General features: G+C 70.0%; 107 protein-coding genes, 4 tRNA genes and 4 pseudogenes (2 of these 115 running past the window's edge). 83 read left to right on the forward strand and 32 right to left on the reverse strand.

Annotated features, from left to right (window positions below):
• From nuoE to recQ, 11 genes are all read left to right on the forward strand, one after another.
• Positions 1-12 carry the end of an NADH-quinone oxidoreductase subunit NuoE gene (gene nuoE / locus ABZ154_RS06930; protein WP_356829945.1) on the forward strand. 813 nt of this gene lie to the left of the window's left edge, so the window shows 12 of its 825 coding nt (coding positions 814-825); its start codon lies off the left edge, out of view; it ends in the stop codon at positions 10-12.
• Positions 12-1391, forward strand: a complete 1380-nt coding sequence (nuoF, locus tag ABZ154_RS06935) for an NADH-quinone oxidoreductase subunit NuoF (RefSeq protein ID WP_356829798.1) — start codon at positions 12-14, stop codon at positions 1389-1391. The genes nuoE and nuoF overlap by 1 nt, the downstream gene beginning before the upstream one ends.
• Positions 1388-3898: an NADH-quinone oxidoreductase subunit G gene (locus ABZ154_RS06940; protein WP_356829800.1), complete on the forward strand. Its 2511-nt coding sequence runs from the start codon at positions 1388-1390 to the stop codon at positions 3896-3898. The genes nuoF and ABZ154_RS06940 overlap by 4 nt, the downstream gene beginning before the upstream one ends.
• Positions 3898-5298, forward strand: a complete 1401-nt coding sequence (gene nuoH, locus ABZ154_RS06945) for an NADH-quinone oxidoreductase subunit NuoH (RefSeq protein WP_356829802.1) — start codon at positions 3898-3900, stop codon at positions 5296-5298. Before ABZ154_RS06940 ends, nuoH begins: the two co-directional genes overlap by 1 nt.
• Complete coding sequence (nuoI, locus tag ABZ154_RS06950) at positions 5291-5974, forward strand: NADH-quinone oxidoreductase subunit NuoI (protein WP_356829804.1); 684 nt, start codon at positions 5291-5293, stop codon at positions 5972-5974. Before nuoH ends, nuoI begins: the two co-directional genes overlap by 8 nt.
• Complete coding sequence (locus ABZ154_RS06955; protein ID WP_356829806.1) at positions 5971-6837, forward strand: NADH-quinone oxidoreductase subunit J; 867 nt, start codon at positions 5971-5973, stop codon at positions 6835-6837. The genes nuoI and ABZ154_RS06955 overlap by 4 nt, the downstream gene beginning before the upstream one ends.
• Complete coding sequence (gene nuoK / locus ABZ154_RS06960; protein ID WP_031127582.1) at positions 6834-7133, forward strand: NADH-quinone oxidoreductase subunit NuoK; 300 nt, start codon at positions 6834-6836, stop codon at positions 7131-7133. The genes ABZ154_RS06955 and nuoK (ABZ154_RS06960) overlap by 4 nt, the downstream gene beginning before the upstream one ends.
• Before the next feature lie 13 nt (positions 7134-7146).
• On the forward strand, positions 7147-9042 hold the full coding sequence (gene nuoL, locus ABZ154_RS06965; protein ID WP_356829808.1) for an NADH-quinone oxidoreductase subunit L: 1896 nt from the start codon (positions 7147-7149) through the stop codon (positions 9040-9042).
• A 4-nt stretch (positions 9043-9046) separates the two neighbouring features.
• Complete coding sequence (locus ABZ154_RS06970) at positions 9047-10657, forward strand: NADH-quinone oxidoreductase subunit M (RefSeq protein WP_356829810.1); 1611 nt, start codon at positions 9047-9049, stop codon at positions 10655-10657.
• Complete coding sequence (gene nuoN / locus ABZ154_RS06975; protein WP_356829812.1) at positions 10654-12318, forward strand: NADH-quinone oxidoreductase subunit NuoN; 1665 nt, start codon at positions 10654-10656, stop codon at positions 12316-12318. The genes ABZ154_RS06970 and nuoN overlap by 4 nt, the downstream gene beginning before the upstream one ends.
• 184 nt (positions 12319-12502) lie before the next feature.
• On the forward strand, positions 12503-14542 hold the full coding sequence (recQ, locus tag ABZ154_RS06980) for a DNA helicase RecQ (protein ID WP_356829947.1): 2040 nt from the start codon (positions 12503-12505) through the stop codon (positions 14540-14542).
• A 34-nt stretch (positions 14543-14576) separates the two neighbouring features.
• Here recQ and ABZ154_RS06985 read toward each other — a convergent pair whose 3' ends face one another.
• The 4 genes from ABZ154_RS06985 to ABZ154_RS07000 form a co-directional block, all read right to left on the reverse strand.
• Positions 14577-15269, reverse strand: a complete 693-nt coding sequence (locus ABZ154_RS06985; RefSeq protein ID WP_356829814.1) for a GPP34 family phosphoprotein — start codon at positions 15267-15269, stop codon at positions 14577-14579.
• Positions 15266-16495: a fumarylacetoacetase gene (gene fahA, locus ABZ154_RS06990; RefSeq protein WP_356829816.1), complete on the reverse strand. Its 1230-nt coding sequence runs from the start codon at positions 16493-16495 to the stop codon at positions 15266-15268. The genes ABZ154_RS06985 and fahA overlap by 4 nt, the downstream gene beginning before the upstream one ends.
• Positions 16496-16757: 262 nt before the next feature.
• Complete coding sequence (locus tag ABZ154_RS06995; protein ID WP_356829818.1) at positions 16758-18752, reverse strand: CocE/NonD family hydrolase; 1995 nt, start codon at positions 18750-18752, stop codon at positions 16758-16760.
• A 43-nt stretch (positions 18753-18795) separates the two neighbouring features.
• On the reverse strand, positions 18796-20295 hold the full coding sequence (locus ABZ154_RS07000; RefSeq protein ID WP_356829820.1) for a peptide MFS transporter: 1500 nt from the start codon (positions 20293-20295) through the stop codon (positions 18796-18798).
• A 159-nt stretch (positions 20296-20454) separates the two neighbouring features.
• Here ABZ154_RS07000 and ABZ154_RS07005 point away from each other — a divergent pair, with 159 nt between their 5' ends.
• The 5 genes from ABZ154_RS07005 to ABZ154_RS07025 all read left to right on the forward strand — a co-directional run bounded on the left by ABZ154_RS07005 (position 20455) and on the right by ABZ154_RS07025 (position 25812).
• On the forward strand, positions 20455-21465 hold the full coding sequence (locus ABZ154_RS07005; RefSeq protein ID WP_356829822.1) for a polyprenyl synthetase family protein: 1011 nt from the start codon (positions 20455-20457) through the stop codon (positions 21463-21465).
• A gap of 262 nt (positions 21466-21727) precedes the next feature.
• Positions 21728-22996 carry a DUF2092 domain-containing protein gene (locus tag ABZ154_RS07010; RefSeq protein ID WP_356829824.1) on the forward strand — a complete coding sequence of 423 codons (1269 nt, stop codon included), beginning with the start codon at positions 21728-21730 and terminating at the stop codon, positions 22994-22996.
• 111 nt (positions 22997-23107) lie between these two features.
• The gene (locus ABZ154_RS07015) at positions 23108-24109 is read left to right on the forward strand and encodes an ABC transporter ATP-binding protein (protein WP_356829826.1); all 1002 of its coding nucleotides are present in this window, start codon (positions 23108-23110) and stop codon (positions 24107-24109) included.
• Positions 24096-24992, forward strand: a complete 897-nt coding sequence (locus ABZ154_RS07020) for an ABC transporter permease (protein ID WP_356829828.1) — start codon at positions 24096-24098, stop codon at positions 24990-24992. Before ABZ154_RS07015 ends, ABZ154_RS07020 begins: the two co-directional genes overlap by 14 nt.
• Before the next feature lie 229 nt (positions 24993-25221).
• Positions 25222-25812, forward strand: a complete 591-nt coding sequence (locus ABZ154_RS07025; protein ID WP_356829830.1) for a TetR/AcrR family transcriptional regulator — start codon at positions 25222-25224, stop codon at positions 25810-25812.
• Between the two features lie 42 nt (positions 25813-25854).
• Here the strand turns inward: ABZ154_RS07025 and ABZ154_RS07030 are convergent, their stop codons facing one another.
• A complete protein-coding gene (locus ABZ154_RS07030) occupies positions 25855-27129 on the reverse strand; it encodes a serine/threonine-protein kinase (RefSeq protein ID WP_356829832.1) in 1275 nt (424 codons plus the stop codon).
• 201 nt (positions 27130-27330) lie between these two features.
• Between ABZ154_RS07030 and ABZ154_RS07035 the strand changes: the two genes are divergently transcribed.
• Together ABZ154_RS07035 and ABZ154_RS07040 are read left to right on the forward strand one after the other, a co-directional pair.
• Complete coding sequence (locus ABZ154_RS07035) at positions 27331-27474, forward strand: hypothetical protein (protein ID WP_356829834.1); 144 nt, start codon at positions 27331-27333, stop codon at positions 27472-27474.
• A gap of 143 nt (positions 27475-27617) precedes the next feature.
• Positions 27618-29720 carry a SpoIIE family protein phosphatase gene (locus ABZ154_RS07040; protein ID WP_356829836.1) on the forward strand — a complete coding sequence of 701 codons (2103 nt, stop codon included), beginning with the start codon at positions 27618-27620 and terminating at the stop codon, positions 29718-29720.
• A 40-nt stretch (positions 29721-29760) separates the two neighbouring features.
• On the opposite strand, the gene ABZ154_RS07045 is transcribed toward ABZ154_RS07040, so the two are convergent.
• The 4 genes and pseudogenes from ABZ154_RS07045 to ABZ154_RS07060 form a co-directional block, all read right to left on the reverse strand.
• Positions 29761-30567 (reverse strand): HAD family hydrolase, encoded by an 807-nt coding sequence (locus ABZ154_RS07045; RefSeq protein ID WP_356829837.1) that lies wholly within the window; start codon positions 30565-30567, stop codon positions 29761-29763.
• 256 nt (positions 30568-30823) lie between these two features.
• Positions 30824-30922 (reverse strand): annotated as a pseudogene (locus ABZ154_RS07050) (DUF397 domain-containing protein); the annotation flags it as partial.
• A gap of 107 nt (positions 30923-31029) precedes the next feature.
• Positions 31030-31395: a hypothetical protein gene (locus ABZ154_RS07055; protein ID WP_356829949.1), complete on the reverse strand. Its 366-nt coding sequence runs from the start codon at positions 31393-31395 to the stop codon at positions 31030-31032.
• Between the two features lie 130 nt (positions 31396-31525).
• Positions 31526-31981, reverse strand: a complete 456-nt coding sequence (locus ABZ154_RS07060) for a VOC family protein (RefSeq protein WP_356829839.1) — start codon at positions 31979-31981, stop codon at positions 31526-31528.
• Positions 31982-32003: 22 nt separating this feature from the next.
• Between ABZ154_RS07060 and ABZ154_RS07065 the strand changes: the two genes are divergently transcribed.
• Complete coding sequence (locus ABZ154_RS07065) at positions 32004-32633, forward strand: ABATE domain-containing protein (RefSeq protein ID WP_356829841.1); 630 nt, start codon at positions 32004-32006, stop codon at positions 32631-32633.
• 32 nt (positions 32634-32665) lie between these two features.
• A complete protein-coding gene (locus tag ABZ154_RS07070) occupies positions 32666-32860 on the forward strand; it encodes a hypothetical protein (protein WP_356829843.1) in 195 nt (64 codons plus the stop codon).
• Positions 32861-32883: 23 nt separating this feature from the next.
• On the opposite strand, the gene ABZ154_RS07075 is transcribed toward ABZ154_RS07070, so the two are convergent.
• From ABZ154_RS07075 to ABZ154_RS07095, 5 genes are all read right to left on the reverse strand, one after another.
• Positions 32884-33618 carry a carbonic anhydrase gene (locus ABZ154_RS07075; RefSeq protein WP_356829951.1) on the reverse strand — a complete coding sequence of 245 codons (735 nt, stop codon included), beginning with the start codon at positions 33616-33618 and terminating at the stop codon, positions 32884-32886.
• A 135-nt stretch (positions 33619-33753) separates the two neighbouring features.
• Complete coding sequence (locus ABZ154_RS07080; RefSeq protein ID WP_356829845.1) at positions 33754-34221, reverse strand: hypothetical protein; 468 nt, start codon at positions 34219-34221, stop codon at positions 33754-33756.
• Positions 34222-34239: 18 nt separating this feature from the next.
• Positions 34240-35847 carry an FAD-dependent oxidoreductase gene (locus ABZ154_RS07085; RefSeq protein WP_356829847.1) on the reverse strand — a complete coding sequence of 536 codons (1608 nt, stop codon included), beginning with the start codon at positions 35845-35847 and terminating at the stop codon, positions 34240-34242.
• 63 nt (positions 35848-35910) lie between these two features.
• Complete coding sequence (rarD, locus tag ABZ154_RS07090; RefSeq protein ID WP_356829849.1) at positions 35911-36915, reverse strand: EamA family transporter RarD; 1005 nt, start codon at positions 36913-36915, stop codon at positions 35911-35913.
• Positions 36916-37044: 129 nt separating this feature from the next.
• Entirely contained in the window at positions 37045-37905 is an 861-nt protein-coding gene (locus tag ABZ154_RS07095; protein WP_356829851.1) for an SDR family oxidoreductase, read from the reverse strand.
• Positions 37906-38010: 105 nt separating this feature from the next.
• Here ABZ154_RS07095 and ABZ154_RS07100 point away from each other — a divergent pair, with 105 nt between their 5' ends.
• Positions 38011-38430, forward strand: coding sequence for a helix-turn-helix domain-containing protein (locus ABZ154_RS07100; RefSeq protein ID WP_356829853.1), 420 nt, complete (start codon positions 38011-38013; stop codon positions 38428-38430).
• A 52-nt stretch (positions 38431-38482) separates the two neighbouring features.
• On the opposite strand, the gene ABZ154_RS07105 is transcribed toward ABZ154_RS07100, so the two are convergent.
• The 5 genes from ABZ154_RS07105 to ABZ154_RS07125 all read right to left on the reverse strand — a co-directional run bounded on the left by ABZ154_RS07105 (position 38483) and on the right by ABZ154_RS07125 (position 45605).
• Positions 38483-39556, reverse strand: coding sequence for a 2-oxoacid:ferredoxin oxidoreductase subunit beta (locus tag ABZ154_RS07105; protein WP_356829855.1), 1074 nt, complete (start codon positions 39554-39556; stop codon positions 38483-38485).
• Positions 39549-41513: a 2-oxoacid:acceptor oxidoreductase subunit alpha gene (locus ABZ154_RS07110; RefSeq protein ID WP_356829857.1), complete on the reverse strand. Its 1965-nt coding sequence runs from the start codon at positions 41511-41513 to the stop codon at positions 39549-39551. Before ABZ154_RS07110 ends, ABZ154_RS07105 begins: the two co-directional genes overlap by 8 nt.
• A gap of 339 nt (positions 41514-41852) precedes the next feature.
• Positions 41853-42512: a response regulator transcription factor gene (locus ABZ154_RS07115; RefSeq protein WP_073877489.1), complete on the reverse strand. Its 660-nt coding sequence runs from the start codon at positions 42510-42512 to the stop codon at positions 41853-41855.
• A 323-nt stretch (positions 42513-42835) separates the two neighbouring features.
• Positions 42836-44215: a sensor domain-containing protein gene (locus ABZ154_RS07120; protein WP_356829859.1), complete on the reverse strand. Its 1380-nt coding sequence runs from the start codon at positions 44213-44215 to the stop codon at positions 42836-42838.
• Positions 44216-44414: 199 nt separating this feature from the next.
• Entirely contained in the window at positions 44415-45605 is a 1191-nt protein-coding gene (locus ABZ154_RS07125) for a sensor domain-containing protein (protein ID WP_356829861.1), read from the reverse strand.
• A gap of 208 nt (positions 45606-45813) precedes the next feature.
• Here ABZ154_RS07125 and ABZ154_RS07130 point away from each other — a divergent pair, with 208 nt between their 5' ends.
• The 15 genes from ABZ154_RS07130 (at position 45814) to ABZ154_RS07200 (ending at position 59014) form a co-directional block, all read left to right on the forward strand.
• A complete protein-coding gene (locus ABZ154_RS07130; RefSeq protein ID WP_356829863.1) occupies positions 45814-46239 on the forward strand; it encodes an NADH-quinone oxidoreductase subunit A in 426 nt (141 codons plus the stop codon).
• The gene (locus ABZ154_RS07135; RefSeq protein WP_356829865.1) at positions 46230-46904 is read left to right on the forward strand and encodes an NADH-quinone oxidoreductase subunit B family protein; all 675 of its coding nucleotides are present in this window, start codon (positions 46230-46232) and stop codon (positions 46902-46904) included. Before ABZ154_RS07130 ends, ABZ154_RS07135 begins: the two co-directional genes overlap by 10 nt.
• Entirely contained in the window at positions 46901-48112 is a 1212-nt protein-coding gene (locus ABZ154_RS07140) for an NADH-quinone oxidoreductase subunit C (protein ID WP_356829866.1), read from the forward strand. Before ABZ154_RS07135 ends, ABZ154_RS07140 begins: the two co-directional genes overlap by 4 nt.
• Positions 48109-49077 (forward strand): complex I subunit 1 family protein, encoded by a 969-nt coding sequence (locus ABZ154_RS07145; protein WP_356829867.1) that lies wholly within the window; start codon positions 48109-48111, stop codon positions 49075-49077. Before ABZ154_RS07140 ends, ABZ154_RS07145 begins: the two co-directional genes overlap by 4 nt.
• Entirely contained in the window at positions 49077-49661 is a 585-nt protein-coding gene (locus ABZ154_RS07150; protein WP_356829868.1) for an NADH-quinone oxidoreductase subunit I, read from the forward strand. Before ABZ154_RS07145 ends, ABZ154_RS07150 begins: the two co-directional genes overlap by 1 nt.
• Positions 49658-50305 carry an NADH-quinone oxidoreductase subunit J gene (locus ABZ154_RS07155; protein ID WP_356829870.1) on the forward strand — a complete coding sequence of 216 codons (648 nt, stop codon included), beginning with the start codon at positions 49658-49660 and terminating at the stop codon, positions 50303-50305. Before ABZ154_RS07150 ends, ABZ154_RS07155 begins: the two co-directional genes overlap by 4 nt.
• On the forward strand, positions 50305-50706 hold the full coding sequence (gene nuoK, locus ABZ154_RS07160) for an NADH-quinone oxidoreductase subunit NuoK (RefSeq protein ID WP_356829872.1): 402 nt from the start codon (positions 50305-50307) through the stop codon (positions 50704-50706). The genes ABZ154_RS07155 and nuoK (ABZ154_RS07160) overlap by 1 nt, the downstream gene beginning before the upstream one ends.
• Positions 50703-52703, forward strand: a complete 2001-nt coding sequence (locus tag ABZ154_RS07165) for an NADH-quinone oxidoreductase subunit L (RefSeq protein ID WP_356829874.1) — start codon at positions 50703-50705, stop codon at positions 52701-52703. The genes nuoK (ABZ154_RS07160) and ABZ154_RS07165 overlap by 4 nt, the downstream gene beginning before the upstream one ends.
• Entirely contained in the window at positions 52700-54370 is a 1671-nt protein-coding gene (locus ABZ154_RS07170) for an NADH-quinone oxidoreductase subunit M (protein ID WP_356829876.1), read from the forward strand. Before ABZ154_RS07165 ends, ABZ154_RS07170 begins: the two co-directional genes overlap by 4 nt.
• A complete protein-coding gene (locus ABZ154_RS07175; RefSeq protein ID WP_356829878.1) occupies positions 54367-55935 on the forward strand; it encodes an NADH-quinone oxidoreductase subunit N in 1569 nt (522 codons plus the stop codon). Before ABZ154_RS07170 ends, ABZ154_RS07175 begins: the two co-directional genes overlap by 4 nt.
• A gap of 116 nt (positions 55936-56051) precedes the next feature.
• The gene (locus ABZ154_RS07180; RefSeq protein ID WP_356829880.1) at positions 56052-56510 is read left to right on the forward strand and encodes an MscL family protein; all 459 of its coding nucleotides are present in this window, start codon (positions 56052-56054) and stop codon (positions 56508-56510) included.
• A 241-nt stretch (positions 56511-56751) separates the two neighbouring features.
• A complete protein-coding gene (htpX, locus tag ABZ154_RS07185) occupies positions 56752-57615 on the forward strand; it encodes a zinc metalloprotease HtpX (protein WP_356829882.1) in 864 nt (287 codons plus the stop codon).
• Positions 57612-58013, forward strand: coding sequence for a YccF domain-containing protein (locus ABZ154_RS07190; protein ID WP_356829884.1), 402 nt, complete (start codon positions 57612-57614; stop codon positions 58011-58013). The genes htpX and ABZ154_RS07190 overlap by 4 nt, the downstream gene beginning before the upstream one ends.
• Positions 58014-58057: 44 nt before the next feature.
• Positions 58058-58624 (forward strand): aminoglycoside adenylyltransferase, encoded by a 567-nt coding sequence (locus tag ABZ154_RS07195; RefSeq protein WP_356829886.1) that lies wholly within the window; start codon positions 58058-58060, stop codon positions 58622-58624.
• 117 nt (positions 58625-58741) lie between these two features.
• Entirely contained in the window at positions 58742-59014 is a 273-nt protein-coding gene (locus ABZ154_RS07200) for a GlsB/YeaQ/YmgE family stress response membrane protein (protein WP_356829887.1), read from the forward strand.
• An 18-nt stretch (positions 59015-59032) separates the two neighbouring features.
• Here ABZ154_RS07200 and ABZ154_RS07205 read toward each other — a convergent pair whose 3' ends face one another.
• The 3 genes from ABZ154_RS07205 to ABZ154_RS07215 all read right to left on the reverse strand — a co-directional run bounded on the left by ABZ154_RS07205 (position 59033) and on the right by ABZ154_RS07215 (position 61028).
• Positions 59033-59716, reverse strand: a complete 684-nt coding sequence (locus tag ABZ154_RS07205) for an alpha-ketoglutarate-dependent dioxygenase AlkB (protein ID WP_356829889.1) — start codon at positions 59714-59716, stop codon at positions 59033-59035.
• A 14-nt stretch (positions 59717-59730) separates the two neighbouring features.
• Entirely contained in the window at positions 59731-60261 is a 531-nt protein-coding gene (locus tag ABZ154_RS07210; RefSeq protein ID WP_356829891.1) for a methylated-DNA--[protein]-cysteine S-methyltransferase, read from the reverse strand.
• 278 nt (positions 60262-60539) lie between these two features.
• Positions 60540-61028 carry a YajQ family cyclic di-GMP-binding protein gene (locus ABZ154_RS07215; protein WP_137232484.1) on the reverse strand — a complete coding sequence of 163 codons (489 nt, stop codon included), beginning with the start codon at positions 61026-61028 and terminating at the stop codon, positions 60540-60542.
• 167 nt (positions 61029-61195) lie between these two features.
• Between ABZ154_RS07215 and ABZ154_RS07220 the strand changes: the two genes are divergently transcribed.
• Positions 61196-61277: transfer RNA gene (locus ABZ154_RS07220), tRNA-Tyr, on the forward strand.
• Between the two features lie 71 nt (positions 61278-61348).
• On the opposite strand, the gene ABZ154_RS07225 is transcribed toward ABZ154_RS07220, so the two are convergent.
• Entirely contained in the window at positions 61349-62005 is a 657-nt protein-coding gene (locus ABZ154_RS07225; RefSeq protein ID WP_356829893.1) for an SDR family oxidoreductase, read from the reverse strand.
• Between the two features lie 34 nt (positions 62006-62039).
• Positions 62040-63332, reverse strand: a complete 1293-nt coding sequence (locus tag ABZ154_RS07230; RefSeq protein ID WP_356829895.1) for an amidohydrolase family protein — start codon at positions 63330-63332, stop codon at positions 62040-62042.
• Between the two features lie 319 nt (positions 63333-63651).
• Here ABZ154_RS07230 and ABZ154_RS07235 point away from each other — a divergent pair.
• The 6 genes from ABZ154_RS07235 (at position 63652) to ABZ154_RS07260 (ending at position 66260) form a co-directional block, all read left to right on the forward strand.
• Positions 63652-63724, forward strand: a tRNA-Thr gene (locus ABZ154_RS07235).
• A gap of 45 nt (positions 63725-63769) precedes the next feature.
• Positions 63770-63842 (forward strand) — tRNA-Met (locus ABZ154_RS07240).
• A gap of 88 nt (positions 63843-63930) precedes the next feature.
• Entirely contained in the window at positions 63931-64095 is a 165-nt protein-coding gene (gene rpmG / locus ABZ154_RS07245; protein WP_003956487.1) for a 50S ribosomal protein L33, read from the forward strand.
• A 116-nt stretch (positions 64096-64211) separates the two neighbouring features.
• Positions 64212-64664 (forward strand): MaoC family dehydratase N-terminal domain-containing protein, encoded by a 453-nt coding sequence (locus tag ABZ154_RS07250; RefSeq protein ID WP_356829897.1) that lies wholly within the window; start codon positions 64212-64214, stop codon positions 64662-64664.
• Complete coding sequence (locus ABZ154_RS07255) at positions 64664-65092, forward strand: MaoC family dehydratase (RefSeq protein WP_093693486.1); 429 nt, start codon at positions 64664-64666, stop codon at positions 65090-65092. Before ABZ154_RS07250 ends, ABZ154_RS07255 begins: the two co-directional genes overlap by 1 nt.
• A 112-nt stretch (positions 65093-65204) precedes the next feature.
• Positions 65205-66260: a UDP-N-acetylmuramate dehydrogenase gene (locus tag ABZ154_RS07260; RefSeq protein WP_356829899.1), complete on the forward strand. Its 1056-nt coding sequence runs from the start codon at positions 65205-65207 to the stop codon at positions 66258-66260.
• A 35-nt stretch (positions 66261-66295) separates the two neighbouring features.
• On the opposite strand, the gene ABZ154_RS07265 is transcribed toward ABZ154_RS07260, so the two are convergent.
• Positions 66296-66931 carry an NAD(P)H-binding protein gene (locus ABZ154_RS07265; protein WP_356829901.1) on the reverse strand — a complete coding sequence of 212 codons (636 nt, stop codon included), beginning with the start codon at positions 66929-66931 and terminating at the stop codon, positions 66296-66298.
• Positions 66932-67014: 83 nt separating this feature from the next.
• Between ABZ154_RS07265 and ABZ154_RS07270 the strand changes: the two genes are divergently transcribed.
• Complete coding sequence (locus ABZ154_RS07270; RefSeq protein ID WP_356829903.1) at positions 67015-67605, forward strand: TetR/AcrR family transcriptional regulator; 591 nt, start codon at positions 67015-67017, stop codon at positions 67603-67605.
• Here ABZ154_RS07270 and ABZ154_RS07275 read toward each other — a convergent pair.
• Both ABZ154_RS07275 and ABZ154_RS07280 read right to left on the reverse strand, forming a co-directional pair.
• On the reverse strand, positions 67598-68611 hold the full coding sequence (locus tag ABZ154_RS07275) for an adenosine deaminase (RefSeq protein ID WP_356829905.1): 1014 nt from the start codon (positions 68609-68611) through the stop codon (positions 67598-67600). The two genes, ABZ154_RS07270 and ABZ154_RS07275, sit on opposite strands and share 8 nt — an antisense overlap.
• A gap of 116 nt (positions 68612-68727) precedes the next feature.
• Positions 68728-69954: a pyridoxal phosphate-dependent aminotransferase gene (locus ABZ154_RS07280; protein ID WP_356829907.1), complete on the reverse strand. Its 1227-nt coding sequence runs from the start codon at positions 69952-69954 to the stop codon at positions 68728-68730.
• A 214-nt stretch (positions 69955-70168) separates the two neighbouring features.
• Between ABZ154_RS07280 and ABZ154_RS07285 the strand changes: the two genes are divergently transcribed.
• The 10 genes and pseudogenes from ABZ154_RS07285 (at position 70169) to ABZ154_RS07330 (ending at position 83123) form a co-directional block, all read left to right on the forward strand.
• A tRNA-Trp gene (locus ABZ154_RS07285) sits at positions 70169-70241 on the forward strand.
• Positions 70242-70347: 106 nt separating this feature from the next.
• Positions 70348-70635, forward strand: a complete 288-nt coding sequence (secE, locus tag ABZ154_RS07290) for a preprotein translocase subunit SecE (RefSeq protein ID WP_356829909.1) — start codon at positions 70348-70350, stop codon at positions 70633-70635.
• A 73-nt stretch (positions 70636-70708) separates the two neighbouring features.
• Positions 70709-71671 carry a transcription termination/antitermination protein NusG gene (gene nusG / locus ABZ154_RS07295; protein WP_356829911.1) on the forward strand — a complete coding sequence of 321 codons (963 nt, stop codon included), beginning with the start codon at positions 70709-70711 and terminating at the stop codon, positions 71669-71671.
• A 175-nt stretch (positions 71672-71846) separates the two neighbouring features.
• Positions 71847-72281 carry a 50S ribosomal protein L11 gene (rplK, locus tag ABZ154_RS07300; RefSeq protein WP_015610692.1) on the forward strand — a complete coding sequence of 145 codons (435 nt, stop codon included), beginning with the start codon at positions 71847-71849 and terminating at the stop codon, positions 72279-72281.
• An 80-nt stretch (positions 72282-72361) separates the two neighbouring features.
• The gene (gene rplA, locus ABZ154_RS07305; protein ID WP_356829913.1) at positions 72362-73084 is read left to right on the forward strand and encodes a 50S ribosomal protein L1; all 723 of its coding nucleotides are present in this window, start codon (positions 72362-72364) and stop codon (positions 73082-73084) included.
• A gap of 138 nt (positions 73085-73222) precedes the next feature.
• Positions 73223-73683: pseudogene (locus ABZ154_RS07310) on the forward strand (hypothetical protein).
• 275 nt (positions 73684-73958) lie between these two features.
• On the forward strand, positions 73959-74516 hold the full coding sequence (rplJ, locus tag ABZ154_RS07315; RefSeq protein ID WP_007445921.1) for a 50S ribosomal protein L10: 558 nt from the start codon (positions 73959-73961) through the stop codon (positions 74514-74516).
• Positions 74517-74600: 84 nt separating this feature from the next.
• Positions 74601-74984 (forward strand): 50S ribosomal protein L7/L12, encoded by a 384-nt coding sequence (gene rplL, locus ABZ154_RS07320; protein ID WP_030798896.1) that lies wholly within the window; start codon positions 74601-74603, stop codon positions 74982-74984.
• Between the two features lie 623 nt (positions 74985-75607).
• Positions 75608-79093: a DNA-directed RNA polymerase subunit beta gene (gene rpoB, locus ABZ154_RS07325; RefSeq protein WP_128851027.1), complete on the forward strand. Its 3486-nt coding sequence runs from the start codon at positions 75608-75610 to the stop codon at positions 79091-79093.
• A gap of 130 nt (positions 79094-79223) precedes the next feature.
• Complete coding sequence (locus ABZ154_RS07330) at positions 79224-83123, forward strand: DNA-directed RNA polymerase subunit beta' (protein WP_356829916.1); 3900 nt, start codon at positions 79224-79226, stop codon at positions 83121-83123.
• A gap of 97 nt (positions 83124-83220) precedes the next feature.
• Here ABZ154_RS07330 and ABZ154_RS07335 read toward each other — a convergent pair.
• Positions 83221-83478: pseudogene (locus ABZ154_RS07335) on the reverse strand (hypothetical protein); the annotation flags it as partial.
• A 1410-nt stretch (positions 83479-84888) separates the two neighbouring features.
• Here ABZ154_RS07335 and rpsL point away from each other — a divergent pair.
• The 4 genes from rpsL (at position 84889) to tuf (ending at position 89252) form a co-directional block, all read left to right on the forward strand.
• Complete coding sequence (rpsL, locus tag ABZ154_RS07340; protein WP_003948652.1) at positions 84889-85260, forward strand: 30S ribosomal protein S12; 372 nt, start codon at positions 84889-84891, stop codon at positions 85258-85260.
• Positions 85261-85262: 2 nt separating this feature from the next.
• Positions 85263-85733, forward strand: coding sequence for a 30S ribosomal protein S7 (rpsG, locus tag ABZ154_RS07345; protein ID WP_003966970.1), 471 nt, complete (start codon positions 85263-85265; stop codon positions 85731-85733).
• Between the two features lie 38 nt (positions 85734-85771).
• A complete protein-coding gene (fusA, locus tag ABZ154_RS07350; protein WP_356829918.1) occupies positions 85772-87901 on the forward strand; it encodes an elongation factor G in 2130 nt (709 codons plus the stop codon).
• Positions 87902-88058: 157 nt separating this feature from the next.
• A complete protein-coding gene (gene tuf / locus ABZ154_RS07355) occupies positions 88059-89252 on the forward strand; it encodes an elongation factor Tu (protein ID WP_015610719.1) in 1194 nt (397 codons plus the stop codon).
• A 133-nt stretch (positions 89253-89385) separates the two neighbouring features.
• On the opposite strand, the gene ABZ154_RS07360 is transcribed toward tuf, so the two are convergent.
• Complete coding sequence (locus ABZ154_RS07360; protein ID WP_356829920.1) at positions 89386-90525, reverse strand: histidine kinase; 1140 nt, start codon at positions 90523-90525, stop codon at positions 89386-89388.
• 404 nt (positions 90526-90929) lie between these two features.
• Here ABZ154_RS07360 and ABZ154_RS07365 point away from each other — a divergent pair, with 404 nt between their 5' ends.
• The 3 genes from ABZ154_RS07365 (at position 90930) to ABZ154_RS07375 (ending at position 98707) form a co-directional block, all read left to right on the forward strand.
• Positions 90930-97091 carry a DNRLRE domain-containing protein gene (locus tag ABZ154_RS07365; protein ID WP_356829953.1) on the forward strand — a complete coding sequence of 2054 codons (6162 nt, stop codon included), beginning with the start codon at positions 90930-90932 and terminating at the stop codon, positions 97089-97091.
• 128 nt (positions 97092-97219) lie between these two features.
• Complete coding sequence (locus ABZ154_RS07370) at positions 97220-97732, forward strand: hypothetical protein (RefSeq protein ID WP_356829922.1); 513 nt, start codon at positions 97220-97222, stop codon at positions 97730-97732.
• Between the two features lie 372 nt (positions 97733-98104).
• Positions 98105-98707: a response regulator transcription factor gene (locus ABZ154_RS07375; RefSeq protein ID WP_356829924.1), complete on the forward strand. Its 603-nt coding sequence runs from the start codon at positions 98105-98107 to the stop codon at positions 98705-98707.
• A 162-nt stretch (positions 98708-98869) separates the two neighbouring features.
• Here the strand turns inward: ABZ154_RS07375 and ABZ154_RS07380 are convergent, their stop codons facing one another.
• The 3 genes and pseudogenes from ABZ154_RS07380 to ABZ154_RS07390 form a co-directional block, all read right to left on the reverse strand.
• Complete coding sequence (locus tag ABZ154_RS07380) at positions 98870-99595, reverse strand: trypsin-like serine protease (RefSeq protein WP_356829926.1); 726 nt, start codon at positions 99593-99595, stop codon at positions 98870-98872.
• A gap of 157 nt (positions 99596-99752) precedes the next feature.
• Positions 99753-101783, reverse strand: coding sequence for a PIG-L family deacetylase (locus tag ABZ154_RS07385; RefSeq protein WP_356829955.1), 2031 nt, complete (start codon positions 101781-101783; stop codon positions 99753-99755).
• 181 nt (positions 101784-101964) lie between these two features.
• Positions 101965-102087, reverse strand: a pseudogene (locus ABZ154_RS07390) (GNAT family N-acetyltransferase); the annotation flags it as partial.
• Positions 102088-102581: 494 nt separating this feature from the next.
• Between ABZ154_RS07390 and rpsJ the strand changes: the two are divergent.
• From rpsJ to secY, 22 genes are all read left to right on the forward strand, one after another.
• Positions 102582-102890 (forward strand): 30S ribosomal protein S10, encoded by a 309-nt coding sequence (rpsJ, locus tag ABZ154_RS07395; RefSeq protein ID WP_003948644.1) that lies wholly within the window; start codon positions 102582-102584, stop codon positions 102888-102890.
• 14 nt (positions 102891-102904) lie between these two features.
• The gene (gene rplC, locus ABZ154_RS07400) at positions 102905-103549 is read left to right on the forward strand and encodes a 50S ribosomal protein L3 (protein ID WP_003966960.1); all 645 of its coding nucleotides are present in this window, start codon (positions 102905-102907) and stop codon (positions 103547-103549) included.
• A gap of 4 nt (positions 103550-103553) precedes the next feature.
• Positions 103554-104204 carry a 50S ribosomal protein L4 gene (gene rplD, locus ABZ154_RS07405; RefSeq protein WP_003966959.1) on the forward strand — a complete coding sequence of 217 codons (651 nt, stop codon included), beginning with the start codon at positions 103554-103556 and terminating at the stop codon, positions 104202-104204.
• Complete coding sequence (rplW, locus tag ABZ154_RS07410; RefSeq protein ID WP_007446738.1) at positions 104204-104527, forward strand: 50S ribosomal protein L23; 324 nt, start codon at positions 104204-104206, stop codon at positions 104525-104527. Before rplD ends, rplW begins: the two co-directional genes overlap by 1 nt.
• Positions 104528-104566: 39 nt before the next feature.
• The gene (gene rplB / locus ABZ154_RS07415) at positions 104567-105403 is read left to right on the forward strand and encodes a 50S ribosomal protein L2 (protein WP_356829928.1); all 837 of its coding nucleotides are present in this window, start codon (positions 104567-104569) and stop codon (positions 105401-105403) included.
• 12 nt (positions 105404-105415) lie between these two features.
• Entirely contained in the window at positions 105416-105697 is a 282-nt protein-coding gene (gene rpsS, locus ABZ154_RS07420) for a 30S ribosomal protein S19 (RefSeq protein WP_003966956.1), read from the forward strand.
• A 42-nt stretch (positions 105698-105739) separates the two neighbouring features.
• Positions 105740-106087 carry a 50S ribosomal protein L22 gene (gene rplV / locus ABZ154_RS07425; RefSeq protein ID WP_026290933.1) on the forward strand — a complete coding sequence of 116 codons (348 nt, stop codon included), beginning with the start codon at positions 105740-105742 and terminating at the stop codon, positions 106085-106087.
• Positions 106087-106923, forward strand: a complete 837-nt coding sequence (rpsC, locus tag ABZ154_RS07430) for a 30S ribosomal protein S3 (protein WP_356829930.1) — start codon at positions 106087-106089, stop codon at positions 106921-106923. Before rplV ends, rpsC begins: the two co-directional genes overlap by 1 nt.
• A gap of 5 nt (positions 106924-106928) precedes the next feature.
• Complete coding sequence (gene rplP, locus ABZ154_RS07435) at positions 106929-107348, forward strand: 50S ribosomal protein L16 (RefSeq protein ID WP_003966953.1); 420 nt, start codon at positions 106929-106931, stop codon at positions 107346-107348.
• Entirely contained in the window at positions 107348-107572 is a 225-nt protein-coding gene (gene rpmC, locus ABZ154_RS07440) for a 50S ribosomal protein L29 (protein WP_015610729.1), read from the forward strand. The genes rplP and rpmC overlap by 1 nt, the downstream gene beginning before the upstream one ends.
• On the forward strand, positions 107572-107859 hold the full coding sequence (gene rpsQ, locus ABZ154_RS07445) for a 30S ribosomal protein S17 (protein ID WP_030561901.1): 288 nt from the start codon (positions 107572-107574) through the stop codon (positions 107857-107859). The genes rpmC and rpsQ overlap by 1 nt, the downstream gene beginning before the upstream one ends.
• 108 nt (positions 107860-107967) lie before the next feature.
• Complete coding sequence (gene rplN, locus ABZ154_RS07450; protein ID WP_003966950.1) at positions 107968-108336, forward strand: 50S ribosomal protein L14; 369 nt, start codon at positions 107968-107970, stop codon at positions 108334-108336.
• Positions 108337-108338: 2 nt separating this feature from the next.
• Positions 108339-108662 (forward strand): 50S ribosomal protein L24, encoded by a 324-nt coding sequence (gene rplX / locus ABZ154_RS07455; RefSeq protein ID WP_003966949.1) that lies wholly within the window; start codon positions 108339-108341, stop codon positions 108660-108662.
• Positions 108662-109219: a 50S ribosomal protein L5 gene (rplE, locus tag ABZ154_RS07460; protein ID WP_003966948.1), complete on the forward strand. Its 558-nt coding sequence runs from the start codon at positions 108662-108664 to the stop codon at positions 109217-109219. The genes rplX and rplE overlap by 1 nt, the downstream gene beginning before the upstream one ends.
• 2 nt (positions 109220-109221) lie before the next feature.
• Entirely contained in the window at positions 109222-109407 is a 186-nt protein-coding gene (locus ABZ154_RS07465) for a type Z 30S ribosomal protein S14 (protein ID WP_003948630.1), read from the forward strand.
• A gap of 224 nt (positions 109408-109631) precedes the next feature.
• A complete protein-coding gene (rpsH, locus tag ABZ154_RS07470) occupies positions 109632-110030 on the forward strand; it encodes a 30S ribosomal protein S8 (protein WP_007446728.1) in 399 nt (132 codons plus the stop codon).
• Positions 110031-110051: 21 nt separating this feature from the next.
• Complete coding sequence (gene rplF / locus ABZ154_RS07475) at positions 110052-110591, forward strand: 50S ribosomal protein L6 (RefSeq protein WP_015610731.1); 540 nt, start codon at positions 110052-110054, stop codon at positions 110589-110591.
• 2 nt (positions 110592-110593) lie between these two features.
• On the forward strand, positions 110594-110977 hold the full coding sequence (gene rplR / locus ABZ154_RS07480) for a 50S ribosomal protein L18 (protein ID WP_015610732.1): 384 nt from the start codon (positions 110594-110596) through the stop codon (positions 110975-110977).
• Positions 110978-111024: 47 nt separating this feature from the next.
• Positions 111025-111630: a 30S ribosomal protein S5 gene (rpsE, locus tag ABZ154_RS07485; protein WP_356829933.1), complete on the forward strand. Its 606-nt coding sequence runs from the start codon at positions 111025-111027 to the stop codon at positions 111628-111630.
• Positions 111630-111812: a 50S ribosomal protein L30 gene (rpmD, locus tag ABZ154_RS07490; protein WP_015610734.1), complete on the forward strand. Its 183-nt coding sequence runs from the start codon at positions 111630-111632 to the stop codon at positions 111810-111812. The genes rpsE and rpmD overlap by 1 nt, the downstream gene beginning before the upstream one ends.
• A 1-nt stretch (position 111813) precedes the next feature.
• Entirely contained in the window at positions 111814-112269 is a 456-nt protein-coding gene (gene rplO, locus ABZ154_RS07495) for a 50S ribosomal protein L15 (protein ID WP_003966942.1), read from the forward strand.
• 381 nt (positions 112270-112650) lie between these two features.
• A protein-coding gene (secY, locus tag ABZ154_RS07500; RefSeq protein WP_356829935.1) for a preprotein translocase subunit SecY crosses the window boundary here: on the forward strand, positions 112651-113690 show its 5' portion. It continues 274 nt past the right edge of the window; only the first 1040 of its 1314 coding nucleotides appear in the window; it begins with the start codon at positions 112651-112653; the stop codon falls past the right edge of the window.

Consider the following 113690-nt stretch of genomic DNA (forward strand, 5'->3'; position numbering starts at 1 on the left):
GAGGGGGAGTGATGACCTTGGCCGCCGAGATCGACCACAACGGGACGAGCCCCGAGAAGCTGCTCGCCCCCGTCCTCTCCTCCTTCTGGGACCAGCCCGAATCCTGGACCCTGGAGACCTACCGCCGCCACGACGGGTACGAGGGGCTGCGCAAGGCGCTCGCCATGGACCCCGACGACCTGATCGCGTACGTCAAGGACTCCGGTCTGCGCGGACGCGGCGGCGCGGGCTTCCCCACCGGGATGAAGTGGCAGTTCATCCCGCAGGGCGACGGAAAACCGCACTATCTGGTTGTCAACGCCGACGAATCGGAGCCGGGGACCTGCAAGGACATCCCGCTCCTCTTCGCGAACCCGCACAGCCTCATCGAGGGCATCGTGATCGCGTGTTACGCGATCCGTTCGTCGCACGCGTTCATCTATCTGCGCGGTGAGGTCGTCCCCGTGCTGCGACGACTGCACGAGGCCGTACGAGAGGCGTACGAGGCGGGTTACCTGGGGAAGAACGTCCTGGGCTCGGGACTCGATCTGGAACTCACGGTGCACGCAGGTGCCGGCGCGTACATCTGTGGTGAGGAAACCGCGCTGCTCGACTCTCTCGAAGGACGGCGTGGACAGCCCCGGCTGCGACCCCCCTTCCCCGCGGTCGCCGGTCTGTACGCCTGCCCCACTGTGGTGAACAACGTGGAGTCCATCGCCTCGGTTCCCGCGATCCTGAACAGGGGCAAGGACTGGTTCAAGTCGATGGGGAGCGAGAAGTCCCCGGGCTTCACGCTCTACTCGCTCAGCGGCCATGTCACCAGCCCCGGCCAGTACGAGGCCCCGCTCGGCATCACGCTGCGCCAGCTCCTGGAGATGAGCGGCGGCATCCGGGCCGGTCACCGCCTCAAGTTCTGGACCCCGGGCGGCTCCTCCACCCCGATGTTCACCGACGAGCACCTGGACGTCCCGCTCGACTACGAGGGTGTCGGCGCCGCCGGGTCCATGCTCGGCACCAAGGCGCTCCAGTGCTTCGACGAGACGACCTGCGTCGTGCGGGCCGTCACCCGCTGGACCGAGTTCTACGCCCACGAGTCCTGCGGCAAGTGCACGCCGTGCCGCGAAGGGACGTACTGGCTGGTCCAGTTGCTCCGCGACATCGAGGCAGGCAAGGGCCAGATGGCCGACCTGGACAAGCTGAACGACATCGCCGACAACATCAACGGCAAGTCGTTCTGCGCCCTCGGCGACGGCGCCGCCTCACCGATCTTCTCCTCGCTCAAGTACTTCCGCGAGGAGTACGAACAGCACATCACGGGCAAGGGCTGCCCCTTCGATCCCGCCGAATCCACGGCCTGGGCCGACGACAGAGACGCCAACGGCAAGAACGCTCACCGGGGGGTGAACGCATGACAGTCACCACGAGTGCGCCCTCCGGGGGCGGCGAGGCGGCCATCCCGCCCGAGGACCTGGTCACGCTGACCATCGACGGCATCGAGATCAGCGTCCCCAAGGGGACCCTGGTCATCCGGGCCGCCGAACTCCTCGGCATCGAGATCCCGCGCTTCTGCGACCACCCGCTCCTCGACCCGGCCGGCGCCTGCCGCCAGTGCATCGTCGAGGTCGAGGGCCAGCGCAAGCCGATGGCCTCCTGCACCATCACCTGCACCGACGGCATGGTCGTCAAGTCGCAGATCACCTCTCCTGTCGCCGAGAAGGCGCAGAAGGGCGTGATGGAGCTGCTGCTGATCAACCATCCGCTGGACTGCCCGGTCTGCGACAAGGGCGGCGAGTGCCCGCTGCAGAACCAGGCGATGTCGCACGGCGGCGCCGACTCCCGCTTCGACGGGAAGAAGCGGACCTTCGAGAAGCCCGTCCCGATCTCCACCCAGGTGCTGCTGGACCGTGAGCGGTGCGTGCTCTGCGCGCGCTGCACCCGGTTCTCCAACCAGGTGGCGGGCGACCCGATGATCGAGCTGATCGAGCGCGGCGCCCTCCAGCAGGTCGGCACCGGCGAGGGCGACCCCTTCGAGTCGTACTTCTCCGGCAACACCATCCAGATCTGCCCGGTCGGCGCGCTGACCTCGGCGGCGTACCGCTTCCGCTCCCGCCCCTTCGACCTGGTCTCCACTCCTTCGGTGTGCGAGCAGTGCTCCGGCGGCTGCGGGATGCGCACCGACCACCGGCGCGGCAAGGTCATGCGGCGCCTCGCGGCCAACGAGCCCGAGGTCAACGAGGAGTGGATCTGCGACAAGGGGAGGTTCGGCTTCCGCTACGCCCAGCAGCGCGACCGCCTCGCCACCCCGCTGGTCCGCAACGCCGACGGTGTCCTGGAGCCGGCGAGCTGGCCCGAGGCGCTGGAAGCCGCGGCGGCCGGTCTCCTCGCGGCCCGGGGCCGCACCGGCGTCCTGACCGGCGGCCGGCTGACCGTCGAGGACTCCTACGCGTACAGCAAGTTCGCCCGGGTCGCCCTCGACACCAACGACATCGACTTCCGCTCCCGGGTCCACAGCGCCGAGGAGGCCGACTTCCTGGCCGCCCGCGTCGCCGGCCGCGGCCGGGACCTGGACGGCGAGGGGGTCACGTACACCGCGCTGGAGAAGGCCCCCGCGGTCCTGCTCGTCGGGTTCGAGTCCGAGGAGGAGGCCCCCGGCGTCTTCCTCCGGCTCCGCAAGGCCCACCGCAAGAGCGGTCAGAAGACCTTCGCTCTCGCCTCGCACGCCACACGCGGCCTCGTGAAGGCGGGCGGCACGCTGCTGCCCGCCGCCCCCGGCACCGAGACCGAGTGGCTGGACGCGCTCGCGGGCGGCGTCGGCCTGGAGGCCGAAGGGGCCCAGGCGGCCGAGGCGCTGCGTGCGGAGAACTCCCTGATCATCGTCGGTGAGCGGCTCGCGGGTGTGCCCGGCGCACTCTCCGCCGCCGTTCGGACCGCCGCGGCGACCGGCGCACGCCTGGTGTGGATTCCGCGCCGGGCGGGCGACCGGGGCGCGGTGGAGGCGGGCGCGCTCCCCACCCTGCTCCCCGGCGGCCGCCCGGCCACCGACCCGCGGGCCCGGGAGGAGGTGGCCGCCGTATGGCGCGTCGCCGAACTGCCCTCCCGCCACGGCCGCGACACCGGCCAGATCATCGAGGCCGCGGCCACCGGCGAACTGGGCGCGCTGCTCGTCGCCGGGGTCGGCGTCGAGGACCTGCCCGACCCGGCGCGCGCTCTGAAGGCCCTGGACGAGGTCGGGTTCCTGGTCTCGCTGGAACTGCGGCCGAGCGAGGTCACCGCCCGGGCCGATGTGGTCTTCCCGGTCGCCGCCGTCGCGGAGAAGTCCGGCACCTTCCTCAACTGGGAGGGCCGGGCCCGGATGTTCCAGGCGGCGCTGAAGCCCGAACAGATGCCCCGGACGCTGTCACCGGTCGACTCCCGCGTGCTGCACATGCTGGCCGACGCCATGGACGTGCACTTCGCGCTGCCGGACCTGACCGCCGTCCGCCGCGAGCTGGACCGGCTCGGCGGCTGGGAGGGCGGCCACGCGGACGCCCCGCGCGAGCCGGCGCAGCCGCTGCCACGGCCCGGCGACGGCGAGGCGGTCCTCGCCGGCCACCGGATGCTGCTCGACCTCGGCCGGCTCCAGGAGGGCGACACCGCGCTCGCCGGAACCCGGCACGCCGCCGTCGCCCGGCTCTCCGCCACCACAGCGGCCGAGACCGGCGTCAAGGACGGTGACCCGCTCGCCGTCACCGGCCCCACCGGCACCGTCGAACTCCCCCTCCAGGTCACCGACATGCCGGACCGTGTGGTCTGGGTGCCGCTGAACTCGGTGGGACGCGGCATCGCCGCCGACACCGGTGCGAACCCCGGCGGCCTGGTACGGATCGGCCCCGCCGCCGCACCAGGTGCTCCCGTCGAACCATCGGAGGTACGAGCGTGATGGGCCTCACCGCATTCACGACGGCACCCGGGCGTGCCGTCATCGCCGCCGAGGATCTGTCGATGTTCGGCACCGACCCCTGGTGGCTGGTGCTGGTCAAAGCGGTCTTCTGCTTCGCGTTCCTGATGCTGATCGTGCTCTTCTCCATCGTGTGGGAGCGCAAGGTCGTCGCCTGGATGCAGCTGCGGATCGGCCCGAACCGGCACGGTCCCTGGGGGCTGCTCCAGTCGCTCGCCGACGGCGTCAAACTGATGCTGAAGGAAGACGTCATCGTCAAGCGCGCGGACAAGGCGGTCTACGTCCTCGCGCCGATCCTCGCGGCGATCCCCGCCTTCATGGCGGTCGCGGTCATCCCCTTCGGGCCCGCGGGCAACGAGGTCTCGATCTTCGGCACCCGTACGACGATGCAGCTCACCGACCTGCCGATCGCCGCGCTCTACATCCTCGCGGTCGGCGCGGTCGGCGTGTACGGATTCGTCCTCGGCGGCTGGTCCTCGGGCTCGACCTACCCGCTGCTCGGCGGGATCCGCTCGTGCGCCCAGATGATCAGTTACGAGATCGCCATGGGCGCCGCGTTCGCCTCGGTCTTCCTCTACTCCGGGTCGATGTCGACCTCCACGATCGTGGAGGCGCAGGGCGACCGGTGGTACATCATCCTGCTGCCGATGTCCTTCCTCATCTACATGGTGACGATGGTCGGGGAGGCCAGCCGGGCCCCCTTCGACATGCCGGAGTCCGAGGGCGACCTGGTCGGCGGCTTCAACACCGAGTACAGCTCCATCAAGTTCGCGATGTTCATGCTCGCCGAGTACATCCACATGGTGACCGTGTCGATGATCGCGGTGACGCTGTTCCTCGGCGGCTGGCGGGCTCCGTACCCGATCTCCGCGTTCTGGGAGGGGGCGAACCACGGCTGGTGGCCGATGCTCTGGTTCTTCCTCAAGCTCCAGGCGCTGATCTTCTTCTTCATCTGGCTGCGCGGCACCCTGCCACGCGTCCGCTACGACCAGCTGATGAAGCTCGGCTGGAAGGTCCTGATCCCGGTCTCCGTGGGCTGGCTGATGCTCGTCGCCACCGTCCGCGCGCTGCGGAACGAGGGCTACGACTTCTCCCGGATCGTTCTGTACGTCGGCGGGGCGGTGCTCGCCGTCCTGCTGATCTCCCTGGTCGTCGACATGTTCCGCGACCGCAGGGTCAGGGCGCAGGAGGCGGAGGCCGGGCCGGAGCCCGCGTTCGACCCGATGGCGGGCGGGTTCCCGGTGCCACCCCTGCCCGGACAGACCCTGCCACCGGTGCCCAGGCGCGTTCCACGGCGCGAGCGGGAGCTCGTTGTCAGTGGTGGACCGGATACTCAGAGTGACGGAAAAGCGAGTGACGGAAAGGAGGCCGGCGGTGTCTGAGAAACCAGAGCTCACGGGCTCATCGGGATCCGCTGGGTCCTCGGGCGAATCGGGTTCGGCGGGGGAGAAGTTCCAGAATCCCGTGGCCGGCTTCGGCGTGACCTTCAAGGCCATGTTCAAGAAGCGGCTCACCGAGCAGTACCCGGAGACGCCGAAGGTGACGGCGCCCCGCTTCCACGGCCGCCACCAGCTCAACCGCCACCCGGACGGCCTGGAGAAGTGCGTCGGCTGCGAGCTGTGCGCCTGGGCGTGTCCGGCGGACGCCATCTACGTGGAGGGCGCGGACAACACCGAGGAGGAGCGCTACTCCCCGGGTGAGCGCTACGGCCGCGTCTACCAGATCAACTACGCGCGCTGCATCCTCTGCGGACTGTGCATCGAGGCCTGCCCCACCCGGGCGCTGACGATGACGAACGAGTTCGAGCTCGCCAACACCACCCGCGAAAGCCTCATCTACACCAAGGACGAGCTGCTCGCGGGGCTGGAGGAAGGCATGGTCGACAGCCCGCACGCGATCTTCCCGGGTATGGACGAACAGGACTACTACCGGGGCCTGGTCACCGGGGCCGCCCCCGGTACGGTGCCGCAGCCGGCCGTCTCCAAGGGCGAGCCCGACGAGACCGTGGTCATCACCGAGGACGGGAAAGCCCGGCAGGGCGGGGGGGCCGGCGCATGAACGTGATCGCCGCGGCCACCACCACCTCGACCGGTGAGGCCGTCCAGTTCTGGATCCTGGGGACCGTCGCCGTGATCGGCGCGTTCTCCACGATCCTGCTGAAGAAGTCGGTGCACAGCGCCCTGGCGCTCGCCGGGACCATGGTCGTCCTGGCCGTCTTCTACCTCGCCAACGGCGCCTATTTCCTCGGCATCGTCCAGATCATCGTCTACACCGGCGCGATCATGATGCTCTTCCTCTTCGTCGTCATGCTCGTCGGCGTCACCGCGGCGGACTCCCTCAAGGAGACCCTCAAGGGGCAGCGCTGGCTGGCCGTCGCCTGCGGCCTCGGCTTCGGGATCCTGCTGATCGGGGGCATCGGCAACGCGTCGCTGTCCTCCTTCAACGGGCTCGGCGCCGCCAACGCCCTGCACGGCGGCAACGTGGAGGGCCTCGCCAACCTCATCTTCACCAAGTACGTCTTCGCCTTCGAGATCACCGGCGCCCTGCTGATCACCGCCACCGTCGGGGCGATGGTGCTCACGCACCGCGAGCGCACCGAGCGGGCCAAGACCCAGCGGGAGATGTCCGAGGAGCGCGTGCGCGGCAAGCACCTCCCGCCGCTGCCCGCCCCCGGTGTCTACGCCCGGCACAACGCGGTGGACATCGCCGGTCTGCTGCCGGACGGCACCCCGTCCGAGCTCACCGTCATGAAGACGCTGCGTGACCGGGGCCAGATCCGCGATGTCTCCCAGGAGGCCCTCGCCGATCTCAAGGCCCTGGAGCAGCGCTCCGGCGAGCGGCTCGGACGTGAGGACGCGGACGCCGTGGCACGCGGAGCGAACCCCGCGTCCGCGGCGGAGAATTCGGAGGCCGCCAAGTGAACCCGGTCAACTATCTCTACCTCGCGGCCCTGCTGTTCGCGATCGGCGCCTCCGGGGTGCTGATCCGGCGGAACGTGATCGTCCTGTTCATGTGCATCGAGTTGATGCTCAACGCGTGCAACCTGGCGCTCGTCACGTTCTCCCGGATGCACGGAAACCTCGACGGACAGATCGTCGCGTTCTTCGTGATGGTCGTCGCCGCCGCGGAAGTCGTCGTCGGGCTCGCGATCATCGTGTCGTTGTTCCGCTCCCGCCACTCGGCCTCGGTCGACGACGCCAGCCTGATGAAGCTGTAAGGGGACCGGAATCGTGGAGAACCTGATCGCGCTGCTCGTCGCGGCGCCCCTGCTCGGAGCGGCGGTCCTGCTCTGTGGCGGCCGTCGGCTGGACCGGGCCGGGCACTGGCTCGGCACCGTGCTCGCCGCTGCCTCGTTCGTCGTCGGCGTCGTCCTCTTCGCCGACATGCTGGGTAAGGGCGCCGAGGACCGGGCCCTGCACCAGCACCTGTTCAGCTGGATTCCGGTGGAGGGCTTCCAGGCCGACATCGCCTTCCAGCTCGACCAGCTGTCGATGACCTTCGTCCTGCTCATCACCGGTGTGGGCACGCTCATCCACATCTACTCCATCGGCTACATGGAGCACGACGAGCGCAGGCGCCGCTTCTTCGGCTATCTCAACCTGTTCCTCGCGGCGATGCTGATCCTGGTCATCGCCGACAACTACCTGCTGCTGTACGTCGGGTGGGAGGGCGTCGGCCTGGCGTCGTACCTGCTCATCGGCTTCTGGCAGCACAAGCCCAGCGCCGCCACCGCCGCGAAGAAGGCCTTCCTGGTCAACCGCGTCGGCGACATGGGCCTGTCGATCGCCATCATGCTGATGTTCACCACCTTCGGCACCTTCGCCTTCGGGCCGGTGCTGGAGGCGACCGGTGAGACGAGCCAGGGCAAGCTGACGGCCATCGGCCTGATGCTGCTGCTGGCGGCCTGCGGCAAGTCGGCCCAGGTGCCGCTGCAGTCCTGGCTCGGCGACGCGATGGAGGGCCCGACCCCGGTCTCCGCCCTCATCCACGCCGCGACCATGGTCACCGCCGGTGTCTATCTGATCGTCCGCTCCGGCGCCATCTTCAACGGTGCCCCGGACGCCCAGCTGGTCGTCGTCATCGTCGGCGCGGTCACGCTGATCTTCGGTGCGATCGTCGGTTGCGCCAAGGACGACATCAAGAAGGCGCTCGCCGGCTCCACGATGTCGCAGATCGGCTACATGATCCTCGCGGCGGGCCTCGGCCCGATCGGCTACATCTTCGCGATCATGCACCTGGTGACGCACGGCTTCTTCAAGGCCGGGCTCTTCCTGGGGGCCGGTTCGGTGATGCACGGCATGAACGACGAGGTCGACATGCGCAAGTACGGCGGCTTGCGGAAGTACATGCCGGTCACCTTCATCACCTTCGGCCTCGGCTATCTCGCCATCATCGGTTTCCCGGGTCTGTCCGGCTTCTTCTCCAAGGACAAGATCATCGAGGCGGCCTTCGCCAAGGGCGGCACCGAGGGCTGGATCCTCGGCTCCGTCGCCCTTCTCGGCGCCGCGATCACCGCTTTCTACATGACGCGCGTGATGCTGATGACGTTCTTCGGCGAGAAGCGCTGGCAGCCCGACGCCGAGGGCCACGAGCCGCACCCGCACGAGTCCCCGAGGTCCATGACGATCCCGATGATCGTGCTGGCCGTCGGTTCCGTCTTCGCCGGTGGCTTCTTCGCCATCGGTGACCGCTTCGTCAACTGGCTGGAGCCGGTCACCGGTTACGACCACGGGCACTCCCCGCTGAGCGCGGCCACCGTCACCGCGGCCACCGTGGTGGCCCTGGTCGTCGGCGTCGGCATCGCCTGGGGAATGTACGGGCGCAAGCCGGTCCCGGTCCTCGCCCCGCGCGGCTCGCTGCTCACCCGGGCGGCCCGCCGCGACCTGCTCCAGGACGACTTCAACCACGTGGTCCTGGTCCGCGGCGGCGAGCACCTCACCCGCTCGCTCGTCTACGTCGACCACTCCCTGGTCGACGGCGTCGTCAACGGCACGGCCGCGTCGGTCGGCGGTCTCTCCGGCCGGCTGCGCAAGCTGCAGAACGGCTACGCCCGCTCCTACGCGGTCTCGATGTTCGGCGGTGCGGCGGTCGTCATCGCCGCGACCCTGCTGATGAGGGCGGTCTGATCACATGTCCTTTCCCCTCCTGACCGCGACGGCGGCGCTCCCGGCCATCGGAGCCATCGCCACCGCCGCCGTCCCTGCCGCACAGCGCACCGTGGCCAAGTGGGTCGCGCTGTTCTTCTCGCTCGGCACGCTCGTGCTGGCGGGCGTCGTCTTCGCCCGCTTCGAGCCGGGCGGCGACCGCTACCAACTGGCCGAGTCCCGGGCCTGGATCGCCGACTTCGGCGTCCGGTACGAACTCGGCGTGGACGGCATCGGGGTGGCCCTCCTCGGACTCACCGCGCTGCTGATCCCGTTCGTCATCGTGGCCGGCTGGCACGACGCCGACCCGACCCCGAGCTCTCAACTCCGTTCGAGCAGGGGATACCCCAACGAGACGAAGCCGTATCGATGGCGCCCCACCCAGGGCTTCTTCGCGCTGATCCTCATGGTCGAGGCCATGGTGATCCTGTCGTTCCTGGCGACCGACGTCTTCCTCTTCTACATCCTGTTCGAAGCCATGCTCATCCCGATGTACTTCCTCATCGGCGGCTTCGGCGACCGGGCCCACGCGGGCAGTGACGAGAACGCCGCGAAGCAACGCTCGTACGCGGCGGTCAAGTTCCTCCTCTACAACCTGGCCGGCGGCCTGATCATGCTGGCCGCCGTCATCGGCCTCTACGTGGTCGCGGGCACCTTCTCGCTCTCGGAGATCGTGGAGGCCCGGGCCAACGGCACCCTGGAGATGGCGACCGGCACCGAGCGGTGGCTCTTCCTCGGATTCTTCCTCGCCTTCGCGATCAAGGCCCCGCTCTGGCCGCTCCACACCTGGCTGCCCAACGCGATGGGCGAGGCGACCGCACCCGTCGCCGTGCTCATCACCGCGATCGTCGACAAGGTCGGCACCTTCGCGATGCTCCGCTTCTGCCTCGGACTCTTCCCCGAAGCCAGCAAGTGGGCCACCCCGGTCGTCATCGCCCTGGCGCTCGTCTCCATCGTGTACGGAGCGCTGCTGGCGGTCGGCCAGCGCGACATCAAGCGGCTCATCGCCTACGCCTCGATCTCGCACTTCGGCTTCATCATCCTGGGCATCTTCGCGATGACGAGCCAGGGCCAGTCGGGCGCCACGCTCTACATGGTCAACCACGGCATCTCCACCGCCGTGCTGCTGCTGGTCGCCGGATTCCTCATCACCCGGCGCGGCTCGCGGCTCATCGCGGACTACGGCGGGGTGCAGAAGGTCGCCCCCGTGCTGGCGGGCACCTTCCTCATCGGCGGTCTGGCGACCCTGTCGCTGCCGGGGCTCGCCCCGTTCGTCAGCGAGTTCCTGGTCCTGGTCGGCACGTTCAGCGCCTATCCGGTGGCCGGGATCATCGCGACCTCCGGCATCGTGCTCGCCGCGGTCTACGTCCTCGTCCTCTACCAGCGGACGATGACCGGTCCGGTCAACGAGTCGGTCCGCACCATGCCCGACCTCAAGGCGCGTGAGCTGGTGGTCGCCGTACCGCTGATCGCGCTCCTGCTCCTCCTGGGCGTCTTCCCGAAGCCGCTCACCGAAGTCGTCAACCCGGCGGTCAAGCACACCATGTCCGACGTACAGAAGAAGGACCCCCAGCCCGAGGTGGAGGCCGCCAAGTGAGCGCAACAGCTGTCCACAGCCTGTGGACGACGGCGAGCGGGGTGACATTCGCAGCCCCGGGGGACCGCTTCACGGCGCCCACGATCGAGTACGCCCAGCTCGCGCCCGTCCTGATCATCGTCGGCGCCGCCGTCCTGGGCATCCTGGCGGAGGCCTTCGTACCGCGTAAGGCCCGCTACCACACCCAGCTCCTGCTGACCGTGGTGGCGCTGGCCGCCGCCTTCGCCGCCGTCGTCTCCCTCGCGGCCGGCGGGTACGGCACGACGAAGGCCCAGATCGCGGCCATGGGCGCCATCGCGATCGACGGCCCCACCCTGTTCCTCCAGGGGACCATTCTCCTGGTATCCGTGGTGGCGGTCTTCACCTTCGCCGAACGGCGGCTCGACCCCACAGCCCACGGCAACCGGGTCGACTCGTTCGCCGCCCAGGCCGGTACGGTCCCCGGCAGCGACGCCGAGAAGGCCGCAGTCCGCGCCGGCTTCGCCACCACCGAGGTCTTCCCGCTGGTCCTCTTCTCGGTGGCGGGCATGCTCGTCTTCCCCGCCGCCAACGACCTGCTGACCCTCTTCATCGCGCTCGAGGTCTTCTCGCTCCCGCTCTACCTCCTGTGCGCCGTCGCCCGCCGCAAGCGGCTGATGTCGCAGGAGGCGGCCGTGAAGTACTTCCTGCTCGGCGCCTTCTCCTCGGCGTTCCTGCTCTTCGGGATCGCCCTCCTCTACGGCTACGCGGGCTCCCTCTCGTACGCCGCCATCGCCAACGTCGTCGACGGCTCGGTCCTGGAGATCGACCCCGCCCTCGCCGGCACCATGGGCAACGACGCGCTGCTGCTCATCGGCGGCGCGATGATCCTCACCGGCCTGCTCTTCAAGGTCGGCGCCGTCCCGTTCCACATGTGGACCCCGGACGTCTATCAGGGCGCCCCGACCCCGGTCACCGGCTTCATGGCCGCCGCCACCAAGGTCGCCGCGTTCGGTGCGCTGCTGCGCCTGCTGTACGTGGTGCTCCCCGGGCTCACCTGGGACCTGCGGCCGGTGCTGTGGGCGGTGGCCATCATCACGATGCTGGGCGGCGCGGTCGTCGCCATCACCCAGACCGACATCAAGCGGCTGCTGGCCTACTCCTCGATCGCCCACGCGGGCTTCATCCTCGCGGGCGTCATCGCGACCAGCCCGGAGGGTGTCTCCTCGGTCCTCTTCTACCTGGGCGCGTACTCCTTCGTGACGGTCGGCGCGTTCGCCGTGGTCACGCTGGTACGGGACGCGGGCGGCGAGGCCACGCACCTGTCGAAGTGGGCCGGGCTCGGCCGCCGCTCGCCGCTGACCGCGGCGGTCTTCGCGGTGTTCCTGCTGGCCTTCGCGGGGATCCCGCTCACCTCCGGGTTCTCCGGCAAGTTCGCCGTCTTCAAGGCGGCGGCCGAGAGCGGTGCGGGTGCGCTGGTCGTCGTCGGTGTGATCTCGTCGGCGATCGCGGCCTTCTTCTACATCCGCGTGATCGTCCTGATGTTCTTCAGCGAGCCGAAGGCGGACGGCCCCACGGTCGCCGTCCCGTCCCCGCTGACCATGACGACGATCGCGGTGGGTGTGGCGGTCACGCTGGTGCTGGGCCTGGCCCCGCAGTACTTCCTGGACCTGGCGGGCCAGGCGGGAGTCTTCGTGCGGTAAGGCGAAGCCCCGTAGAACAGCGCCGGACGGTCCTTTATCCACAGGACCGTCCGGCGTTGTCGTAGGAGCCGCCTATCGTGGTCGGGGACGGTTGCAAGGACGGACAGGGCCGGGCGGTGCGGACGGGACAGCCGCGGACCGGACACCGCGGACCTCGGGGGACAGAGCATTGGGAAGCGTGACCATGGATGTGACCGGGACGGTGACCGGCAACGGGACCGACACCGACAACAGTATCGAGACCGAGGCGCAGCGGACGCTGCACCGGGTCTTCGGATACGACGCCTTCCGCGGCGAGCAGGGCGCGGTCATCGAGCATGTGGTGTCCGGCGGCGACGCCGTCGTGCTCATGCCGACCGGCGGCGGAAAGTCCCTCTGCTACCAGATCCCGTCGCTGGTCAGGCGCGGTACCGGGGTCGTCGTCTCCCCGCTGATCGCCCTCATGCAGGACCAGGTCGACGCCCTGCGCGCGCTCGGTGTGCGGGCCGGCTTCATGAACTCCACGCAGGACTTCGACGAGCGCCGCTCGATGGAGGCCCAGTTCCTCGCGGGCGAGCTGGATCTGCTCTACCTGGCGCCGGAGCGGCTGCGGCTGGACTCCACGCTCTCGCTGCTGGCCCGGGGCGAGATCTCCGTCTTCGCGATCGACGAGGCGCACTGCGTCGCCCAGTGGGGCCACGACTTCCGCCCCGACTACCTGGCCCTGTCCGTGCTCGGCGAGCGCTGGCCCGACGTGCCGCGCATCGCCCTGACGGCGACCGCCACCGGCGCCACGCACGAGGAGATCACCCGCCGCCTCGGCATGCCGGACGCGAAGCACTTCGTCGCCAGCTTCGACCGGCCCAACATCCAGTACCGCATCGTCCCGAAGTCCGACCCCAAGAAGCAGCTCCTCACCTTCCTCAAGGAGGAGCACGCCGGGGACGCGGGCATCGTCTACTGCCTCTCGCGCGCCTCCACCGAGAAGATCGCGGAGTACCTCTGCCGCAACGGCGTTCAGGCCGTGCCGTACCACGCGGGTCTGGACGCCTCGACCCGCGCCACCCACCAGGCGCGCTTCCTCCGCGAGGATGGCCTCGTCGTCGTCGCGACCATCGCCTTCGGCATGGGCATCGACAAGCCGGACGTCCGCTTCGTCGCCCACCTCGACCTCCCGAAGTCCGTCGAGGGGTACTACCAGGAGACCGGCCGCGCGGGCCGCGACGGGGAGCCGTCGACGGCCTGGATGGCGTACGGGCTCCAGGACGTCGTCCAGCAGCGCAAGCTCATCCAGGGCGGCGAGGGCGACGAGGCCCACCGCCGCCGGGCCGCCGCCCACCTGGACTCGATGCTGGCGCTCTGCGAGACGGTCCAGTGCCGCCGGGCCCAGCTGCTCACCTACTTCGGCCAGGAGCCCACGGCCGCCACCTGCGGCAACTGCGACACCTGCCTGATCCCGCCGGAGACCTGGGACGGCACGGTCGTCTCGCAGAAGCTGCTCTCCACGGTGGTCCGCCTCAAGCGCGAGCGGAACCAGAAGTTCGGCGCGGGCCAGATCATCGACATCCTGCTGGGCCGCAAGACTGCCAAGATCATCCAGTTCGACCACGACCAGCTATCCGTCTTCGGCATCGGCGAGGAGCTGGCCGAGGCGGAGTGGCGCGGTGTCGTGCGCCAACTGCTGGCGCAGGGCCTGCTCGCGGTGGAGGGGGAGTACGGCACGCTGGTCCTCACCGCCGAGAGCGCGACCGTGCTCGGCCGGGAGCGGGAGGTGCTGCTCCGCAAGGAGCCGAAGAAGCCCACGACCCGCTCGTCGTCCTCGGCCGGCGGCGGCAAGGGCGCCAAGGTCAAGGCGGCCGTCGCCGACCTCCCGGAGTCCGCGGTCCCGGTCTTCGAGGCGCTGCGCGCCTGGCGCGGCGCGACGGCCAAGGAGCAGGGCGTCCCGGCGTACGTGATCTTCCACGACGCGACGCTGCGGGAGATCGCGACCCTGCACCCGTCCTCGCTCGCGGAGCTGGGCGGGATCAGCGGCCTGGGCGAGAAGAAGCTCGCGACGTACGGGGAGGGCGTGCTGGAAGTCCTGGCGGAAACGGTTCCGGGGCCGGCGGCTCCGGAGGCCCCGGCGACTCCCGAGCCACGTGCGGCGACGACCCCGGCCCGCACCAAGGCCACCGCAGCCCCGGCTGCCCCGCAGCACAGCGACCCCGAGTTCGCCTGGGACGAAGAGCCGCCCGAGTACGAGTGAGGGGCGACCCTGCGCCCCCGCAGTCACCGCTCACTCAGTCGCCGCCACCGCCGCATCCACCCCCGCCCCCGCCGTCGCCCCAGTCGCTGTCGCCGCCTCCGCCGGACTCGTTCCGCTTGACGTTGTAGTGGACGGCCGCAGCCGTCCACTCGGCGCGGCGCAGGACCTTCATCGCCGTGCGGCCGGGGCGGCCGTTGCGGGTCAGTACGTCGGCGAGGCCGATCGCGGAGACCAGGGCGGCCAGGATCCGGTCGCGGTGGTCCGGGTAGCCCGCCGTCTCGGCCAGCGTGAACCGCCTGCGGAGCCCCGGTACGAGGTCCGGCGGGACCGGGAAGTGGCGGTGGTACGGGAACAGGCCGAGGAAGCGACGGGTCTCCCGGGACAGCAACGAGCGCTCCACCAGGGAGTCCAGGTACTTGTCGCGCACGTGGCGGTCGAAGTCGCCGACCCAGCGCCGGGCGCGCATTCCGGAGCGCCGGCCTTTGGCCTGGGGCAGGGTCCGCAGCAGGTCGGCGAGGAGCGGGTCGGCCGGGTCCAGCGGGTTCACCACCTGGACCCGGCCGTACTCGTCCCGTATCCGCCCCTGGAGCTCGAGCTCCGCGAGGGCGGCGCCGGCCGTCCCGTACGCCAGGGAGGCGGCCTTGCACAACGGCTTGCCGCTCCCCGGGTCCAGGGTGAGCAGGATCAGCTCCTCGGGGAGCGTCAGCGCGGGAGCAGGGGCGTTCATGGCGCAGTGACGATCCTGCCGGTCACATCGCCGAGGCCCACGCGGGTGCCGTGCGGGCCGGGGGCCCAGGCGGTCAGCGTGACCGTGTCGCCGTCCTCCAGGAACGTCCGCTTGCCCTCGGGCAGTTCCAGCGCGTCGCGGCCGTTCCAGGTGAGCTCCAGGAGGGAGCCGCGCTGGGTGGTCTCGGGGCCGCTGACCGTGCCGGAGCCGTACAGGTCCCCGGTCCGCAGCGACGCGCCGTTGACCGTCATGTGGGCGAGCTGCTGGGCCGCTGTCCAGTACATCGAGGCGAACGGCGGCTCGGCGACGACCTGGCCGTTGATCTCGACGGTGATCCGGATGTCGAAGCCGCCGTGCTCCTCCTCGTCGGAGTCGTCGAGGTAGGGGAGGAGAGGCACGTCCCGGGCCGGCGGTGCGGTGCGGGCCGCGTCCAGGGCCTCCAGCGGGGTGACCCACGCCGATACGGAGGTGGCGAAGGACTTGCCCAGGAACGGGCCCAGCGGCACGTACTCCCAGGCCTGGAGATCGCGCGCCGACCAGTCGTTGAGAAGCGAGAGCCCGAAGACGTGCTCGCGGAAGTCGGCGAGCGGGACCGGGGTGCCGTGGGCGGAGGGGACGCCGACGACGAAGCCGACCTCGGCCTCGATGTCCAGCTTCACCGAGGGCCCGAAGACGGGCGCCGGGTCGGTGGGGGCCTTGCGCTGGCCGCTGGGGCGGACCACGTCCGTACCGGAGACCACGACGGTGCCGGAGCGCCCGTGGTAGCCGATCGGCAGGTGCTTCCAGTTGGGCGTGAGCGCGTCACCGTCCGGGCGGAAGATCCTCCCGACGTTGGTGGCGTGGTGCTCGCTGGCGTAGAAGTCGACGTAGTCCGCGACCTCGTACGGCAGGTGCAGGGTCACCGCGTCGAGCGGGTGCAGCAGCGGCTCGATGTCCGCGCGGTGGCCCGGGACGGTGAGCCAGGCGGTGAGCGCGCGGCGCACGTCCCGCCAGGCGGTGCGGCCCGCCGCGAGCAGCGGCGTCAGGCTCGGCTGGGCCAGCAGCCCGGCGTAGGGGGAGCCGAGCGCGTGGGCGGCGGCGCCGGCGTCCAGGACGTGGTTGCCGATGCGGACGCCGACCCGGCGGTCCTCGGGGTGGTCAGGGGTGGAGAACACACCGTAGGGGAGGTTGTGCGGGCCGAAGGGGTCGCCCTCGGGCAGGTCGAGCGGGCTGCTCTGCTCGGGCATGTGTTGCTGCCTCGCTTTCCAGGTCGTGTGGAGGACACGTTACGTCGGAGGTCCTACCCCACGGCAGTGCCCCGACTATCCCCAACTGCACGTATTGCCCGGAAAGTTCGAAAGGGTCCCTCGGAAATCCGGGGGACCCGACGACGCAACACACGGACCGGCCACGACGCAACGCACGACGGGTCACGACGCAACACGCGACGGGACACACGACGGGTCACGACGCAACGCACGACCGGTCACGGCGGATCACGCCGTCCGCTCAGCCCGCCGTGCGCGGGATGCGCTTCTCCCAGGTGCGGTGGAAGACGATCTCGCCGGCGTCCTTGCAGATCACCTCGTCGGAGGTGATGAAGTCGTGTCCGTCGGCGGCGATCTCCGAGCGGGTCTCGATCTCCACGTCCCAGGACATCTCCGGCCGGTGCAGCCGGATCCGCCAGTCTGAGCGGGTGCGGGCGGAGAGCGGGTCGTCCTGCTGGATCGTGTACGTCTCCAGGGCGTCCTCGGTGAATTCGAGGCCGTCGGGGTAGACCCGCGTACCGCCGTAACGCGGGTCGACCTCCAGCCGCCACTCGCCCTTGGCGACATCGCGGACGACGAGGCGTTCGGGGCGGGGTTCTTCGAGGGTGACGGGGAAGACCACGCCGAGCGGTTCGGCCTGTTCCGGTTCGCCGAAGGTGATCGCGGGGTCCTCGGTGTGGCGGCGTACCGGCAGCTCGACGAAGCTGCCGTCCGCGTCGAGCGTGAACCCCGCCGAACCGGCCTGCGGCCAGATCCAGGGCCAGTACGCGGAGGAGACCGCGAGCCGGATGCGGTGGCCGGGTGGGAAGGTGTGGCCGACGCCGTTCAGGTCGAAGGTGACGGACTCCGTCTCGCCCGGCGTCCAGTCGTCGGTGCGGTCGCGGCCGTGCCGGGCGGCGAGGTTGAGGACGCCCCGGGTGACCAGGGTGGAGGAGCCGTCGGGCGCCACGTCGCAGAGCCGGGCGATGGCCTGGCCGCGCGGGACGTCCATCCGGATGCGGAGCTTGACCCGCGGGCGGCCGAGGATCTCGATCGGCGCCTCCTCGACGGGGAACTCGAACGACACCGACTTCGCGTCCTCGTCGCGCTGGTCCGGCGGCAGGTCCGCGTCGTTCCCGAACGGGAAGAAGCGCCCCGCGTCCAGGCCGGTCTGCTGTGGTGAGGCGACGATCCGCTCGCCGCCCTGGAGTGCGTACGCCACCGGGGAGACGTTCTCCGAGGGCCAGGAGGCGTCCCCGACCCAGCGGCCGGGCAGCGTCTCGTACACCGTTGCGGGCGGGTGCGAGCCGCTGATCCAGGACCGCAGCAGCGGCTCCCGCATCACGCCCGTCTCCTTGTTCTTCAGGTGCTGGTCCCACCAGCGCAGCGTCTCCTGGAGGAAGCCGATCGCTGGCCCGGGGGGCAGCCCCCGGTCCGGGTACTGGTGCGACCACGGGCCGATGATCCCCCGCACCTGCCCCGGATCGAGGTGCTCGACCAGGCGCAGGACGGTGTCGCGGTACGGGTCGTGCCAGCCGCCGACCGCGAGGACGTTCGCCTTGATCGCCCCGTAGTCCTCGCAGACGCTGCCGTGCTTCCAGTAGTCGTCGCGGCTCTGGTGGGCCAGCCAGGTGTGGAGGAACGGCTCGACCGCCTCCAGCCGCTTCAGCCACATCTCCTTCCAGCCGTCGCCGGCCTGCGCCGGGTCCGGCGGGCGGGAGACGAAGGCGAGCATGGTGGCGGCCCAGGCGTGCATGTCGACGGCGAGGACGGAGCCGCCCATGTAGTGGACGTCGTTGTCGTAGCGGTCGTCGGCCGAGCAGACGGTGACGATCGCCTTCAGCGGCTCGGGGGCGAGCGCGGCGATCTGGAGCGAGTTGAAGCCGCCCCAGGAGATCCCGAACATGCCGACCCGGCCCGAGCACCACTCCTGCTGGGCCAGCCAGTGGATCACGGCCACCCCGTCGGCCAGCTCCTGCGCGTCGTACTCGTCACCCGGCAGTCCTTCGCTGTTGCCGTGCCCCCGGACGTCGACCCGTACGGAGGCGTAGCCGTGCCCCGCGTACCAGGGGTGGCGCTGCCAGTCGCGCGGCGCGGTCCAGTCGCCGAGCCGGTAGGGCAGGTACTCCAGCAGCGCGGGGACCGGTTCGTCGGTCAGGGGCCGCCAGATGCGGGCGTAGAGCCGGGTGCCGCCGGGCAGCGGGATGTACACGTCCTCGCGGGTCGTCTCGTACGGGAACTCGGTCGTGATGTTCATGGGTCACCTCGGTGGGGGACGGGGTGCTCGGGCGACGTACGGCTCAGTGGACGGGGTGCATCGTGCGCTTCAGCCAGGGCGTGGCGGCGATCATCGCGATGCCCGCCGCCACGGCGATCGTGCCGTTGACACCGAAGTAGGCGGGGGTGGAGACCTCGCCGTAGAGCTTCACGACCTGCGCCTGGATGCCGTTGGCGACGGCCAGGGACAGGAACCACAGGGCCATGGTCTGGCTGGCGAACGCCTTCGGGGCGAGCTTGCTGCTGGCCGAGAGGCCGGAGGTCTCCAGCAGGACGTCACCGAGCCCGAGCAGCAGATAGGAGCCGACGATCCACCAGGCGGCCATCCGGTAGGTGTCGCCGGCGTGCCCGGAGGTGGGCAGGACCATCAGCAGGAACGACAGACCGCCGAGGATCACGCCGAAGGCGATCTTGTTGGAGGCGTGCGGCTGGCGGCGGCCCATCCGGACCCAGGTGGCCGCCACGACGGGCGCGAGCGCGACCTCGAAGGCGCCGAGCGCGGAGGCGTACCAGCTGGCCGGGAAGGTGAAGCCGAGGATCTCCGTGCGGGCGTTGGCCGACGCCAGCAGGATCATCGTGGAGTACGCCTGGAAGAGGATGAAGTTGAACACGACGGATCCCAGGAAGAGCACGACGTACGGCCGCAGCCTGCCGCGCTCCTCGGCGGTGACCCGCGGGCTCCGGAACATCACCACGAAGTAGGTGATCGGGGCGATGACCGAGATCACCGTGAGCACGTCCACGAACCGGTCGATGGTGAGCCAGCCCGCCAGCGCCAGGGCGGTGGCGAGGACGGCGACCAGGACGGCCCCGCCGATGATCAGGCGCACCGCGCGGCGCATGGCGGCGGGGGCGAGGGCGAATTCGGCGCCCTCCTTGCGTCCGACCAGGTGACGGCGGCCCGCCACGTACTGGATCAGACCGAAGGTCATCCCGATCGCGGCGGCCGAGAAACCCCAGTGCCAGCTCGCGTGGTCGCCGAGCCAGCCGGTGATCAGCGGTCCGGCGAAGGCGCCGATGTTGATGCCCATGTAGTAGAGGGCGAAGCCGGCGTCGCGCCGCTCGTCCTCGGTGCGGTAGAGCTTGCCGACCATCGAGGCCACGTTGGGCTTGAGGAGCCCCGTCCCGGCGCTGATCAGCCCGAGCCCGACCCAGGTCATCGCGTCGGTGGGCACGGCCATGGCGTAGTGGCCGCACGCGATGAGGATGCCGCCGTACAGCACGGCCCGGTACGAGCCGAGGATCCGGTCGGCCAGCCAGCCACCGGCCACGGAGACCAGGTAGACGAGCGTCCCGTACGCGGCGGATACGGAGGCGGCGGTGCCGGGGTTCATGCCCATGCCGCCGCCCGCGACCGTGTCGGCGAAGAACAGCACCAGGATCGCCTGCATGCCGAGGAACGAGAACCGCTCCCAGACCTCCAGGCCGGACAGGGTCATCAGACCCCGCGGCTGGCCGAAGAAGGCGCGGTCGTCCTCGGGCGGGGGCCGGTCCGGCTCGGTGTCGGCAGCGGTGTGGGACAAAGCGGAGACTCCTGATCGTATGAGCTGATCCCGAACATACCGGCGGTGGTGGGAAGCCGCCCACGGTGATCCACAGGAGACCGGATACGCTGAAGTTGATTTGGGATCCAGCGACACATCGACAATGAGTGTGATCGTCAGCAGACAGGAGATGCCCTCGTGACCGTCGTCGGGCCGTTCGGACTGCACGTGCGGGACCAGGCTCTTGAGGCCGACGTCCAGACGGGCCTGGCCGCTGTCGAAGCGGGGCTGCTCGAAGCCACCAAGAGCGATGTGCCCTTCATCACGGAGGCGGCCCAGCACCTGGTGCGGGCCGGGGGCAAGCGGTTCCGCCCCCTGCTGGTCATGCTCGCGTCACAGTTCGGTGACCCCGACGCGCCGGGTGTCGTTCCCGCGGCCGTCGTCGTCGAGCTGACCCACCTCGCCACGCTGTACCACGACGACGTGATGGACGAGGCCGACGTGCGCCGCGGGGTGGAGAGCGCCAATACCCGCTGGGGCAACTCGGTGGCCGTCCTCACCGGTGACTTCCTGTTCGCCCGCGCCTCCCACATCCTGGCCGACCTCGGACCCGATGCCGTACGCATCCAGGCCGAGGCGTTCGAGCGGCTGGTCACCGGCCAGATCCTGGAGACCGCGGGCCCGCGCGACGGCCGCGACCCGGTCGACCACTACCTGGACGTGCTCAGCGGCAAGACCGGCTCGCTGGTCGCCGTCTCCGGCCGGTTCGGCGCGCTGATGGCCGGGGCGGACGAGCGGACCGTGGACATCCTCACGCAGTACGGGGAGCGGCTCGGCATCGCCTTCCAGCTCGCCGACGACGTCCTCGACATCGCCTCGGACACCCACGAGTCCGGCAAGACCCCCGGCACCGACCTGCGCGAAGGCATCCCCACCCTTCCGGTCCTCCGGCTGCGCGCCCAGGCCGCGGAGGACGGCAAGCCCGACGACCTGGAGCTCGTCGAGCTGCTCGACGGCGACCTCAACGACGACGGCACCCTCGCCGAGGCGCTGCGCCGGCTGCGCGCCCACCCGGCGCTGGAGCAGGCCCGCCAGGACACCGTCCGCTACGCCCAGGAGGCGCGCGCCACGCTGGCGCCGCTGCCCGAGGGGTACGCGAAGTCCGCGCTGGAAGAGCTGTGCGACGCCGTGGTGCACCGCGCGGGCTGAGAGCACACGCGCTGCGTTCCCCTGGTTGACGACGCGTCACCCAGTAGGCCCCCCCGAGGCCCTACCCCTACGGGATGGCTGATGTGCCCCGTCCGGTTGTCATACCGGAGCAGTAGTCAGGTTGATCCCCGGGGCTGACGCTTCCGGCCGCCCGATTTGGTCAGATGGATACCAACCACTCCTGACCACACCGGGTGAGAATGGCGGCAGGGAGTGGACGAGCAACCGGACGGAAGCCGCCGACCACGGAGGTAGGGCACACATGGCACCGAACGACAGCGCAGAGACCACAGGCGAGGCCACGGGCACGGGCACTGTCGTGGGCCGCCGGAAGGCGGCGCGCTACATCGTGCCCGTCGCGGTCGCGGGGGTGGCGGCCGCGACCATCGGGCTCGTTCCGGCACTCGCGAACTCCGGCGACCCGGACCTGCCGAAGATCAGCGCACAGGAGCTCATCGAGAAGATCGCCGCTTCCGACGCGGAGCAGCTCTCCGGCACGTTCAAGATCAGCACGGACCTGGGTCTGCCGCTCGACGGCCTGGCGGGCTCGTTCGTGCCCGGTGCCGGCTCCGGCGACGACAAGGGTTCGGGCGCCGCCGCACCGCAGGACAAGCTCATGGAGCTGACGTCCGGCACGCACACGCTGCGGGTGGCCGTCGACGGACCGGAGAAGCAGCGGCTCTCCATCCTCGGCAACGCCTCGGAGTACAGCGTCGTCCACAACAAGGGCGAGGTCTGGGCGTACGACTCGAAGTCCGACGAGGTCTACCACGCCGAGGCGCCCGAGGGCCGGGACGGCAGCGCGAAGGACGCCCCGAAGGCCCCCAAGGGCGTTCCCGCCACCCCGAAGGACTTCGCCGAGCAGGCGCTCGCGGCGGTCGGCGACACCACGTCGGTCACCGTGGACGGCACCGCGCAGGTGGCGGGCCGTGACGCGTACCAGCTGGTGATCAAGCCCAAGCAGTCCGGCTCGACGGTCGGTTCGGTACGGATCGCGGTGGACGCGGAGAACGGCGTACCGCTGAAGTTCACGCTGGCCGCGGCGGCCGGCGGCAAGGCCGTGGTCGACGCCGGATTCACCAAGGTGGACTTCGCGAAGCCCGCCGCCTCCTCGTTCGACTTCACCCCGCCCAAGGGCGCCAAGGTGACGGAGGCCGACGAGCTGGCGGCCGGCAAGGACGAGCACGGCGCGGCACAGAAGGCGCTACCGGAGCAGCTCTCCGGGCAGATCCCCGGCCTGGAAGGGCTGGGCGGCTCCGAGGGCGTCAACGTCATCGGCAAGGGCTGGACGTCGATCGCCGCCATCGAGATCCCCGGCGGCAAGGGCCTGCCCACGGCGGGCTCGGGCGATGTCCCGGCCGAGGCCCAGGGCTTCCTGGACGCGCTCGGCGACAAGGTCACCGGGAAGTTCGGCTCGGGCACGGTCTTCAAGACCCGCCTCGTCAACGCGCTGGTGACGGACGACGGCAAGGTATATGTCGGAGCGGTGACGAAGGACGCGCTGGTACGGGCGGCCGACGGCGCCAAGTAGTCCCTTCCGGGTCGCCCCGGGTCACCCGCGGCGACCCGGCCGGTCCGCCCCGTCGCGCACCCGCGCGGCGGGGCTGACCGGCCCCTGCACGGGCTGAGAGGTGCGAGCGGCATGACGGACACAGCGGCGTCGGCGGATACGGCGACAGCCCCGGCGCATACGGCCCCGGGCCCCGCCGCCCCCGTCATCGAGACCCGCGGGCTCACCAAGCGCTTCCGGGACGGCCGGCTCGCCGTCGACGGCCTCGACCTCACCGTCCCCGGCGGCAGCGTCTTCGGCTTCCTCGGCCCCAACGGCTCCGGCAAGACCACCACCATCCGGATGCTCATGGGCCTCGTCGACCCCACCTCCGGCTCGGCCACGGTCCTCGGCCGCCCCATGCCCCGGGCCGCCCGTGCGGTCCTCCCGGAGGTCGGCGCGCTGATCGAGGGGCCCGCGCTGTACGGCTACCTGAGCGGCCGCGACAACCTCCTGCGGTACGACAGCGCCGACCCCACCGCTGACCCGCGCACCCGCCGGGCCCGCGTCGCCCACGCCCTGGACCGGGTCGGCCTCGCCGCCGCTTCGGCCAAGAAGGCGAAGACGTACTCCCTCGGCATGAAACAGCGCCTCGGGCTCGCCGCGGCCCTGCTCCGGCCCCGGCGCCTGCTCGTCCTGGACGAGCCGACCAACGGCCTCGACCCGCAGGGCATGCGGGAGATCCGCTCCCTGGTCCGGGAACTGGCGGCCGAGCGGACCACGGTGTTCCTGTCCTCGCACCTGCTGGACGAGATCGAACAGGTCTGCACGCACGCGGCGGTGATGGCCCGTGGCCGGCTGCTGGCCCAGGGCCCGGTCGCCGAACTCGCCGCGAGCGCCCGCGGCCGGCTCGCCGTCACCACCCCCGACCCCGGATCCGCTGCCCGCATTCTCGAGGAGCACGGCCTCGGAGGCTTGAGCGTGGACGGCGACCGGCTGACCGCCGATGCCCCGCCCGCCACGGTGGACCTCGCGGACCTCAACGCGGCGCTGGTGGGCGGCGGGGTGCGGGTGCGGTCGTTCGGGATCGAGGGCGGGTCGCTGGAGGACGCGTTCGTGGCACTCACGGGAGAGGGATTCGATGTCGCAGGCTGAGGCCCACACGGCTCCGGAGAACAGCGGGCCCCGCCCCCGCAACCCTCTATGGACCCTCGGAATCCTCCGCTCCGAGATCACCACCACCCTCCGCCGCCACCGCACCTACGCCCTCCTGGCGGTGCTCGCGGCCGTCCCCGTACTCATCGGGATCGCGGTCCGCATCGAGACGGGCGGCGGCGGATCGGGCGGCGGGCCGGACGGCGGGGGAGGCCCGGCGTTTCTGACACAGGTCACCAACAACGGCCTCTTCCTGGTCTTCGCCGCCCTGGCGGCCACGCTCCCGGTCTTCCTCCCGATGGCCGTCGGCGTCGTCGCGGGAGACACGATCGCGGGCGAGGCGAGCGGTGGAACGCTGCGCTATCTGCTGGTCGCCCCGGCGGGCCGGACCCGGCTGCTTCTGGCCAAGTACGCCTCGGTCCTCACGTTCTGCCTGGTCGCGACGTTCGTGGTGGCGGCCTCGGCGCTGGCCGTCGGGGCGCTGCTCTTTCCCGTCGGGGACGTCACCACGATCTCCGGGACCCGGATCAGCTTCGGCGAGGGCCTGGTGCGGGCCGCGCTGACCGCGGCGGTCGTCGCGGCCTCACTGGTCGGGTTCGCCGCGCTCGGCCTGTTCGTCTCGACGCTGACCAACAGCGGGATCGGGGCGATGGCGGCGACGGTCGGGCTGCTGATCACGGTGCAGATCCTGGACAGCGTCCCGCAGCTGAGCGGCATCCACCCCTACCTGTTCACGCACTACTGGATGTCCTTCGCGGACGTCCTGCGCGAGCCGGTCCACTGGGACGAGCTCAGCAGGAACTTCCAACTCCAGGGCCTGTACGCGGCGGTGTTCGGCTCGGCGGCCTGGGCCCGCTTCACGGCGAAGGACATCACGGCCTGACCCAGGCGGGGGCGGTCGTCCGGTGGCCTGATCGGAGCGGTGATCGGTCGTCCATACCGTCGGCCGGGCGAGCCGTCCCCCGATCGGCTCGTCGCGGCACGAACGGCACGAACGGTGCGGAGGGTGGGAACGACACGACACGGTACGTTCCGTTTCCGCTTGGGTATTGTTCGGCCTGTGACGACGGCCTGTCAACAAGGAATGGCTGAAACACCCCTATGCTCACCGAATGATCACACCGCCCAGTAGCCCGCGCCGCAGCGAGAGATCACGCCGCGCGACGCTGCAGGCCGCGCTCGACCTCTGCACGGAGAAGGGGTACGGGCGCGTCACGGTGGAGGCCATAGCGGCCCGCGCCGGTGTCAGCAAGAAGACGATCTACCGCTGGTGGCCGTCAAAAGGGGCGGTCCTGCTGGAGGCGTTCACGGACGCGCTGGTGGACGCCACCCCGTTCGTGGACACCGGTGACATCGGCGCGGACCTGCGCACCCACCTGGCGGGCGCGGTGAAGCTGCTCACCGTGCCGCCCTTCGGCCCGGCCTACGCGGGCATCCTCTCCGAGCTCCACCGCGACGACGTCCTCGCGCAGGCGCTGAAGGACCAGCTGGTCGACCCGCGCGTGGAGCAGGCGGTGGCCCGGCTGCGCAGCGCCCAGGACCAGGGCCAGATCCCGCCCGGCGCGAACCTCCCGCTGGCCGTGGAGATGCTGTACGGACCCCTCTACTACCGCCACCTCCTGCGCAAACCGGTCCACGACGAGGAGACGATCGCCGCCCTCGTGGCCCATGTGCTGCGCGCGCTGGGGGCGCCGGGGCACTAGGCGGCGTCAACCGGCCTCCGGCTCGGTCTACGCGAACGCGGTCTACGTGAAGCACTCCGGGATCAGCGGCAGATCCTCCAGCCACTCCTGGAGGCGGGCCCGCCTGCGGGCCGCGAGGAGGCAGGGGTAGGGGGCGCCGTGGTGCGGGTGGACGACGACCCTGAGGTGCTTGGGCCCCTCGGCCGCGTACCAGACGGTGCGGATCCCGGCCCAGTCGAACTGCACCTCCGCGCCCGCCGGGCCGAGCGTGACGCCCACGGAGTCGACGAGGAGGGAACTCTCCGGGCCGACCGCCACGAACGTGAGGTCGGCGTCGCCCGGTACCTCGGCCGGTGCGTCGACCGTCGACGCGGTCTCGGTCGGTGCCTGGTGCGGCAGGAGGGCGTTGGACGGCGCGTACGAAGGCGGCGGGGGCGGCGGCGGTGGCGCCGCCACGCTGGGAGAGGGCACCACGGCGGGGGTGTGCACGACGGTGGGGGAGCGCACCACGGTGGGCGGGTACGGCACGGTGTCCGGTGCGAACAGGTCCAGCAGCTCCTCCGGTGTGGGCCGCTGGTCCGGCTCCTTCGCCAGGCACGCCGTCAGTACCGGCCGCAGCCCCTCCGGCACCGCGGCGAGGTCCGGCGGCTCGTGCACCGACCGGTACATCAGGCCCATCGGCGTGCCCGCCCCGAACGCACTGCCGCCCGCCGCCGCGACGAGAACGGCGCCCAGCGCGAACACGTCGGCCGCGCCACCGACCTCCAGGCCCTGAGCCTGCTCGGGTGCCAGGAACCCCGGCGTCCCGAAGGCCGTGCCGGTGGCCGTGAGGCGGGTCGATTCCAGCGCCCGCGCGATGCCGAAGTCCAGGACGCGAGGGCCGTCCGGGGCCATGATGATGTTGCCGGGCTTCAGGTCGCGGTGCACCAGCCCGCAGCCGTGGATCGCCGCGAGCGCCTCGGCGAGCGCCGCACCCAGCTGCCGCAGCCCCGCCTCGTCCATCGGCCCCTCGGCCTGCAGCAGCGCGGCGAGCGTGGGCCCGGGAACGTAAGCCGTGGCCAGCCAGGGCGCGGGAGCCGCCGGGTCCGCGTCCACCACGGGGGCCGTGTGGAAGCCGCCCACGCTCCGCGCCGCCGCCACCTCGGCGCGGAACCGCTCCCGGAAGTGCGGGTCGCTCGCGAGCTCCGGGCGCGCCACCTTCACGGCCACCGCACGCCCGCCGCGCGAACGCGCCAGATAGACGGTGCCCATGCCGCCGGCGCCCAGCTCCCGTTCCACCGCGTACCCGCCGATACGTTCCGGCAGCCTGCGGCCGTCCGCCCCGTACTCCGTCTCCATGCGCTGTACGCCCCCTTGTGTTCCGGCGGTTCAGTATGGCGCAGCGGCCTGCCCGCGCCCGGCGCAAGCCCTTACCCCACGGTCGGCCACCGTCCGCCCCGCCCCGGACAGCGTCCTTGCGTCCGTTGATCCTGATGCGCGGGCCCCTTCGTCAGCTGCGCGTTCGTCGGCTGCCAATGAGGTGCGCCGATGATGTGTGCGATGAGCGTGGTCAAGGTGTCGGGAGCGGTGACTGCCCTGCCCCGGGCGCGGAGTTCCCGGGTGCTCGGCCGGGTGGGGACGGCCGCGGTGAAGATCCCGCGTATGGACGAGGGCGCCTTTCCGCTCGGGCAGGGGTGGCCGTGATCGGCACGCACGCTCGCGGAGGTCACGCGTCACACCCCTGCCGCCCACCGGTGGCCGCTCCGGCCGTGGCGGGTGATGCTGTTCCGGCACGTGCCGGTGCTCCGGGGCAGCGGTGCGCCGGAGCCTGAGGGGCAGGTGGAGCCGTGTCGTATACCGAAACCCCGGCGGGATCCGGAACCCCTCCGGGCGGCCTGGACGATGCCCTGCTCAAGACCCTCTTCGCCCAGTCCGCCGTAGGCCTCCTCGTGCTCGACCCGCAGCTCAGGCTCGTCCGCGCCAACTCCCTCGTCGAAGGCGTCGGGACCGAGGAGTACATCGGGCTCCGCTTCACCGAGGCGTTCCGGCTCGACGACCCGCACGGGTCCGAGCAGCTCATGAAACGCGTCCTCTCAGGTGAGGGGCCCGTACGCGAGCATCTGGTACGCGGCCGGTTCCGCCACGTCCCCGGTGACCGGATCTTTCTGGTCTCCGCCTACCGCCTCGACGGTCCGGACGGTTCCGACGGCCCCGCCATCGGGCTGCTGAGCGCGGTCGTCGACGTCACCGAGCGGGAGCGGGCCCGTGCCAGGGAGACCGCGCTGGCCGCCGTGCGCGACGCGGTCGGCGGTTCCCTGGACGTGGCCACCACCTGCCGGGCCTTCGTCGACGCGCTGGTGCCGGGCTTCGCCGACCTCGCCGTCATCGAGGTGGTGGACGAGGTCCTGCGCGGAGCGAACCCTCCGGTCGGCCCCCTGCCGCCCGACACCCCGCTGCGCTGCGCGGCGGCCGGCCGCTGCGACACCGTCCGGGGCGATGAGCCGGCCGGGGCCTGCCCGGTCGGCGGAACCCGCCGCCTCCCTCCCCGCACGCCGTACGCGCGCGCCGTCACGGACCTGCGGCCCCGGCTCGTCCCGCTCGCCGCCGACACCCCGTGGCTGGCCGCCGACCCGGACGGCGCCCGGGCCATCGCGGAGGCGGGCGCGCACTCCCTCATCGTCGTGCCCCTCACCCTGCGGGGCGCCGTCCTCGGCGTGGTCAGCCTCTACCGCTGCCGGGCCGCCGAGCCGTTCGACGAGGAGGACGTCTCCCTGGCCGGTGCGGCGGCCACCCGCGCGGCCCTCGCCATCGAGAACGCCCGCCGGTACGAGCGCGAGCACGTCGTCGCCTCCACCGTCCAGCGCCGCCTCCTCTCGCAGGCCGAACGGCACCAGGCCGCCGTGGAGACCGCCCATGTGCTGCTGCCCGGCCGGGACAGCGGCTGCTGGTTCGACACGATCGCGCTCTCCGGAGCCCGTACGGCACTCGTCGTCGGCGGGGTCGCGGGGGAGGGGCTCCAGTCGGCGATCGCCATGGGCCAGCTCCGTACGGTGATCCAGGCACTGGCCGGCCTCGACCTGGAACCGGAGGAGGTACTGGCCCGCCTCAAGGAGACCGCCGACCGCCTCGCCCACGAACGCGCGGCCCTGCCCCCGAGCGACTCCCTCCACGGCGAACCGCTGCGGGCGGGATGCGTGTACGGGGTCTACGACCCGTTCACCCGGACCTGCACCATCGCCCGGGCCGGGCACCCCGCGCCCCTGATCGTCGGCGCCGACGGCCGGGTCGTTTCCCTGGACGTCCCCGAGGGCCCGGGCCTCTTCGCCGCCGACAGCGCCCTCTTCGCCCCCGCCGCGGTCACCCTGGAGGAGGGCAGCGTCCTCGCGTTCTGCACGGCCGAACTGCTCGCCGACGAGCGCGCCGAGGAGCGCATCACGCGGACCCTGGCCCACCCCGGCCGCAGCCTGCGGCAACTGGGCGACGACATCGTGTACACCCTCCCCGACGACACCCGTTCCGCTGGGGCGGCGCTGCTCCTGGCCCGTACGGGTACGGTCTCCGACCACCGGGTCGCCACCTGGGACCTCGCCCAGGAACGCACGACCCCCGCGACCGCGCGCCTGCTCGTACGCGCCCGGCTCCAGGGCTGGGGGCTCGACGAGGACACCGTCGACTCGACCGAGCTGATCGTCAGCGAGCTGGTCACCAACGCGGTCCGCTACGGAACCCCGCCGCTCCGCCTGCGCCTCCTGCTGGACGCCACCCTCACCTGCGAGGTCCACGACGGCTCCACGGCCTCCCCGCACCTGCGCCACGCCCGCACGGTCGACGAGGGCGGCCGGGGCCTGTTCATCGTCTCCCGCCTCGCCACCCACTGGGGAGCCCGCCACGGTCCCGACGGCAAGGTGCTGTGGACGGAACAGGAGCTCCCGGGGAGCGGCACGCACTGACGGGCTGGCGCTACGCCGCGCGGTCCCCGGCGGCGGCCGCTCAGCCGAACAGCCGCTCCAGCACCTCCGCCACCCCGTCCTCCGCGTTCGTCGAGGTCACCTCGTCCGCCGCCGCCCGCAGCTCCGGATGCGCGTTGCCCATCGCCACCCGGTGGCCGGAACGGCGGAACATCGGCAGGTCGTTGGGCATGTCCCCGAACGCGACCGTCCTCTCCGCCCCGATCCCCAGCAGCTCGGCCACCGCCGCGAGCCCGGTCCCCTTGTCCACCCCGTACGGAGCCAGCTCGACGGTGCCGGGCCCCGCCATGGTGACGCCGGCCAGGTCGCCCACCGCCCCGCGCGCGGCGGCGGCCAGCGCGTCGTCGCCGAGCTCCGGATGGCGGACCAGCACCTTGATGACCGGCCGCTCCCACAGGGCGCCCCGGGAGCCCACGCAGAGGGCGGGGAGCGCCGGGTTCGGCATCCGGTAGCCGTTCTCGATCAGGGTGACGCCGTCCACCCCGTCCTGGTCCACGGCCGCGAACACCGCCCCGACCTCCGCCTCGATCTTGCCGAGCGCGGTGTCGGCGGCCTCCCGGTCCAGGGTGACGGAGCGCAGGAGCCGTGCGCTGTCGGCGTCGTACAGCTGCGTGCCCTGGCCGCACACGACGAGCCCGGTGTAGGCGAGATCCGCGAGCAGCGCCCGTATCCCGGGAACCGGTCGCCCGGTGACGATCAGGTGCCGTCCCCCGGCGGAGACGGCGAGGGCGAGTGCGGCGCGGGAGCGGGCGCTGACGGTGTCGTCCGGGCGCAGCAAGGTGCCGTCCAGGTCGGTGGCGACGAGGGCATATGCGGGTGGCGTGGGCATGGGCCCCAGCCTAGAAGGGCCCGGACGGCCGCTTGCGCGGGAGGGGAGGATCCGGTAGGCGGTTCGCGTACGGGGGAGAGCCGCCGGGTCAGCGGCCCGGCTCTCGGCCCGCCGGCGGGTGCGGCCCGGCCCGCCGGGTGCGAGCGCGGACGATCAGCACGTAGGGCGTGAACCGATGGAGAAGCCCCACCGCACAGGTGCGGCGGGGCTTTTCGGCCAGGCCGTCGCGCGGCCGGGCGGCTGCTCGGACGGCGCGGAGCTCCCCGGCGCGGACGCCCGCGACGAACGCCGTGCACGCGGTGGCGGGGACGGTCGGGACCGGGCCGGTGGTGTCATTCCTGGAGTCGCGGACGGTTGCGGATGTGCGACCATTTTCCGTCGCCGGGATATGCCTGACGCTGCCTCCGGATCTGTCCCCCGTGGAAGGGGCGGGCGGTTGGCCTTCGGCCTTCGGGGAGCCCGTCATTCCCCTTGCTTCTTGATGTGCCCGATCACTTCGTTGAACTCCTCGGTCGGCGAGAAGTCGACGTACTCGCAGTCCTCGAGTGCCACCGGGGCGTGGCCGGGCGGCCAGTAGAAGGCCTCACCCGCCTCGTAGAACTCGTCGCCGTCCGGCGTCCGCATCTTCAGCCGCCCCTTGAACAGATAGCCCCAGTGCGGGCACGGGCAGAGGTCGCCGGCCAGGCCCTTGAGGGCCGGGCTCATGTCGGTGCCCTCGGGAAAACGCACGAAGGCGACCGACATGTGTCCGCCGACGTCCTGGAGGCGCAGCTCCACTCCGTCACCTGCGATGGCGACAGGGGTGTCCTTCCGGGTGGTGGCAGTCATCATTCCTCCCTCACCTTCCGAGGGACACGAGGGAAGGCCCCTCCCCTTCAGTCTGGCCCCTTGCGTCATACCGTGCGACACGGCGCCAGGGCTCGCGGGTATGCGGCCCTTCATGCCTGCGCGGAACCCTTCAGTTCACGCAGAACTCGTTGCCTTCGGGGTCCGCGAGTACGAGCCAGCTCCCGCCCGGTTCGTCGACCGCGTGAAGGATGCGCGCGCCCAGCTCCACCAGTCGTTCCGCCTGCGCGTCGCGTGCGCCCGGGGCCGTGTGCACGTCGATGTGCAGCCGGTTCTTGACCGTCTTCGGCTCCGGCACGCGCTGGAACAGCAGCCGCCGCCCCAGTCCCGTACCGCTCGTCCCGTCGTACGGGTCGTCCGGGTGCCGGGCCGCCGCGAGGTCGCGCCAGGCGCGGCGGCCGTGGACGTGGGTGGTGACGGCCTCGGGGACGGCTCCGGCGGCGAGGAGCTGCTCGACCAGAGTGCTGTTGTCCTCGATCAGATAGCCGAGGGTCTCGGCCCAGAATCCGGCCTGGGCGTGCGGGTCGGCGCTGTCGATGACGAGCTTCCAGGACAGTGTGCGAGTCATGGAAACCGTTTATAGTGGTTACATGAGTGCGAGCGCAATGGACACGCCGGGACGGCATGCGCCCCCCGGGATGCTGCTGGTTCATCCGGACGGCAGCTCGTTCCGGTTCGACCCGGGCGCCCTGTGTCTGGAGCTCCTGCCGACCGGTGGACCCGGGCCCCTCGCGCACTTCGAGGTGCTGCACGGCCCCGATGACCTGGTGCGCTGGGCGGCGGAGAGCCGGTTGCCCGGCGGGCTGGACCTCGCCGTGAGCCCGGCCGAGGTGGCGGCCGCGCGCCGTCTGCGCGACGCGCTCTGGCGGCTGGCGGAGGCCCGTGTGGCCGCGCTGCCGCCCGCGCCGGGCGACCTTGCCACCGTGAACGACGCGGCGGCGCACCCGCCCCTGACCGCCCGGCTGACCGCCGAGGGGGCGCGGGAGTGGGCGGCGGGCGCGGCCGGGACCGCGCTGCTCTCCACCGTCGCGCGGGACGCCGTCGACCTGTTCACGGGGGCCTGCGCCCACCGGGTCCGTACGTGCGGCGCCGACGACTGCCGCCTGCTGTTCGTCGACACCTCGCGGCCCGGCAGGCGGCGCTGGTGCTCGATGGAGCGGTGCGGAAACCGCCACAAGGTCCGGGCCCACCGCGCCCGGCTGACCACCGTCGACGACTGAGCCGACGACAACGGACAGGAGCGGTCCCCGCCATGCCCACCGGACTCACTCAGGACGCGGGCTGGGAGATCGGTGTCTCCCGCACGATCCAGCAACCGCCGCAGGCCGTATGGGAGTTCATCACCGGACCGGAGGGTGTCGCCCTCTGGCTCGGCGCGGAGGAGCGGGAGGAGCGGCGTACGTACTGGAAGGGTGTGATGGACCGGGTGGTGGCCGAGCTGATCTGATCTGGGGGGGGGCATCGGCCGGGTCATCGCACCCGGTGCACCAACTGCGTGCTCAGTTCGTAGCGTGCGCCGACGATCGCCAGCTTTCCCGCGTTCACCTCGGCGGCGAGATCGGCCTCATGCGACAGGCGTGAACGGACCATCCGTACCTGCGCGTCGATCGTCGCGTCCACCCGTGCGGCGCCGTGGTGGTCGTGGTCGATCGCGGGCTTGATCTGGTCGGCTATGTACTGGATGTGGGCGGGCAGCGACGCCCCCGTCTCCTCCGCCTCCACGGCGGCGGCGACCGCCCCGCACGCCTGGTGACCGAGGACCACGACCAGGGGGATGCCGAGCTCCAGGACGCCGTAGGCGATGCTCCCGAGGACTGCCTCGTCGAGGACCTCACCGGCGGAGCGCACGGTCATCAGGTCGCCGAGCCCCTGGTCGAAGACCAGCTCCGGCGGTACGCGGGAATCGATGCAGCCGAGGATGAGGGCGAACGGGTGCTGGCCGGAGACCAGCGACTGACGCAGCGGGCGCGCCTCGTGCGGGTGCCGCTGGTGCAGGGTGCGCCACCGCCGGTTGCCCGTCGAGAGCTCCGTCAGCGCGGCGGCGGGGGTGTCAGGTCTGGGGGAGGGGCGTTGGAGGGTGGTGGCTCCGGCCGGGGAGGCGCCGGTGACGAGGCCGGTTCCAGCGGCTACCGCGGCGGTGGCGACGGAGGCGCGGAGCAGGGCGCGGCGGCTGGTGGCCACCCGGTTTTGATCATGTGGGGTCATTTTCACGCACGGACCGTAACTCCGCTGTCGTCACCGGCCCTTTGCGTCGGCCAAGTCTTGGCGAACTCTTGAACTCCCCTTGGCCCCCGTGCATTTGAGGCCGCCCGGTGGTCCGCCGGTGATCGCAGCCCGACTTCAGTCCGTGCGCGGGAGGCAGGCCGCGCAGGTGTGCCCGTCCGTCGCGGCCAGCAGGCGCGCGGCGGCCTCCCGTACGGCCTGCTCCCGCGCTGACGAGGCGCCCGCGGCCAGCCGGGCCGCCGTCGGGCGGCCCTCCGCCACCGCTTCGTGCGCCGCGCGCGTCCACTCGGGGTGCTGGGCGCGGCCGGCGGCGAGGATCGAGGCGAGCAGGTCCAGCACGCCCGCCCGGTCCTTGACCGTCTCCGTCGCCGCCAGCTCCCACAGGAACGGCACCGCTGCCACCGTCGCGTCGAACACGGCCGGGGCGCCGATCCACTGATCCAGGTCCCTCAGGGCGTCATGGGCGGTCGGGCCGTCACCCCAGGCGATCCGCGACAGCATGCCGGGAACCTGGGACGCGGAGCCGTACGCGTGCTGCAGCTCGTGCCACCGCACGTTCCTCATCCCGCCCAGGACTGTCCCCATCCGGGCACTCAATCAGCCTTATCGCATCGCGTCCACCGTGCCGGGTGCTCCATGCGCCAGCCCCAGGTACTCCCGTACCGAACCGGGGTCGCCGGCCGGAGCCACGGCCCCCAGGTGGTGGTCGGGCCGGATGACGGCGAGACCGCCTCCACCTGCATCGATGCCGTACGCGGCCGCCGCATGTCCCTGGTCGTCGATCACCGCACCGGGCTCCGCCGCGCCGTGGTCCTCGTGGGCCCCGTACACCCGGCAGGTGCGGACCCCGGCGCCCTCCCCGTATCCGGCCGCCACCTCCCGCAGCACCGCCGCGCTCGCGGGGCCGAAGCCGAGGACGGTGGTGTGCGGGCCCGCGAAGGTGCCGTACAGGTGCGTGCGCTCCCCGGTCGCGGCGTTCCGGCAGGGGGCGTCGGGGGCCCGGTCCCCGGCGTACGGGCCGGTGACCGGTGCGCCGGGTGCCGTACCCGCCAGGCTGCTCCACCGGTAGCCGATGCCGAGTCCCGCCGTCTCCTGGGTCATCGCGGAACCCAGACTCCCGCCCGGCCTGCGGATCGCCTCCAGAGTGGTCCGCAGCCGGTCCGACGTCAGGTCGAGCGTCCAGGCGGCGACCGGCAGCCGCTCCTCCTCGTACGTGTTCAGCAGCCCCGCGTCCGCGTGCCCGGCGAGCACCTGGCCCAGCTTCCAGCCCAGGTTGAACGCATCCTGGATCCCGGTGTTCATCCCGAGCCCGCCCGCGATGGCGTGCACATGGACCGCGTCTCCGGCGAGGAGGGCCCGGCCCACCCGGTAGCGGTCGGCCATGCGGACGTTCACCCGGTACGTCGACAGCAGCTCGGCCCGGGTCAGGTGGTGGCCCGGCAGTCCGGTGTGCCGGGTGAGCAGCCGCCGGAAGCCGTCGAGGGAGGGCGTGAGCGGCCGGCCCTCCTCGTCCCGCTCGGGCCCGGCCTGAAACCACCACCCCGTCCGCGTGCCGGGAACGGGGCAGAGCATGACGGCCCCGTCCTCGTCGAACCACTGGTGCCACCGGTCCCGCCCCAGGTCCTCGTGGTCCAGCTCCACATCGCCGGTGACCATCACCTGGTCATCGGCGGTCGTCCCGTCGAACGTGATCCCGAGCAGTTCGCGTACGGAGCTGTGGGCGCCGTCGCACCCGACGACGTACCGCGCCCGCGTCGCCCGGCCCTCCGCGAACATCACGTCCACGTGCTCCCCGCCCGCCCCCTCCACCAGGCCCACGACCTCGCGGCCCAGCTCGACGTGGACGCCGTGACCGGCCAGCCGGGTGCGCAGGATCTCCTCCAGCCGCCACTGGGCGATCAGCCACGGCCGGTCGAACCGTGCGGCCGACGTCGGGGCCGCGTCCGCCCACGGGTCGGTCTCGGTGACCGGGCGGTGGTCGCGGTACACGCGCATGGGCAGCGGCGCCGAACCGGCGGCCAGCACCTCGTCCACCACCCCGAGGTCCGCCAGGATCTCCAGCGACCGGGGGTTGGGGCCCTTGGCGCGCGAGGTGCGGGGGTGGGCGGGGGACCTGTCCACGATGCGTACGGCGGAGCCCCGCCGGGCCAGGTCGAGAGCCAGGGTCAGGCCGGTGGGGCCCGCGCCCACGATGAGTACGTCGTCGGTCATGGCTGCTGCTCGGTCACGTTCCGTCATAGCCGACAGGAAAACGTAACCGAGTAATAAAAGCAACTAGGTAATCTTTTGTTGGGTCGCGGTCTCCGGGGCCTCGAATGCGGGGGTCGCGGTCTGCGGGCTCGTAGGCGCGGGGGCCGCCGCAGCTGTCACCAGCAGCTTCGCCGCCAGGACCCGGTTGCGGCGGGCGTTGCGCAGGGCGTCCCAGGTCAGAAGGGAGAGGGCCAGCCAGACCAGCGCGAACCCGGCCCACCGCTCCGGCGGCATCTCCTCGTGGAAGTAGACGATGCCCAGGACGAACTGGAAGACCGGCGCCAGGTACTGCAGCAGCCCCAGGGTCGACAGCGGCACCCGGATCGCCGCCGCGCCGAAGCAGATCAGCGGGACCGCCGTGACGATGCCCGTCGCGGCGAGCAGCGCCCCGTGGCCCGCGCCCCCGGCCGTGAACGTCGACGCGCCGGTGGCCGCCAGCCAGAGCAGGAAGCCGAGTGCGGGCAGGAACAGGACGGCGGTCTCGGCGGCCAGCGACTCCAGGCCGCCCATGTTGACCTTCTTCTTCACCAGGCCGTACGTGGCGAAGGAGAACGCCAGGATCAGCGAGACCCACGGCGGCCGCCCGTACCCGATCGCCAGGACGAGTACGGCGGCCAGGCCGGTGGCGACCGCGACCCACTGCACCGGCCGGAGCCGCTCGCCGAGCAGGAGGACGCCCATGGCGATGGTGACCAGCGGGTTGATGAAGTAGCCGAGCGAGGCCTCGACGACCTGGCCGTTGTTCACGGCCCAGATGTAGAGGCCCCAGTTGACGGTGATGGTCGCCGCCGCCACCGATATCAGCCCCAGCTTGCGCGGGTCGCGGGCCAGCTCGCCGATCCAGGCCCAGCGCCGGATCACGAGCAGGGCGATCCCGACGACGGCCAGCGACCAGACCATGCGGTGGGCGAGGATCTCGATCGCCCCGGACGGCTTCAGCAGCGGCCAGAAGAGGGGGACGATGCCCCACATCCCGTACGCGCCGACTCCGTACAGCAGGCCGGCCCGCTGTTCGTTCTTCCCCTTCACGGGCCCCTCCCGGACTACCTGTGCCGGCGCGTCTGCCCGACGGGATGACGGTAACGCCGGAAGGTCCTCGTGTCATAGCCGTTTCAGGTAGACACTCATGACACGCGACCCGGTGTGCGGGTCAGGGGGTCAGGCGCCGGAGAGAGCCGCGCGAACGGTCGTGGCCAGGGGGGTGGTCGGGCGGCCGGTCAGCCGGGCCAGGTCACCGCTCGTCCCCGCGAGCAGCCCGCGCGCGATGGCCTCGTCCACGTCGGTGAGGATCGCGGCGAACCCCTCGGGCAGGCCCGCGCCGACCAGGATCTCCTGGTGCACGGCGGCCGGGACCTGCTTGTACGTGATCTCCTTGCCGGTCACCTCGGACAGCAGGGCCGCGTACTCGGCGAGCGACCAGGCCGTGTCGCCGCTCAGCTCGTAGGCCTTGCCGAGGTGGCCCTCGCCGGTCACCACGGCCACCGCCGCGGCGGCGTAGTCGGCCCGGGCGGCGGAGGCGATCCGGCCCGCGCCCGCGTTGGCGACGACCGCGCCGTGCTCCAGGACGGGGGCGAGGTTGGCGGTGTGGTTCTCCGTGTACCAGCCGTTGCGCAGGAAGGTGTACGGCAGCCCGGAGTCCAGGATCAGCTGCTCGGTGGCCTTGTGCTCGTCGGCCAGCAGGAAGTCCGCGTCCGGTCCGCCGAGGATGCCCGTGTACGCCAGCTGGGCCACGTCCGCCGCCTTGGCCGCCTCGATGAGCGCGGTGTGCTGCGCGACCCGCTTGCCCACTTCGCTGCCGGAGATCAGCAGCACCCGGTCGCCGGCCCGGAAGGCCTCGGCGAGGGTCTCGGGGTGGTCGTAGTCGGCGATACGGAGCTCGACGCCCCGGGCGGCGAGTGCGGCGGCCTTCTCCTTGTTGCGGACGACCGCGACGATCTCGCCGGCCGGGACCGTGGCCAGCAGTTCGTCGATGACGAGACGGCCGAGTTCTCCGGTGGCTCCGGTGACGACGATGCTCATGGGGGGGCTCCTGTTTCGCGGGTGCTGTCTGCGGTTGCCTTCCCGGCCGAGCGTAAGGCAGACGCTAACTAATTGAAAGTACCCACTTTGAAGTAAGGTACCCGCATGGGAGTCAGTGAGAACGGTGCGGGAGCGGGCCCGGTCGGCCTGGCAGGCCTGCCGAAGCCCGTGCAGGACGTCAACCAGCCGATGTGCCCGTCACGCCTGGTGCTGGAGCATGTGACGAGCCGCTGGGGCGTCCTCGTCCTGGCGGCCCTGCTGGAGCGCTCGTACCGCTTCAGTGAGCTGTGCCGCACGATCGGCGGGGTCAGCGAGAAGATGCTGGCCCAGACCCTCCGGACGCTGGAGCGCGACGGCTTCGTCCACCGGGACGCGCAGCCGGTGATCCCGCCCCGCGTGGACTACTCGCTGACCCCGCTCGGCACCGAGGCCGCCGAACAGGTGTGGGCGCTCGCCCGCTGGACCGAACGCCAGGTGGACGCGGTGCAGGCGGCGCGCGAGGCGTACGACGAGGCCCGGACCTGATCCTCCTGTTCGGGGGATCGGGCCCGGGCCTGCTTCCGGTGGCTGCGGCTTGTCAGCCGACGACGGTCCAGGTGTCGGACCCGGCGAGGAGCGCGCCGAGATCGCCCTTGCCGTCGCGCTCCACGGCGGCTTCCACCTGGTCGGACATCAGGGTGTCGTAGACGGGCCGCTGGACACTGCGCAGCACCCCGATGGGGGTGTGGTGCAGGGTGTCGGCGTCGGCGAGCCGGGACAGGGCGAACGCCGTCGTGGGGGAGTCGGCGTGGGCGTCGTGGACGAGGACCTGGGAGCGGTTCTCGTCGGTGACGGCGACGACCTCCAGGTCACCGGTGGCCTGGTTGCGGACCACGCCCTTGGAGCCGTCGGCGCCGAAGAGGATCGGCTGCCCGTGTTCGAGGCGGATGACGGCCTCGGCGGCCTGCTCCTTGTCCTTGAGTACCTCGAAGGCTCCGTCGTTGAAGATGTTGCAGTTCTGGTAGATCTCCACCAGCGCTGTACCCGGATGCTCGGCCGCCGCGCGCAGCACGCTGGTGAGGTGCTTGCGGTCGGAGTCGACCGTGCGCGCCACGAACGAGGCCTCCGCGCCGAGGGCGAGGGACACCGGGTTGAAGGGCGCGTCGAGCGAACCCATCGGCGTCGACTTGGTGATCTTGCCGATCTCGGAGGTGGGGCTGTACTGGCCCTTGGTCAGCCCGTAGATCCGGTTGTTGAAGAGCAGAATCTTCAGGTTGACGTTGCGGCGCAGGGCGTGGATGAGGTGGTTGCCGCCGATGGAGAGCGCGTCGCCGTCACCGGTGACCACCCAGACCGACAGATCGCGGCGGGAGGTGGCGAGCCCGGTGGCGATGGAGGGGGCGCGGCCGTGGATGGAGTGCATCCCGTAGGTGTTCATGTAGTACGGGAAGCGGGAGGAGCAGCCGATGCCGGAGACGAAGGTGATGTTCTCCTTGGCCAGCCCCAGCTCCGGCATGAACCCCTGCACCGCGGCGAGGACGGCGTAGTCGCCGCAGCCGGGGCACCAGCGCACCTCCTGGTCGGACTTGAAGTCCTTCATGGACTGTTTCGCCTCGGCCTTGGGCACCAGCTGCAGCAGTTCGTTGTGCCGCAGTTCCTGGGTGTCAGGCATCGATGGCCTCCTTGAGAGCTGTGGCGAGCTGCTCGGCCTTGAACGGCATCCCGTTGACCTGGTTGTAGCTGTGGGCGTCCACCAGATACTTCGCCCGCAGCAGCATCGCGAGCTGACCGAGGTTCATCTCCGGGACGACGACCTTGTCGTAACCCTTCAGCACCTCGCCGAGATTTTCCGGGAAGGGGTTGAGATGTCTGAGGTGGGCCTGGGCGATGGGCTGCCCGGCGGCGCGGAGCCGGCGGACGGCGGCGGTGATCGGCCCGTACGTCGAACCCCAGCCGAGCACCAGCGTCGCCGCTCCGGCGGGGTCGTCGACGACGAGGTCGGGGACCTCGATGTTGTCGACCTTCGCCTGGCGGGTGCGGACCATCAGGTCGTGGTTGGCCGGGTCGTAGGAGATGTTGCCGGTGCCGTCCTGCTTCTCGATGCCGCCGATGCGGTGCTCGAGGCCGGGCGTGCCGGGGATCGCCCAGGGGCGGGCCAGGGTCTGCGGGTCGCGCTTGTAGGGCCAGAAGACCTCGGTGCCGTCGGCCAGGGTGTGGTTCGGGCCGGTGGCGAAGGGGGTGGTGAGGTCGGGCAGGCTGCTTGTCTCCGGGATGCGCCACGGCTCTGAGCCGTTGGCGATATAGCCGTCGGAGAGCAGGAAGACCGGGGTGCGGTACGTGAGGGCGATGCGGGCCGCCTCGATCGCGGCGTCGAAGCAGTCGGCCGGGGTCTGCGGGGCCACGATCGGGACCGGGGCCTCGCCATTCCTGCCGTACATCGCCTGGAGCAGGTCGGCCTGCTCGGTCTTGGTCGGCAGTCCGGTGGAGGGGCCGCCGCGCTGGATGTCGATGATCAGCAGCGGCAGCTCCAGGGAGACCGCGAGCCCGATCGTCTCCGACTTCAGCGCCACACCCGGCCCCGAGGTCGTGGTCACCCCCAGCGCCCCGCCGAACGCGGCGCCCAGCGCCGCCCCGATTCCGGCGATCTCGTCCTCGGCCTGGAAGGTGCGTACACCGAAGTTCTTGTGGCGGGACAGCTCGTGCAGGATGTCCGAGGCCGGGGTGATCGGGTACGAGCCCAGGTAGAGCGGCAGGTCCGCCAGCTGCCCGGCGGCGATCAGGCCGTAGGACAGGGCGAGGTTCCCCGAGATGTTGCGGTAGGTGCCGGTGGGGAAAGCCTGCGAGGCGGGAGCGACCTCGTAACTGACGGCGAAGTCCTCGGTCGTCTCGCCGAAATTCCACCCGGCCCGGAAGGCGGCCACGTTCGCCTCGGCGATCTGCGGCTTCTTCGCGAACTTCTGCCGCAGGAACGTCTCCGTCCCCTCGGTCGGCCGGTGGTACATCCACGACAGCAGCCCGAGCGCGAACATGTTCTTGGACCGCTCGGCCTCCTTGCGGGAGAGCCCGAACTCCTTCAGCGCCTCGATCGTCAGCGTCGTCAGCGGCACCGGGTGGACGTTGTACGCCTCCAGAGACCCGTCCTCCAGCGGATTGGTCGCATATCCGACCTTCGCCATCGGGCGCTTGGTGAACTCGTCGGTGTTCACAATGATCTCGGCGCCGCGCGGCACGTCGTCGATGTTCGCCTTCAGGGCGGCGGGGTTCATCGCGACCAGGACGTTGGGTGCGTCGCCGGGGGTGAGGATGTCATGATCGGCAAAGTGGAGCTGGAAGGAAGAAACCCCTGGCAGGGTGCCTGCGGGGGCCCGGATCTCGGCGGGGAAGTTCGGCAGGGTGGAGAGATCGTTGCCGAACGATGCCGTCTCCGAGGTGAACCGGTCACCCGTGAGCTGCATCCCGTCACCCGAGTCACCCGCGAAACGGATGATCACCCGGTCCAGGCGGCGGACCTCTTTCCCGTCGCCGCCGGTGGTTCCCGTCGTTCCTGACAGGGGGGCGCGCTGACCCCCGAGGACGGCATCGTTGGCCTCATCGGCCTTCTCTGCCGCGCTACTGACCTGGCTCGTCACTGAACTGGACCTCCCTTGGGGCGGCGGTTCGGAACCGTCCGGTCAGCCGGCGGCTCCAGAGGCAACCCTACGTCCGTGCGGTTCGCCCTCCAGGGGCCGATCATATGGTGGACACTGTTTTGAGACACCCTTTTAGCCCGTTTTGCCATCTTTCTCAAGCCCTCCGATCACTGGATGGAAGTGCTCTGCTCGTAGGTCTTTGGTGCTAGGCCCTCCCGCCCAGAACTGCCCGGCGGGGACTCGCCGGACACCCGTTGCGGAGATCCACAGGGTGCACGCCGGGTGCTCATCCGGCGCCCACCGGCGGGTCGGGCGACTGGCTGGCAGGGTGTCAGATCGCTAGGAGTTCAGGTAGGTCAGTACGGCGAGGACGCGCCGGTGGTCCCCGTCGCTGGGCGAGAGCCCGAGCTTCTGGAAGATGTTGCTGACGTGCTTCTCCACCGCCCCGTCGCTCACCACGAGCTGCCGGGCGATCGCCGAGTTCGTCCGGCCCTCGGCCATCAGGCCCAGGACCTCTCGCTCGCGCGGCGTCAGCCCCGTCAGCACGTCCTGCTTGCGGCTGCGGCCCAGCAGCTGCGCCACCACCTCCGGGTCCAGCGCCGTGCCCCCGCGCGCCACCCGTACGACCGCGTCGACGAATTCGCGGACCTCGGCCACCCGGTCCTTGAGGAGGTACCCCACGCCCCGGCTGCTGCCCGCCAGCAGCTCGGTGGCGTACTGCTCCTCCACGTACTGCGAGAGGACCAGCACCCCTATCCCGGGGTACTCCTTTCGCAGCCGCACCGCCGCCCGTACGCCCTCGTCGGTGTGGGTCGGCGGCATCCGCACATCGGCCACCACCACATCGGGCAGTGCCTGCTCCGCCCCGAGGTCGGCCACGGTCTTCAGCAGGGCCTCGGCATCGCCCACTCCCGCGACCACGTCGTGCCCGAGATCGGTGAGCAGGCGGGTGAGCCCTTCCCGCAGCAGGACCGAATCCTCGGCGATGACTACCCGCACTCTGTTCTCCACGTGCTGCACGACGCTGCGTCCCCCGCTGTCCTGAGTCTCTGAGTCGCCGTGCTTCTGTTCGCACCGCGCCCGACAGCCCCCAGCATCCCAGGCCCGGGGCGCGGATGGGGGCCCTGTGGATAACGTGCCCGATCCGGCCACAGAGCCGGATACCCCGTCACCGGCACGGAAACGGTTACGGGGGACCGCGAGGGCGGCGGGGATAAGGGGGCAGCGGGGTGAGGGGCGGGCGGGGATAAGGGGGGGCAGCGGGGTGAGGGGCGGGCGGTGAGGCGGGGACGCCGATCCATGGGCGGCGGGGCGAGGGGTGGTCAGCCGCGCCAGGGCAGCTCTGCGGTGACCGTCGTCGGGCCGCCGGCCGGTGAATGCACCACCAGGACCCCGTCCACCGCGTCCAGCCGCTCCGTCAGCCCGGCCAGCCCGCTGCCGGCCGAGGCGGACGCGCCGCCCCGCCCGTTGTCCGTGACCTGCAGCATCAGCCGGTCGGACGTCCGCCACACATCGACCGTGGCCCGGGTCGCCCGGGCGTGCTTGCTGACGTTCTGCAACAGCTCCGACACGGTGAAGTACGCGATGCCCTCGATGGCCTGCGCGGGCCGGGCGTCCAGGTCCACCTCGACCATGACGGGGACGGTGCAGCGTGAGGCGATGGCGGAGAGGGCGGCGTCGAGACCGCGGTCGGTGAGGACGGCGGGGTGGATCCCCCGGGCGAGGTCGCGCAACTCCTGAAGGGCGACCTTCACCTCACCGTGGGCCTCGTCCACCATCCGCGCGGCCGCCTCGGGATCGTCCGTGAGCTTCTCCTTCGCCAGACCCAAGTCCATGGCGAGGGCGACGAGCCGGGCCTGCGCACCGTCGTGGAGGTCCCGTTCTATACGGCGAAGGTCGGCGGCGGCGGTGTCCACGACCACGCCCCGGTCCGACTCCAGCTCCGTGACCCGGGCGGAGAGCGCGGACGGGCCCAGCAGACCGGACACCATCAGCCGGTCCACCGAGACCAGCCCGCGCACGATCCACGGCGACACCAGCACCAGCACCAGACCCACCGCGCCCGTCGCCGCCAGCTCGACGGGCGAGTCCAGATACTCCGCGTGGGTGCGGTCCCCGTACAGCTGGAGGCCGTCGATGCCCGCGAACACCGGGAAGACCCAGTGCCACAGCGGATACGTCAGGGCCGCCAGGCCGTACGTCCAGAACGTCACCGACACGCAGAACGTGAACACGGCCCAGGGGAAGTGCAGCAGCGCGTAAAGAAGGTGACGCCAGGAAACCCCGCTCTTGAGGACAGCGCCTATCCACGACATCGGGCCGCCGCTCTTCCCCCGCACCCGCACGGGCTCCGCCACGTCCAGCTTCAGCAGCCCGCGCGCCCGGGCGCGCTCCATCACCCCGAACCCCCGGCAGACGGCCAGACCGACGGCCAGCAGGGGAACCCCGATGAAGGTGATGAGCAGGCCGGCACTGACCGACGTCGTGGTGATCGCGAAGACGAACATCACCGTGCTCAGCGGGAGGCTCAGCAGGACGTAGAGCAGCTCGCGCCAGCTGCGCGCCTCCAGAGGCGCCCGCAGTGCCATCGGGAGGACGTGCTTCACCGGGGTCTGTCCCTGGGGCCCGGCGCCCTGACCTGTGTGGCCGCGCATGCCCGATCCCTTGTGGTCCCGGGTGTCCGGTCCGTATGCCGTGGTCATGAGTGCCGTCCGTTCCGTTTCTTCTGTCGATCGGCGGGGTGTTCCGCGTCCCTGCTCCGCGCTCGTGTTCGTCCGCCGCGGACCGTGCTGCTTCAAACCGTGCTACTTCCAGGGTGCTGGGCCGCCCTCTCCGGCACCATGTGGCCGGTCTCCGTATCCGTACGGGGGTTTTCCCCACCCCCGTACGGAGTCGGAGCGCTCAGGAGGCCCGGCTGTCCGCCGGGGCGCGGTCGCGCCACGGCAGCTCGGCGGTGACGGACGTGGGCCCGCCTACCGGGGAGTCCAGGACGAACAGCCCGTCCACGGCCCCCAGCCGCTCGGCCAGCCCCGCCATTCCCGTACCGCCGCCCATCCGCGCGCCGCCCGAACCGTCGTCCGTGACCTGGATCAGCAACCGGTCCGCCGCCCGCCACACCTCGACAGAGGCGGACCGGGCGCCGCTGTGCTTGCTGACGTTCTGGAGGAGCTCCGACACGGTGAAGTACGCGATGCCCTCGATCGCCTCCGCCGGACGCCCCGGCAGATCCACCGACACCCGGACGGGGACGGTGCAGCGTGAGGCGATGGCGGAGAGGGCGGCGTCGAGACCGCGGTCGGTGAGGACGGCGGGATGGATCCCCCGGGCGAGGTCGCGCAACTCCTGAAGGGCGACCTTCACCTCACCGTGGGCCTCGTCCACCATCCGCGCGGCCGCTTCCGGATCGTCCGTGAGCTTCTCCTTCGCCAGACCCAACCCCATCGCGAGGGCGACGAGCCGGGCCTGCGCACCGTCGTGAAGGTCGCGCTCGATACGGCGGAGGTCGGCGGCGGCGGTGTCCACGACCACGCCCCGGTCCGACTCCAGCTCCGCGATCCGCCGCTCCAGCTCGTCCGAGGGCGACAACAGCCCCCGCACCATCGCCCGGTCGGCCGTTGTCAACCCGCGGGCGATGAACGGGAGGACCGGCCACAGCACGATCAGGCTCACCAGCGTCACCGCGAACGTGAGAACCCCCCACGGCAGCCGGATGAACGCGTAGAGCAGCGAACGCCATCCCACCGGGTCCTTCAGCCCCGACCAGAGCCAGGTGAAGACCCCCTCGTCCCGGCGGCCGCGCGGCAACCGGCTCGGCTCCTCGATCCGCACCTCGAGCAACGACCGCGCCCGGCCCCGCTCCACGCCGCCCAGCCACCGCGCGCCCCGCAACCCGCTGACGAGCACCGGCAGTCCGATCACCGTGACGGAGAGGCCCACGCCGACGGCGATCACGAGGAGCGCGTAGACGAAACCGGCGACGGCCATCGGCAGATCGACCAGCAGGTGCGCGATCTCCCGCCAGGTCCACCGGTCGAGGGCGAGGCGGGCGGGCGGCAGCCGGTCGCGGGCCGGTACGGAAGGGCTCATGGTCATGGCACCAGCCTGCCGGGCCGTGTCCGCACACGCCATGGGGCTCGTGGGTGGCGTGAAGTAGGGATAACCCCACCTGTGTGCGACGCGGCTGCTTACTGTGCGTTTATCAGGGCCTAGACTCCCGTGCGTACAGAGGGGCCTCAAGGAACGGACGGGCCCACAGCCGGACGACGAGGAACGAGGGGCGGACGTGAGGAACGTGGCGTACGTGCCGGAAGTGCCGCACCTGGCGTACGGGCCGGTCCACCGACAGACCGCCCTCGCCTCGGAGTACTTCCAGAGCTACTCGGTGGTCGGCCTGCTCGCGCTGGTCGGCGTCCTGTTCGTCGCCGTCGCCTTCGGTGCGGGACGGCTCCTGCGACCCGTGGTCCCGACGCCGGAGAAGCTTCTGACGTACGAGTGCGGCGTCGACCCGGTCGGAGAGGGCTGGGCCCACACCCAGGTCCGCTACTACGTCTACGCCTTCCTCTACGTCATCTTCGCCGTCGACTCCATCTTCCTGTTCCCGTGGGCCACGGTCTTCGCGGCACCCGGATACGGCGCGACCACGCTGGTGGAAATGTTCATCTTCCTCGGCTTCCTCGCCGTGGGACTGCTCTACGCATGGAAGAAGGGCGTCCTCGCATGGGCCTGACGAGCCGACCATCCCCCGAAGGACAGCAGCCCGAGCCCTCAGTCGGCCAGCAGACCGTGGCAGCGCCGGAGCCGGTCTTCCTCCCGGAACCCCAGCGTCTCGGCGTCCTCTCCCGGCTCGCGCCCGAACCGATGAAGGTCGTCCTCAACTGGGGCCGCCGCTACAGCCTCTGGGTCTTCAACTTCGGACTGGCCTGCTGCGCCATCGAGTTCATCGCCGCCTCCATGGCCCGCCACGACTTCATCCGGCTCGGCGTGATCCCCTTCGCCCCCGGCCCCCGCCAGGCGGACCTGATGATCGTCTCCGGCACGGTGACGGACAAGATGGCCCCGGCGGTGAAGCGCCTCTACGAGCAGATGCCCGAACCGAAGTACGTCATCTCCTTCGGCGCCTGCTCCAACTGCGGCGGCCCCTACTGGGACTCGTACTCCGTCACCAAGGGCGTCGACCAGATCATCCCCGTCGATGTGTACGTACCCGGCTGCCCGCCCCGGCCCGAGGCGCTGCTCCAGGGCATCCTCAAGCTCCAGGAGAAGATCGCGCGCGAGTCCCTGGCGGAGCGGTACGCGACCGGCCCCCCCGGCGGCGCCCCCTCCACGGCGGCGCTGCGCAGCGGCCTGGTCACCGCACCGACACCACCTGCAACGGGGGAGGAGCGGCCGTGAGCGAGCGTCAGCACCAGGCCCACCACCCGTACGACCGGCTGCCGGACGCCGTGGCGGAGCTCTTCGGCGAGGGCGCGACGGCGGAGTCGGCCTACGACCTGCTCACGGTCGACGTCCCCGCCACGGAGTGGATCACCGCGCTGCGGACCGCCCGCGACGAACTCGGCTGCAGCTACTTCGACTGGCTCAGCGCCGTGGACGAGCCGGGCAGCGGCTTCCGCGTCTGCGCGCACGTCGCGGCTCTCGGCGACCGCTCGGTCCGCCGGCTGATGCTGCGCACCACCGTCCCGCACGACGCGGCCGCCCTGCCCAGCGCGATCGACGTCTACGCGGGCGCGGCCTGGCACGAGCGCGAGACGCACGAGATGTTCGGCGTCGCCTTCGAAGGTCACCCCGGTCTCGCCCCGCTCCTGCTGCCGGAGGGCTTCGAAGGTCACCCGCTCCGCAAGGACTTCGTCCTGGCCGCCCGGGTCGCCAAGGCCTGGCCCGGGGCGAAGGAGCCCGGGGAGTCCGAACACGGCGGCCCCAAGCGGCGCACGATGCTTCCCCCCGGCGTCCCGGACCCGAACGAATGGGGCCCCCTCAAGGGCCAGCTCCCCCCTGCGGCGGCCCGCCCGGGCCGTGCAGCCCGCCCAGCGGCGGCCGTCGACCGCCCGCCCCGCCGCACCCGCGCGGCGAACGAGGGCTCGGCAGCGCAACGCCCGCGGACGGGACCGCCCGAGCCCTCAGGGCCGGGAGCTCCTGAGCTCGGGGCTCCCGTGCCTGAGGCTCCGGAGCCGGGTACTCCCGGGCCCGGACCGTCGGGCGCGGCCTCGCCGGAGGCCGTACAGCCACCGCCGACGCACATGCCCCCCGCAGACGCATCGGCCGGCGACGTACCGCCCCCGGTGGCACGCCCGCGCCGCTCCCGCTCCGCGTCCGACGGTTCGGCGAGCCAGCAGCGGACCCCGGAGGCCGACGCACGACGCCCGCCACGCCGCGCCCGCTCGGCCTCCCAGGGCTCGGCGAGCCAGCGCGCCCGTGCGACGGACGCCCCCTGGCACGACGCCCAACCGGCGTACGACGATCCGGACGTCTCATCGGCCGGCCCCACCGCGCCCACCCCCGACCCCGACGCGTCGACGGACAAGGCAACCCCCACCACGCCCGAGCCCAAGCCCGAGCCCGACCCCGACAACCCCCACCCCGCCGGAGGCGATACCGAGTGAACGACGTGTCCGACGTCGCCCTCCGCCTGGCCATCGTCTTCGTCGTGTTCCTGGTCGCCCCCCTCCTCGTGGGCCAGACCGAGCACAAGATGATGGCCCACATGCAGGGCCGCCTGGGCCCCATGTACGCGGGCGGCTTCCACGGCTGGGCCCAGCTCGTCGCGGACGGCGTGAAGTTCGCGCAGAAGGAGGACGTGGTCCCGGCCGCCGCCGACCGCCGCGTCTTCCAGCTCGCCCCCGCCGTCGCCCTCCTCCCGTACCTCCTGGTCCTCGTGGCCATCCCCATCGGCCCCGGCGACGGCGCCGTGGGCCAGGTCATCGACGCGGGCATCTTCTTCGTGCTGGCCGTGATGGGCATCGGAGTCCTCGGCTCGCTCATGGCCGGCTGGGCCTCGGCCAACAAGTTCTCCCTCCTCGGCGGCCTCCGCACGGCAGCCCAGCTCCTCTCCTACGAACTCCCGATGCTCCTCGCGGCCGCCTCCGTCGCCATGGCGGCCGGCACTGTCTCGCTCACCGGAATCCTCGACGCCTTCGAGTGGTGGTGGCTGCCCTGGCAGATCGTCGGAGCCCTGGTCTTCTTCGTCGCCGGTCTCGCCGAACTCCAGCGCCCGCCCTTCGACATGCCGGTCGCCGACTCCGAGATCATCTTCGGCGCGTACACCGAGTACACCGGGCTGCGCTTCGCCCTGTTCCTCCTAGCCGAGTACGCGGGCATCGTCATCCTCTGCGCACTGACCACCGTCCTCTTCCTCGGCGGCTGGCACGGCCCCTTCGGGGCCGACGGACTCGGCTGGCTCTGGACCCTCCTCAAGACCGCCCTCCTCGCGTTCGTCGTCATCTGGCTGCGCGTCAGCTACCCGCGCCTGCGTGAGGACCAGTTGCAGAAGCTCGCCTGGACCACCCTCGTCCCCCTCGCCCTCGCGCAGATCGCGCTCACCGGCATCGTGAAGGTGGCGATCAACTGATGCCCCCGATCCCCGGATCAGGCCTCGCCAAGGGTCTCGCCGTCACCCTGCGCACGATGACGAAGAAGACCGTCACCGCGCAGTACCCCGACACCCAGCCCGAACTCCCGCCCCGCTCCCGCGGTGTCATCGGGCTGTTCGAGGAGAACTGCACGGTGTGCATGCTCTGCGCCCGCGAGTGCCCCGACTGGTGCATCTACATCGACTCCCACAAGGAGACGGTGCCGCCCGCCGCCCCCGGCGGACGCGAGCGCAGCCGTAACGTCCTGGACCGCTTCGCCATCGACTTCTCCCTCTGCATGTACTGCGGTATCTGCATCGAGGTCTGCCCCTTCGACGCCCTCTTCTGGTCGCCCGAGTTCGAGTACGCGGAGACGGACATCCACGAGCTCACCCATGAGCGGGACAAGCTCCGCGAGTGGATGTGGACCGTGCCGGAGCCGCCCGCGCTCGACCCCAAGGCGGAGGAGCCGAAGGAGATCGGCGCCGCCCGCAAGACGGCCGACAGACTCGCCGCCCAGCAGGCCGCGCAGGAACCAGAGACGAAGACCCCCGGCCCCGACGAGAAGGGAGGAACCCCGTGACGCTGCACACCGCACCCCCCGTGCTCGCCGCGGCCGCCGCCGGCCACCCCGGCTTCCTCTCCCCGACCGGCGTCGAGATCGCGTTCGTCCTCGTCGGCCTCGCCACCCTCGGCGCCGCCGTCATCACCGTCACGACCAGGCAACTGGTGCACGCCGCCCTCTGGCTCGTCGTGGCGCTCGGCGGACTGGCCGTCGAGTACCTCCTGCTCACCGCGGAGTTCATCGCCTGGGTGCAGGTACTGATCTACGTCGGTTCCATCGTCGTCCTCCTCCTCTTCGGCCTGATGCTCACCCGGGCCCCCATCGGCCGCTCTCCGGACGCCGACTCGGGCAACCGGTGGGTCGCCCTGGGCGTGGCCCTCACCTCGGCGGCCGCACTCGTCTGGGTCGTCGTGGACGCCTTCCGCACCACCTGGATCGACCTCGAAGGACCGGCCCAGGGCTCCACCGCCGTCACCGGAGCCTTCCTCTTCCGGAACTGGGTCCTCCCCTTCGAGGCGCTCTCCGTCCTGCTGCTCGCCGCCCTCGTCGGCGCCATCGTCCTGTCCCGCAAGCACGACACGGACACCGCGGTCGGGCCTGACACCGCGGCCCGGCCCGCCCCGGGTCCGGCCGCCCGACGCGGCAAGGAGGAGCAGAGCTGATGCACCTCGCCTATCCCGCCGTTCTCGCCGCCCTCCTCTTCTGCACCGGCCTCTACGGTGTCCTCGCCCGCCGCAACGCGATCCTGGTCCTGATGTCCGTCGAGCTGATGCTCAACGCCGTCAACCTCAACCTCGTCGCCTTCGACGTCTGGCTCCGCGACACCCTCCACTCCGGTCAGGCCCTCACCCTCTTCACCATCGCCATCGCCGCCGCCGAGATCGGCATCGGCCTCGCGATCGTCCTCGCCGTCTACCGCAACCGCGGCTCCTCCGACGTCGACCGCCTCCGCGACACCGCGGAGACCGACACCGCTGACGCAGAGACCGACTTCGCCGGCTCCGGCGACCGCGCCGAAGCGGCAGGGAACAGGAACACCACGAACGCAGAGGCCACCTCGTGACCACGACGACCCTCGCCGCCCTCGTCCCGCTCCTCCCCTTCCTCGGAGCCGTGGCCGGCCTGGCGCTCGGCCGCACCGCATCGGGCTTCGTCCGCCCCCTGGCGATCCTGCCGACGCTCACCGCAGCCGTCATCGCCGTGATCGTCGCCGTGCGGCAGGGCGGCGGCCGCGCCATCGACGCCGCGACCCAGCTCACCCCCACCGGGTCCGTCCCCGTCGACCTGGCCCTGCACCTGGACGGCTTCGCGGTCCTGGTCGCCGTCCTCGTCGGGCTCGTCGCCACCTGCGTACAGCTCTACTCCACGGCCTACCTCCGCGACGACGCCCGCTACCCCTCCTACGCGGCCCTGGTCTCCCTCTTCACCTCCGCGATGCTGCTCGTCGTCTACTCCGGCGATCTGATGGTGCTCCTGGTCGGCTGGGAGATCATGGGCATCTGCTCGTACTTCCTGGTCGGCCACTACTGGGAGACGCCCGAAGCCCGCGCCGCGTCCCTGAAGGCCTTCCTCGTCACCAAGCTCGGTGATGTCCCCTTCCTGATCGGCCTGTTCGCCCTGGCCGCCGACACCGGCAGCTTCCGGATCACCAAGATCCTGGCGGCCGCCACCAACGGCGGCCTGGACCACCCCACCCTCATTGCCCTGCTGCTCCTCGCGGGCGTCGCCGGGAAGTCCGCCCAGTTCCCCCTGCACACCTGGCTGCCCGACGCGATGGCCGGCCCCACCCCCGTCTCCGCGCTCATCCACGCCGCGACGATGGTCGCCGCCGGGATCTACTTCGTGGCCCGGCTGCTCCCCGTCTTCGCCGCCTCCGGCGCGGCCCTCACCGTCCTCGCCGCGATGGCGGCCGTCACGATGATCGGCTCCGGACTCGCCGCCCTCGCCCAGGACGACATCAAGCGCGTCCTCGCCTACTCGACCATCGGCCAGCTCGGCTACATGACCGGCGCCCTGGCCGTCGCCGACCGCGGTGCCGCCGTCTTCCACCTGATCTCGCACGGTGCGTTCAAAGCGGTCCTCTTCCTCGCGGCCGGCGTCGTCATCCACGCCGCCGGCACCAACTCACTCGCCGCCATGTCCCGCATGGGCGGTCTCGCGCGCCGGATCCCCGACGCCTACTGGACGATGACCGTCGCCCTCCTCGCGCTCGCCGCCATCCCGCCGTTCGCCGGCTTCTTCTCCAAGGAAGCCGTCCTCGTCGCCGCCGAGCACACCGCCATGGGGGACCGGACCGTCGCTCCCGCCGCCGCGGGCTGGACGATCCTCGTCGCCGGGTTGCTCGCCGCCGTCCTCACCGCCGCCTACGCCACCCGCCTCTGGCTCCTCGCCTTCCGCGGCCGCGGCGCCGAACTCCCCGACCACGGCAGGCAGCCTGTGGCCATGACCTCCGTCCTGTGGGTCCTGGCCGTCCCCACCATCGCCTTCGGGCTCACCGCGGGCGTGATCGGCGACTGGTTCGACGGACACGCACTCACCCCGTCCCTCACCACGGCCGTCCTCTCCACCGGTGTCGGCCTCGTCGGAGGCCTCGTCACCTACGCCGCCTGGCGCCACACCACGGCTCTCGCAGCCCGCACCCCCATCGGTGCCGTGGCCGCCCACCCCGGCGCCGAACCCGCCCTCGTCGAAGCCGAGTCCATGACGTCCCACACCGCCGCCTACGGCACCATCGCGGACGCCGACGACCCGGCCGACCCCGGACGCGTCCTCCTGGGCCCGCTCCACCGCCACGCGGTCACGGGCTTCCACCTCGACGCCCTGTACACGGCGCTGTTCGTCCGGCCCGTCCAGCAGGCCGCCCGCCTCGTGCGCTTCCTGGACCGCACGGTCGTCGACACCTACGTCGACGGATCGGGCGCAGCCACCCGGCTCCTCGGCACCGCCGTACGCCGAGCCCAGACCGGAAACGTGCAGACCTACCTCAGCGTCCTGCTCGCCGGTTCCCTCGTCCTGGCGATCGCCGCCGTCGTCTTCGCCAACGTCAACGCGGGGTCGTGACCGTGATCGATATCAGCCCGTCCGTGATGCAGTTCCTTCTCGCGTTCATCGTCGTCGCCCCGCTCCTCGGCGCCGTCGCGGCCCTGCTCCCCGCCCCGCCCGGGCTCAGGGGCAAGAACCCCGGCCAGGCCGTGCTCCGCCACGGTGTGACCGTGACCGGCGCCGTGCTCATCGCCGCGATCATCCTGGCCGTCGGCTTCGACCACGACCACCCCGCCACGATGCAGGCGACCACCGACATCAGCTGGATCCCGGCACTCGGCGTCCGCATCCACCTCGGCATCGACGGCATCTCGCTCCCTCTCCTCCTGCTGACCGCGCTGCTGACCTTCCTCTGCGCGCTGTACAGCTACTTCAAGCTGCCCGCGGGCCCCTCACCGAAGGCCTTCACCGCCCTCGTCCTCGTCCTGGAATCCGGCACCCTCGCCACCTTCGCCGTCCTCGACCTGCTGCTCTTCTTTCTCGCCTTCGAGATGGTCCTCATCCCGATGTACTTCCTCATCGCCCGCTGGGGCGGTGACCAACGGCGCGCCGCCGCCTGGAAGTTCATCCTCTACACACTGCTCGGCTCGGTCGTCATGCTGCTGGGCCTGCTCCTCATCGGACTGAAGAGCGGCACCTTCGACATGGTGGCACTCGCCACTGACAACGGCCGTGGCCTCACCACATCCGTGCAGGTCATCGCCGTTCTCGCGATCGGCCTCGGGCTCGCCGTGAAGACCCCGATGTGGCCTCTGCACAGCTGGCTCCCCGACGCCCACACCGCCGCCCCGACCGTCGGCTCCGTGCTCCTGGCGGGCGTCCTGCTGAAGATGGGAACGTACGGATTCGTCCGGATCCTGCTCCCCATCGCCCCCGACGGCATGCGCACCTTCGCGCCCTACCTCGCCGCGTTCGCCGTCGTCGGCATCGTCTACGGGTCGCTCGCCTGCCTGGCCCTCGCCCGCAACGGCGCCAAGGGCGACCTCAAGCGGCTCATCGCGTACTCCTCCGTCGGCCACATGGGCTTCGTGCTCCTCGGTATCGCCACCATGACCCCGACCGGAGTCAACGGCGCGCTCTTCGCCAACATCGCCCACGGCCTCATCACCGGTCTGCTGTTCTTCCTGGTGGGCGCCATCAAGGACCGCTTCGGCACCGCCGACCTGGACACCCTCGCCGGCGCCACCGGCGCAGCCCTCTACGGACGCGCCCCCCGCCTCGGCGCCCTGCTCGCCTTCGCCGCGGTCGCCTCGCTCGGCCTGCCCGGACTCGCCGGATTCTGGGGCGAGATGCTCACCCTGTTCGGTGCCTACAGCCCCGCCGAGGGCCTCAGCCGCCCGGCATTCCGCACCTTCATGGCCATCGGGGCGTTCGGCACCCTGCTCACCGCCGCGTACATGCTCATCGTGGTCCGCCGCGTCTGCATGGGCGAGCACACGCCCCACTCCCAGCTCTCACCCGGTACGCAGCCCTCGCGGCCGGCGGACGGCCCCGAACGGCCCACGGCTGCCGGAAACCCCCAGCTGCCGGGCAGCCCCCCGCAGCTCGCCGACATCCAGAGGTACGAAGCCGCCGCCTGGTCCCCGCTCGCCGCCCTCACCGTTCTCGCCGGACTCTGGCCCGCGATCCTCCTCGGCCTCACCGATCCGGCCGTGCAGAAGCTCCTCGCAGGAGGCAAGTCGTGACCGCGGACCTCAGCACCGCCCCGGGCGCCCTCACCGCGGCGGCCGACACCGCCCCCAGCGTCGTCCAGTCCATCGACTGGCTCGCCATCGCACCCCCCACCCTCACCGCGCTGGCCGCCCTGCTCGTACTCGTCGCCGACCTCTTCCTCCCCGAGCACCGCAAGAAGCTCCTCGGCTACGGAACCCTCACCGCGCTCGCCGCCGCCCTCGCCCTCCTCATCCCGCTGCGCACCGGCGACCGCTCCACCTTCTGCGTCACCGCCGGCGCCCAGGCGTGCAGCTACACCGCCGACCACTTCACCCTGGTGATCCAGGCCCTCGTCCTCGGCGGGGCATTCCTCACCGCGCTGCTCTCCCTCGGCGACACGCGGAAGCTCCCGGCGGGCGAGTACTGGTTCCTGCTCCTCGCCTCCGCGGCGGGCGCGGCCCTCCTGCCCGCCTCCCGTGACCTCGCCACCCTCGTCGTCGCCCTGGAAGTCGCCTCGCTGCCCGCCTTCGCCCTCGTAGGCATCAAGCACGGTGACCGGCGCTCCTCCGAGGCCGCGCTCAAGTTCTTCCTCTCCTCCGTCGTCGCCACCGCCGTCATGCTCCTCGGCGTCAGCTTCGTGTACGCGACCACGGGGACCCTGCACCTCACCGAGATCGCCGCCCACCTGGACGACGTACCTCCGGTGCTCGACACCCTCGCCAAGACCGGCGTCGTCCTCACCCTCGTCGGCTTCGCCTTCAAGACCGCCGCGGCCCCCTTCCACTTCTGGGTCCCCGACACCTATGTGGGCGCCCCCCTCCCGATCGCCGCCTATCTCTCCGTCGTCGGAAAGACCGTCGGCTTCTCGGGCCTCATCCTCGTCACGGTCATCGCGTTCCCCTCCTATGCCGACGTCTGGGGGCCCGCCGTCGCCGTCCTTGCCGCCCTCACCATGACCGTCGGCAACGTCGCGGCCCTCCGCCAGAAGGCCGGCCGGGCTCACAGCGCCGTCCGGCTCCTCGCCTGGTCCTCCGTCGCCCAGGCCGGCTATCTGCTCGTCCCGATCGCCGCCGCCGCGTACTCCAGCGACGAACAGATCGGCGCCACCGTCGCGTACGCCCTCATGTACGCCGTCGTGAACCTCGGCGCCTTCGCCGTCGCTGCCCTGGTCGCCCGTACGAAGCCCGGCAACCGCATCGCCGACTACCAGGGCCTGTACGCCACCCGCCCGCTCACCGCCCTCGCGCTCGGCTTCTTCCTGCTCTGCCTGGCCGGACTGCCGCCGGGCATCATCGGGCTCTTCGCGAAGGTCACCGTCTTCTCGGCGGCCGTCGACGCGGGACTCGGCTGGCTCGCCGTCGTCATGGCCGTCAACGTGGTGATCGCCCTCTACTACTACCTTCAGTGGACCGCGACCCTCTTCAGGAGTCCGGACACCGCGCCAGCGGCCACCGGTACACCGGCCTCCGGAACGCCGCCCCGATTCCGCGCCCCCGCCCCGCTCACCACGGCGATCGTCCTCACCACGGCCGTCGGCATCCTCCTCTCCGGAGCCCCGCAACTGGTCCTGAGGTTCGCCGCCGTCAACCTCTTCTGACGCCCTTCGGACGCGGAAGACCGGTTTGCCCACGGCAGCCGCCACAGGGCAAGGTCGTGGCTGCATACGTCACGTACACGGCGAAGACGTACGAAATCCATAGAGGAGACAGAGCAGTGCTGAACGGGTTCAAGGACTTCATCCTGCGTGGAAACGTCATCTCGATGGCGATCGGCCTCGCCGTCGGAGCAGCCTTCACCGCCGTGGTCACCGGCTTCAGCAACGCCTTCATCACTCCGCTGATCGGCCTCGCCACCCGCGGCACCGGAGACTTCAGCACGGCCTTCTACACGGTCGACGGAGTGAAGTTCCCCTTCGGCCTCTTCGTCAGCGCCGCGATCGCCTTCATCATCACCGCCGCGGTCCTCTACTTCTGCGTCGTGGTCCCCATGGCCAAGGTGCAGAACCGCTTCACCACCAAGGAGGAGGAGGTCGACATCAAGGCCGCCCTCCGCGACTGCCCGCGCTGCTTCAGCGCGATCCCCGCCGTCGCCTCCCGCTGCGCCCACTGCACCAGCGAGGTCGAACCCGACGCCGAGGCACTCTCCCTCGCCAAGCTGCCCGTCCAGCGCTGAGCCCGCTGCCCGTCCGGCGCTGACGCACGCACGCCCCCAAACCCGTGCGGCCCAGCGCCACGCCGTACGGGCCAGGAGCCGGAACCGGCCGGATCACGCCGGAGCGGCCCCGCCCTCCGGCCGCACGCACAAGGGAACTAGCTCCCCTCGCCTGGCGTTGACCAGTACGGGAGGCTCCACTGGGGGAGTGGAGCACCACCATGCAAAGGGTTCCCCTGCTGCACCACTTGGAGGGCGTACCGTGCACCGCCGGCACAACGGGCTGAAAACCGCCGTACTCCTCGGGGGCCTGTCCGCACTCATCATCATGACCGGCAGCTTCTTCGGACGTACGGGCCTCGTCATCGCCCTCGTCGTGGCCGTCGGCACCAACGCCTACGCCTACTGGAACAGCGACAAGCTGGCCCTGCGGGCCATGCGGGCCCGCCCTGTCAGCGAATTCGAAGCGCCACAGCTCTACCGGATCGTCCGCGAGCTCTCCACCGCGGCCCGTCAGCCGATGCCCCGCCTCTTCATCTCACCGACCCAGGCGCCCAACGCCTTCGCCACGGGCCGCAATCCGCGCAACGCGGCCGTCTGCTGCACCGAGGGCATCCTCCAGATCCTCGACGAGCGGGAGCTGCGAGGAGTCCTGGGCCACGAGCTCAGCCACGTCTACAACCGGGACATCCTCATCTCCTCCGTCGCCGGAGCCCTCGCCTCCGTCGTCATGTTCCTGGTCAACTTCGCCTGGCTCATCCCCATCGGCCGCTCCAACGACGACGAAGGACCCGGCCTCCTGGGCATGCTCCTGATCATGATCCTGGGGCCGCTCGCCGCGTCCGTCATCCAGCTCGCGGTCAGCCGGTCCCGCGAGTACGAGGCCGACGCCTCCGGAGCTCAGCTCACCGGCGACCCGCTCGCCCTCGCCAGCGCCCTGCGCAAACTCGACGCAGGAACGAAACAGCTCCCGCTGCCCCCGGAACCCAGGATCGAGACCGCGAGCCACATGATGATCGCGAACCCCTTCCGTCCCGGACAGGGGATGGCCAAGATGTTCTCCACCCATCCGCCGATGGCGGAGCGCATCGCCCGACTGGAACAGATGGCAGGTCGCCGCCCATGAAAACCATCCTGAACATCATCTGGCTCGTCCTGTGCGGCTTCTGGATGTTCCTCGGCTATCTCCTCGCAGGCGTCCTGCTCTGCATCACCATCATCGGCATCCCGTTCGGCGTCGCCGCCTTCAGGATCGGGGTGTACGCGCTCTGGCCCTTCGGCTACACCGTCGTCGACCGCAGGGACGCCGGCTCGCCCTCCTGCGTCGGCAACGTCCTCTGGCTGGTCCTCGCCGGATGGTGGCTCGCCCTCGGCCACATCACCACCGGCATCGCCCTCTGCATCACGATCATCGGCATCCCCCTGGGCGTCGCCAACTTCAAGCTGATCCCCGTCTCGCTCCTGCCCTTCGGCAAGGAGATCGTCCCCACGGACCAGCCGTTCGCCGCTCGCCAGGACCCGTAAATGCAGCTGACGGGCCCGGAGCGACCCGCGTACCCTCCCCAGCCGTGGACAGGGAACGCACGCACCGCCAGCTCCGGCTGATCGCCGAAACGACCCGGATCGCCGACGCACTCGGCGTGGACCTCTGGCTCCGCGGCGGCTGGGCCATGGACTTCTTCCTCGGCTCACCCACCCGCGACCACACGGACATCGACTGGTTCGCCCGGAAGCAGGACGCTGAGCGCCTCGCCCGTGAACTGCTGCGGTCGGGCTGGACGCTCCTCTCCGGCCCGCCCGCCGACCAGCAGCGCGACTTCGGGAAGCAGGGCGAGGAGAGCAGCTTCGCCCTGCTGGACGAGGACGGCTCCGGCCACGCCGTGGTCGGGGGCGGCCCCTGGGCCGGCGAGCGGTGGCCGGACGGCATGCTCGACGGCCCGCTCGGCCACATCGGCACGACGGCCTGTCCGGTCATCAGCCCCGCCGCCCAGATCGAGATCAAGCGGATGACGCCGGTCTGGATTGCCGGCCGCCCGCGCCGCGCCAAGGACGCCGAGGACATCCGCGTACTGGAGGCCGCCGTGCGCGACGGCGCTGGGCCGGAACGGGAGCCGGGAGGCGACACGCCGCGATAGGTGTGCGGGCTGGCCTTACTCGCCGCCCGCCTCCCTCGCCGACCGCGCACCAAGCAACCGAACGCATGCTCGCTGCGTCTTGTGTTCCAACACCGAGCAAGGGGTAGGAGCAGCGACATGGGCATTGTCGGTTGGATCATTCTTGGGCTGCTCGCCGGAGTCATAGCCAAAATCCTGCTCCCGGGCCGCGACCCGGGCGGCATCATCGGGACCACCATCATCGGCGTCGCCGGTGCCTTCGTCGGAGGCTGGCTCTCCAGCCAGTTCCTCGACCGTCCCATCAGCAACGACTTCTACGACACCGCGACCTGGATCGCCGCCATCGCCGGCTCCCTGGTCCTGCTGATCCTCTACCGGCTGATCTTCGGCAACTCCCGCGAACGCCGCTGACCGCGCCGCGCCCGCCGCTCAGTTCAGCCCCGTCTCCCGCAACGTCACATTCAGCCGGCCGGCCCGCATCCCCGCATCCGGGTCGGCCGATCCGGCGTACACCTTCGGCACCCCGTGGAACGCGAAGCGCGACGGGCCGCCGAAGACGAAGAGATCCCCGGAGACCAACTCCACGTCCGTGTAGGGCTGTCCGCGACCCTCGGCGTTCCCGAAGCGGAACACGCACGTCGCCCCGATGCTCAACGACACCACCGGAGCGACCGACCGCTCCTCCTTGTCCTGGTGCATGCCCATCCGCGCCGCGGCGTCGTAGAAGTTGATCAGCGCGGTGTCCGGAGTGAACGCCTCCGCCGCGCCGTCGTCCCCGAACGCCTCCGCCACCGCCGCACGCCCCAGCGCGACCAGCCACTGCGGCACCGGGGCCACCGGGGCGCCGTTCACATCGTCGGCGGTACGCGTGTACCGGTACGGCTGCCAGTGCCACCCCAGGCACACCGTCCGCACCGACATCACGCCGCCGCCCGGCAACACCGTGTGCCGCAACGGAACCGGCCCCCGCGCCCACTCCCGGCACGCCGCCACCAACTCCCGTCGGCGCTCCACCGGGAGCCACTCCGGTATGTGCACGGCGCCCGGCGCGACCACCTGCCGGGGCCGGGGGAACAGCCCGCCCGAAACCGCCGGAACCCCACGCGAGACCACCCGTCACACCACCCTCAGCCGCCGGCCCTCGCAACCCGCTCCACACACGCGGCCCCCTCCAGCCCGAGCAGCACCTGCTTGCGCTCCAGGCCACCCGCGTACCCCCGCAACGCCCCGTCCGCGCCGATCACCCGGTGGCACGGCCGCACGACCAGCAACGGGTTGCGCCCGATGGCCGTCCCCACCGCCCGAACCCCCGTGCCCGAGGTCCCCACCCGCGCGGCGACCTCCCCGTACGACAGCGTCTGCCCGTACGGGATCGACTCGACCACCGCCCAGACGCGCCGCTGGAACTCCGTACCCACGCCTTCGGCGAACGGCACGTCGAACCGCTTCGACCGCCCCGCGAAGTACGCCGCCACCTGCGCGACGACCCCCGCGAACAGCTCGGGCGCCGGCAGCCACCCCTCCTGGACGACCGCACCGCCCTTCTGCCCGGGCACGGACAGCGACACCAGCCGCAGCCCCTCACACGTACCGTCCGACTCGGCCACCAGCAGCAACTCGCCCAGCGGACTGGTCCGCCGCGTGTACACCGTCGTCACGACCGCTCACTTCCTCGCTGCTGAACCGCTGAACCGACGAACCGCTGAACCGACGAACTGCTGAACCGACGAACTGCCGAACCGCCGAACCGCTGAACCGCCGAACCGCCGAACCGCGGACCTGGTGAACCCGGACCCGCACCGGCCAGTCTGCTCCGCACCCCGCACCCATCACCGGCGGATTTCGGACACGGAGCCAGGGACGCCCCCCTGCACGCGGAGAGGCACCCCGTCGAGGCCGGTCCCGACGGCGTGCCCCTTCTCGCTCACGAATCGTCCTACCGGTAGTTCACGAACTGCACCGCGAAGTCGAAGTCCTGGCCCTTCAGGAGCGCCTGCACGGTCTGCAGGTCGTCCCGGCTCTTCGAGCTGACGCGCAGCTCGTCACCCTGGACCTGTGCCTTGACGCCCTTGGGGCCCTCGTCGCGGATGATCTTCGCCACCTTCTTGGCGTTCTCCTGGGAGATGCCTTCCTCGATCGTGGCGAAGATCTTGTACTCCTTGCCGGAGAGCTGCGGCTCACCGGCGTCCAGCGACTTCAGCGAGATGCCCCGCTTGATCAGCTTGGACTGGAAGATGTCGAGGATCGCCTTGACCCGCTCCTCGCCGTTCGCCTCCATCAGGATCTTCTCGCCGGACCACGAGATCGAGGCGCCCGTGCCCTTGAAGTCGTAACGCTGGGAGATCTCCTTGGCGGCCTGGTTGAGGGCGTTGTCGACCTCCTGCCGCTCGACCTTCGAGACGATGTCGAAACTGGAGTCGGCCATGACGTGTGGCTCCTTGCGTCGAATGTGCGTGGGATACAGCGCAAAGCCTAGCCACCGCCGCACCCTCCGGCTGCTGATCAATGAGGTGGCGGAGCACCCCTGGCCATCAGGTATTGTTTACGTCGTCGCCAAGGAGCTCACCAGTGGGGATCCGACGCGTCGTCCGAGGCGGTGTGCCCGAGTGGCCAAAGGGAGCAGACTGTAAATCTGCCGGCTCAGCCTACCCAGGTTCGAACCCTGGCGCCGCCACGCGAACGAAGCCCCCGACCAGTCCTTCTGGTCGGGGGCTTCCTCGTTCCCGGCAGTCGTCAGCCACTGCTTCAGTTGCCCGCGACGTCCTTCACGGACACCGTGACCGGCACGTTCCCGGAGATGACCTCGAGGGTCAGGCCCGCCGTCGCCGGGGTGTCCAGAAGCTCCAGGAGCGTCGCAGCCACGTCGTCGCGGGGGATCGGGCCGCGCCCGGTCTTCGCGGCGAGCAGGATCTGTCCGTTGCCCGCGTCGTTGGTGAGCATCCCGGGGCGCAGGATCGTCCAGTCGAGCGCGGAGCGGGAGCGTACGTCGGCGTCCGCCGCGCCCTTAGCCCGGAGGTAGACGTCGAACACCTCGTCGCCGGGGTGGTCGGGGTCGGCGTCCATGGAGGAGACGACGATGTACCGGCGTACGCCGGCGGCCTGGGCCGCGTCGGCGAAGAGGACGGCGGCGCCCCGGTCGACGGTGTCCTTGCGGGCGGTGCCGCTGTTCGGTCCGGCGCCTGCCGCGAAGACGGCCGCGTCGGCCCCGCGCAGCACCTCCGCGGTCTCCTCCACGGAGGCCGATTCGAGGTCCAGCACGGCAGGTTCGGCGCCGATGTCGGTGAGGTCCTGGCTCTGTTGGGGGTTGCGGATGATCCCCACGGCTTCATCTCCGCGTGCGGCGAGCAGCCGCTCCAGCCGCAGTGCGATCTGTCCGTGTCCACCTGCGATGACAATGCGCATACCTCCGACCGTACGCCCGGCGGCCGCCGCGTGCTCAGCTCTTGGGCCCGGTACCGGAGTCGGGTCGCCCCTGGCGGGGGAGATCGGGGCCGGCGCTCGTATCGGGGTCGGAGTCGCAGTATTCGCGTACGGCGCTGGTGCGCGCGACGATCCGGCCGCGGTGGACGACGATGCGGCTGTAGGCGAGGGAGAGCACGGCGGAGAGCTGTTCACCGCGTACGGCGAGGAGTTCGGCGGGGAAGCCCGCCTCCACGCGGACGTCGGGCAGGCCGAGGGCGGCACGGGCGGTGGTGGAGACCGCGGCGTAGGCGTGTTCGGCGCGCAGGCCGTGCTGCGAGGCGAGGAGGTACGCGGCCTCCAACGGGTCTCCGCGCCCCACGGGGTTGGCCGTGTCGCGGAGTGCGCCGCTGCCCGCAGCCACGCGTACGCCCGCGGAGCGCAGGAGGCGTACGGGGGTGGTCGCGCGGCGTTCGGAGCCCGTACAGCCCCCTTGGGGGAGGCAGACGACCGTGACGCCCGCGGCGGCCAGCTGATCGGCGGCCCGGCTCGCGGCCTCCAGGGGGAGGTGGGCGAGGCCGGCACAGGGGCCGATGGCGACCCCGGGGCGCAGGCCCCCGGCCATGGCGGCCAGGCGGGCGAGGCGGGCGGGGTCGTCGCCGTCGGTGTGCAGGTCGACGGGACGGCCGTGCTCGGCGGCTACCTCCAGGACGGCCGCGGTGTAGCCGGCGGGGTCGGGGTCCAGGTCGGGGCAGCCGCCGACGACCGCGGCGCCCATCTTCACGGCGTCGCGCAGCATGGCGAGGCCGTCGGCCCCGGCGACGCCGGTGAGCAGGCGGGGGACGGCGACCGCGGTCAGGTCGGCGAGGCCGCGCAGGGCCCGGCGGGCCTGCAGGACGGCCTCCAGCGCGGCGAGGCCCTGGACGTCGCCGATGCGGACGTGGGCGCGCTGGGCGGTGGCGCCGTGGCCGAGCTGGAGGAGGGCGGCGTCCGTGGCGCGGCGCTGGATGTCCTCGGTGCGGTGGGAGGCGGGCCCCGGGCCGTCGGGCCCGGCGCCGTCGGCTGTGAGGGCGGTGTCGCCGTGGGCGTGGGGCTCGGCCGGGGCGGGGAGCAGGAGGTAGCCGCGCAGGTCGATGCGGGGGCCACGGGCGGTGAGGCTGCCCGACGTGCCGACGGCCTCGATACGGCTGCCGCTCAGGCGTACGTCGACGGCGCGGCCGTCGGTCAGGCGGGCGCCGCTCAGGACGAGGGTGGGGGCGGGGTCGGTGGTGGCCGCTTCGGCGCCGTCGGGTGCGCTGTCGTCGGGCCGCCGCGGCCGGCTGTCGGGCATCGCGCTCCTGGGAGGGGTGCAAGATCACACGGAGGGGGTCGGGCCCGGGGATGGCGGGGTGATCCCGGCAGGCTCTCAAGGGGGTGTTCCGCCGATCATGACCGGGTCCGGGACGCGTGGCACGGCGGCTTCCGGGAGGAGCCCATTAGTCGTACCGGTCCCCCCGCATCGACGCGCGGAACGGGTCCGTCCGGAGGAGGACGCGGACTGGATCAAGGCCTGATCAGGGGGTGTGGACGGGCCCGGACCGACGGCCGGAGCGTGGGGCCGAAACGGATTTGGGCGATCGGCCGGAGAGCGTGTAATGTCTTCCTCGCTCGCCCCAATAGCTCAGTCGGTAGAGCGTCTCCATGGTAAGGAGAAGGTCTGCGGTTCGATTCCGCATTGGGGCTCTGGTGATCGGGAAACCCCGCTTCGGCGGGGGGACCGATCATCAAAGCGGTGTAGCTCAGTCGGTAGAGCAAGCGGCTCATAATCGCTGTGTCACCGGTTCAAGTCCGGTCACCGCTACTAACGGTAGCCGATTGTTGGGTCGGTCCTTCGATCGGCTACTCTTTTATGCGTTCATCCGTCCATCGTCCGTCCAAGGAGCACTCACGTGGCTGCCACCGACGTCCGCCCGAAGATCACGCTGGCCTGCGTGGAGTGCAAGGAGCGGAACTACATCACCAAGAAGAACCGGCGTAACAACCCGGACCGTCTTGAGATGAAGAAGCACTGCCCGCGCTGCAACTCGCACACCGCGCACCGCGAAACGCGCTGAATCAGGCTCGTACACGAGGCCGTCCCCTCTGGGGGCGGCCTCGTGTCGTTGTCCGGGGTACATCCCCGCACCGGGGCGTGCCCTTATTCGTCTTTCCATCAGGAGGTAGCGAGCTCATGGCGCTCGACCAGTCCTTCGTGGGGCGGACGTATCCGCCCACCCCGGCGTACGAGGTAGGCCGGGAGAAGATCCGCGAGTTCGCCGAGGCAGTGGGTGACACCCATCCGGCGTACATCGATGTGGAGGCGGCCCGCGCGCTCGGCCATGCCGATGTGATCGCGCCCCCCACTTTCGTCTTCTCCATCACCTACCGGGCGGCCGGTGAGGTGGTGCAGGACCCGCAGCTGGGCCTGGACTACAGCCGGGTCGTCCACGGCGACCAGAAGTTCTCTTACGTGCGTCCGGTACGGGCGGGCGACCGGCTGACGGTCACCTCCACGATCGAGACCATCAAGTCCATGGCGGGCAACGACATCGTGGACATCCGCGGGGATGTGCACGACGAGGCCGGCGAGCTGGTCGTCACGGCGCTCACGAAGCTGGTGGCACGCGCCGCCGAGGAGGCGTGATGACGGCGAAGGTCTCCTACGGGTCGGTCGAGGTCGGTACGGAGCTGCCCGCGCAGTCGTTCCCGGTGACGCGGGCGACGCTCGTGCAGTACGCCGGTGCGTCGGGCGACTTCAACCCGATCCACTGGAACGAGAAGTTCGCGCTCGAGGTCGGGCTGCCGGATGTGATCGCACACGGCATGTTCACGATGGCCGAGGCGATCCGCGTGGTCACGGACTGGGCAGGGGACCCGGGCGCGGTCGTCGAATACGGAGTGCGGTTCACCAAGCCGGTCGTCGTGCCCAACGACGACAAGGGCGCGCTGATCGAGGTCAGCGGCAAGGTCGCGGCCAAGCTGGAGGACAACCTGGTCCGGGTGGACCTGGTGGCCGTGTGCGACGGCAAGAAGGTGCTGGGCATGTCCCGCGCCGTCGTCCGGCTCGCCTGAGGTCCACGCGGAAGCAGTACGGGTGCTCCGGCTCGCCTGACACCCCACGCGCTACCTGTACGGTCCGTGGCCCCGCCCCAGCGGCGGGGGCGCGGACCGTACTCTTGTCCCCGTGCAGGAACTCCACGATGCCCCCCTCGCCCCCCTGACCACCTTCCGGCTCGGCGGCCCCGCCACCCGCCTCCTGACGGCCACCACCGACGCCGAGGTGGTCGCCGCCGTACGCGAGGCCGACGCGAGCGGCACCCCGCTGCTCGTCATCGGCGGCGGCTCCAACCTGGTCATCGGCGACAAGGGCTTCGACGGCACGGCGCTGCGGATCGCCACCAAGGGATTCACGCTCTCCGGTACGTCGCTGGAGCTGGCGGCCGGTGAGCCTTGGACCGACGCCGTCGCCCGGACCGTGGAGGCGGGTCTCGCGGGCATCGAGTGCCTGGCCGGGATCCCCGGCTCCGCCGGCGCGACGCCCATCCAGAACGTCGGGGCTTACGGCCAGGAGGTGTCCTCCACGATCACGGAGGTCGTCGCCTACGACCGGCACACCCGGGAGACGGTGACCCTTCCGAACGCGGAGTGCTCCTTCTCGTACCGGCACAGCCGCTTCAAGGCGGCACCCGACCGTTTCGTCGTGCTCCGGGTCCGCTTCGAGCTGGAAGAGGCGGGCGGCCTCTCCGCGCCCCTCAGGTATCCGGAGACCGCCAGGGCCATGGGCGTCGAGCAGGGCGAGCGCGTGCCCGCCTCCGCCGCCCGGGAAACCGTGTTGAAGCTGCGTGCCGGCAAGGGCATGGTGCTGGACCCGGACGACCACGACACCTGGTCCGCGGGGTCCTTCTTCACCAACCCGATCCTCGACGAGGCCGCGTTCCAGGACTTCCTGGCGCGGGTCCACGAGCGCCTCGGCCCGGACGTGACGCCCCCGGCGTTCTCCGCCGGGGACGGCCGCACCAAGACCTCGGCGGCCTGGCTGATCGACCGGGCCGGCTTCACCAAGGGGTACGGCAGCGGCCCGGCCCGGATCTCCACCAAGCACACCCTGGCTCTCACCAACCGCGGCGAGGCCACCACCGAGGACCTCCTCGCGCTGGCCCGTGAGGTCGTCACCGGGGTCCACGCGGCCTTCGGCGTCACCCTGGTCAACGAGCCGGTGACGGTCGGCGTCTCCTTGTAGGTCGCACGTCGCCCTACAAGGACACGCGACGACATTCAGTAGGCGACGCCCACGCCCTGCCTCACGGCCGCAGGGTCGCCCATCAGCCCGAGCATCGCGTGCGCCACATCGGCCCGGGAGATGGACCGGCTGCTGCGGGGCGCGCCGCCCACCACCTTGCGGTAGACGCCGGTGCACGGCCCGTCCGTCAGCTTCGGGGGCCGTACGGAGGTCCAGTCCGTGGTGCTTCGCTCCAGCGCCGCCTCCATCCGCGCGAGGTCCGCGTACAGCTCCGCCAGAACCGCCCCGACCGCCTTGCGCGCCAACCGGTCCACCAAGGGCTCACCGGCCGGCACCGGCCCGACCGGTGCCGCGCTCACCACCACCAGCCGACGAGCCCCCTCGGCCTCCATCGCCTCGACGATCCGTCCGGTCAGCCGCTCGGCGACCCCGTCCGCCTTCCGGCTCCGCGAGCCGAGCCCCGAGAGCACCGCGTCCCGCCCCGCGACCGCCGCGCGCACCGCCGCCGGGTCGTCCAGCGACACGGCGTCGTGCAGCGCCAGGGCGCCGAACGCCTCCGGGAGCCTTGCCGGGTCGCGGACCACGACCGTCACCTCATGGCCCGCCGCGAGCGCCTGCCCCACGAGCTCCTGGCCGACACCCCCGGTCGCTCCGAACACCGTCAGCCGCATGCGCCCTCCTAGGTGGGTGAGTGTTCACTCACCTCTAGAGTGAGTGCCTGATCATCCACCCGTCAAGCCATAGGGGAACCCCCATGGAGCCGAAGCCGGCCCGCGTCCGCATCGTCGACGCCGCCCACGAGCTGATGCTCTCCATCGGCCTCGCCCGGACCACCACCAAAGAGATCGCGCGGGCGGCCGGCTGCTCGGAGGGTGCGCTGTACAAGTACTTCCCCAGCAAGGAAGAGCTCTTCGTGACCGTCCTCGAGGAGCGGCTGCCGAAGCTCGGCGGGCTGCTCGGCGACCTGGTCCCGGGGGAGGGCGGGGTCGAGGCCAACCTCACCGAGGTCGCCCGGCAGGCCGCCCTCTTCTACGAGCAGACGTTCCCCATGGCCGCGTCCCTGTACGCCGAACCGCAGCTCAAGCGCCGCCACGAACAAGGGCTGCGGGAACTCGGGGCCGGCCCCCACATGCCCATCCAGGGGCTCGACGCCTACCTCCGGGCCGAACAGCGCGCGGGCCGGGTGCGAGCGGAGGCCGACACCTACGCGGCCGCCTCACTCCTGCTCGGCGCCTGCGCCCAGCGGGCCTTCGCCTACGACGTGCTCCCCGGCGGCACGCCCCCGCAGCCGCTGGACGCGTTCGCCGCCTCCCTCGCCCGCACCTTGCTGGCCGGAATCAGCTAGCCAGCCAGTCGTCGATCCCGGACAGCAGCTTGTCCCGTACGCCGACGGGCGCGGCCGATCCGCGCACCGACTGGCGGGCCAGCTCGGCCAGCTCCGCGTCGGTGAAGCCGTGATGGTGGCGGGCCAGCTCGTACTGCGCGGCCAGCCGGGATCCGAACAGCAGCGGGTCGTCCGCGCCCAGCGCCATCGGTACCCCCGCGTCGAACAAGGTACGCAAGGGGACGTCCGCGGCCTTCTCGTAGACGCCGAGCGCCACATTGGAGGACGGGCAGACCTCACAGGTCACCTGGCGCTCGGCCAGCCGCGCCAGCAGCCGGGGATCCTCGGCCGCCCGGACACCGTGGCCGATGCGCGAGGCGTCCAGGTCGTCCAGGCAGTCGCGCACGCTGGAGGCGCCCGCGAGCTCCCCCCCGTGCGGGGCCGCCAGCAGGCCGCCCTCACGGGCGATGGCGAAGGCCCGGTCGAAGTCGCGTGCCATGCCGCGCCGCTCGTCGTTGGAGAGCCCGAACCCGACGACGCCCCGGTCCGCATACCGCACGGCCAGGCGCGCCAGGGTCCGGGCGTCCAGCGGGTGCTTCATCCGGTTCGCCGCGATCACCACGCGCATCCCCAGTCCGGTGTCCCGGGAGGCGCTGTCCACCGCGTCGAGGATGATCTCGATGGCAGGGATCAGCCCGCCGAGCAGCGGGGCGTACGAGGTGGGGTCGACCTGGATCTCCAGCCAGCCGGAGCCGTCCGCGACGTCCTCCTGGGCGCTCTCGCGGACCAGGCGGTGGATGTCCTCGGGGGACCTGAGGCAGGACCGGGCGATGTCGTAGAGCCGCTGGAAGCGGAACCAGCCGCGCTCGTCGGTCGCCCGCAGCTTCGGCGGCTCGCCGCCGGTCAGCGCGTCAGGGAGGTGGACCCCGTACTTGTCGGCGAGTTCGAGCAGGGTGGTGGGCCGCATCGACCCGGTGAAGTGCAGGTGCAGGTGGGCCTTGGGCAACAGACGTACATCACGCTCCATTTGAAGATCCTGCCGCACGGGCGGGCCGGAGCGGAAGCCGCTTTCCTCTTTGGAGTGGGGCTGGGACGAAAAGCGCCCCCGGCCGAGGCGGCCGGGGGCACAATTCCGCGGGCTTCTCAGGCCTTGGCCTCGCCCAGCAGCTTCTGGAGCCGGGAGACGCCCTCGATGAGGTCGTCGTCGCCGAGCGCGTAGGAGAGGCGGAGGTAGCCGGGGGTGCCGAAGGCCTCGCCGGGGACGACGGCGACCTCGGCCTCGTCCAGGATGAGGGCCGCGAGCTCGACCGAGTCGGACGGGCGCTTGCCGCGGATCTCCTTGCCGAGCAGCCCCTTCACCGACGGGTAGGCGTAGAACGCGCCCTCGGGCTCCGGGCAGAGCACGCCGTCGATCTCGTTGAGCATCCGCACGATGAGGTTGCGGCGGCGGTCGAAGGCGGTGCGCATCTCCGCGACGGCGTCCAGCGGGCCGGAGACGGCGGCGAGCGCGGCGATCTGGGCGACGTTGGAGACGTTGGAGGTGGCGTGCGACTGGAGGTTGGTCGCGGCCTTGACGACGTCCTTCGGGCCGATGATCCACCCCACCCGCCAGCCGGTCATCGCGTACGTCTTGGCGACGCCGTTGACGACGATGCACTTGTCGCGCAGCTCCGGCACGATCGCCGGGAGCGAGGTGAAGGTCGCGTCGCCGTAGACGAGGTGCTCGTAGATCTCGTCGGTCATGACCCACAGGCCGTGCTCGACGGCCCAGCGGCCGATCGCCTCGGCGTCGGCCTCGCTGTAGACGGCGCCGGTCGGGTTGGACGGCGAGACGAAGAGGACGACCTTCGTCCTCTCGGTGCGCGCGGCCTCCAGCTGCTCGACGGAGACCCGGTAGCCGGTGGTCTCGTCGGCGACGACCTCGACCGGGACACCGCCGGCGAGCCGGATCGACTCGGGGTAGGTGGTCCAGTACGGGGCGGGGACGATGACCTCGTCGCCCGGGTCGAGGATCGCCGCGAAGGCCTCGTAGATGGCCTGCTTGCCGCCGTTGGTCACCAGGATCTGGCCGGCGTCGACCTCGTAGCCGGAGTCCCGCAGCGTCTTCTCTGCGATGGCGGCCTTGAGCTCGGGGAGCCCGCCGGCCGGGGTGTAGCGGTGGTACTTCGGGTTGCGGCAGGCCTCGACCGCGGCGTCGACGATGTAGCCGGGGGTCGGGAAGTCGGGCTCGCCGGCACCGAAGCCGATCACCGGACGCCCAGCGGCCTTGAGGGCCTTGGCCTTGGCGTCGACGGCGAGGGTCGCGGACTCGGAGATCGCACCGATGCGGGCGGAAACCCGGCGCTCGGACGGAGAAGTTGCAGCGCTCATGGGCCCCATGCTCCCAGACCGGAAAACCCTTCGGCACACGGGTTTCAGGGACCGGACAGGACTCGGACGGGAACCGGACAGGACCGGTCGGTAGTTGTCTGTTCGACGCGGCGGCCCCGAGCACGTACACTCACCTGTCGTTGGCCTTCACCAGCCGCACCGTTCCTGCACCCGGGCACCGGGAAAGATGCGGTAGGTTGGTGGAAACCACCAAAGGGTCGTAGCTCAATTGGTAGAGCACTGGTCTCCAAAACCAGCGGTTGGGGGTTCAAGTCCCTCCGGCCCTGCTACACACTCCTTCGCCAGGATGTGTGCGCATGTACGTACTTCATTGCACAGCCGTGCGGCTCCACCGGGCGCGGCACGGCCACGACCCGGAATCAGGTGAGAAGCGTGACGGACGCCGTGGGCTCCATCGACATGCCTGATGCTGAGGATGAATCCCCCGAGTCCAGCAAGAAGACTCGGAAGGGCGGCAAGCGCGGCAAGAAGGGTCCTCTGGGCCGTCTCGCGCTGTTCTACCGCCAGATCGTCGCCGAACTCCGTAAGGTTGTCTGGCCGACTCGCAACCAGCTGACGACATACACCAGTGTGGTGATTGTGTTCGTCGTTGTCATGATTGGTCTTGTTACCGTTCTTGACATGGGATTCGCGCGGGTCATCAAGTACGTCTTCGGCTGAGCCGGCGGAAGGCGTCCGACCGGCGCCCCCACCGCACGTTCCACCCCTTTGTATCCAGGAAGAAGCAGCCATCGTGTCTGACCCGAACCTGAACGACGCCGTCGAGCCCGAGGCTGGCGCCTTCGAGTCCGCCAAGGACGAGCTCGGCATCGTTGAGGCTGCTGATTCCGAGAAGGCCGATCAGGCCGAGGTCACCGAGACCGCTGTGGACACCATCGCCGATGAGACGGCCGAGGTGGACGGCGACGCCGTCACCGCCGAGGTCGCCGAGGACGAGGAAGCCGTCGAGGCCGAGGCCGACGACGAGAGCGCCGACGACGAGAGCGCCGACGACGAGAGCGCCGACGACGAGAGCGCCGACGACGAGAGCGCCGACGACGAGAGCGCCGACGAGGAAGAGGCCGAGCCGGCCGCCCCCGTCGACCCCGTCACCGCCCTGCGCGAGGAGCTCCGCACCCTCCCCGGCGAGTGGTACGTCATCCACACGTACGCCGGGTACGAGAAGCGCGTCAAGGCCAACCTGGAGCAGCGCGCCGTCTCGCTCAACGTGGAGGAGTTCGTCTATCAGGCCGAGGTGCCTGAGGAGGAAATCGTCCAGATCAAGAACGGCGAGCGCAAGAACGTCCGGCAGAACAAGCTCCCCGGCTACGTGCTGGTGCGCATGGACCTGACGAACGAGTCCTGGGGCGTCGTGCGGAACACGCCGGGTGTCACCGGCTTCGTGGGCAACGCCTACGACCCGTACCCGCTGACCCTGGACGAGATCGTCAAGATGCTCGCCCCGGAGGCCGAGGAGAAGGCCGCCCGCGAGGCCGCCGAGGCCGAGGGCAAGCCGGCTCCGTCCCGCAAGGTCGAGGTCCAGGTGCTGGACTTCGAGGTGGGCGACTCGGTCACCGTCACCGACGGCCCGTTCGCCACGCTTCAGGCAACGATCAACGAGATCAACGCCGACTCGAAGAAGGTCAAGGGCCTCGTCGAGATCTTCGGCCGCGAGACCCCGGTCGAGCTCAGCTTCGACCAGATCCAGAAGAACTAGCGCTTCCGCCGGTTTCTGGACACATGCCTACCCAGCAGGTCAGAAGGGCTTCACAGCCCGTCTGACCTGCTTGGTTTTTGGTCGCACAGCTATACCCGTTATCGTTGTGCGGTATGCCTCCATCCGGATGACCGGAATCGGCGGCGAAACACTCTCATAGGACCCGGAGAGAGCAATGCCTCCCAAGAAGAAGAAGGTCACGGGGCTTATCAAGCTCCAGATCAACGCCGGTGCGGCGAACCCGGCCCCGCCGGTCGGCCCCGCGCTCGGTCAGCACGGCGTCAACATCATGGAGTTCTGCAAGGCCTACAACGCCGCGACCGAGTCGCAGCGTGGCATGGTCGTGCCGGTGGAGATCACGGTCTACGACGACCGCTCCTTCACCTTCGTCACGAAGACTCCGCCGGCCGCCAAGCTGATCCTCAAGGCCGCGGGTGTGGACAAGGGCTCCGGCGAGCCGCACAAGACCAAGGTCGCCAAGCTGACGGCCGCCCAGGTCCGCGAGATCGCCACGACGAAGCTCCCCGACCTGAACGCCAATGACCTCGACGCCGCGTCGAAGATCATTGCCGGCACCGCCCGTTCCATGGGCATCACGGTCGAAGGCTGATTCAGCCCCGTAGCCCTCAGTGGTAGGACCAAGCGCTGGTCCGCACCACGACTCCACACTCTGAAACCACAGGAGTAGAAGTGAAGCGCAGCAAGAACCTCCGCGCTGCGGACGCCAAGATCGACCGGGAGCGTACCTACGCCCCGCTCGAGGCCGTCCGTATCGCCAAGGAGACCTCCTCCACGAAGTTCGACGGCACCGTCGAGGTCGCCTTCGCGCTGGGTGTCGACCCGCGCAAGGCCGACCAGATGGTCCGCGGCACCGTGAACCTCCCGCACGGCACCGGCAAGACCGCCCGGGTCCTGGTCTTCGCGACCGGTGACCGTGCTGCGGCCGCGGAAGCCGCCGGAGCCGACATCGTCGGCGCCGACGAGCTCATCGACGAGGTGGCGAAGGGCCGTCTGGACTTCGACGCCGTCGTCGCCACTCCGGACCTCATGGGCAAGGTCGGCCGCCTGGGCCGCGTGCTCGGTCCGCGTGGTCTGATGCCGAACCCGAAGACCGGCACCGTCACCCCCGACGTCGTGAAGGCTGTCAACGACATCAAGGGCGGCAAGATCGAGTTCCGCGTCGACAAGCACTCGAACCTGCACTTCATCATCGGCAAGGTCTCCTTCGACGAGACCAAGCTGGTGGAGAACTACGCAGCGGCGCTGGACGAGATCCTCCGTCTGAAGCCGTCCGCCGCCAAGGGCCGCTACATCAAGAAGGCCACGCTGGCCACCACGATGGGCCCCGGCATCCCGCTGGACTCCAACCGCACCCGCAACCTCCTCGTCGAGGAGGACCCGGCCTCCGTCTGAGCCACCGTGCTCACCCGGTAGCCGCGTCGCACGCGTGCACTGTGTGAACGGGCCCCGCAACCTTTCGAGGTGCGGGGCCCGTCCTCGTATCCGGAAGAGATGATCCGCAGGGAACACGACGAGGAGTGGACCGGTCGGATGAGGACGAGCACGTCACGACGACGCATGGGTACGGGGGCCGCAGCGGCGGCCCTGATGTCGGTGGCGGCCTGCAGCGGCGGAGGCGGCGACTCAGGCACGGATGAGAAGCCGGCCGGGGACCAGGTGAAGACCACCTCCGTCGTGGCTCTCCAGCAGATCCGGCAGAAGACCGGCACCGCGCGGTCGGCCCGCGTCGAGGGCACCACCGAGATGGGCCACACCGTCTCCATGAAGCAGACGGGGACCATGGACATCTGGGCGACAAGGACGATCTGCTGGTGAAGAGGACAGAGCGCGGTGAGACGGCGGCCGGCGCGTGCAACTCGACGGTCTTCTACAGCGACTACGGCACCGAGGTCTCCGTGGAGAAGCCGCCGGCCGCCGACACGGTCGACTTCCAGGAGATCCTGAAGCAGCAGGGGGCCGGCCCCTCCCGGCCTCTCCTGACCTCCGCCTAAACCTCCAGCGCCGGGGTGGCAGGCGCCGGATTTGCCCGGCGTGCCTCCGGTCGCGTACTCTCCACACGAAGCCAAAGACCGCTGGTCGTCGCTGGACTCTCGTCAGAGGGACAGTGACCGAAGGTTCCGCTAGATCGGACGACCTGCGCAGGTGACTGTGGAACTGCTCCCGGACTCTGTCCGGTCGAGCCGCGCCCTGGCACTTGTGCTGGGGCGTTTCGTCTTTCCCGGCCCCTTCTGAGCGGTCCTCATCACCCGGAAGGAGGCCGACGCTCATGGCAAGGCCCGACAAGGCTGCCGCGGTAGCCGAGCTGACGGACCAGTTCCGCAGCTCGAACGCCGCCGTGCTGACCGAGTACCGGGGTCTCACCGTGGCACAGCTCAAGGAGCTGCGCCGTTCGCTCGGTGAGAACGCCCAGTACGCCGTGGTGAAGAACACGCTGACCAAGATTGCGGCCAACGAGGCCGGGATCGACACGCTGGACGACCTGTTCTCGGGTCCGACGGCGGTTGCCTTCGTCACCGGTGACCCGGTGGAGTCGGCGAAGGGTCTTCGTGACTTCGCCAAGGACAACCCCAACCTCATCATCAAGGGCGGTGTCCTTGACGGTAAGGCGCTGTCCGCCGATGAGATCAAGAAGCTCGCGGACCTCGAGTCCCGCGAGGTTCTGCTCTCCAAGCTGGCCGGTGCTTTCAAGGGCAAGCAGACTCAGGCTGCGCAGCTCTTCCAGGCACTGCCGTCGAAGTTCGTCCGCACCGCGGAAGCGCTTCGCGCCAAGAAGGAAGAGCAGGGCGGTGCCGGTACTCCGGCTCCCGCCGAGGCCGCCGAGTAATTTCGCTCAGCGGTCCAGCGGGCTCCACGTACGCCCGCCGACATATACATCCGGCACCTGCCGAATAGTGGAAGGACGCCTATCATGGCGAAGCTGTCCCAGGACGACCTGCTCGCGCAGTTCGAAGAAATGACCCTCATCGAGCTCTCCGAGTTCGTCAAGGCCTTCGAGGAGAAGTTCGACGTCACCGCCGCCGCGGCCGTCGCCGTCGCCGGTCCCGCCCAGGGCGGCGCCCCGGCCGAGGCCGAGGCCGAGCAGGACGAGTTCGACGTCATCCTCACCGGCGCCGGCGAGAAGAAGATCCAGGTCATCAAGGTCGTGCGTGAGCTGACCTCGCTGGGTCTCAAGGAGGCCAAGGACCTCGTCGACGGCACCCCGAAGCCGGTCCTCGAGAAGGTCGCCAAGGAGGCCGCCGAGAAGGCTGCCGAGTCCCTCAAGGCCGCCGGCGCTTCCGTCGAGGTCAAGTAACACCTCGGGAGTCCACGGACTCCCCTCGGGCGCGTCACGCGCCTGTACCGAAGGGCGATCACCCATCCGGGTGGTCGCCCTTCGGCGTACCCGTGGCGGCTGCCTTGATCTTCCGCCGACGACGAGTAGGGTGATCTTCGCCGTGCGCCTCTCGCGGGGCGCCCAGGGCCCCCCTGAGGGCTTCCCGGGGGCGGCCGGAGAGAGCTCCTGAGGGCCCGTCCGGACCGGTGGGCCTTGACGAACGGCACGAGGCGCGCAATTCTCAGGACGCGTCATCACTTCGATCCGTATCCGAGGCATGGATCGAGAGTGAAGAGGGCAGTAAAGAAGAGCGCACCCCGCGCGAGGGCCAGCCACATAGGTAGTTGAGAACAGCTGTTGAGAGCAACGTGGGTCTCTGAGAACCCCGACTGGACATCAGTGTGCCGCTTGGCTACACTGACCCTTTGCGCTGCCTGTTAGCTGCCTCCTGCCCGTCACCAGGGGCATACCCACGCTTTGAGCATCGATGACTGATCCTCTCCGAGCCGACCCTTTGGGGCCGATTCGGGACGGTGTGTCTGGATGTCCATTGTGGGACCGGTACGCGCGTAGTGAGTCCGAGCCCTCGGAAGGACCCCCTCTTGGCCGCCTCGCGCAACGCCTCGACCGCGAATACGAACAACGGTGCCAGCACCGCCCCGCTGCGCATCTCTTTTGCAAAGATCAAGGAGCCCCTCGAGGTTCCGAACCTCCTCGCGCTGCAGACCGAGAGCTTTGACTGGCTCCTCGGCAACGCCGCCTGGAAGGCTCGCGTCGAGGCTGCTCTGGACAGTGGACAAGACGTCCCCACCAAGTCCGGCCTGGAGGAGATCTTCGAGGAGATCTCACCGATCGAGGACTTCTCCGGGTCGATGTCGCTTACGTTCCGCGACCACCGCTTCGAGCCCCCGAAGAACTCGATCGACGAGTGCAAGGAGCGCGACTTCACGTTCGCCGCGCCGCTCTTCGTCACGGCCGAGTTCACCAACAACGAGACCGGCGAGATCAAGTCCCAGACGGTCTTCATGGGCGACTTCCCGCTCATGACCAACAAGGGCACCTTCGTCATCAACGGCACCGAGCGTGTCGTCGTGTCGCAGCTGGTCCGCTCGCCGGGTGTCTACTTCGACTCCTCCATCGACAAGACGTCCGACAAGGACATCTTCTCCGCCAAGATCATCCCTTCCCGGGGTGCCTGGCTGGAGATGGAGATCGACAAGCGCGACATGGTCGGTGTCCGCATCGACCGCAAGCGCAAGCAGTCCGTCACCGTCCTCCTGAAGGCTCTCGGCTGGAGCACCGAGCAGATCCTCGAGGAGTTCGGCGAGTACGAGTCGATGCGCGCCACCCTGGAGAAGGATCACACCCAGGGCCAGGACGACGCGCTGCTCGACATCTACCGCAAGCTGCGTCCGGGCGAGCCGCCCACGCGCGAGGCCGCTCAGACGCTGCTCGAGAACCTCTACTTCAACCCGAAGCGCTACGACCTCGCGAAGGTCGGCCGCTACAAGGTGAACAAGAAGCTCGGCGCCGATGAGCCGCTGGACGCCGGGGTGCTCACCACCGACGACGTCATCGCCACCATCAAGTACCTGGTCAAGCTGCACGCCGGTGAGACCGAGACGACCGGTGAGTCGGGCCGGGAGATCGTCGTCGAGACCGACGACATCGACCACTTCGGCAACCGTCGTCTGCGCAACGTCGGCGAGCTCATCCAGAACCAGGTCCGTACGGGCCTGGCGCGGATGGAGCGCGTCGTGCGTGAGCGCATGACGACCCAGGACGTCGAGGCGATCACGCCCCAGACCCTGATCAACATCCGGCCGGTCGTCGCCTCCATCAAGGAGTTCTTCGGCACCAGCCAGCTGTCGCAGTTCATGGACCAGAACAACCCGCTGTCGGGTCTCACCCACAAGCGCCGCCTGTCGGCTCTTGGCCCGGGTGGTCTCTCCCGTGAGCGGGCCGGCTTCGAGGTCCGTGACGTGCACCCGTCCCACTACGGGCGCATGTGTCCGATCGAGACCCCTGAAGGCCCGAACATCGGCCTGATCGGTTCGCTCGCCTCGTACGGCCGCGTCAACGCGTTCGGCTTCATCGAGACGCCTTACCGCAAGGTCGTCGACGGCCAGGTCACCGACGACGTCGACTACATCACGGCCGACGAGGAGGACCGCTTCGTCATCGCCCAGGCGAACGCGATCCTCTCCGAGGAGCTGCGCTTCACCGAGCCCCGCGTCCTGGTCCGCCGTCGTGGCGGCGAGGTCGACTACGTGCCCGGCACGGACGTCGACTACATGGACGTCTCGCCGCGCCAGATGGTGTCCGTCGCCACCGCGATGATCCCCTTCCTGGAGCACGACGACGCCAACCGTGCCCTCATGGGCGCGAACATGATGCGCCAGGCGGTGCCGCTCATCAAGTCCGAGGCCCCGCTCGTGGGCACCGGCATGGAGTACCGCTGCGCCACCGACGCCGGTGACGTGCTCAAGGCCGAGAAGGACGGTGTGGTCCAGGAGGTCTCCGCGGACTACATCACCGTCACGAACGACGACGGCACGTACACCACGTACCGCATCGCCAAGTTCATGCGCTCCAACCAGGGCACCTCGGTGAACCAGAAGGTCGTCGTCTCCGAGGGCGACCGGGTCATCGCCGAGCAGGTCCTCGCCGACGGTCCGGCCACCGAGAACGGTGAGATGGCCCTCGGCAAGAACCTCCTCGTGGCGTTCATGCCGTGGGAGGGTCACAACTACGAGGACGCGATCATCCTGTCGCAGCGCCTCGTGCAGGACGACGTCCTCTCCTCGATCCACATCGAGGAGCACGAGGTCGACGCCCGTGACACCAAGCTCGGCCCGGAGGAGATCACCCGGGACATCCCGAACGTCTCCGAAGAGGTCCTTGCCGACCTCGACGAGCGCGGCATCATCCGTATCGGTGCCGAGGTCGTCGCCGGTGACATCCTCGTCGGCAAGGTCACGCCCAAGGGTGAGACCGAGCTGACCCCCGAGGAGCGCCTGCTCCGCGCGATCTTCGGTGAGAAGGCGCGCGAGGTGCGCGACACCTCGCTGAAGGTGCCGCACGGTGAGATCGGCAAGGTCATCGGCGTCCGCGTCTTCGACCGCGAAGAGGGCGACGAGCTGCCGCCGGGCGTGAACCAGCTGGTCCGCGTCTACGTCGCGCAGAAGCGCAAGATCACCGATGGTGACAAGCTCGCCGGCCGTCACGGCAACAAGGGCGTCATCTCCAAGATCCTGCCGATCGAGGACATGCCGTTCCTGGAGGACGGCACCCCGGTCGACATCATCCTCAACCCGCTGGGTGTCCCGTCCCGAATGAACCCGGGACAGGTCCTGGAGATCCACCTCGGCTGGCTCGCCAGCCGCGGCTGGGACGTCTCCGGCCTCGGTGACGAGTGGGCCAAGCGCCTGCAGTCCATCGGCGCGGACCAGGTCCCCCCGGGCACCAACGTCGCCACGCCCGTCTTCGACGGTGCGCGCGAGGACGAGATCTCCGGCCTCTTCCAGGCCACGATCCCCAACCGCGACGGCGACCGCCTGGTGCAGCCCTCCGGCAAGGCCCAGCTCTACGACGGCCGCTCCGGCGAGCCGTTCCCGGAGCCGGTCTCGGTCGGCTTCATGTACATCCTCAAGCTCCACCACCTGGTCGACGACAAGCTGCACGCGCGTTCGACCGGTCCGTACTCCATGATCACCCAGCAGCCGCTGGGTGGTAAGGCTCAGTTCGGTGGACAGCGCTTCGGTGAGATGGAGGTGTGGGCGCTGGAGGCATACGGCGCCGCGTACGCCCTCCAGGAGCTGCTGACGATCAAGTCCGACGACGTGACCGGCCGCGTGAAGGTCTACGAGGCCATCGTCAAGGGCGAGAACATCCCCGAGCCGGGCATCCCCGAGTCCTTCAAGGTGCTCATCAAGGAAATGCAGTCGCTCTGCCTCAACGTGGAGGTGCTGTCCTCGGACGGCATGTCCATCGAGATGCGCGACACGGACGAGGACGTCTTCCGCGCAGCGGAGGAGCTCGGTATCGACCTGTCCCGGCGAGAGCCGAGCAGCGTCGAAGAGGTCTGACGGGTTCGCCGGCCGGATCCCTGTGATCCGGCCGGCTCTCCCCGGACCCGTTCAGACCATTGCTGAAGTGCCCCGATTTCTCGCTTCCGAGCGAGGGGGCTCGAACCCCCGAAAGAGGGATTGACGACAAGTGCTCGACGTCAACTTCTTCGACGAGCTGCGGATCGGCCTTGCCACCGCGGACGACATCCGGACCTGGTCCCACGGCGAAGTGAAGAAGCCGGAGACCATCAACTACCGCACGCTCAAGCCCGAAAAGGACGGACTCTTCTGCGAGAAGATCTTCGGTCCGACCCGGGACTGGGAGTGCTACTGCGGCAAGTACAAGCGTGTCCGCTTCAAGGGCATCATCTGTGAGCGCTGCGGCGTCGAGGTCACTCGCGCCAAGGTGCGTCGTGAGCGGATGGGCCACATCGAGCTTGCCGCTCCCGTCACCCACATCTGGTACTTCAAGGGCGTCCCGTCGCGTCTCGGATACCTGCTGGACCTCGCGCCGAAGGACCTCGAGAAGGTCATCTACTTCGCCGCGTACATGATCACGTTCGTGGACGAGGAGCGTCGTACCCGCGACCTGCCGTCCCTGGAGGCGCACGTCTCCGTCGAGCGTCAGCAGACCGAGAACCGCCGCGACTCCGACCTGGAGGCCCGCGCCAAGAAGCTCGAGACCGACCTGGCCGAGCTGGAGGCCGAGGGCGCCAAGGCCGACGTGCGCCGCAAGGTGCGCGAAGGTGCCGAGCGCGAGATGAAGCAGCTGCGCGACCGTGCGCAGCGCGAGATCGACCGTCTCGACGAGGTGTGGAGCCGCTTCAAGAACCTCAAGGTCCAGGACCTGGAGGGCGACGAGCTGCTCTACCGCGAGCTGCGTGACCGCTTCGGCACGTACTTCGACGGCTGCATGGGCGCCGCCGCGCTGCAGAAGCGCCTGGAGTCCTTCGACCTCGACGAGGAGGCCGAGCGCCTCCGCGAGATCATCCGTACCGGCAAGGGCCAGAAGAAGACCCGTGCGCTCAAGCGCCTCAAGGTCGTCTCCGCGTTCCTGCAGACCAGCAACAAGCCCAAGGGCATGGTGCTCGACTGCGTGCCGGTCATCCCGCCGGACCTGCGTCCGATGGTGCAGCTGGACGGTGGCCGCTTCGCGACCTCCGACCTGAACGACCTGTACCGCCGTGTGATCAACCGCAACAACCGCCTCAAGCGTCTCCTTGACCTCGGTGCCCCCGAGATCATCGTGAACAACGAGAAGCGGATGCTGCAGGAGGCCGTCGACGCGCTGTTCGACAACGGCCGCCGCGGTCGCCCGGTCACCGGTCCCGGCAACCGGCCCCTGAAGTCCCTGAGCGACATGCTCAAGGGCAAGCAGGGTCGTTTCCGTCAGAACCTCCTCGGCAAGCGTGTGGACTACTCCGCGCGTTCCGTGATCGTCGTCGGCCCGCAGCTCAAGCTGCACCAGTGCGGTCTGCCGAAGGCCATGGCACTGGAGCTCTTCAAGCCGTTCGTGATGAAGCGCCTGGTGGACCTGAACCACGCGCAGAACATCAAGTCGGCCAAGCGCATGGTCGAGCGTGGCCGCACCGTCGTGTACGACGTCCTCGAAGAGGTCATCGCCGAGCACCCGGTGCTGCTGAACCGTGCGCCCACCCTGCACCGCCTCGGCATCCAGGCCTTCGAGCCGCAGCTGGTCGAGGGCAAGGCCATCCAGATCCACCCGCTCGTCTGCACCGCGTTCAACGCGGACTTCGACGGTGACCAGATGGCCGTGCACCTGCCGCTCTCCGCGGAGGCGCAGGCCGAGGCCCGCATCCTGATGCTGTCCTCGAACAACATCCTGAAGCCGGCCGACGGTCGTCCCGTCACCATGCCGACCCAGGACATGGTGCTGGGGCTGTTCTTCCTCACCACCGACGGTGTGCTCCGTGACACCAAGGGCGAGGGCCGCGCGTTCGGCTCCACGGCCGAGGCGATCATGGCGTTCGACGCCGGTGAGCTGGCACTCCAGTCCACCGTCGACATCCGCTTCCCGGTGGGCACCATCCCGCCGCGTGGCTGGGTGCCGCCGGTCGCCGAGGAGGGCGAGCCCGAGTACCAGCCGGGTGACACCTTCCGGCTGCGGACCAGCCTGGGCCGTGCGCTCTTCAACGAGCTGCTGCCCGAGGACTACCCGTTCGTCGACTACTCGGTGGGCAAGAAGCAGCTCTCCGAGATCGTCAACGACCTGGCCGAGCGCTACCCCAAGGTCATCGTGGCGGCGACGCTCGACAACCTGAAGGCGGCGGGCTTCCACTGGGCGACCCGTTCGGGCGTCACCGTGGCCATCTCCGACATCGTCGTGCCCGAGGCCAAGAAGGCCATCGTCAAGGGCTACGAGGACCAGGACGAGAAGGTCCAGAAGCAGTACGAGCGCGGTCTGATCACCAAGGACGAGCGCACGCAGGAGCTCATCGCGATCTGGACCAAGGCGACCAACGAGGTTGCCGAGGCGATGAACGCGAACTTCCCCAAGACCAACCCCATCTTCATGATGGTTGACTCGGGTGCCCGAGGAAACATGATGCAGATGCGGCAGATCGCCGGTATGCGTGGTCTGGTGTCGAACGCGAAGAACGAGACCATCCCGCGTCCGATCAAGGCGTCCTTCCGTGAGGGCCTCACCGTTCTGGAGTACTTCATCTCCACGCACGGTGCCCGTAAGGGTCTGGCGGACACCGCCCTGCGTACCGCCGACTCGGGTTACCTGACCCGTCGTCTGGTGGACGTCTCGCAGGACGTGATCATCCGCGAGGAGGACTGCGGCACCGACCGCGGCCTCAAGCTGAAGATCGCCGTCAAGGGCGCCGACGGCGTGCTCCGCAAGACGGAGGACGTCGAGACCTCGGTCTACGCCCGCATGCTCGCCGAGGACGTCGTGGTGGACGGCAAGGTCATCGCGCCTGCCAACGTCGACCTCGGTGACGTCCTGATCGACGCCCTGGTGGGCGCCGGCGTCGAGGAGGTCAAGACCCGCTCGGTCCTGACCTGTGAGTCCGCGGTCGGCACCTGTGCCTTCTGCTACGGACGCTCGCTCGCCACCGGCAAGCTGGTCGACATCGGTGAGGCGGTCGGCATCATCGCGGCCCAGTCCATCGGTGAGCCCGGCACCCAGCTGACGATGCGTACCTTCCACACCGGTGGTGTGGCCGGTGACGACATCACCCAGGGTCTGCCCCGAGTCGTCGAGCTCTTCGAAGCCCGTACGCCGAAGGGTGTCGCCCCGATCTCCGAGGCCAAGGGCCGCGTGCGGATCGAGGAGACCGAGAAGACCAAGAAGCTCGTCGTCACCCCGGACGACGGCAGCGACGAGACGGCGTTCCCGATCTCGAAGCGTGCCCGTCTGCTCGTGGGCGAGGGCGACCCGGTCGAGGTGGGCCAGAAGCTCACCGTGGGTGCCACCAACCCGCACGACGTGCTGCGCATCCTCGGCCAGCGTGCGGTCCAGGTCCACCTGGTCGGCGAAGTCCAGAAGGTCTACAACTCGCAGGGCGTGTCGATCCACGACAAGCACATCGAGATCATCATCCGGCAGATGCTCCGCCGTGTGACGATCATCGAGTCCGGCGACGCGGAGCTGCTTCCGGGCGAGCTGGTCGAGCGGTCGAAGTTCGAGACCGAGAACCGTCGTGTGGTCACCGAGGGCGGTCACCCCGCCTCCGGCCGTCCGCAGCTGATGGGTATCACCAAGGCCTCGCTCGCCACCGAGTCGTGGCTGTCGGCGGCGTCCTTCCAGGAGACGACCAGGGTCCTGACCGACGCGGCGATCAACGCCAAGTCGGACTCCCTGATCGGCCTCAAGGAGAACGTCATCATCGGTAAGCTCATCCCGGCCGGTACGGGTCTGTCCCGCTACCGCAACATCCGGGTCGAGCCGACCGAGGAGGCCAAGGCCGCGATGTACTCGGCCGTCGGCTACGACGACATCGACTACTCGCCGTTCGGCACCGGCTCCGGCCAGGCCGTCCCGCTGGAGGACTACGACTACGGTCCGTACAACCAGTAAGCGAGTCGCTTGAACGCCTGAGGGCGGCCATCCCGTACGTCACGGGGTGGCCGCCCTCCGGCGTGTGCGGGGCTGGCCGGTTCGGTCGGCCGTCTCGGCGGAGCGTCTCCCGCAGCGCAATGGCGACCCCGGCCGTCGCGGTGAGCGCGGCGGCGCTCGCCGGCGGGAAGGCGGAGCGCTTCAGCAGGTCGAGGCGGGCCTCGGGGTCGGCGAGCTGCTTGCCGGTCTGGTCGCTGCGCTGGACCAGCAGGGCCAGCCGCCCGTCGGCGCGGGAGAAGCCGGTTTCCAGGCTGCCGCGCATCCGCTTCAGTTCCCGGCCGACGGCCACCGGGTGGTTCGGATCGGTACCGGTCATGGGGGCCCTCCGGCGGTTCGGTGCGCGGCCGGCGCGGGAGCAGGGCCTGGACACCCTGGCACGGCCATCCCACCCGGTCACCGCCCCCGTGACGGCCAGGGCCCCGGCAACCCGGGGGCAGAGCCGCGGGGAGGCCGCACGCGTCCACGCGTCCACGCGGGCGGGCACGAGCACGGCACGGGCGAGGGACGTCTGCAGGACGGTACGGGCGGCGTCGGGCGGCAGGCTCCTCCACCCGGTCACGGCTGCGTCGGGGCACGGGTTCTTGGCGGTGTACGGGACCTTCCCCTGCGTGGGCTTTGCAGGGTGGCACGGCTCCGAGGGCTGTTTCGGGAGGTTTCCCGGGGTGGTCAGGCGGGTCGCGATGCGGATCTGGCGCAGTTCGGCCACCTCGGCCTGAGCGGACCGGCGCTGCGGCGGGGTGGCGCTACGCCGTTGGGCGCGCCGGTCCGCATGGTCGGCCTGTTGGGCGACGGGCCCCTCGGAGAGGCGGGCGGAGGCGGCCTGGCCCGCGGCCAGCCTGCGGATCTGCTGCTCATGAGTGGTGAGGGTGCGGCGTATCGAGGTGCGCGCCCGCATGAGGCGGTCGGTCCTGCCGGTCTGAATGTGCAGGGCGGCCTCGTCGGTCAGGGTCCACTCCGGCTGGCGCGATGCCGTCGCCCACTTCGAGTCCGCCGTCGAAGCGGCGCGGAGTGCGAACCAGCGGTCCTTACGGCTGGTGGGGCGTACGCCGGGTCGTGCGGCGGTGATTTTCCCCACCCTGCAGGAGGATCGCGGCCGGAATACCCGCGACCGGACCGCGAGGACGGCCTCCCGGACGACGACGACCGCCACGCCGGTCCCCGCTCCGGGCTCCACGCCAGGCCCCATGCCGATCGAGGTGCCGATCCCCACGCCTAGGGACCCCGAGGCTCACAGGGCGGCGACACCCTGAAGGCGGAGAGCCCGGCCCCGACGCCCCCGCCCCGCCCGGCGCCCAGGCCCAGCCCTCCCCGCAGACCGGTCCGGTTGGTCGTCAGCTGTCAGCAGTGTCCGGCAGGGGGAAGGCGGCGGCAGTCCCGAAGCACCCTGTTTCCGTGCCTCTTGATTGCCGGGGTCCGGCAGTGGCCCGGAGGGGCCGCCGGCAGGGGGCGCGGCCTGTCGCCGGTGGTCGGCGGCCCCCGTTGTGCCGGGGTGGCAGCATTTGTTTTGACCCAGGTCCGTGAGGTAGGTACGCTCAAGCCTTGTGCCTGGGGTGTGCCTGGGCTCCGGTGCGTGTCCTCAACCGCAACGCGAGCCCGTCAGTAGCCACCGCAATCTGCGCCTCTTCTGCCCTAGGGCAGGAGCCTGCAGTATTCGACACACCCGACCGCGTGGGTCGGCGATGTTCCAGGTTAGTTTCACGAACGGCACACAGAAACCGGAGAAGTAGTGCCTACGATCCAGCAGCTGGTCCGGAAGGGCCGGCAGGACAAGGTCGAGAAGAACAAGACGCCCGCGCTCGAGGGTTCGCCCCAGCGTCGCGGTGTCTGCACGCGTGTGTTCACGACCACCCCGAAGAAGCCGAACTCGGCGCTCCGTAAGGTCGCGCGTGTGCGTCTGACCTCCGGCATCGAGGTCACGGCCTACATCCCGGGTGAGGGACACAACCTGCAGGAGCACTCCATCGTGCTCGTGCGTGGTGGCCGTGTGAAGGACCTGCCGGGTGTTCGTTACAAGATCATCCGCGGCTCCCTTGACACCCAGGGTGTCAAGAACCGCAAGCAGGCCCGCAGCCGCTACGGCGCCAAGAAGGAGAAGTAAGAATGCCTCGTAAGGGCCCCGCCCCGAAGCGCCCGGTCATCATCGACCCGGTCTACAGCTCTCCTCTTGTCACCTCGCTGATCAACAAGATCCTCCTCGACGGCAAGCGTTCCACCGCCGAGCGGATCGTGTACGGCGCCATGGAAGGCCTCCGCGAGAAGACCGGCAACGACCCGGTCATCACGCTGAAGCGCGCGCTTGAGAACGTCAAGCCCTCGCTCGAGGTCAAGTCCCGCCGTGTCGGTGGCGCCACCTACCAGGTGCCGATCGAGGTCAAGCCCGGTCGCGCCTCCACCCTCGCTCTGCGCTGGCTCGTCGGCTACTCCCGCGCCCGCCGCGAGAAGACCATGACCGAGCGCCTCATGAACGAACTGCTCGACGCCTCCAACGGCCTCGGCGCTTCGGTCAAGAAGCGTGAGGACACCCACAAGATGGCCGAGTCCAACAAGGCCTTCGCGCACTACCGCTGGTAGTCGCTACCCCCATCGAGACCGAGAGAAGATTGAGCCTTATGGCCACCACTTCGCTTGACCTGGCCAAGGTCCGCAACATTGGGATCATGGCCCACATCGACGCGGGGAAGACGACCACCACTGAGCGGATCCTCTTCTACACCGGTGTGAGCTACAAGATCGGTGAAGTCCACGACGGCGCTGCCACGATGGACTGGATGGAGCAGGAGCAGGAGCGCGGCATCACGATCACGTCCGCCGCGACGACCTGCCACTGGCCGCTCAACGATGTTGACCACACCATCAACATCATCGACACCCCCGGTCACGTCGACTTCACCGTCGAGGTGGAGCGTTCGCTCCGCGTCCTCGACGGCGCCGTCACCGTGTTCGACGGTGTGGCCGGCGTCGAGCCGCAGTCCGAGACCGTCTGGCGACAGGCGGACCGCTACGGCGTCCCGCGTATCTGCTTCGTCAACAAGCTCGACCGCACCGGTGCTGACTTCTTCCGCTGCGTCGACATGATCGTGGACCGCCTCGGCGCGACCCCGATCGTCATGCAGCTCCCCATCGGCGCCGAAGCGGACTTCACGGGCGTCGTCGACCTCGTGTCGATGAAGGCCTTCGTGTACCCCGAAGAGGCCGCCAAGGGCGAGATGTACAACATCGTCGACATCCCGGACAACCTCCAGGAGTCCGCCGTCGAGTGGCGCGGGAAGCTCCTCGAGGCCGTGGCCGAGAACGACGACGCCATGATGGAGCTGTACCTGGAGGGCAACGAGCCCACCCAGGACCAGCTGCACGAGGCGATCCGCCGCATCACCCTTGCATCGAAGGGCAGCGCCGACTCCGTCACCGTCACCCCGGTGTTCTGTGGCACCGCGTTCAAGAACAAGGGCGTCCAGCCCCTGCTCGACGCGGTCGTGCGCTACCTGCCTTCCCCCCTGGACGTCGAGGCCATCGAGGGCCACGACGTGAAGGACCCGGAGAAGGTCATCGCGCGCAAGCCCTCGGACGACGAGCCGTTCTCCGGCCTGGCGTTCAAGATCGCGAGCGACCCGCACCTGGGCAAGCTCACCTTCGTCCGGATCTACTCCGGTCGCCTGGAGGCCGGCACCGCGGTGCTGAACTCCGTCAAGGGCAAGAAGGAGCGCATCGGCAAGATCTACCGCATGCACGCGAACAAGCGTGAGGAGATCGCGTCGGTGGGCGCCGGCGACATCATCGCCGTCATGGGCCTGAAGCAGACCACCACCGGTGAGACGCTGTGTGACGACAAGAACCCGGTCATCCTGGAGTCCATGGACTTCCCGGCGCCGGTCATTCAGGTCGCCATCGAGCCCAAGTCCAAGGGTGACCAGGAGAAGCTGGGTGTCGCCATCCAGCGCCTCTCGGAGGAGGACCCCTCCTTCCAGGTGCACTCCGACGAGGAGACCGGCCAGACCATCATCGGTGGTATGGGCGAGCTTCACCTCGAGGTGCTCGTCGACCGCATGAAGCGCGAGTTCCGCGTCGAGGCGAACGTCGGCAAGCCCCAGGTCGCGTACCGCGAGACGATCCGCAAGGCCGTCGAGCGCATCGACTACACGCACAAGAAGCAGACTGGTGGTACCGGCCAGTTCGCGAAGGTGCAGATCGCCCTCGAGCCCATCGAGGGTGGCGACGCCTCCTACGAGTTCGTCAACAAGGTCACCGGTGGCCGTATCCCCCGTGAGTACATTCCCTCGGTGGACGCGGGTGCTCAGGAAGCCATGCAGTTCGGCATCCTGGCCGGTTACGAGATGGTCGGCGTCCGCGTCACCCTTCTCGACGGTGGTTACCACGAGGTCGACTCCTCGGAGCTCGCCTTCAAGATCGCCGGTTCGCAGGCGTTCAAGGAGGGTGCCCGCAAGGCCTCTCCCGTGCTCCTCGAGCCGATGATGGCCGTCGAGGTCACCACGCCCGAGGACTACATGGGCGATGTCATCGGCGACCTCAACTCCCGCCGTGGCCAGATCCAGGCCATGGAGGAGCGCAGCGGCGCTCGCGTCGTGAAGGGCCTCGTGCCCCTCTCGGAGATGTTCGGCTACGTCGGAGACCTCCGCAGCAAGACCTCGGGTCGCGCAAGCTACTCGATGCAGTTCGACTCCTACGCCGAGGTTCCGCGGAACGTCGCCGAGGAGATCATCGCGAAGGCCAAGGGCGAATAACTCTCCCGAGCTCACGCTTTAGGCTTGTCACCGGAGCCGGGCGGGCATGCGGCACAGCGCGCAAGCACTGTGCCGCATGCCCCCGGCGCCGGCACCCCAGCAAAGATCACCTGGCGCCGATGAAGCAAGGCGTACAGATCCACTCAGGAGGACCCCAGTGGCGAAGGCAAAGTTCGAGCGGACTAAGCCGCACGTCAACATCGGCACCATCGGTCACATCGACCACGGTAAGACGACCCTCACGGCCGCCATTACCAAGGTGCTGCACGACGCGTACCCGGACCTGAACGAGGCCTCGGCCTTCGACCAGATCGACAAGGCTCCCGAAGAGCGCCAGCGCGGTATCACCATCTCCATCGCGCACGTCGAGTACCAGACGGAGTCGCGTCACTACGCGCACGTCGACTGCCCGGGTCACGCCGACTACATCAAGAACATGATCACGGGTGCGGCGCAGATGGACGGCGCCATCCTCGTCGTCGCCGCCACCGACGGCCCGATGCCGCAGACCAAGGAGCACGTGCTCCTGGCCCGCCAGGTCGGCGTTCCGTACATCGTCGTCGCCCTGAACAAGGCCGACATGGTGGACGACGAGGAGATCATGGAGCTCGTCGAGCTCGAGGTCCGTGAGCTCCTCTCCGAGTACGAGTTCCCGGGCGACGACCTCCCGGTCGTGCGCGTCTCGGCGCTCAAGGCTCTTGAGGGCGACAAGGAGTGGGGCCAGTCGGTCCTGAACCTGATGGCCGCCGTCGACGAGTCCATCCCGCAGCCCGAGCGTGACGTCGAGAAGCCGTTCCTCATGCCGATCGAGGACGTCTTCACGATCACCGGTCGCGGTACGGTCGTCACCGGCCGCATCGAGCGTGGTGTCCTGAAGGTCAACGAGACCGTCGACATCGTCGGTATCAAGACCGAGAAGACCACCACCACGGTCACCGGCATCGAGATGTTCCGCAAGCTGCTCGACGAGGGCCAGGCCGGTGAGAACGTCGGTCTGCTCCTCCGTGGCATCAAGCGCGAGGACGTCGAGCGCGGCCAGGTCATCATCAAGCCGGGTTCGGTCACGCCGCACACCGAGTTCCAGGCGCAGTCCTACATCCTGTCGAAGGACGAGGGTGGCCGTCACACCCCGTTCTTCAACAACTACCGCCCGCAGTTCTACTTCCGTACCACGGACGTGACGGGCGTTGTGACCCTTCCCGAGGGCACCGAGATGGTCATGCCGGGTGACAACACCCTCATGGACGTCGCGCTGATCCAGCCGGTCGCCATGGAAGAGGGCCTGAAGTTCGCCATCCGTGAGGGTGGCCGGACCGTGGGCGCCGGCCAGGTCACCAAGATCATCAAGTAGTTTCAGCTTGATCGTCTGACCTGGTAGCTCCGCACAGAGCACCGAGAAGGGCCCCGCACCTCGCAAGAGGTGCGGGGCCCTTCGCCATGTCCGAAGCCCTCAGGAGCACGGAGCCGGTCGCGCGGCCCGTGCGTCAAGGGCGAGACGCCACGGCCCCAGCCCACGGCACGGTCGCCATCAGCGTGAACGCCCCCTCCTCGGCCCCGGCCGTGAGCTCCCCGCCCAGCGCCAGGACCCGGCCCCTGAGTCCCGCGAGCCCCGTGCCCTCCCGCCCGGACGCCATCGGCGCGATGGTGGACCCGCCCTCCTCGGCGCCGTCGTTGCGGACCGTCAGCCGGGCTGCGGCCCCGTCCGTGCGCAGCGTGATCGAGCAGTGCGTGGCACGGCTGTGCTGGAGTACGTTGCCCACGGCTTCGCGCAGGACGAACCGCAGGCACCCCACGACCGCCGGGGCGGCCTCGGGCAGCGGCGGCACCACGGTCCGCGCCTCCACGCCGGAGGCCACGAGGACCCGTTGGGCGTGTGCGAGCTCCTCGGAGAGGGAGAGGTCGCCTCCGTCCGGCCGGCTGATCGCCCGTACGTCGGCGTGGAGCCGCCGGGCCAGGGAGATGATCTCGGTCAGCGCGCGGTGCTCCTGCACGGGGCCGCCGGAGCCGTCGGGAGGCGTACCGCCGGTGCGCAGCGCCGCCTCGCCCTGGAGCGCGATCGCCGTCAGCGACGAGCCCACCAGGTCGTGCAGGTCCTGCTGCATCCGGGCCCGCTCCCGCTGCTCCGCCAGGTGCGCCGCGTGCTCCCTGCTGCCGTGCAACCGGGCCGTGAGCAGCGCGAGGTGGGCCACCGCGAAGACGGTGCTCGCGGTGATCGCCGTACCGAGCAGGATGCCGAGCGGGCTCCGGTCGGTGGTGATCAGCCCGCTGGTGGCCAGCAGCGGCCCGCTCGCCCCGACCGCCAGGGCGATCGGTAGGGAGGTGTTCGGCGGCAGGGTCAGCAGGACGGCCCCGGCGAGGAAGCCCAGCAGGCTCAGCCACCGGTAGTGGAAGAGCAGCAGCGGCAGGTAGGTCAGCACCGCCTGGACGAGCAGCAGCCCCCACCGCCAGCGGTAGGGCAGCCGGTAGGGAGGTGGCGCGTACTGCCCCAGCATGACCGCGGGCATCAGCACCAGCACGGTCAGCCCGGCGACCACCGTGGGTTTGCGGAGCGGCGAGGTCGCCACGTCCAGGGCGACGAGTGCGAGCGAGCCGACCACGAGGATGACCAGGGCCCCGAGGGCCACTCCGGCACCCTGTGGTGCTTCTGCTCCCAGGCGTGCTGGGCGCCTCATCCTCCTCCCCGCTCTCTTTCTTTTCAGCTGGCGTCCCGGCCCCGGTCAATTCTCCCGTAGCCACGACGGTCGCCGGGACGTCTGCCCTGTGAGCCTTGCCCCACGGGCCGGGCCCCGGCGCCCGTGTCCCAACGCACGTCGGCGTGCTGACGGACCGTGTGCTCCTGGCGTTTCGTGAAAGCTTCACTTCTTCTCCATCGACCTCCTTGCTTGGATCACCTCTGTTTCATGTCCACTACAACAGAAAGTTGTGGAAAGTGTCGGAGCATATACCTCCCGCCCAGGCGTGGGAGGGCTCATCGCTGGCCCTGCAGCGGCGAAGACGTCTTCTGCCCCGGATCGCCCTCGGCGCGGCCATGGTGCTCGCGGTGGAAATGGCCCTGGTGACGGAGAGCGGCCAGGCCGTGGCCCTCGCGCAGCAGGCCCCGAAGGTTCCGGTCGAGGAGAAGCAGGCCCCCGAGGGACCCCGCGAGGCTGCGGACGTCCTCTCGGCGAAGGTCGCCGCCCAGCTGTACGGGAAGCGGGTGGAGGCGCTGTCCGAGCGCACCGAGACCTCCACGACGTGGGTGAACAAGGACGGTTCGCTCACCACCGAGCTGACGGCCGGCCCGGTCCGCTTCGAGGAGAACGGCAACTGGACCGATGTCGACGTCGAACTCCATGAGACGGCCGACGGCGGCGTCGAGGCCAAGTCCCACCCGGGCGGCCTGAGCCTCGCGGGCAAGGGCGGCACGCTGCCGCGCTCGCTGCGCGAGGCGCGCAAGGCCCCCGCACGCGACCTGGTCACCCTGGGTGAGGGCGACGAGCGGATCACCCTCCAGTGGAAGGGCGGACTGCCCGCCCCTGAGCTGGACGGGACGCGCGCCACCTACCCCGAGGCCCTGCCGGGCGCGGATGTCGTCGTCGAGGCGACCCGTACGGGCTTCGAGCAGTACGTCGAGATCAGGGAGCGGCCCGCCGAGGGGTACACGTACACCCTGCCCCTCAAGGCCAAGGGGCTGAAGGCCGAGGAACAGGCCGACGGCAGTGTGCTGTTCACCGACCGGAAGAACAGGAAGCGGGCCGTGATGCCCGCACCGGTGATGTGGGACGCCACCGTCGACAAGGTCTCGGGCGAGCACACGCGCCGGGTGCCGGTGGCGATGACGGTGGTCCGCACGAAGGGCGCCATCGACCTGGTGGTCACGCCGGACGCGGAGTTCCTCGCCGATCCGGAGACGAAGTACCCGGTGACGGTGGACCCGTCCACCTCGTCGCTGTCGAACGTCTTCGACACGTATGTCCAGCAGGGCGAGACCGGCGATCTCTCCACCGACGTCGAGCTGGACTTCGGCAACCCCGGGACGACCAACGCGAACGGCACCCCCCGTACCGCCCAGTCCTTCATCAGCTGGAACACCGCGCCGATCGCCGACGCCCTGGTCTCCAGCGCCAAGCTGAGCCTGTGGAACTTCCACTCGGCCAACACCACCTGCGCCGTGCAGCCGTGGCAGGTGTGGTCCTCGCCGGCCGCGACGACCGCCAGCCGGTGGACCAACCGGCCGACGATGACCGCGCTGAAGGCGGAGTCCACCGAGACTCTGGGCAATGCCGCCTGCACCTCGCAGCCGGACGGCTGGATCAACGCGAACGTGACCACGCTGGCCCAGGAATGGGCCGCGGCCAAGGCCACCCGCGGCCACGTGGGCATCCGGGCCAAGAGTGAGACCACGGTCGCCCAGTGGAAGCGGGTGAACTCCGCCAACGCCGCGAAGAACCCGCCGAAGCTGTCGGTGACGTACAACTTCCGGCCGCGCACGGGCACCAAGCAGGAGGCGGGACCGCCGTTCTTCTCCTACTCGGGCCTGTACATGGTCAACACCCTGACGCCGACCCTGCGCGACACCTTCGTCGACGCGGACGGCGACAAGGTCAACGGCACCTTCCAGATCTTCGACAACGCCACGAACACGCAGGTCGGATCCCCGATCGTGTCGAAGTTCGTGGCGTCCGGGCAGGCCGCGTCGGTGACCGTTCCGGCGGGGGTGCTGGCCGAGGGGAAGACGTACAAGTTCCGCACCAGCCCCTATGACGGCACGCACTACAACACCGGCTGGTCCGCGTGGAAGACCTTCACGGTCGACACCAAGGCCCCCTCCGCCCCGACGAAGATTGTCTCCACGGACTACCCCACGGGGCAGTGGGTCAAGGGCGAGGGGCAGCCGGGCACCTTCACGGTCACACCGCCGAGCGGCTCCGACCACAACTGGTTCGAGTGGTCCCTCGACGGCGTGACCTGGACCAAGGTCGTTGTCGGCGGCACCGCCGGGAACAAGGCGATCACCGTCACCCCGCCGAAGAACGGCAGCCACACCCTCCAGGTGCGGTCCGTGGACGAGGCGGACAACAAGTCCGAGGCGCTGGAGTACCTCTTCCACGCCGGTTCGGGCGGCTTCGTCCAACCCTCCGAGGGTGAGCGGACCGCGCGCCGGCTGCCGCTGGTCGCCGAGGCCGAGGCCGGCAAGTACAACGCCGTCTCCTTCTCCTGGCGCCGCTCCGAGGCCGACCCCTGGGTGCGGATTCCCACCGGGGACGTCACCTCCGGCGGCAGCGCGCTCACGGCCTGGCCGGTCCCGCTGACGAACGGCCGGAACGCCCCGCTGGTGTGGAACGCCACCAGCACCGTCGACCCGGACGGCACCGTCCAGCTCAAGGCCGACTTCACCGGCCCGAACTCCGCCACCAGCAGCACCGTGCCGCTGACCGCGGTCGTGGACCGCAACGCGGACGGCGCGGCCACCAGCGAGGTGGGTCCGGGCTCGGTCAACCTGCTGACCGGCAACTACACGCTCTCCGAGACCGACGTGTCGCTCTTCGACCTGTCGGTATCGCGCACGGCCGCCTCGCGTACCCCGAACCGGGGCGCCGACCAGGAGGGCCAGGCCGCGATCTTCGGCAAGGAGTGGGTCGCCGGCACTGCAGCCGAGGTCACCGAGTCCGACTACAGCCACGTCCGGCGCGTCTCCGACACCGCGGTCGACGTGGTGCTGGAGGAGGGTGACTCGATCCACTTCACCGCGAACGCGGCGAAGAACGGGTGGATCTCCGAGCCCGGCTCCGAGGACCTGACCCTCAAGGGCAGCGTGAGCGGCACGTTCACGCTCTCCGACACCGAGGGGACGGTCACCACCTTCGCCAAGGCGGACGCCGCGGCGACCACCTGGCAGCTCTCCAGCGTCCTGGACGACGGCCTGACCAACTCCACGACCAAGGTGGTCTCCGAGACCGTCACGGTCGCCGGCAAGAAGCTGGCCCGCCCGAAGCGGATCATCGCCCCGACCACGGCCGCCACCACGGCCGCGTGCGAGACGACGCCCGCGACCAGGGGCTGCAAGGTCCTGGAGTTCGTCTACGCGACCACCACCACGGCCACCGGCACGGAGACGAACGCCCAGTTCGGCGACTTCACCGGCCAGGTCCGCGAGATCCGTGTCTGGGCCACCAGCCCCGGAGCCTCCGCCGCCACGGCCACCACCGTGGCGACCTACCGCTACGACTCCAACGGCAGCCTGCGCCAGCGGTGGGACCCCCGCCTCAGCCAGGCCTCCCAGACCCAGTACGCCTACTACGGCGGCCGGGTCATCTGGATGCACCAGCAGAGCCAGCTCCCGTACACCTTCACCTACGGCAACGCCGGAGCCGGTACGGCCCCCGGCGACGGGATGCTGCTGAGATCCTCCCGGCAGGCGCTCAAGCAGGGCACCGTCAACACGGTCGAGGGCAACGCCGTCACCAGCATCGTGTACGGCGTTCCGCTCACCGGGGCCAAGGCGCCGTACGCCATGGGCGCGGCCGATGTCCGCGCCTGGGGTCAGAGCGACGCACCCAGCGACGCCACCGCGGTGTTCCCCGCCGACGCGGTCCCCGCCTCCCACTCGGGCACGGACCTCGCAGCCGCGGGCTACCGCCGTGCCACCGTCACCTACCTCAACGCGTCGGGCCGTACGGTGAACTCGGCCACCCCCGGCGGGCACATCACCACCACCGAGTTCGACCGGTTCGGCAACACGGTCCGTGAACTGACCGCGGGCAACCGCGAGCTGGCGCTCGGCGCGGGTGAGGAGCGCCAGGCCGTCCTCACCGACCTGGGGCTCAGCTCGATGCCGTCGGCCGAGCGCGCCCAGCTGCTCTCCACGCACTCCCTCCACGACGAGACGGGAGCGCGCAAGACCGAGCAGTTCGGCCCGATCCACCGGGTGGACCTCTCCGAGGACCTGAAGGAGGGCTCCACGGTCCTGGTGAGGGCGGGCACCTCCGTGCCGGCGCGTGCCTGGACGGTCAACGAGTACGACACCGGCCGTCCCACCGACGGCACCGCCAAGGCGAAGAACCAGCTGACGCTGGCCATCAACGGTGTCCGGGTCCGCGACTACTACGGCGTCATGGGGGAGAAGCGCCTCGCCGAGACCCAGTACGACTGGGTCAAGGGCGTGCCCACCCTGACGATCCAGGACCCGGGCGGCCTCAACATCACCACCAGCACCGGGTACGACGCCCAGGGCCGGGTCACCTCCCAGGTGCTGCCCGGTGGTACGGGCGGTGACGCGGCCAGCCGCATCACCGAGTACTGGTCGGCCACCGGCACCGGCTGGTGCAAGGGCCGGCCCGAGTGGGCGGACCAGCCGTGCTGGACCGGCCCGGCCGGTGACATCACCGGCGGCGGCGCCCACCCGGCCAAGCTGCCCAACACGACGACGGAGTACGACCGCTGGGGCAAACCGGCCGTGGTGACGGACGAGGTCGGCGGGGTCACCCGTACGACCGCGACGACGTACGACGCCGCCGGACGCAAGATCTACGAGGCGGTGACGGGCGGGCTCGGCCAGGCCGTTCCGGCGTCCACCACCGAGTACGACCCGGCCACCGGGGCGATCGTCAAGGTCTCCTCGCCCACCGGGGGAACGATCACCAGCGCCTACGACCTGCTGGGCCGGCTGGTCTCCTACACCGACGCCGACGGAGGCACCACCAGGACCGAGTACGACCTGCTCGACCGGAAGGTCAAGGAGTCGGACTCCGTCCCCTCCACGGTGACCTACACCTACGACCACACGGCCGAGCCGCGCGGTCTGCTCACCGCGAAGACCGACTCCGTCGCCGGCACCTTCCGCGCCTCCTACGACGCGGACGGCTCGACCGAGACGGAGAAGCTGCCCGGCGGGTACACCCTCAGGGTCACCGAGGACACCACCGGAACGGCGGTCAACCGCACCTATACCCGGGACAGTGACGACACCACCGTCTTCACCGACTCGATCACGCGCAACACCCACGGGCAGGTCGGCACCCACGCCGGCTGGTCCGAACAGCGCTACCACTACGACAAGACCGGCAGGCTGACCGGCGTAGCGGACAACGTCGAGGGGGAGTGCACCCGGCGCACGTACACGCTGGACCGGCGCTCCAACCGCACCTCGCTGGCGACCGCTGTCGCGGCCCCCGGCGCCGACTGCCCCACGGGCGGCGGCACCACGGTGAGCCACAGCTACGACAGCGCCGACCGGCTGGTCGACGCGGGTTACGCCTACGACGCCTTCGGCCGGACCACGGCACTGACCGGTACCACGGTCGGCTACTACGCCAACGACCTCGTCCACCGCCAGACGGCCGGCGGCCGGCGGCAGACCTGGGACCTGGACGCGAGCCTGCGCCTGCGCTCCTGGAAGGTCGAGACCGGCTCCGGCTCCACCTGGACGCCGGCCGAGTCCAAGGTCAACCACTACGACAGCGACGGCGACAACCCCCGCTGGATCGTGGAGGACACCACCACCGGCACGCTGACCCGCAACATCGAGTCGGCCGCCGGAGACCTGGGGGCGACCACGGAGAAGTCCGGCGGTACCGTCCTCCAGCTCTCCACCCTCCACGGCGACATCGCGCTGCAGCTGCCGCTGAACCCGGCGGAGGCACCGACGGTCCTGGACGCCGACGAGTACGGCAACGAGCGCCAGAGCCAGGAGCCGGTCCGCTACGGCTGGCTCGGGGCCAAGCAGCGCTCCGCCGAGACCCTGACCGGTCTCACCCTCATGGGTGTCCGCCTCTACAACCCGGCCACCGGCCGCTTCCTCTCCAGCGACCCGGTGTACGGCGGAAGCGCCAACGCCTACGAGTACGGCTACGCGGACCCCGTCAACAAGTTCGACCTCGACGGGAAGTGGGTGCCGCTGGTCGTCTTCGGCGTCCGGGCGGCGATCGCCTGCTACCGGTACTGCAAGAAGACGTACAAGGCCGCCAAGTATGCCTACCGCGGCTACAAATGGGGCAAGTCCATGCGCCGTGGGGCGCACCGCAGGCCCAGGGTGAACGGCCGGTCCGCACGCCAGTGCGCCGCCTACGGCGGCGGTCTCTGGGCGGTCGGCGCCACTGCGGGCTACGCTCTGTGGAAGCGCAGGAACATCAACGGCGACTTCGTCGGCGGCGCGACCCTGATCGGTGCCGGCAGGTATCTCGGGCGTTACGCGCGGCGCGGATGGTGCTGATGCCGCTGCGCCCGGGCGATCACCCGCCTGGTTCGCGGAGTGAGTGAGTGATGAAGGTGAGGGGCCCGGATCTCCGGGCCCCTCATCCGGTGCGCCCCAGCGGCGTTTCCGCGAGGAGGAGTCAAGCAATGGGCGAAGGCACGACAAAAGCGTGGAACATCCGGAACAGGGTGGCGCTGAGCGGAAGTTACGTGTGGGCGGTGTTCCTGGCGAGTGCGGCCGGAGCCATCGCCGACGGCGTGAGCCTGGTGAGGGCGGCCGGTGAACTCCTCACGGAGAGGGGCTTCGGCTGGGCGGTGGCGTTTCTCCTCGTGCTCACCTGGACCCTGCCCGCCATGGGGCCCCGGCTCGTCGAGCCGGAGGAGGTGCTGCGGCCGGTCTCCTGGGCCGCGCGGGCGTGGGCGTTTCTGAGCATCGTGCTGGTGAGCCTCTTCGTGGTCGGGGCATTGGCCGTGCTGTGGAAGGAGGGCCCGCTCGGCGAGAGCCTGGTCGCGGTGGTGCGGTCGATGGTGTCGGGCCCGGCGCTGGGCGTCTTCCTCCTGGTCGCCGCCGTCTACACGTTCGCTTCGCCCGTCGTCTGGCCGACGGGCGAAGGGCTGCGGGGGCTGCTGTTCAAGGGGGGCGGCGGCCGGCGCCGTTGAGCGAGGGCAGCCACGAAGCCTCCGCGCCCGGCAGAAGGTGAAGATCTCAATACCCCCGCCTGCGCCCTTGTGGTCGGATCGACGCTCACCGATCTGCGCCGTCCGCCGACCAGGCTTCCGCGGCGCGCGACGCAGCGGGGGAGCACAGGGCCGTGACGCGGCGAACGAGACGTGAGACGACCGAGGTCGGCGCCGTGTGGGCGGCCACCGGAGTGGTGTACGGCCTGGCCGTCCTGTGCGCGGTGGCCCGGTGACCGTGGGCGCTCCTGTGATTCTCGCCCGCCCTGCTCGGCTCGCTCATCGCGGTGTGGTGCGTCCGCCGGGGAGCCCTCGTCGCCGTGAACGCTCGCGCCGTCGGTGATAATCAAGTATGTGATCAGGATGCTGGTGGTCGACGACCATGACGTGGTGCGGTCGGGCCTGACGCGGCTCCTGGCGGCCGAACTCGGCATGGAGGTGGTCGGCCAGGCGGCGGACGGCCCCGCCGCACTCACCGAGGCGGGGCGGCTGCACCCGGACGTGGCGCTGCTCGACGTCGATCTGCCCGGCCTCGACGGGATAGCCGTCGCCGACTGGCTGGCACGGACCCTGCCCTCCTGCCGCACGCTGATGCTCACCGCGCTCGACCGCCCCGGCCATCTGCGCCGCGCGCTGGCCGCCGGGGCGTCCGGCTACCTGCTCAAGAGCACGCCCGCGGCGCAGATCGCCGACGCCGTCCGGCGGATCGCCGCGGGCGGCCGGGCCATCGACCCCAGGATGCGGGGGGAGGAGCGGGCCACCCCCAGCCCGCTCACCGACAAGGAGGCCGAGGCCCTGCGGCTCGCCGCCGCCGGTGCGCACTCCCGGGAGATCGCTGCCGACCTCTTCCTGAGCGTGGGCACCGTGCGCAACCGCCTCTCGTCGGCGATCGGCAAGCTCCACGCCCGTACGTTGGTCGACGCCGTGCGGATCGCCACGCACCACGGGTGGCTGTAGGGGCCGGCCCCGCCGCCCCCTCCGCACCCCGTGCGACGCCGACGTGGCCGGAGCCCACATGGATGTAGGGCCCCGGTACCTCAGGGCGGCGAGGTAAGGGGGCCCTACGTATCGGAGGGACGGCGGGTCGGTCAGGTGCCCGCCGCCCCAAGGGGTGACGGGTCAGACGCCCGCGATGGACTGGATCCAGGAGCGGTACGCCGTGACGTTCGTGTACGCCGTCGTGGTCTGCCGGTCGCTGGTGGACGCCACACCGACCTGGATGCCGTTGGCCGTCATCGGGCCGCCGGAGTCGCCGCCGGCGGTGATGCCGTTGCCGCGGCGGGCGCAGATGGCCGAGCCGCCGTACGCGTCACCGCAGCCACCGGTCACCGTCACGTTGGCGACCTTCAGGTAGCGGGACTGGCAGTTGGCCTCCGAGCCGCACTGCGAGGTGGCGCCCCAGCCCCAGACCTGGACGCTCTGCCCGACGCTCACCGAACCGGGCGAGCCCAGGCGGGAGTAGGTCGTCTGCACGGAGCGGTCCAGGCGGACCAGGGAGATGTCCGCGCTGTGGTTGTACGTCTGGACACCGTTGGCGACCACGCCGCCGCTGTGCTGGTCGAGGCTGCCGATGCGGAACGACAGGCCGCCGCCCGTGACGCAGTGCCGGGCGGTGAGGATCCAGGTCGGCGCGATGATCGTGGCCGAACAGGTCTCTCTGCCGTTGGAGAAGAGGCGAGCGGCCCACGGCGCGCTCTGCGCGTAACCGCCGCCGATGATCTGCGTGGTGGGCGGAGGAGCGTCGGTGAGCGGGGGCTGCGGGGCGGCGGTGGCGGCGGGGCTGAGAAGAGCGAGGACGGTGGCCGCGGCGGCGAGGGCAGCGGGAACTAGCCTTGCTATTCGCATGGTTCCTCATTTCGGGGAGCACGCTGAGGGGCGTGTTTGTGGGGGTTGACGGCCCTAGAGTGTCGAAGAACCATTCGGCCGGGTACTAACGCTTTCCCATAACGCCGCGTTATGGCCCGGCGAACTCCAGGTAGCGCCACGGAGGCGTTCGATTCCCCTAGGCAGTGCCACCGGGACGCCAGATCCACGGCGCCGCGTCCGGCCCGAACCCCACGACGACGGGCGCCCCGTCGGCCCCGAGGTGGAGCGCGGCCCCGTCCAGTGCCGCCGGCCCCCGAGAGCGTACGGCCGTGGATCCGGCGGTACGGAGGCGGAGCGCGCCCTCCGCGGTGCGGCCGAGCAGGACCGGGCCCCGGGGGGTGGGAGCCGCGGCCACCGGACCGTAGCCGTCGAAACGGGGGGCGGGGGTGTCCGTGCTGGTCACGGCGGTGAGCGTGGCCGAGGCGGCGGCCCGGTAGTAGAGGTCGACCGACCCGGCGGGCGCGGCGACGGCGGCCGGTGCGTGGGAGGGGACCGGGGCCTCGGTGAGCTGGGTACGGGCGGTGACGTCCTGGTCCGGGGCGTCCTGGGTCCAGTGGTGCACAGCATGGTGCCCGGCGGCGTACACATGGACGCTCCCGGCCGCGTCCACCACCGCGGTCAGCCCGTCCTGCACCTCGCCGCCGCCCAGGTCACGCCACCCGCTCCAGCGCCCGGTCCCCGCGTCGCGCACCCGGGTGCTCAGCCCCTTCTCCGCGTTCCGTACGAAGAGGTGGACGCGGCCGTCCGGCGCGGCGACGGCGACCGGCACCCCGATGCGGCGGCCGTGGTCGCTCCCCGTCGCAGGGTTGCCGAGCCCCCGCCACGCGCGGAAGGGGCCGTCCGGCGAGTGCTGCTCCAGCACCACGATCTCGCGTTCGTTGTCCGAGCCGTGCCCGCCGAGCGCCGCGAACCGCAGCCCGAACAGCAGCTGGCGTCCGTCCGCCGTCACCGCCGAACCCAGCACCGGCGCGAGCGGCCCGCCGCCGAGGTCGTCCGGCGCGTCCCAGACCCCGCTGCCGGGCGCGGTCTCGCGCCACCGCACGGCGCGCAGCCCCAGTACCCCGTAGGCGGTGAGCCGGCCGTCCACCCCGGAGGCGAGGGCGGGGCGGGGGCCCGGGTAGCGATGGTGGGTGGAGCGGACCCAGCCCTTCCGGTTGGTCAGGGGCCGGTCGCCGCCCACGTTGTAGTCGCCGCAGCCGGACGGGTTGCCGCACTCCCAGTCGGGTGAGCCGCCGTACGGGACGAGGTGGGCGGCCTTCCGCTCCAGCACCTCGGGCGGCAGGTTCTTGGGCCAGTGCCGGTTGTAGTAGCCCCGGAACGAGGAGACCGTGAACCCGGGCACGGGCTCCCCGCTCGCCGTCACCCGCGCCACCCAGCGGATCAGCGCCGCCCAGGCGAAGCAGCCGGCCGCGGTGTGGTCGGCGTGGTCGGAGTACCCGCGCTGCTCACTGTCCCGGCGCCGCTGCCCCTCCGTGCTGAACTGGAGGTCCGGGTCGGGGTCCAGGGTGTGCACGAGGGTGGGCCGGTACTGCTCCAGCAGCCCCGTGAGGACGTCGACGAGACCGTCGTACGTATATGAACCGGCCTTGTCCAGTGGGGAGTTGTCGGCCACGACGGTACGCAGCACCAGTCGCCGGTCCTGCCAGAGGCTGGGGAGTCCGAGCCGCCCCCGGCCGGTGTGCATCGCGGTGTTGAGGAAGACCAGCTCGACCCGGCGGACCCCGTCGGTCAGGACGTCGACCTCGGCCCGGTGGCCGCCGTGCAGGGGGAGCACCGACTTCTCCCAGGGCGTGAAGCGGTCGAGGCCGAGGAGCTCGGCGTACGCCTGGCGCAGGCCCTGGTGGCGGGAGGAGGAGTACGCGGCCCGGTCGGGGGCCGGGCGGGGAGCGCCGGGGACCTTGTTGAGGCCGTCCGCCTCGCCCGCGGTCAGATACACGCAGACCAGCGGGGTCCCGGCGTCCAGGGCCTGCCGGGTGTCGGGGTTCATGAAGTACAGGTCGTCGTCGGGGTGGGCCAGCAGCTGCATGGTCCGCGCCCGCCGGGTGCTCGCTATGGCCAGCCCCGGTGCCGGATCCGGCACCGGCCCCCGGCGCCGCGGAGCCGGTACGGCGCATCCGGCGAGCGCGGCGGTCGCGGTGGCCGTGAGGAGGAGCGTGCGCCGGGGCACCTGTATTCGGGACAGGACAGATCGATCCACCACGCCACGCACTCCGTCCGCTCCCGCTTCCCCCGCAGCGGGCTAACGGTCGCCCTGTCCTGCGTACTCCCTGGCTCTCTGCGCAGGTCAGCGGCTGGTCGGCGGCGCCTGCGGGGGGATAGACGGGGATGGCGGCACGGAGGTTGCCCGGTCAGGGTGTGGGCTTGCGCACCAGGAACACGTCGACCGGGTCCTCCCGCTCCGGCGTGAACCCGTGCCGCTCGTAGAGCCGCCGGGCGGCGCTCCCCTGCAGCACGTTCAGCCGTACGGCCACCCTGCGCCCCGCCCTCCCCCGAGGACGTCGAGGCCATCGCCGGGCTGCGGGCGGTCGTCATGCGCCCCGGCCCGGAGCGGCTGGGGGCCGGATGCGCGCCCGCGTTTGAGCACTCGTTCGCCCGGGGTAGGATTCCCGACTCGATTGGCCAGGCCCGCGCCCCGTATGGCACACTGACCAGGTTGCTCGGTTGAGTGTCAATGCTGCGCGCCTCCCGCCGGGAGGACCGGAAGCGAGTCCCACAGTACTCGTCGGCCCTGTATGGGCCGGACGTACGGGAATCTTCCGGGAAGCAATGCAGGGCGCCGGCCAGGCACCCGGTGGGTGTTCCGCCCCCGGTTCCGCGGTCTCAGGGTCCGCACCCCCTTGGTTGGGATTTCCTTCGGGAGATTTTCGTAGAGGGGATGCGACACGCCCGACCGCGTGGGTCGGAGGAGGAGTCCAGAGAACCCCCGGGTTCCAGAGCGTTACGAGAGACAGGACTACTAGTAGCCATGGCGGGACAGAAGATCCGCATCCGGCTCAAGGCCTACGACCACGAGGTCATCGACTCCTCGGCGAAGAAGATCGTCGAGACGGTGACCCGCACTGGTGCGTCGGTCGCGGGCCCGGTGCCGCTGCCCACTGAGAAGAACGTGTACTGCGTCATCAAGTCGCCGCACAAGTACAAGGACTCTCGCGAGCACTTCGAGATGCGCACGCACAAGCGCCTCATCGACATCCTCGACCCCACGCCGAAGACGGTTGACTCGCTGATGCGCCTCGACCTCCCGGCGGGCGTCGACATCGAGATCAAGCTCTGAGGGGACGGGCCGAGATGAGCAAGAACATCAAGGGCGTCCTGGGCGAGAAGCTCGGCATGACCCAGGTCTGGGACGAGAACAACCGGGTTGTCCCGGTGACCGTCGTCAAGGCCGGGCCGTGCGTCGTGACGCAGGTTCGCACCAACGACAGCGACGGCTACGAAGCGGTCCAGATCGCCTTCGGCGAGATCGACCCGCGCAAGGTGAACAAGCCCCTCAAGGGTCACTTCGCCAAGGCCGACGTCACCCCGCGCCGCCACCTGGTGGAGCTCCGCACCCCTGACGCCAGCGAGTACACGCTGGGCCAGGAGGTCACTGCCGAGGTGTTCGAGTCCGGCGTCAAGGTCGACGTCACGGGCAAGAGCAAGGGCAAGGGCTTCGCCGGTGTCATGAAGCGTCACAACTTCAAGGGCCTCGGCGCCGGGCACGGCACCCAGCGCAAGCACCGTTCCCCCGGTTCCATCGGTGGCTGCGCCACCCCTGGGCGTGTCTTCAAGGGCATGCGCATGGCGGGCCGTATGGGTAACGAGCGCGTCACCACCCAGAACCTGACCATCCACGCGGTTGACGCGGAGAAGGGTCTGCTCCTCATCAAGGGCGCGGTCCCCGGTCCGAACGGCGGCCTCGTCCTGGTCCGTACCGCGGCCAAGGGGGCTTGAGGTAATGAGCACCATTGACATCCTTTCGCCGGCAGGCGACAAGGCCGGTACCGTCGACCTCCCCGCGGAGATCTTCGACGCCAAGACCAGCGTTCCGCTGATCCACCAGGTCGTTGTCGCTCAGCTGGCGGCTGCCCGTCAGGGCACGCACAAGACCAAGCGCCGCGGCGAAGTCCGCGGTGGTGGCAAGAAGCCTTACCGCCAGAAGGGCACCGGCCGCGCCCGTCAGGGTTCGACCCGCGCCCCGCAGTTCGCCGGCGGTGGCGTCGTCCACGGCCCGCAGCCGCGTGACTACTCGCAGCGGACCCCGAAGAAGATGAAGGCCGCCGCCCTGCGCGGTGCCCTCTCGGACCGGGCCCGTCACTCCCGTATCCACGTCGTCACCGGCGTGGTCGAGGGTGCAGCCTCCACGAAGGCCGCCAAGACGCTGCTCGGCAAGATCTCGGAGCGCCAGAACCTGCTCCTGGTCGTCGACCGCGCCGACGAGGCCGCGTGGCTGTCCGCGCGCAACCTGCCCCAGGTGCACATCCTGGAGCCGGGCCAGCTCAACACGTACGACGTGATCGTCTCTGACGACGTGGTCTTCACCCAGGCCGCTTTCGAGTCCTTCGTGTCTGGCCCCCAGACCGCTGAGACCGAAGGGAGCGACGCCTGATGAGCGAGGCGACCGTTACCAGCAAGACGTACTCGGACCCGCGTGACGTTCTCGTCAAGCCCGTGGTCTCCGAGAAGAGCTACGCGCTGCTCGACGAGAACAAGTACACGTTCATCGTCGCGCCCGGCTCCAACAAGACCCAGATCAAGCAGGCCGTTGAAGCGGTCTTCTCGGTCAAGGTCACCGGGGTCAACACGATCAACCGGCAGGGTAAGCGCAAGCGCACCAAGACCGGCTTCGGCAAGCGCTCCGACACGAAGCGCGCCATCGTGACCCTCGCCGAGGGCGACCGTATCGACATCTTCGGCGGCCCGACCTCCTGACGGAGGTCGAGTCGTCCGGAATCGGACGAGGACTGAGAAATGGGTATCCGCAAGTACAAGCCGACGACCCCGGGCCGTCGTGGCTCCAGCGTCGCCGACTTTGTCGAGATCACGCGGTCCACGCCGGAGAAGTCGCTGGTCCGCCCTCTGCACAGCAAGGGCGGCCGTAACAACGCCGGTCGGATCACGGTTCGACACCAGGGTGGCGGGCACAAGCGCGCCTACCGGGTGATCGACTTCCGTCGTCACGACAAGGACGGCGTGCCGGCCAAGGTCGCGCACATCGAGTACGACCCGAACCGCACCGCGCGCATCGCGCTGCTCCACTACGCGGACGGCGAGAAGCGTTACATCGTCGCCCCGCGTGGCCTGGCGCAGGGTGACCGCGTCGAGAACGGTCCGGCCGCAGACATCAAGCCGGGCAACAACCTGGCGCTGCGCAACATCCCGGTCGGTACGACCATCCACGCCATCGAGCTGCGGCCCGGCGGCGGCGCGAAGTTCGCCCGTTCCGCGGGTGCCTCCGTGCAGCTGCTGGCGAAGGAGGGCACCATGGCCCACCTTCGTATGCCGTCGGGTGAGATCCGCCTGGTCGACGCCCGCTGCCGCGCCACGATCGGTGAGGTCGGCAACGCCGAGCAGTCGAACATCAACTGGGGCAAGGCCGGCCGGATGCGCTGGAAGGGCGTCCGCCCGACCGTCCGCGGTGTCGCGATGAACCCGGTTGACCACCCGCACGGTGGTGGTGAAGGCAAGACCTCCGGTGGACGTCACCCGGTCTCGCCGTGGGGTCAGAAGGAAGGTCGTACGCGCTCGCCGAAGAAGGCATCGAGCAAGTACATCGTCCGCCGCCGCAAGACGAACAAGAAGCGCTAGGAGCGGGTTTAGATGCCGCGCAGTCTCAAGAAGGGGCCCTTCGTCGACGGCCACCTCATCAAGAAGGTGGACGTACAGAACGAGGCAGGCACCAAGAACGTCATCAAGACCTGGTCCCGTCGCTCGATGATCGTCCCGGCCATGCTGGGTCACACCATCGCGGTGCACAACGGCAAGATCCACGTCCCGGTGTTCGTCACCGAGTCGATGGTCGGCCACAAGCTCGGCGAGTTCTCGCCGACTCGCACCTTCCGCGGCCACGTCAAGGACGACCGGAAGTCGAAGCGCCGCTAGCGCGGGGTGGAAATGACTATGACTCACACCGAAGGGACAACCATGGAAGCCAGGGCCCAGGCGCGGTACATCCGCGTCACGCCCATGAAGGCCCGCCGAGTGGTGGACCTCATCCGTGGCATGGATGCCACGGAGGCTCAGGCGGTCCTGCGTTTCGCCCCGCAGGCCGCGAGCGTGCCGGTTGGCAAGGTGCTGGACAGCGCCATCGCCAACGCTGCACACAACTACGACCACCCTGACGCCTCTTCGCTGGTCATCAGCGAGGCGTACGTGGACGAGGGCCCGACCCTGAAGCGGTTCCGACCGCGTGCTCAGGGCCGTGCCTACCGGATCCGTAAGCGGACCAGCCACATCACCGTGGTCGTCAGCAGCAAGGAAGGAACCCGGTAATGGGCCAGAAGGTTAACCCGCATGGGTTCCGGCTCGGCATTACCACGGACTTCAAGTCCCGTTGGTACGCCGACAAGCTGTACTCGGACTACGTCAAGGAAGACGTCGCCATTCGTCGCATGATGACGAAGGGCATGGAGCGGGCCGGCATCTCGAAGGTCGAGATCGAGCGCACCCGCGACCGCGTCCGCGTTGACATCCACACCGCCCGTCCGGGCATCGTCATCGGTCGCCGTGGCGCCGAGGCCGATCGCATCCGCGGCGAGCTGGAGAAGCTGACCGGCAAGCAGGTCCAGCTGAACATCCTCGAGGTCAAGAACCCCGAGGTGGACGCTCAGCTGGTGGCCCAGGCCGTCGCCGAGCAGCTCTCCTCCCGCGTCTCCTTCCGTCGTGCGATGCGTAAGAGCATGCAGAGCTCGATGAAGGCCGGCGCCAAGGGCATCAAGATCCAGTGCGGCGGTCGCCTCGGCGGCGCCGAGATGTCCCGCTCGGAGTTCTACCGCGAGGGCCGCGTGCCCCTGCACACGCTCCGTGCGAACGTCGACTACGGCTTCTTCGAGGCCAAGACGACCTTCGGCCGCATCGGCGTGAAGGTCTGGATCTACAAGGGCGACGTCAAGAACATCGCCGAGGTTCGCGCCGAGAACGCCGCGGCCCGCGCCGGCAACCGTCCGGCTCGTGGCGGCACCGACCGCCCGGCCGGCCGTGGTGGCGGCCGTGGTGGCGAGCGTGGCGGTCGCGGACGTAAGCCGCAGCAGTCGCCGGCAGCCGAGGCCCCCAAGGCCGACGCTCCCGCCGCCGCTCCGGCTGCTGAGAGCACCGGAACGGAGGCCTGACCGAAATGCTGATCCCCCGTAGGGTCAAGCACCGCAAGCAGCACCACCCGAAGCGCAGCGGTATGTCCAAGGGTGGCACGCAGGTTGCGTTCGGCGAGTACGGCATCCAGGCGCTGACCCCGGCGTACGTGACGAACCGTCAGATCGAGTCCGCTCGTATCGCGATGACCCGTCACATCAAGCGTGGCGGCAAGGTCTGGATCAACATCTACCCGGACCGTCCCCTGACGAAGAAGCCTGCCGAGACCCGCATGGGTTCCGGTAAGGGTTCTCCCGAGTGGTGGATCGCGAACGTCAAGCCGGGTCGGGTGATGTTCGAGCTGTCCTACCCGAACGAGAAGATTGCTCGTGAGGCGCTCACCCGCGCTGCTCACAAGCTTCCGATGAAGTGCCGGATCGTTCGGCGCGAGGCAGGTGAGTCGTGATGTCGGCCGGTACCAAGGCGTCCGAGCTGCGCGAGCTGGGCGACGAGGAGCTCCTCAACAAGCTCCGCGAAGCCAAGGAAGAGCTGTTCAACCTCCGCTTTCAGGCGGCGACGGGCCAGCTCGAGAACCACGGCCGGCTCAAGTCCGTCCGTAAGGACATCGCCCGGATCTACACCCTGATGCGCGAGCGCGAGCTGGGCATCGAGACGGTGGAGAGCGTCTGATGAGCGAGAAGACTGTGACTGAGACCAGCAAGATCGACCGCGGCTTCCGCAAGACCCGTGAGGGTCTGGTCGTCAGCGACAAGATGGACAAGACCGTTGTCGTCGCTGTCGAGGACCGCGTGAAGCACGCGCTGTACGGCAAGGTCATCCGCCGTACGAACAAGCTCAAGGCCCACGACGAGCAGAACTCTGCGGGCGTCGGCGACCGCGTCATCATCATGGAGACGCGTCCGCTGTCGGCCTCGAAGCGCTGGCGCATCGTCGAGATCCTCGAGAAGGCCAAGTAATTCCTGAGGGGTTTCCCTCAGGTCAGTTCCGCCAGGCTCGGTGAGGGAGCTCCGTAAGTCACTTACGGAGCTCCCCGCCGGGAACCGGCAGACGATCAGGAGATAGACGTGATCCAGCAGGAGTCGCGACTGCGCGTCGCCGACAACACGGGTGCGAAGGAAATTCTCACCATTCGTGTTCTCGGTGGCTCGGGTCGCCGCTACGCGGGTATCGGTGACGTCATCGTCGCCACCGTCAAGGACGCGATCCCCGGTGGCAACGTGAAGAAGGGTGACGTCGTCAAGGCCGTCATCGTTCGCACCGTCAAGGAGCGTCGTCGTCAGGATGGCTCGTACATCCGCTTCGACGAGAACGCCGCCGTCATTCTGAAGAACGACGGCGACCCCCGCGGCACCCGTATCTTCGGCCCGGTGGGCCGAGAGCTGCGCGAGAAGAAGTTCATGAAGATCATCTCGCTCGCGCCGGAGGTGCTGTAAGCATGAAGATCAAGAAGGGCGACCTGGTTCAGGTCATCACCGGTAAGGACAAGGGCAAGCAGGGCAAGGTCATCGTGGCCTACCCCGCTCAGGACCGCGTCCTCGTCGAGGGTGTCAACCGGGTCAAGAAGCACACCAAGGCCGGTCAGACGGCTCGCGGTTCGCAGACGGGTGGCATTGTCACCACCGAGGCCCCGATTCACGTCAGCAACGTTCAGCTGGTCGTGGAGAAGGACGGCAACAAGGTTGTCACCCGCGTCGGCTACCGCTTTGACGACGAGGGCAACAAGATCCGCGTTGCCAAGCGGACCGGTGAGGACATCTGATGACTGCCACCACTGCGCCGCGTCTCAAGACGCGCTACCGCGAGGAAATCGCCGGCAAGCTGCGTGAGGAGTTCTCGTACGAGAACGTCATGCAGGTTCCCGGTCTGGTCAAGATCGTGGTCAACATGGGTGTGGGCGACGCCGCCCGCGACTCCAAGCTGATCGACGGTGCCGTCAAGGACCTCACCACGATCACCGGCCAGAAGCCGGCCGTCACCAAGGCCCGCAAGTCCATCGCGCAGTTCAAGCTGCGCGAGGGCCAGCCGATCGGCTGCCACGTCACCCTTCGTGGTGACCGGATGTGGGAGTTCCTGGACCGTACGCTGTCGCTCGCGCTTCCGCGTATCCGTGACTTCCGTGGCCTGTCGCCGAAGCAGTTCGACGGCCGTGGCAACTACACCTTCGGTCTCACGGAGCAGGTCATGTTCCACGAGATCGACCAGGACAAGATCGACCGGGTCCGGGGCATGGACATCACCGTGGTCACCACGGCGACCAACGACGACGAGGGTCGTGCCCTCCTTCGTCACCTCGGCTTCCCGTTCAAGGAGAACTGACCGTGGCGAAGAAGGCTCTGATCGCTAAGGCCGCCCGTAAGCCGAAGTTCGGCGTTCGCGGGTACACCCGCTGCCAGCGCTGCGGCCGGCCCCACTCCGTCTACCGCAAGTTCGGCCTGTGCCGCGTGTGCCTTCGTGAGATGGCTCACCGTGGCGAGCTGCCGGGCGTGACCAAGAGCTCCTGGTAACTCTCCTCCGCCCTAGGGCGAAGGGAAGTTCTGGAGACTCTCGGTAAGCATCTGGGTCGGCAGGAGCCCGTCCTTTCATGCCGTAGGCTTGAAGGGTTGGGCGCCTGCCGCCCAAGACCGACTTACTACGCCGTAGGTCCCCGCACCGCACCCGTCCCGCCACTGAGTGGGGAGAGGGATGGCGCATACAGGAAACCCCGGCGAGAGAGGCCGAAGGCCAACTCATGACCATGACTGATCCCATCGCAGACATGCTCACGCGTCTGCGTAACGCGAACTCGGCATATCACGACGATGTCTCGATGCCGCACAGCAAGATCAAGTCGCACATCGCGGAGATCCTCCAGCAGGAGGGCTTCATCACCGGCTGGAAGGTCGAGGACGCCGAGGTCGGCAAGAACCTCGTCCTCGAGCTGAAGTTCGGCCCGAACCGCGAGCGCTCGATCGCCGGCATCAAGCGGATTTCGAAGCCGGGTCTGCGTGTATACGCAAAGTCCACCAACCTGCCGAAGGTCCTCGGCGGTCTGGGCGTGGCGATCATCTCCACGTCCCACGGCCTCCTGACCGGCCAGCAGGCAGGCAAGAAGGGCGTAGGTGGGGAAGTCCTCGCCTACGTCTGGTAGTCGGGAAAGGAAGGAAAGCTCATGTCGCGAATCGGCAAGCTCCCCATCCAGGTTCCCGCCGGTGTGGACGTCACCATCGATGGCCGTACGGTCGCCGTGAAGGGCCCCAAGGGTTCCCTCACGCACACCGTTGCCGCGCCGATCGAGGTCTCCAAGGGTGAGGACGGCGTGCTCAACGTCTCCCGCCCGAACGACGAGCGTCAGAACAAGGCCCTCCACGGCCTGTCCCGCACGCTGGTGGCGAACATGATCACCGGTGTGACCACGGGTTACAGCAAGGCGCTCGAGATCAGCGGTGTCGGTTACCGCGTCCAGGCGAAGGGCTCCAACCTGGAGTTCGCCCTGGGCTACAGCCACCCGATCCTCATCGAGGCTCCGGATGGCATCACCTTCAAGGTCGAGTCGCCCACGAAGCTCAGCGTCGAGGGCATCGACAAGCAGAAGGTCGGCGAGGTAGCCGCCAACATCCGCAAGCTGCGGAAGCCCGACCCGTACAAGGCCAAGGGCGTCAAGTACGCGGGCGAGGTCATCCGCCGCAAGGTCGGAAAGGCTGGTAAGTAGCCATGGCATACGGTGTGAAGATCGCCAAGGGCGACGCGTACAAGCGTGCCGCTCTCAAGCGCCGCCACATCCGCGTCCGCAAGCACATCTCCGGTTCGCCGGAGCGTCCCCGCTTGGTCGTGACGCGTTCCAACCGCCACATCGTGGCCCAGGTCATCGACGACATCGCGGGCCACACGCTCGCGTCGGCGTCGACCCTGGACACCTCGATCCGTGGTGGCGAGGGTGACAAGAGCGCTCAGGCCCAGCAGGTCGGCGCCCTGGTCGCCGAGCGTGCCAAGGCCGCAGGCGTCGAGGCCGTCGTGTTTGACCGCGGTGGTAACCAGTACGCCGGGCGGATTGCCGCTCTGGCTGACGCCGCCCGTGAAGCCGGGCTGAAGTTCTAAGCCCCGGTTCCTACGCACAGCGGACGTAACAGAGAGAGGTAAATCCAATGGCTGGACCCCAGCGCCGCGGAAGCGGTGCCGGTGGCGGCGAGCGGCGGGACCGGAAGGGCCGTGACGGTGGCGCCAGCGCCGCCGAGAAGACCGCGTACGTCGAGCGCGTCGTCGCGATCAACCGCGTCGCCAAGGTTGTGAAGGGTGGTCGTCGCTTCAGCTTCACCGCGCTGGTCGTGGTGGGCGATGGTGACGGCACCGTCGGTGTCGGATACGGCAAGGCCAAGGAAGTTCCCGCGGCCATCGCCAAGGGTGTCGAAGAGGCCAAGAAGAGCTTCTTCAAGGTCCCCCGCATCCAGGGCACCATCCCTCACCCGATCACGGGCGAGAAGGCTGCGGGCGTCGTCCTGCTCAAGCCGGCTTCCCCCGGTACCGGTGTTATCGCCGGTGGCCCGGTGCGTGCCGTGCTCGAGTGCGCCGGCGTTCACGACATCCTGTCGAAGTCGCTTGGCTCGTCCAACGCGATCAACATCGTGCATGCGACCGTGGCGGCCCTCCAGGGCCTGCAGCGTCCCGAGGAGATCGCGGCCCGCCGCGGTCTGCCCCTCGAGGACGTCGCCCCCGCGGCTCTGCTGCGTGCACGTGCGGGAGCGGGTGCGTAATGGCTCGCCTCAAGATCACGCAGACGAAGTCGTACATCGGCAGCAAGCAGAACCACCGCGACACCCTGCGTTCGCTCGGGCTCAAGCGCCTGAACGACTCGGTTGTCAAGGAGGACCGCCCCGAGTTCCGCGGAATGGCCAACACCGTCCGCCACCTCGTGACGGTTGAGGAGGTTGACTGACATGGCGGAGAACAGCCCGCTGAAGGCCCACAACCTCCGGCCTGCCCCGGGCGCCAAGACCGCCAAGACCCGTGTGGGTCGTGGTGAGGCGTCCAAGGGTAAGACCGCAGGCCGTGGTACCAAGGGTACGAAGGCTCGTTACCAGGTTCCGGAGCGCTTCGAGGGTGGCCAGATGCCCCTCCACATGCGTCTCCCGAAGCTCAAGGGCTTCAAGAACCCGTTCCGCACGGAGTACCAGGTCGTGAACCTGGACAAGCTCGCGACGCTCTACCCCGAGGGTGGAGAGGTCACGGTGGCCGATCTGGTCGCCAAGGGCGCTGTGCGCAACAACCACCTCGTCAAGGTCCTCGGACAGGGCGAGATCTCCGTGGCGCTGCAGGTTTCGGTTGACGCCGTCTCCGGCTCCGCCAAGGAGAAGATCACCGCCGCCGGCGGTACGGTCACCGAGCTCGTCTGAGCCGCGGGACAGAACTGAGCCTGGCCGGCCGCCTCTTCGGAGGTGGCCGGCCAGGCTTTTTCTTGTTTGTGGCGCTGTACGGGAACCGTAAAGGCTCGGGAAAGGTTGAACGGGTGTCCACCGCACCGGCGGTGGGGGAGCCGAGGGGCTTTCACGTCCCAAATGGTGTGGCTTGGCCGGTCTTTCGCGGCGTGGGCCGGGGGAGCGGGCATTGCACCGGTGTGCAGTGCGTGTTTCCTGCTCAGTCCCGGGCCGGGTAGGGTGGCGCCGTTAATCTTTTGTGGCCTCCTTACGATGTAGGGCTGCCTTGTATCCGATCCCATCCAGTCCCATCCAGACCCGTCGCCTCTGACGCATAGCGCGGGGGTCGCAGGAGGCACCGTGTTCACCGCGTTCGCCCGAGCGTTCAAGACGCCCGACCTGCGCAAGAAGCTGCTCTTCACGCTCGGCATCATCGTGATCTACCGGCTCGGGGCTCATGTCCCGGCGCCCGGAGTCGACTACGCGAAGGTGCAGCAGTGCATCGACCAGTCCGATTCGGGCGGTCTGCTCGGTCTGATGCAGATGTTCAGCGGTGGCGCCCTGTTGCAGATCACCATCTTCGCGCTCGGCATCATGCCGTACATCACGGCCAGCATCATTCTCCAGCTGCTGACCGTGGTGATCCCCCGACTGGAAGCCCTCAAGAAGGAGGGGCAGTCCGGCACGGCCAAGATCACGCAGTACACGCGTTATCTGACCGTCGCGCTGGCCGTCCTCCAGGGCACCGGCCTCGTCGCCACCGCCCGGAGCGGGGCGCTGTTCCAGAACTGCACCGTGCGGGACCAGATCGTCGCGGACAAATCGATCTTCACGACGCTGGTGATGGTCATCACCATGACCGCCGGTACGGCAGCCGTCATGTGGCTCGGTGAGCTCATCACCGACAAGGGCATCGGCAACGGCATGTCGATCCTCATGTTCATCTCGATCGCCGCCACGTTCCCCGGCGCCCTGTGGGCCATCAAGGAGAGCGGCAAGCTGGCCGACGGCTGGATCGAGTTCGGCACGGTCATCCTCATCGGCTTCGTGATGGTCGCCCTCGTGGTCTTCGTCGAGCAGGCGCAGCGCCGCATCCCGGTGCAGTACGCGAAGCGCATGATCGGGCGCCGTTCCTACGGCGGTACGTCCACGTACATCCCGCTCAAGGTGAACCAGGCGGGTGTGATTCCCGTCATCTTCGCCTCGTCGCTGCTCTTCATCCCGTCGCTGATCGTCCAGTTCTCGGGATCCACCTCTGGCTGGGCAACCTGGATCCAGGACCACTTCGTGACGGGTGACCACCCGTACTACATCGCGGTCTACTTCGTACTCATCGTGTTCTTCGCCTTCTTCTACGTGGCCATTTCGTTCAACCCCGACGAAGTCGCCGACAACATGAA

It is taken from the genome of Streptomyces sp. NPDC006261 (assembly GCF_040613515.1).
Taxonomy (GTDB): domain Bacteria; phylum Actinomycetota; class Actinomycetes; order Streptomycetales; family Streptomycetaceae; genus Streptomyces.

Excerpts from the sequence above, each read along its gene's own strand:
- nuoF (WP_356829798.1), top strand. The coding sequence starts at position 12 with ATGACCTTGGCCGCCGAGATCGACCACAACGGGACGAGCCCCGAGAAG.
- ABZ154_RS06940 (WP_356829800.1), top strand. The coding sequence starts at position 1,388 with ATGACAGTCACCACGAGTGCGCCCTCCGGGGGCGGCGAGGCGGCCATC.
- nuoH (WP_356829802.1), top strand. The coding sequence starts at position 3,898 with ATGGGCCTCACCGCATTCACGACGGCACCCGGGCGTGCCGTCATCGCC.
- ABZ154_RS06955 (WP_356829806.1), top strand. The coding sequence starts at position 5,971 with ATGAACGTGATCGCCGCGGCCACCACCACCTCGACCGGTGAGGCCGTC.
- ABZ154_RS06970 (WP_356829810.1), top strand. The coding sequence starts at position 9,047 with ATGTCCTTTCCCCTCCTGACCGCGACGGCGGCGCTCCCGGCCATCGGA.
- recQ (WP_356829947.1), top strand. The coding sequence starts at position 12,503 with ATGGATGTGACCGGGACGGTGACCGGCAACGGGACCGACACCGACAAC.
- ABZ154_RS06985 (WP_356829814.1), bottom strand. The coding sequence starts at position 15,269 with ATGAACGCCCCTGCTCCCGCGCTGACGCTCCCCGAGGAGCTGATCCTG.
- fahA (WP_356829816.1), bottom strand. The coding sequence starts at position 16,495 with ATGCCCGAGCAGAGCAGCCCGCTCGACCTGCCCGAGGGCGACCCCTTC.
- ABZ154_RS06995 (WP_356829818.1), bottom strand. The coding sequence starts at position 18,752 with ATGAACATCACGACCGAGTTCCCGTACGAGACGACCCGCGAGGACGTG.
- ABZ154_RS07010 (WP_356829824.1), top strand. The coding sequence starts at position 21,728 with ATGGCACCGAACGACAGCGCAGAGACCACAGGCGAGGCCACGGGCACG.
- ABZ154_RS07015 (WP_356829826.1), top strand. The coding sequence starts at position 23,108 with ATGACGGACACAGCGGCGTCGGCGGATACGGCGACAGCCCCGGCGCAT.
- ABZ154_RS07020 (WP_356829828.1), top strand. The coding sequence starts at position 24,096 with ATGTCGCAGGCTGAGGCCCACACGGCTCCGGAGAACAGCGGGCCCCGC.
- ABZ154_RS07025 (WP_356829830.1), top strand. The coding sequence starts at position 25,222 with ATGATCACACCGCCCAGTAGCCCGCGCCGCAGCGAGAGATCACGCCGC.
- ABZ154_RS07030 (WP_356829832.1), bottom strand. The coding sequence starts at position 27,129 with ATGGAGACGGAGTACGGGGCGGACGGCCGCAGGCTGCCGGAACGTATC.
- ABZ154_RS07035 (WP_356829834.1), top strand. The coding sequence starts at position 27,331 with ATGAGCGTGGTCAAGGTGTCGGGAGCGGTGACTGCCCTGCCCCGGGCG.
- ABZ154_RS07045 (WP_356829837.1), bottom strand. The coding sequence starts at position 30,567 with ATGCCCACGCCACCCGCATATGCCCTCGTCGCCACCGACCTGGACGGC.
- ABZ154_RS07055 (WP_356829949.1), bottom strand. The coding sequence starts at position 31,395 with ATGACTGCCACCACCCGGAAGGACACCCCTGTCGCCATCGCAGGTGAC.
- ABZ154_RS07060 (WP_356829839.1), bottom strand. The coding sequence starts at position 31,981 with ATGACTCGCACACTGTCCTGGAAGCTCGTCATCGACAGCGCCGACCCG.
- ABZ154_RS07065 (WP_356829841.1), top strand. The coding sequence starts at position 32,004 with ATGAGTGCGAGCGCAATGGACACGCCGGGACGGCATGCGCCCCCCGGG.
- ABZ154_RS07070 (WP_356829843.1), top strand. The coding sequence starts at position 32,666 with ATGCCCACCGGACTCACTCAGGACGCGGGCTGGGAGATCGGTGTCTCC.
- ABZ154_RS07075 (WP_356829951.1), bottom strand. The coding sequence starts at position 33,618 with ATGACCCCACATGATCAAAACCGGGTGGCCACCAGCCGCCGCGCCCTG.
- ABZ154_RS07080 (WP_356829845.1), bottom strand. The coding sequence starts at position 34,221 with ATGGGGACAGTCCTGGGCGGGATGAGGAACGTGCGGTGGCACGAGCTG.
- ABZ154_RS07085 (WP_356829847.1), bottom strand. The coding sequence starts at position 35,847 with ATGACCGACGACGTACTCATCGTGGGCGCGGGCCCCACCGGCCTGACC.
- ABZ154_RS07095 (WP_356829851.1), bottom strand. The coding sequence starts at position 37,905 with ATGAGCATCGTCGTCACCGGAGCCACCGGAGAACTCGGCCGTCTCGTC.
- ABZ154_RS07100 (WP_356829853.1), top strand. The coding sequence starts at position 38,011 with ATGGGAGTCAGTGAGAACGGTGCGGGAGCGGGCCCGGTCGGCCTGGCA.
- ABZ154_RS07105 (WP_356829855.1), bottom strand. The coding sequence starts at position 39,556 with ATGCCTGACACCCAGGAACTGCGGCACAACGAACTGCTGCAGCTGGTG.
- ABZ154_RS07120 (WP_356829859.1), bottom strand. The coding sequence starts at position 44,215 with ATGACCACGGCATACGGACCGGACACCCGGGACCACAAGGGATCGGGC.
- ABZ154_RS07125 (WP_356829861.1), bottom strand. The coding sequence starts at position 45,605 with ATGACCATGAGCCCTTCCGTACCGGCCCGCGACCGGCTGCCGCCCGCC.
- ABZ154_RS07135 (WP_356829865.1), top strand. The coding sequence starts at position 46,230 with ATGGGCCTGACGAGCCGACCATCCCCCGAAGGACAGCAGCCCGAGCCC.
- ABZ154_RS07150 (WP_356829868.1), top strand. The coding sequence starts at position 49,077 with ATGCCCCCGATCCCCGGATCAGGCCTCGCCAAGGGTCTCGCCGTCACC.
- nuoK (WP_356829872.1), top strand. The coding sequence starts at position 50,305 with ATGCACCTCGCCTATCCCGCCGTTCTCGCCGCCCTCCTCTTCTGCACC.
- ABZ154_RS07190 (WP_356829884.1), top strand. The coding sequence starts at position 57,612 with ATGAAAACCATCCTGAACATCATCTGGCTCGTCCTGTGCGGCTTCTGG.
- ABZ154_RS07200 (WP_356829887.1), top strand. The coding sequence starts at position 58,742 with ATGGGCATTGTCGGTTGGATCATTCTTGGGCTGCTCGCCGGAGTCATA.
- ABZ154_RS07215 (WP_137232484.1), bottom strand. The coding sequence starts at position 61,028 with ATGGCCGACTCCAGTTTCGACATCGTCTCGAAGGTCGAGCGGCAGGAG.
- ABZ154_RS07225 (WP_356829893.1), bottom strand. The coding sequence starts at position 62,005 with ATGCGCATTGTCATCGCAGGTGGACACGGACAGATCGCACTGCGGCTG.
- ABZ154_RS07230 (WP_356829895.1), bottom strand. The coding sequence starts at position 63,332 with ATGCCCGACAGCCGGCCGCGGCGGCCCGACGACAGCGCACCCGACGGC.
- ABZ154_RS07250 (WP_356829897.1), top strand. The coding sequence starts at position 64,212 with ATGGCGCTCGACCAGTCCTTCGTGGGGCGGACGTATCCGCCCACCCCG.
- ABZ154_RS07255 (WP_093693486.1), top strand. The coding sequence starts at position 64,664 with ATGACGGCGAAGGTCTCCTACGGGTCGGTCGAGGTCGGTACGGAGCTG.
- ABZ154_RS07265 (WP_356829901.1), bottom strand. The coding sequence starts at position 66,931 with ATGCGGCTGACGGTGTTCGGAGCGACCGGGGGTGTCGGCCAGGAGCTC.
- ABZ154_RS07270 (WP_356829903.1), top strand. The coding sequence starts at position 67,015 with ATGGAGCCGAAGCCGGCCCGCGTCCGCATCGTCGACGCCGCCCACGAG.
- ABZ154_RS07275 (WP_356829905.1), bottom strand. The coding sequence starts at position 68,611 with ATGGAGCGTGATGTACGTCTGTTGCCCAAGGCCCACCTGCACCTGCAC.
- ABZ154_RS07280 (WP_356829907.1), bottom strand. The coding sequence starts at position 69,954 with ATGAGCGCTGCAACTTCTCCGTCCGAGCGCCGGGTTTCCGCCCGCATC.
- rplK (WP_015610692.1), top strand. The coding sequence starts at position 71,847 with ATGCCTCCCAAGAAGAAGAAGGTCACGGGGCTTATCAAGCTCCAGATC.
- rplJ (WP_007445921.1), top strand. The coding sequence starts at position 73,959 with ATGGCAAGGCCCGACAAGGCTGCCGCGGTAGCCGAGCTGACGGACCAG.
- rplL (WP_030798896.1), top strand. The coding sequence starts at position 74,601 with ATGGCGAAGCTGTCCCAGGACGACCTGCTCGCGCAGTTCGAAGAAATG.
- rpsG (WP_003966970.1), top strand. The coding sequence starts at position 85,263 with ATGCCTCGTAAGGGCCCCGCCCCGAAGCGCCCGGTCATCATCGACCCG.
- fusA (WP_356829918.1), top strand. The coding sequence starts at position 85,772 with ATGGCCACCACTTCGCTTGACCTGGCCAAGGTCCGCAACATTGGGATC.
- ABZ154_RS07365 (WP_356829953.1), top strand. The coding sequence starts at position 90,930 with ATGGTGCTCGCGGTGGAAATGGCCCTGGTGACGGAGAGCGGCCAGGCC.
- ABZ154_RS07370 (WP_356829922.1), top strand. The coding sequence starts at position 97,220 with ATGGGCGAAGGCACGACAAAAGCGTGGAACATCCGGAACAGGGTGGCG.
- ABZ154_RS07380 (WP_356829926.1), bottom strand. The coding sequence starts at position 99,595 with ATGCGAATAGCAAGGCTAGTTCCCGCTGCCCTCGCCGCCGCGGCCACC.
- rpsJ (WP_003948644.1), top strand. The coding sequence starts at position 102,582 with ATGGCGGGACAGAAGATCCGCATCCGGCTCAAGGCCTACGACCACGAG.
- rplC (WP_003966960.1), top strand. The coding sequence starts at position 102,905 with ATGAGCAAGAACATCAAGGGCGTCCTGGGCGAGAAGCTCGGCATGACC.
- rplD (WP_003966959.1), top strand. The coding sequence starts at position 103,554 with ATGAGCACCATTGACATCCTTTCGCCGGCAGGCGACAAGGCCGGTACC.
- rplW (WP_007446738.1), top strand. The coding sequence starts at position 104,204 with ATGAGCGAGGCGACCGTTACCAGCAAGACGTACTCGGACCCGCGTGAC.
- rplB (WP_356829928.1), top strand. The coding sequence starts at position 104,567 with ATGGGTATCCGCAAGTACAAGCCGACGACCCCGGGCCGTCGTGGCTCC.
- rpsS (WP_003966956.1), top strand. The coding sequence starts at position 105,416 with ATGCCGCGCAGTCTCAAGAAGGGGCCCTTCGTCGACGGCCACCTCATC.
- rplV (WP_026290933.1), top strand. The coding sequence starts at position 105,740 with ATGGAAGCCAGGGCCCAGGCGCGGTACATCCGCGTCACGCCCATGAAG.
- rpsC (WP_356829930.1), top strand. The coding sequence starts at position 106,087 with ATGGGCCAGAAGGTTAACCCGCATGGGTTCCGGCTCGGCATTACCACG.
- rplP (WP_003966953.1), top strand. The coding sequence starts at position 106,929 with ATGCTGATCCCCCGTAGGGTCAAGCACCGCAAGCAGCACCACCCGAAG.
- rpmC (WP_015610729.1), top strand. The coding sequence starts at position 107,348 with ATGTCGGCCGGTACCAAGGCGTCCGAGCTGCGCGAGCTGGGCGACGAG.
- rpsQ (WP_030561901.1), top strand. The coding sequence starts at position 107,572 with ATGAGCGAGAAGACTGTGACTGAGACCAGCAAGATCGACCGCGGCTTC.
- rplX (WP_003966949.1), top strand. The coding sequence starts at position 108,339 with ATGAAGATCAAGAAGGGCGACCTGGTTCAGGTCATCACCGGTAAGGAC.
- rplE (WP_003966948.1), top strand. The coding sequence starts at position 108,662 with ATGACTGCCACCACTGCGCCGCGTCTCAAGACGCGCTACCGCGAGGAA.
- rpsH (WP_007446728.1), top strand. The coding sequence starts at position 109,632 with ATGACCATGACTGATCCCATCGCAGACATGCTCACGCGTCTGCGTAAC.
- rplF (WP_015610731.1), top strand. The coding sequence starts at position 110,052 with ATGTCGCGAATCGGCAAGCTCCCCATCCAGGTTCCCGCCGGTGTGGAC.
- rplR (WP_015610732.1), top strand. The coding sequence starts at position 110,594 with ATGGCATACGGTGTGAAGATCGCCAAGGGCGACGCGTACAAGCGTGCC.
- rpsE (WP_356829933.1), top strand. The coding sequence starts at position 111,025 with ATGGCTGGACCCCAGCGCCGCGGAAGCGGTGCCGGTGGCGGCGAGCGG.
- rpmD (WP_015610734.1), top strand. The coding sequence starts at position 111,630 with ATGGCTCGCCTCAAGATCACGCAGACGAAGTCGTACATCGGCAGCAAG.
- rplO (WP_003966942.1), top strand. The coding sequence starts at position 111,814 with ATGGCGGAGAACAGCCCGCTGAAGGCCCACAACCTCCGGCCTGCCCCG.